Source organism: Streptomyces sp. NPDC051243, assembly GCF_044455405.1.
Taxonomy (GTDB): domain Bacteria; phylum Actinomycetota; class Actinomycetes; order Streptomycetales; family Streptomycetaceae; genus Streptomyces.
Genome location: NZ_JBITES010000001.1, coordinates 597,998 through 713,340, shown reverse-complemented (window position 1 = coordinate 713,340; position 115,343 = coordinate 597,998). Strand labels below are relative to the sequence as shown.

The 115,343-nt window shown below is 71.8% G+C and carries 94 protein-coding genes, 1 pseudogene and 2 riboswitches; of the genes and pseudogenes, 60 read left to right on the top strand and 35 right to left on the bottom strand.

The genetic code is table 11. The features are described from left to right. Window positions 1–108: 108 nt before the first annotated feature. From ACIBAG_RS03130 to ACIBAG_RS03070, 13 genes are all read left to right on the top strand, one after another. On the top strand, window positions 109–711 hold the full coding sequence (locus ACIBAG_RS03130; RefSeq protein ID WP_399100312.1) for a DUF998 domain-containing protein: 603 nt from the start codon (window positions 109–111) through the stop codon (window positions 709–711). 74 nt (window positions 712–785) lie between these two features. Further along, window positions 786–1,520 carry a DUF1775 domain-containing protein gene (locus tag ACIBAG_RS03125; protein ID WP_399100310.1) on the top strand — a complete coding sequence of 245 codons (735 nt, stop codon included), beginning with the start codon at window positions 786–788 and terminating at the stop codon, window positions 1,518–1,520. Between the two features lie 107 nt (window positions 1,521–1,627). Next, window positions 1,628–1,822 carry a hypothetical protein gene (locus ACIBAG_RS03120; protein ID WP_399100308.1) on the top strand — a complete coding sequence of 65 codons (195 nt, stop codon included), beginning with the start codon at window positions 1,628–1,630 and terminating at the stop codon, window positions 1,820–1,822. Further along, complete coding sequence (locus ACIBAG_RS03115; RefSeq protein ID WP_399100306.1) at window positions 1,822–4,176, top strand: heavy metal translocating P-type ATPase; 2,355 nt, start codon at window positions 1,822–1,824, stop codon at window positions 4,174–4,176. The genes ACIBAG_RS03120 and ACIBAG_RS03115 overlap by 1 nt, the downstream gene beginning before the upstream one ends. Then, window positions 4,173–4,769 carry a copper chaperone PCu(A)C gene (locus ACIBAG_RS03110; RefSeq protein ID WP_399100304.1) on the top strand — a complete coding sequence of 199 codons (597 nt, stop codon included), beginning with the start codon at window positions 4,173–4,175 and terminating at the stop codon, window positions 4,767–4,769. The genes ACIBAG_RS03115 and ACIBAG_RS03110 overlap by 4 nt, the downstream gene beginning before the upstream one ends. Before the next feature lie 157 nt (window positions 4,770–4,926). Further along, window positions 4,927–5,592: a hypothetical protein gene (locus tag ACIBAG_RS03105; RefSeq protein ID WP_399100302.1), complete on the top strand. Its 666-nt coding sequence runs from the start codon at window positions 4,927–4,929 to the stop codon at window positions 5,590–5,592. A 242-nt stretch (window positions 5,593–5,834) separates the two neighbouring features. Next, the gene (locus ACIBAG_RS03100; protein WP_399100300.1) at window positions 5,835–6,503 is read left to right on the top strand and encodes a sigma-70 family RNA polymerase sigma factor; all 669 of its coding nucleotides are present in this window, start codon (window positions 5,835–5,837) and stop codon (window positions 6,501–6,503) included. Window positions 6,504–6,616: 113 nt separating this feature from the next. After that, window positions 6,617–7,684: an ABC transporter substrate-binding protein gene (locus ACIBAG_RS03095; RefSeq protein ID WP_399100298.1), complete on the top strand. Its 1,068-nt coding sequence runs from the start codon at window positions 6,617–6,619 to the stop codon at window positions 7,682–7,684. Window positions 7,685–7,686: 2 nt separating this feature from the next. Next, a complete protein-coding gene (locus ACIBAG_RS03090; RefSeq protein ID WP_399100296.1) occupies window positions 7,687–8,754 on the top strand; it encodes a FecCD family ABC transporter permease in 1,068 nt (355 codons plus the stop codon). Beyond that, a complete protein-coding gene (locus ACIBAG_RS03085; RefSeq protein WP_399100294.1) occupies window positions 8,751–9,620 on the top strand; it encodes an ABC transporter ATP-binding protein in 870 nt (289 codons plus the stop codon). Before ACIBAG_RS03090 ends, ACIBAG_RS03085 begins: the two co-directional genes overlap by 4 nt. Window positions 9,621–9,648: 28 nt before the next feature. Further along, on the top strand, window positions 9,649–9,864 hold the full coding sequence (locus ACIBAG_RS03080) for a hypothetical protein (RefSeq protein ID WP_399100292.1): 216 nt from the start codon (window positions 9,649–9,651) through the stop codon (window positions 9,862–9,864). A 207-nt stretch (window positions 9,865–10,071) separates the two neighbouring features. Next, the gene (locus tag ACIBAG_RS03075; RefSeq protein ID WP_399100290.1) at window positions 10,072–11,328 is read left to right on the top strand and encodes a cytochrome P450; all 1,257 of its coding nucleotides are present in this window, start codon (window positions 10,072–10,074) and stop codon (window positions 11,326–11,328) included. Between the two features lie 187 nt (window positions 11,329–11,515). Next, the gene (locus tag ACIBAG_RS03070) at window positions 11,516–12,490 is read left to right on the top strand and encodes an L-tyrosine/L-tryptophan isonitrile synthase family protein (protein WP_399100288.1); all 975 of its coding nucleotides are present in this window, start codon (window positions 11,516–11,518) and stop codon (window positions 12,488–12,490) included. On the opposite strand, the gene ACIBAG_RS03065 is transcribed toward ACIBAG_RS03070, so the two are convergent. From ACIBAG_RS03065 to ACIBAG_RS03055, 3 genes are read right to left on the bottom strand one after another with little or no spacing between them, the layout of a single operon-like run. Further along, window positions 12,460–13,464 carry an ABC transporter substrate-binding protein gene (locus ACIBAG_RS03065; RefSeq protein WP_399100286.1) on the bottom strand — a complete coding sequence of 335 codons (1,005 nt, stop codon included), beginning with the start codon at window positions 13,462–13,464 and terminating at the stop codon, window positions 12,460–12,462. The two genes, ACIBAG_RS03070 and ACIBAG_RS03065, sit on opposite strands and share 31 nt — an antisense overlap. After that, on the bottom strand, window positions 13,449–14,249 hold the full coding sequence (locus ACIBAG_RS03060) for an ABC transporter ATP-binding protein (RefSeq protein WP_399100284.1): 801 nt from the start codon (window positions 14,247–14,249) through the stop codon (window positions 13,449–13,451). Before ACIBAG_RS03060 ends, ACIBAG_RS03065 begins: the two co-directional genes overlap by 16 nt. 2 nt (window positions 14,250–14,251) lie before the next feature. Continuing rightward, window positions 14,252–15,271: a FecCD family ABC transporter permease gene (locus tag ACIBAG_RS03055; RefSeq protein ID WP_399100282.1), complete on the bottom strand. Its 1,020-nt coding sequence runs from the start codon at window positions 15,269–15,271 to the stop codon at window positions 14,252–14,254. 200 nt (window positions 15,272–15,471) lie between these two features. Further along, window positions 15,472–15,554: riboswitch (cobalamin riboswitch) on the bottom strand. Window positions 15,555–15,692: 138 nt separating this feature from the next. Between ACIBAG_RS03055 and ACIBAG_RS03050 the strand changes: the two genes are divergently transcribed. From ACIBAG_RS03050 to ACIBAG_RS03020, 7 genes are all read left to right on the top strand, one after another. Then, entirely contained in the window at window positions 15,693–16,169 is a 477-nt protein-coding gene (locus tag ACIBAG_RS03050) for a YfbM family protein (protein WP_399100280.1), read from the top strand. A 177-nt stretch (window positions 16,170–16,346) separates the two neighbouring features. Continuing rightward, entirely contained in the window at window positions 16,347–17,744 is a 1,398-nt protein-coding gene (locus tag ACIBAG_RS03045; RefSeq protein WP_399100278.1) for an FAD-binding oxidoreductase, read from the top strand. A gap of 114 nt (window positions 17,745–17,858) precedes the next feature. Next, the gene (locus ACIBAG_RS03040; RefSeq protein WP_399100275.1) at window positions 17,859–19,319 is read left to right on the top strand and encodes a cytochrome P450; all 1,461 of its coding nucleotides are present in this window, start codon (window positions 17,859–17,861) and stop codon (window positions 19,317–19,319) included. A gap of 191 nt (window positions 19,320–19,510) precedes the next feature. After that, complete coding sequence (locus ACIBAG_RS03035; protein ID WP_399100569.1) at window positions 19,511–20,989, top strand: MFS transporter; 1,479 nt, start codon at window positions 19,511–19,513, stop codon at window positions 20,987–20,989. A gap of 53 nt (window positions 20,990–21,042) precedes the next feature. Further along, window positions 21,043–22,236: an esterase-like activity of phytase family protein gene (locus ACIBAG_RS03030; protein ID WP_399100273.1), complete on the top strand. Its 1,194-nt coding sequence runs from the start codon at window positions 21,043–21,045 to the stop codon at window positions 22,234–22,236. Window positions 22,237–22,840: 604 nt separating this feature from the next. Beyond that, window positions 22,841–23,032: a putative ATP-grasp-modified RiPP gene (tgmA, locus tag ACIBAG_RS03025; protein ID WP_399100270.1), complete on the top strand. Its 192-nt coding sequence runs from the start codon at window positions 22,841–22,843 to the stop codon at window positions 23,030–23,032. Window positions 23,033–23,046: 14 nt separating this feature from the next. Continuing rightward, complete coding sequence (locus tag ACIBAG_RS03020) at window positions 23,047–23,991, top strand: MvdC/MvdD family ATP grasp protein (RefSeq protein ID WP_399100268.1); 945 nt, start codon at window positions 23,047–23,049, stop codon at window positions 23,989–23,991. Window positions 23,992–24,162: 171 nt separating this feature from the next. On the opposite strand, the gene ACIBAG_RS03015 is transcribed toward ACIBAG_RS03020, so the two are convergent. From ACIBAG_RS03015 to ACIBAG_RS03000, 4 genes are read right to left on the bottom strand one after another with little or no spacing between them, the layout of a single operon-like run. Next, complete coding sequence (locus ACIBAG_RS03015; protein WP_399100266.1) at window positions 24,163–25,029, bottom strand: sugar phosphate isomerase/epimerase family protein; 867 nt, start codon at window positions 25,027–25,029, stop codon at window positions 24,163–24,165. Next, window positions 25,026–26,042 carry a Gfo/Idh/MocA family oxidoreductase gene (locus ACIBAG_RS03010; protein WP_399100264.1) on the bottom strand — a complete coding sequence of 339 codons (1,017 nt, stop codon included), beginning with the start codon at window positions 26,040–26,042 and terminating at the stop codon, window positions 25,026–25,028. Before ACIBAG_RS03010 ends, ACIBAG_RS03015 begins: the two co-directional genes overlap by 4 nt. Before the next feature lie 14 nt (window positions 26,043–26,056). Continuing rightward, window positions 26,057–27,481, bottom strand: a complete 1,425-nt coding sequence (locus tag ACIBAG_RS03005) for a sugar porter family MFS transporter (protein ID WP_399100262.1) — start codon at window positions 27,479–27,481, stop codon at window positions 26,057–26,059. Between the two features lie 11 nt (window positions 27,482–27,492). After that, window positions 27,493–28,452 (bottom strand): TIM barrel protein, encoded by a 960-nt coding sequence (locus tag ACIBAG_RS03000; protein WP_399100259.1) that lies wholly within the window; start codon window positions 28,450–28,452, stop codon window positions 27,493–27,495. Between the two features lie 222 nt (window positions 28,453–28,674). Between ACIBAG_RS03000 and ACIBAG_RS02995 the strand changes: the two genes are divergently transcribed. After that, window positions 28,675–29,679: a LacI family DNA-binding transcriptional regulator gene (locus tag ACIBAG_RS02995; protein WP_399100567.1), complete on the top strand. Its 1,005-nt coding sequence runs from the start codon at window positions 28,675–28,677 to the stop codon at window positions 29,677–29,679. A 68-nt stretch (window positions 29,680–29,747) separates the two neighbouring features. Here the strand turns inward: ACIBAG_RS02995 and ACIBAG_RS02990 are convergent. The 6 genes and pseudogenes from ACIBAG_RS02990 to ACIBAG_RS02965 form a co-directional block, all read right to left on the bottom strand. After that, a pseudogene (locus ACIBAG_RS02990) lies at window positions 29,748–30,674 on the bottom strand (substrate-binding domain-containing protein). A gap of 207 nt (window positions 30,675–30,881) precedes the next feature. Further along, window positions 30,882–32,426, bottom strand: a complete 1,545-nt coding sequence (locus ACIBAG_RS02985) for a caspase domain-containing protein (RefSeq protein ID WP_399100565.1) — start codon at window positions 32,424–32,426, stop codon at window positions 30,882–30,884. 10 nt (window positions 32,427–32,436) lie between these two features. Continuing rightward, on the bottom strand, window positions 32,437–32,742 hold the full coding sequence (locus ACIBAG_RS02980) for a hypothetical protein (protein WP_399100257.1): 306 nt from the start codon (window positions 32,740–32,742) through the stop codon (window positions 32,437–32,439). Window positions 32,743–32,903: 161 nt separating this feature from the next. After that, a complete protein-coding gene (locus tag ACIBAG_RS02975; protein WP_399100255.1) occupies window positions 32,904–34,271 on the bottom strand; it encodes a C40 family peptidase in 1,368 nt (455 codons plus the stop codon). 56 nt (window positions 34,272–34,327) lie between these two features. Then, window positions 34,328–34,500: riboswitch (cyclic di-AMP (ydaO/yuaA leader) on the bottom strand. A gap of 142 nt (window positions 34,501–34,642) precedes the next feature. Then, window positions 34,643–35,701 carry an NAD-dependent epimerase/dehydratase family protein gene (locus ACIBAG_RS02970; RefSeq protein WP_399100253.1) on the bottom strand — a complete coding sequence of 353 codons (1,059 nt, stop codon included), beginning with the start codon at window positions 35,699–35,701 and terminating at the stop codon, window positions 34,643–34,645. A 437-nt stretch (window positions 35,702–36,138) separates the two neighbouring features. Next, complete coding sequence (locus ACIBAG_RS02965) at window positions 36,139–39,819, bottom strand: choice-of-anchor D domain-containing protein (RefSeq protein WP_399100251.1); 3,681 nt, start codon at window positions 39,817–39,819, stop codon at window positions 36,139–36,141. A 624-nt stretch (window positions 39,820–40,443) separates the two neighbouring features. On the opposite strand from ACIBAG_RS02965, the gene ACIBAG_RS02960 reads away from it, so the two are divergent. The 26 genes from ACIBAG_RS02960 to ACIBAG_RS02835 all read left to right on the top strand — a co-directional run bounded on the left by ACIBAG_RS02960 (window position 40,444) and on the right by ACIBAG_RS02835 (window position 75,143). Beyond that, window positions 40,444–42,309: a phage tail sheath family protein gene (locus ACIBAG_RS02960; RefSeq protein WP_399100249.1), complete on the top strand. Its 1,866-nt coding sequence runs from the start codon at window positions 40,444–40,446 to the stop codon at window positions 42,307–42,309. Between the two features lie 33 nt (window positions 42,310–42,342). Further along, complete coding sequence (locus tag ACIBAG_RS02955) at window positions 42,343–42,867, top strand: phage tail protein (protein ID WP_004003113.1); 525 nt, start codon at window positions 42,343–42,345, stop codon at window positions 42,865–42,867. Between the two features lie 27 nt (window positions 42,868–42,894). Beyond that, window positions 42,895–43,632, top strand: coding sequence for a hypothetical protein (locus tag ACIBAG_RS02950; protein WP_399100247.1), 738 nt, complete (start codon window positions 42,895–42,897; stop codon window positions 43,630–43,632). After that, a complete protein-coding gene (locus ACIBAG_RS02945; RefSeq protein WP_399100245.1) occupies window positions 43,625–44,371 on the top strand; it encodes a hypothetical protein in 747 nt (248 codons plus the stop codon). The genes ACIBAG_RS02950 and ACIBAG_RS02945 overlap by 8 nt, the downstream gene beginning before the upstream one ends. Window positions 44,372–44,404: 33 nt before the next feature. Further along, on the top strand, window positions 44,405–45,283 hold the full coding sequence (locus tag ACIBAG_RS02940; protein ID WP_399100243.1) for a DUF4255 domain-containing protein: 879 nt from the start codon (window positions 44,405–44,407) through the stop codon (window positions 45,281–45,283). 33 nt (window positions 45,284–45,316) lie between these two features. After that, window positions 45,317–47,311 carry an ATP-binding protein gene (locus tag ACIBAG_RS02935; RefSeq protein ID WP_399100241.1) on the top strand — a complete coding sequence of 665 codons (1,995 nt, stop codon included), beginning with the start codon at window positions 45,317–45,319 and terminating at the stop codon, window positions 47,309–47,311. Further along, window positions 47,302–47,625 (top strand): hypothetical protein, encoded by a 324-nt coding sequence (locus tag ACIBAG_RS02930; RefSeq protein ID WP_399100238.1) that lies wholly within the window; start codon window positions 47,302–47,304, stop codon window positions 47,623–47,625. The genes ACIBAG_RS02935 and ACIBAG_RS02930 overlap by 10 nt, the downstream gene beginning before the upstream one ends. Further along, window positions 47,622–54,440 (top strand): DUF4157 domain-containing protein, encoded by a 6,819-nt coding sequence (locus tag ACIBAG_RS02925; protein ID WP_399100236.1) that lies wholly within the window; start codon window positions 47,622–47,624, stop codon window positions 54,438–54,440. The genes ACIBAG_RS02930 and ACIBAG_RS02925 overlap by 4 nt, the downstream gene beginning before the upstream one ends. 12 nt (window positions 54,441–54,452) lie before the next feature. Then, window positions 54,453–55,019, top strand: a complete 567-nt coding sequence (locus tag ACIBAG_RS02920) for a hypothetical protein (protein WP_399100234.1) — start codon at window positions 54,453–54,455, stop codon at window positions 55,017–55,019. Between the two features lie 34 nt (window positions 55,020–55,053). Further along, window positions 55,054–55,758, top strand: coding sequence for a hypothetical protein (locus tag ACIBAG_RS02915; RefSeq protein ID WP_399100231.1), 705 nt, complete (start codon window positions 55,054–55,056; stop codon window positions 55,756–55,758). A 10-nt stretch (window positions 55,759–55,768) separates the two neighbouring features. Then, complete coding sequence (locus tag ACIBAG_RS02910) at window positions 55,769–56,152, top strand: hypothetical protein (RefSeq protein ID WP_399100229.1); 384 nt, start codon at window positions 55,769–55,771, stop codon at window positions 56,150–56,152. Continuing rightward, window positions 56,145–57,284 carry a hypothetical protein gene (locus tag ACIBAG_RS02905; protein WP_399100227.1) on the top strand — a complete coding sequence of 380 codons (1,140 nt, stop codon included), beginning with the start codon at window positions 56,145–56,147 and terminating at the stop codon, window positions 57,282–57,284. The genes ACIBAG_RS02910 and ACIBAG_RS02905 overlap by 8 nt, the downstream gene beginning before the upstream one ends. Window positions 57,285–57,335: 51 nt before the next feature. Beyond that, window positions 57,336–57,872 (top strand): phage baseplate assembly protein V, encoded by a 537-nt coding sequence (locus ACIBAG_RS02900; RefSeq protein WP_399100225.1) that lies wholly within the window; start codon window positions 57,336–57,338, stop codon window positions 57,870–57,872. Between the two features lie 22 nt (window positions 57,873–57,894). After that, window positions 57,895–58,230: a hypothetical protein gene (locus tag ACIBAG_RS02895; protein ID WP_399100222.1), complete on the top strand. Its 336-nt coding sequence runs from the start codon at window positions 57,895–57,897 to the stop codon at window positions 58,228–58,230. Further along, the gene (locus ACIBAG_RS02890) at window positions 58,227–58,619 is read left to right on the top strand and encodes a GPW/gp25 family protein (protein ID WP_399100220.1); all 393 of its coding nucleotides are present in this window, start codon (window positions 58,227–58,229) and stop codon (window positions 58,617–58,619) included. Before ACIBAG_RS02895 ends, ACIBAG_RS02890 begins: the two co-directional genes overlap by 4 nt. Next, the gene (locus ACIBAG_RS02885; RefSeq protein ID WP_399100218.1) at window positions 58,616–61,732 is read left to right on the top strand and encodes a putative baseplate assembly protein; all 3,117 of its coding nucleotides are present in this window, start codon (window positions 58,616–58,618) and stop codon (window positions 61,730–61,732) included. The genes ACIBAG_RS02890 and ACIBAG_RS02885 overlap by 4 nt, the downstream gene beginning before the upstream one ends. Beyond that, the gene (locus ACIBAG_RS02880; protein ID WP_399100216.1) at window positions 61,729–65,511 is read left to right on the top strand and encodes a putative baseplate assembly protein; all 3,783 of its coding nucleotides are present in this window, start codon (window positions 61,729–61,731) and stop codon (window positions 65,509–65,511) included. Before ACIBAG_RS02885 ends, ACIBAG_RS02880 begins: the two co-directional genes overlap by 4 nt. After that, window positions 65,511–67,697, top strand: coding sequence for a hypothetical protein (locus ACIBAG_RS02875; protein ID WP_399100214.1), 2,187 nt, complete (start codon window positions 65,511–65,513; stop codon window positions 67,695–67,697). Before ACIBAG_RS02880 ends, ACIBAG_RS02875 begins: the two co-directional genes overlap by 1 nt. Before the next feature lie 57 nt (window positions 67,698–67,754). Then, entirely contained in the window at window positions 67,755–69,311 is a 1,557-nt protein-coding gene (locus ACIBAG_RS02870) for a DUF6519 domain-containing protein (RefSeq protein WP_399100212.1), read from the top strand. Further along, window positions 69,311–70,198: a peptidoglycan-binding protein gene (locus tag ACIBAG_RS02865; protein ID WP_399100209.1), complete on the top strand. Its 888-nt coding sequence runs from the start codon at window positions 69,311–69,313 to the stop codon at window positions 70,196–70,198. Before ACIBAG_RS02870 ends, ACIBAG_RS02865 begins: the two co-directional genes overlap by 1 nt. A 143-nt stretch (window positions 70,199–70,341) precedes the next feature. Then, the gene (gene paaA / locus ACIBAG_RS02860; RefSeq protein ID WP_399100207.1) at window positions 70,342–71,289 is read left to right on the top strand and encodes a 1,2-phenylacetyl-CoA epoxidase subunit PaaA; all 948 of its coding nucleotides are present in this window, start codon (window positions 70,342–70,344) and stop codon (window positions 71,287–71,289) included. Further along, the gene (paaB, locus tag ACIBAG_RS02855; protein ID WP_399100205.1) at window positions 71,286–71,579 is read left to right on the top strand and encodes a 1,2-phenylacetyl-CoA epoxidase subunit PaaB; all 294 of its coding nucleotides are present in this window, start codon (window positions 71,286–71,288) and stop codon (window positions 71,577–71,579) included. The genes paaA and paaB overlap by 4 nt, the downstream gene beginning before the upstream one ends. A gap of 10 nt (window positions 71,580–71,589) precedes the next feature. Next, window positions 71,590–72,417 carry a 1,2-phenylacetyl-CoA epoxidase subunit PaaC gene (gene paaC, locus ACIBAG_RS02850; protein ID WP_399100203.1) on the top strand — a complete coding sequence of 276 codons (828 nt, stop codon included), beginning with the start codon at window positions 71,590–71,592 and terminating at the stop codon, window positions 72,415–72,417. Then, entirely contained in the window at window positions 72,411–72,923 is a 513-nt protein-coding gene (gene paaD / locus ACIBAG_RS02845) for a 1,2-phenylacetyl-CoA epoxidase subunit PaaD (RefSeq protein WP_399100201.1), read from the top strand. The genes paaC and paaD overlap by 7 nt, the downstream gene beginning before the upstream one ends. After that, window positions 72,924–74,039 carry a 1,2-phenylacetyl-CoA epoxidase subunit PaaE gene (gene paaE, locus ACIBAG_RS02840; RefSeq protein ID WP_399100199.1) on the top strand — a complete coding sequence of 372 codons (1,116 nt, stop codon included), beginning with the start codon at window positions 72,924–72,926 and terminating at the stop codon, window positions 74,037–74,039. A gap of 150 nt (window positions 74,040–74,189) precedes the next feature. Continuing rightward, window positions 74,190–75,143 (top strand): Dyp-type peroxidase, encoded by a 954-nt coding sequence (locus ACIBAG_RS02835; protein WP_399100196.1) that lies wholly within the window; start codon window positions 74,190–74,192, stop codon window positions 75,141–75,143. A 57-nt stretch (window positions 75,144–75,200) separates the two neighbouring features. Here ACIBAG_RS02835 and ACIBAG_RS02830 read toward each other — a convergent pair whose 3' ends face one another. Then, window positions 75,201–75,593, bottom strand: a complete 393-nt coding sequence (locus ACIBAG_RS02830) for a DUF5997 family protein (RefSeq protein WP_399100194.1) — start codon at window positions 75,591–75,593, stop codon at window positions 75,201–75,203. 58 nt (window positions 75,594–75,651) lie between these two features. Between ACIBAG_RS02830 and ACIBAG_RS02825 the strand changes: the two genes are divergently transcribed. Continuing rightward, entirely contained in the window at window positions 75,652–76,446 is a 795-nt protein-coding gene (locus ACIBAG_RS02825) for a LysR family substrate-binding domain-containing protein (protein ID WP_399100192.1), read from the top strand. 27 nt (window positions 76,447–76,473) lie between these two features. Here the strand turns inward: ACIBAG_RS02825 and ACIBAG_RS02820 are convergent, their stop codons facing one another. The 4 genes from ACIBAG_RS02820 to ACIBAG_RS02805 all read right to left on the bottom strand — a co-directional run bounded on the left by ACIBAG_RS02820 (window position 76,474) and on the right by ACIBAG_RS02805 (window position 81,174). Beyond that, window positions 76,474–76,926 carry an SRPBCC family protein gene (locus tag ACIBAG_RS02820; RefSeq protein ID WP_399100190.1) on the bottom strand — a complete coding sequence of 151 codons (453 nt, stop codon included), beginning with the start codon at window positions 76,924–76,926 and terminating at the stop codon, window positions 76,474–76,476. Between the two features lie 93 nt (window positions 76,927–77,019). Next, entirely contained in the window at window positions 77,020–79,851 is a 2,832-nt protein-coding gene (locus ACIBAG_RS02815; RefSeq protein ID WP_399100187.1) for a beta-L-arabinofuranosidase domain-containing protein, read from the bottom strand. 137 nt (window positions 79,852–79,988) lie between these two features. After that, complete coding sequence (locus ACIBAG_RS02810) at window positions 79,989–80,675, bottom strand: HAD family hydrolase (protein WP_399100185.1); 687 nt, start codon at window positions 80,673–80,675, stop codon at window positions 79,989–79,991. A gap of 19 nt (window positions 80,676–80,694) precedes the next feature. Further along, entirely contained in the window at window positions 80,695–81,174 is a 480-nt protein-coding gene (locus ACIBAG_RS02805; RefSeq protein ID WP_399100183.1) for an Lrp/AsnC family transcriptional regulator, read from the bottom strand. Between the two features lie 197 nt (window positions 81,175–81,371). Here ACIBAG_RS02805 and ACIBAG_RS02800 point away from each other — a divergent pair, with 197 nt between their 5' ends. Together ACIBAG_RS02800 and ACIBAG_RS02795 are read left to right on the top strand one after the other, a co-directional pair. Next, entirely contained in the window at window positions 81,372–82,868 is a 1,497-nt protein-coding gene (locus ACIBAG_RS02800; RefSeq protein ID WP_399100180.1) for an FUSC family protein, read from the top strand. Between the two features lie 185 nt (window positions 82,869–83,053). Continuing rightward, a complete protein-coding gene (locus ACIBAG_RS02795; RefSeq protein ID WP_399100177.1) occupies window positions 83,054–83,539 on the top strand; it encodes a MarR family winged helix-turn-helix transcriptional regulator in 486 nt (161 codons plus the stop codon). A 92-nt stretch (window positions 83,540–83,631) separates the two neighbouring features. Here ACIBAG_RS02795 and ACIBAG_RS02790 read toward each other — a convergent pair whose 3' ends face one another. Next, window positions 83,632–84,282, bottom strand: a complete 651-nt coding sequence (locus ACIBAG_RS02790) for an FMN-dependent NADH-azoreductase (protein WP_399100175.1) — start codon at window positions 84,280–84,282, stop codon at window positions 83,632–83,634. Between the two features lie 146 nt (window positions 84,283–84,428). Here ACIBAG_RS02790 and ACIBAG_RS02785 point away from each other — a divergent pair, with 146 nt between their 5' ends. After that, a complete protein-coding gene (locus ACIBAG_RS02785) occupies window positions 84,429–85,097 on the top strand; it encodes a nitroreductase (protein WP_399100172.1) in 669 nt (222 codons plus the stop codon). Window positions 85,098–85,425: 328 nt separating this feature from the next. Next, entirely contained in the window at window positions 85,426–86,478 is a 1,053-nt protein-coding gene (locus ACIBAG_RS02780; RefSeq protein ID WP_399100170.1) for a lactonase family protein, read from the top strand. 77 nt (window positions 86,479–86,555) lie between these two features. On the opposite strand, the gene ACIBAG_RS02775 is transcribed toward ACIBAG_RS02780, so the two are convergent. From ACIBAG_RS02775 to ACIBAG_RS02760, 4 genes are all read right to left on the bottom strand, one after another. After that, a complete protein-coding gene (locus ACIBAG_RS02775; RefSeq protein WP_399100168.1) occupies window positions 86,556–87,479 on the bottom strand; it encodes a sirohydrochlorin chelatase in 924 nt (307 codons plus the stop codon). A 119-nt stretch (window positions 87,480–87,598) separates the two neighbouring features. Beyond that, a complete protein-coding gene (locus ACIBAG_RS02770; RefSeq protein ID WP_399100166.1) occupies window positions 87,599–88,672 on the bottom strand; it encodes an N-acetylglucosamine kinase in 1,074 nt (357 codons plus the stop codon). Continuing rightward, window positions 88,669–89,346 carry a uracil-DNA glycosylase gene (locus tag ACIBAG_RS02765; RefSeq protein ID WP_399100164.1) on the bottom strand — a complete coding sequence of 226 codons (678 nt, stop codon included), beginning with the start codon at window positions 89,344–89,346 and terminating at the stop codon, window positions 88,669–88,671. Before ACIBAG_RS02765 ends, ACIBAG_RS02770 begins: the two co-directional genes overlap by 4 nt. Before the next feature lie 85 nt (window positions 89,347–89,431). Continuing rightward, a complete protein-coding gene (locus tag ACIBAG_RS02760) occupies window positions 89,432–90,517 on the bottom strand; it encodes a WD40/YVTN/BNR-like repeat-containing protein (protein ID WP_399100161.1) in 1,086 nt (361 codons plus the stop codon). 277 nt (window positions 90,518–90,794) lie between these two features. Between ACIBAG_RS02760 and ACIBAG_RS02755 the strand changes: the two genes are divergently transcribed. Then, on the top strand, window positions 90,795–91,382 hold the full coding sequence (locus ACIBAG_RS02755) for a hypothetical protein (protein ID WP_399100158.1): 588 nt from the start codon (window positions 90,795–90,797) through the stop codon (window positions 91,380–91,382). Between the two features lie 181 nt (window positions 91,383–91,563). Here the strand turns inward: ACIBAG_RS02755 and ACIBAG_RS02750 are convergent, their stop codons facing one another. Further along, window positions 91,564–93,261: an acyl-CoA dehydrogenase family protein gene (locus tag ACIBAG_RS02750; protein ID WP_399100155.1), complete on the bottom strand. Its 1,698-nt coding sequence runs from the start codon at window positions 93,259–93,261 to the stop codon at window positions 91,564–91,566. A 74-nt stretch (window positions 93,262–93,335) separates the two neighbouring features. Between ACIBAG_RS02750 and ACIBAG_RS02745 the strand changes: the two genes are divergently transcribed. Next, complete coding sequence (locus tag ACIBAG_RS02745; protein ID WP_399100153.1) at window positions 93,336–94,091, top strand: PaaX family transcriptional regulator C-terminal domain-containing protein; 756 nt, start codon at window positions 93,336–93,338, stop codon at window positions 94,089–94,091. Between the two features lie 143 nt (window positions 94,092–94,234). On the opposite strand, the gene ACIBAG_RS02740 is transcribed toward ACIBAG_RS02745, so the two are convergent. Then, complete coding sequence (locus ACIBAG_RS02740) at window positions 94,235–95,017, bottom strand: pectate lyase (protein ID WP_399100151.1); 783 nt, start codon at window positions 95,015–95,017, stop codon at window positions 94,235–94,237. 33 nt (window positions 95,018–95,050) lie between these two features. Further along, on the bottom strand, window positions 95,051–96,031 hold the full coding sequence (locus ACIBAG_RS02735; protein WP_399100149.1) for a polysaccharide lyase family 1 protein: 981 nt from the start codon (window positions 96,029–96,031) through the stop codon (window positions 95,051–95,053). Window positions 96,032–96,338: 307 nt separating this feature from the next. Here ACIBAG_RS02735 and ACIBAG_RS02730 point away from each other — a divergent pair, with 307 nt between their 5' ends. Both ACIBAG_RS02730 and ACIBAG_RS02725 read left to right on the top strand, forming a co-directional pair. Continuing rightward, the gene (locus ACIBAG_RS02730; RefSeq protein WP_399100146.1) at window positions 96,339–97,664 is read left to right on the top strand and encodes a PHB depolymerase family esterase; all 1,326 of its coding nucleotides are present in this window, start codon (window positions 96,339–96,341) and stop codon (window positions 97,662–97,664) included. Between the two features lie 190 nt (window positions 97,665–97,854). Then, complete coding sequence (locus ACIBAG_RS02725; protein WP_399100144.1) at window positions 97,855–102,270, top strand: HAD-IC family P-type ATPase; 4,416 nt, start codon at window positions 97,855–97,857, stop codon at window positions 102,268–102,270. Between the two features lie 75 nt (window positions 102,271–102,345). Here the strand turns inward: ACIBAG_RS02725 and ACIBAG_RS02720 are convergent, their stop codons facing one another. Then, complete coding sequence (locus ACIBAG_RS02720) at window positions 102,346–103,425, bottom strand: NADH:flavin oxidoreductase/NADH oxidase (RefSeq protein ID WP_399100142.1); 1,080 nt, start codon at window positions 103,423–103,425, stop codon at window positions 102,346–102,348. Between the two features lie 127 nt (window positions 103,426–103,552). On the opposite strand from ACIBAG_RS02720, the gene ACIBAG_RS02715 reads away from it, so the two are divergent. Continuing rightward, window positions 103,553–103,906: an ArsR/SmtB family transcription factor gene (locus tag ACIBAG_RS02715; protein WP_399100140.1), complete on the top strand. Its 354-nt coding sequence runs from the start codon at window positions 103,553–103,555 to the stop codon at window positions 103,904–103,906. Here the strand turns inward: ACIBAG_RS02715 and ACIBAG_RS02710 are convergent. After that, window positions 103,826–105,208 carry a nucleobase:cation symporter-2 family protein gene (locus ACIBAG_RS02710; protein ID WP_399100138.1) on the bottom strand — a complete coding sequence of 461 codons (1,383 nt, stop codon included), beginning with the start codon at window positions 105,206–105,208 and terminating at the stop codon, window positions 103,826–103,828. The genes ACIBAG_RS02715 and ACIBAG_RS02710 overlap by 81 nt on opposite strands. Window positions 105,209–105,286: 78 nt before the next feature. Then, the gene (locus ACIBAG_RS02705) at window positions 105,287–106,630 is read right to left on the bottom strand and encodes an FAD-dependent oxidoreductase (protein ID WP_399100136.1); all 1,344 of its coding nucleotides are present in this window, start codon (window positions 106,628–106,630) and stop codon (window positions 105,287–105,289) included. A gap of 219 nt (window positions 106,631–106,849) precedes the next feature. On the opposite strand from ACIBAG_RS02705, the gene ACIBAG_RS02700 reads away from it, so the two are divergent. Then, window positions 106,850–107,308 (top strand): DUF6214 family protein, encoded by a 459-nt coding sequence (locus ACIBAG_RS02700; protein WP_399100134.1) that lies wholly within the window; start codon window positions 106,850–106,852, stop codon window positions 107,306–107,308. 63 nt (window positions 107,309–107,371) lie between these two features. Here the strand turns inward: ACIBAG_RS02700 and ACIBAG_RS02695 are convergent, their stop codons facing one another. Further along, window positions 107,372–108,061: a DUF305 domain-containing protein gene (locus tag ACIBAG_RS02695; RefSeq protein WP_399100132.1), complete on the bottom strand. Its 690-nt coding sequence runs from the start codon at window positions 108,059–108,061 to the stop codon at window positions 107,372–107,374. Between the two features lie 62 nt (window positions 108,062–108,123). On the opposite strand from ACIBAG_RS02695, the gene ACIBAG_RS02690 reads away from it, so the two are divergent. Next, window positions 108,124–109,620 (top strand): LVIVD repeat-containing protein, encoded by a 1,497-nt coding sequence (locus tag ACIBAG_RS02690; protein ID WP_399100130.1) that lies wholly within the window; start codon window positions 108,124–108,126, stop codon window positions 109,618–109,620. Here the strand turns inward: ACIBAG_RS02690 and ACIBAG_RS02685 are convergent. The 5 genes from ACIBAG_RS02685 to ACIBAG_RS02665 all read right to left on the bottom strand — a co-directional run bounded on the left by ACIBAG_RS02685 (window position 109,608) and on the right by ACIBAG_RS02665 (window position 113,704). After that, window positions 109,608–110,294 carry a TetR/AcrR family transcriptional regulator gene (locus tag ACIBAG_RS02685; protein WP_399100128.1) on the bottom strand — a complete coding sequence of 229 codons (687 nt, stop codon included), beginning with the start codon at window positions 110,292–110,294 and terminating at the stop codon, window positions 109,608–109,610. The two genes, ACIBAG_RS02690 and ACIBAG_RS02685, sit on opposite strands and share 13 nt — an antisense overlap. 140 nt (window positions 110,295–110,434) lie before the next feature. Next, window positions 110,435–111,166, bottom strand: a complete 732-nt coding sequence (locus ACIBAG_RS02680; RefSeq protein WP_399100126.1) for an HAD family hydrolase — start codon at window positions 111,164–111,166, stop codon at window positions 110,435–110,437. A 75-nt stretch (window positions 111,167–111,241) separates the two neighbouring features. Continuing rightward, window positions 111,242–111,913, bottom strand: a complete 672-nt coding sequence (locus ACIBAG_RS02675) for a phosphatase PAP2 family protein (protein ID WP_399100124.1) — start codon at window positions 111,911–111,913, stop codon at window positions 111,242–111,244. A 200-nt stretch (window positions 111,914–112,113) separates the two neighbouring features. After that, a complete protein-coding gene (locus ACIBAG_RS02670) occupies window positions 112,114–113,049 on the bottom strand; it encodes a M56 family metallopeptidase (RefSeq protein WP_399100122.1) in 936 nt (311 codons plus the stop codon). Between the two features lie 97 nt (window positions 113,050–113,146). Further along, window positions 113,147–113,704 carry a DUF5134 domain-containing protein gene (locus tag ACIBAG_RS02665; protein ID WP_399100120.1) on the bottom strand — a complete coding sequence of 186 codons (558 nt, stop codon included), beginning with the start codon at window positions 113,702–113,704 and terminating at the stop codon, window positions 113,147–113,149. 173 nt (window positions 113,705–113,877) lie between these two features. Between ACIBAG_RS02665 and ACIBAG_RS02660 the strand changes: the two genes are divergently transcribed. Then, a partial coding sequence (locus ACIBAG_RS02660; protein WP_399100118.1) for an FUSC family protein occupies window positions 113,878–115,343 on the top strand: 1,466 nt, incomplete at its 3' end.

Sequence of the window (115,343 nt, the reverse complement as noted above, 5' to 3'; positions counted from 1 at the left end):
ACGGCCACCGACTCCTCGTAGCTCACCTGGCGCGCCCGTGCCACACACGGGCGATGACGCGGCGTGTGCGTGGCGGGATGGACCTGAGGCGCGTTTTACGGTGGTTCGATGCGACCTGTCCCTGGTTGGGCCTTGCTGTCGTCGGGGTGCGCGCCTGCCGTACTGATCGCCGGCTGGACGATCGCGGCGCTGCTCGAAGGACCCACCTACGACCCCGCCACCCAGACGATCAGCGTCCTGGCGGCCTACGGGGCCGCGGGATTCTGGGTGATGACCGCGGCGCTGGCCGGCCTCGGCATCTGCCACATGATCACCGCCCTGGGTCTGCGCCCGGCCGCGCTGCCCGGCCGGGTGGCGCTGGGCGCGGGAGGAGCGGCCGCGTTCCTGGTGGCTCTGCTGCCGCCGCCGAGCAGCGGAGGTTCGCTGCGGCATGGTTCGGCGGTCGCTGTCGGCTTCGCGCTGCTGGCGGTGTGGCCGGTGCTGGCCAGCGATCGCCGTGGCACCGCGCCCTGGGGGCTGCGGCCCGTGCCCGCCCTCACCGCGACCGTTCTGATGGTCGTGAGCGCCGCCTGGTTCATGGTCGAGCTGCACTACGACGGTGCCGCCGGAGCCGCGGAACGCCTTGTGACGGCCATTCAGTCGGTCTGGCCGTTCGTGGTCGTCACCTCCTGTCTGCGTCGCCCGCGCGAGGTCGAGGGGCCCTCGGGATGACAGGAGTCCCTCGCGTCGAGGGCACCCCTGCGCTTGAATGCAGCGACCACATCACCGGTACGAGGGAGTCACACGTGCCCCGCCCCACCCTGACCCGCAGCCTGCGCCGCACCGGCGCCCTCACCGCGGTCGCCTTCGCGGCCGCCGTAGCCCTCGCGGGACCCGCCGCGGCGCACGCGGAGGTCGAGGCGGAGGGCGCCCGGGCGCTCGACCAGAACGTCGCGCTGACCTTCACCGCGGAGTCGGAGTCCGCCTCCGCCGGGATCAGCGAGCTGGAGGTGATCCTGCCCGAGGGCATCACCCCGGCCGACATCACCTACAAGGAGGGCCCGAAGGGCTGGAAACTCGCACCCACCGATCGCGGTTACACCGTGTCCGGGCCGAAGCTCGCCGTCGGGGAGGACGCCGAGTACGTCGTCACCGTACGGCAGTTGCCCGACACCAGGGCGCTCGTCTTCAAGACCCTCCAGACGTACAGCGACGGCCAGGTGGACCGCTGGATCGAACTGGACGAGGAGAGCGAGGGCGACGGCCACGGGCACGGCCACCCCGCGCCGCGACTGGAACTGAAGGCCGCCGCACCCGGCGCGAAGGCCGTGAGCCCCACACCCACCGAGGAGCCGACGGCGGCGGCGCCCTCGGACCGGCCGGCCACCGCCCCGGCCGGCGCGTCGGCGGAGGCGGCGGCCGACGGCACCGACGGCGACGACGGCATCCCGGTGGCCCTGCCGATCGGCATCGGCGCGGCCGTCGTCGTGCTCGGCGCGGGCGCGTGGTGGTTCAGGAGCCGGCGCGGCGCGGCTTCGTGAGCGGCGGCTCCTCGGGGCATCCGGATGAGGTGAACCGCCGGAGGGCCGGGAACTCCCCGCCCTCCGCGCCCGACTCCTGAAGCGGTACGTGCGTCAGGAGGCCGTTGATGAGATTCCCCCCACTTGTGCCGCCCGCCCTCTGCGGGTTTGTGCTGCTGCTCGCCCTGATCTTCACCGTGTCGTACGCCGTCGGGTCGGCCGCCGGTCCCGTCGCACCCGGCATGCACCGCTCCGGAACGAGCGGTGCCGGAGGCGGCGCGGACACGGGGGACACGGACATGCGGCACGGAGGCGGCCACTGATGGCCGTCGAACCGGCACCCCCGATGACCACCACCGACCTGGCCGTCGGCGGGATGACCTGCGCGGCCTGTGTACGCCGGGTGGAGAAGAAGCTCGCCAAGCTGGAGGGCGTGACCGCGACGGTCAATCTGGCCACCGGACGCGCCCGGGTGAGCCATCCGCCGGACGTCCGCCCCGAGGACCTGCTCGCGACGGTCGAACAGGCCGGGTACACGGCGGCGTTGCCCGAGCGGCCGAAGCGGCGCGAAGGCCAGGAACGCGAGCGACGCGGCGAACCGAACTCCGCGGACGCCCGGCAGGACCGCGTGCGGCTGCTGGTCACCGCCCTGCTCGCCGTGCCGGTGCTCGTGCTGTCGATGGTGCCCGGCTGGCAGTTCCGCAACTGGCAGTGGCTGTGCTTCGTGCTGTCCGCGCCGGTCGCCGTGTGGAGTGCCTGGCCGTTCCATGCTCGGGCGCTGCGCGGCCTGCGGCACTCGACGGCCACCATGGACACGCTGGTCTCCCTGGGCGTGGTGGCCTCCTTCGCCTGGTCGGCGTACGCCCTGTTCCTCGGCGGCGCGGGTGCGCCCGGCATGCGGATGCCGTTCACTTTGCTGACCTCGGCCTCGGACGGCGGCGCGCACCTGTACCTCGAAGCGGCCGTCGGCGTCCCGCTGTTCGTGCTGGCCGGCCGCTTCCTGGAGGCGCGGGCGCGGCACGGCACCGGTGCGGCACTGCGCTCACTCGCCCGGCTGGCCGCGAAGGACGTGTCGGTACGGGACGACGACGGCAGCGAACGCCGTATCGCCGTCGAGGAGTTGGTGGTCGGGCAGGCCTTCGTCGTCAGGCCCGGCGAACGGGTCGCGACCGATGGCGCGGTCGTCGAGGGCAACTCCGCCGTGGACCTCTCGCTCGTCACCGGCGAGAGCGAACCGGTAGAGGTCGGCCCCGGCTCGGCGGTCGTGGGCGGTGCGGTCAACGCGGGCGGGCTGCTGCTCGTACGGGCCGATGCCGTGGGCGCCGACACCCAACTCGCGCGCATCACCAGACTGGTGACGGAGGCCCAGGCCGGAAAGGCGCGGGCGCAGCGGCTGGCCGATGCCGTGGCCGGGGTGTTCGTGCCCGTGGTGCTGGCGCTGGCCGTCACCGTGCTCGGATTCTGGCTCGGGGCCGGGGCGGATCCGCAGGCGGCGATCACCGCGTGCGTGGCCGTCCTGGTCGTGGCCTGCCCCTGCGCGCTGGGCCTGGCGACCCCGACCGCGCTGATGGCCGCCACCGGACGCGGCGCCCAGCTGGGCGTCCTGGTGCGGGGCCCGCAGGCACTGGAGGGGCTCCAGCACATCGACACCGTCGTCCTCGACAAGACGGGCACCCTCACCTCCGGGCACATGAGCGTCGCCCGGGTCACGGCCGTGCCCGGCGGGCTCGGCAAGGAGGCGGTGCTGCGGCTGGCCGGGGCGGTGGAGCAGGGCTCGGAACATCCGCTGGGCCGCGCGATCGCCGCGTACGCCCGCAGAACCCTGCGGGAGCCGTTGACCGAGGTACGCGACTTCCGCGCGGAGGCGGGCCGGGGCGTGCGCGGCCGGGTCGAGGGCCGGCTGGTCGAAGTCCTCGCGCCGGACGACGAGTTGCCCGCGGCGCTCGCGGACGCGCTGCCGGTGGCCGAGGCCGCCGCGCACACACCGGTACTCGTCCGCGTCGACGGGGTGACGGCGGCGCTGATCGAGATCGGTGACGTCGTACGTCCGGGCAGTTACCGGGCCGTCGACCGGCTGCGGCGCCTCGGCGTGCACCCGGTGCTGGCCACCGGCGACCGCGAGGCGCCCGCCCGCGCGGTCGCCTCCGCGCTCGGCATCGAGGAGGTGCACGCGCGCTGCACCCCCGAGGACAAGGCCGGCCTCGTACAGGAGCTGAGGGAGCGGGGCCGCCGGGTCGCGGTCGTCGGCGACGGCGTCAACGACGCGGCCGCGCTGGCCGGAGCCGACCTCGGCATCGCCATGGGCACGGGCACGGACGCCGCCATCGGGGCCGCCGACGTGACGCTGGTGCGCGGTGACATCGAGGCCCTCGCGGACGCCGTACGGCTCGCGAGGCGCACCCTCGGCACGATCCGCGCCAACCTTCTGTGGGCGTTCGGCTACAACGCGGTGACCGTGCCGCTCGCGATGGTCGGCCTCCTCAACCCGATGGTCGCCGCCGTGGCCATGTCGGTGAGCTCGCTGCTCGTGGTGGGCAACAGCCTGCGGCTGCGGGCATGGCGGCCGGGGCCCGCTCGCGGCCGTCAGCGGGTGGCGGGCCAGGGGCAGGGGCAGGGACAGGGGCGTGAGCAGGGTGCGGGCCGGAAGCGCGTCGGCGCCGGGGAGCGTGCCCGATGACCGCCGCCAGGACCGCGCGCACGGCCGACCCCGGAGCCTGGGGCCCGAGCCGCCGCCGTGTCACCGACGGCCTGCTCGCCGCACTCGCCCCGATCGCCGCGTGCGGCGTCGCCCTGGGCGGCCTGACCGCCTGGGTCAACTCCGGCGGCGCGGGCAGCCCGGCGCGGATCGCGGTCACCGACGGGCGGGTCTTCCTGCCGTACGGCGACGTCCGGGACACCGCCGCGTTCTTCCGGATCACCAACACCGGGGGTGCGGACGACCGGCTTCTGAAGGTGACGTCGTCCGCCGTCGGCGGTGAGACGGCGCTCAGCAGGCATCGCATGACCAGCGGACACATGGCGTACGCGCAGACCGTCGACTCGGCCCGGGTCCCGGCCGGGGACGGCCTCGCCATGTCCCCGTTCGGGCTGGATGTGACGTTGCGGGCGAACGCGGGTTGGCGGCCGGGGGATGTCGTGCCGTTCACGCTGCACTTCGAGCACGGCGGGCGGGTCGAGGCGTCGGCGGTGGTGGTCCGCCCGGGCGAGGACCCGAAGGACTCCGAGGACTCCGAGGGCCCGGAGAAGTCGAAGGAGTCAAAGGATCCGTGAAGCCTGCCCCTCACCACTAAGAGTCGGTCGGGACGCGCGCCCGGTTCCCTCCTGGCGGTGTGTCCTGTATCACTCTCCTGGGCTTGAGTTCGGGACGGGGGTGTTGTGCGTACCCACCCGTGACGAGCGGGCCCGGGATGCGAGGATGAGGGCCGTCATGACTGCTGGGTGGTGTGTGCGCACGGTACGGGCTGCGGTGTTCGCGGCCGTCTGTGTGCTGCTCGCCGCCCTCGGTCACGTACTGATGTCGGGCGCGACGGTCCCGTGGTGGACCTTGGCGGCCGGTGTCCTGCTCACGGGCGGCGCGGGCTGGTGCCTGGCCGGCCGGGAGCGCGGGCTGCCGCTGGTCGTGACCGTCGTGGTGGCCGCCCAGGGCGGACTGCACGCGGCCTTCGAGTACGCGCAGACCTCCACCGCTGCCGGCCACGACATGGGCGCCGTGTCACAGCACACAGGCTCCATGGGTGCCATGGGTGCTGTGGACATGGGGCACATGGGCGCGGACCACATGTCCATGGGCCACACATCCATGGGCCACGACATGGCCGGTACGTCCTCCTTCGGCATGCTCGCCGCCCACACCCTCGCCGCGCTGCTGTGCGGACTGTGGATGGGCCACGGTGAGCGGGCCGCGTTCCGCATCCTGCGTGCCGTCGCCGGGTGGCTGGCCGCCCCGCTGCGGCTGTCGCTCGTCCTGCCCGCGCCGCCGCACCGCCCGCGTCTGCGGCCGCGCCGCGGCCGTTCCGACCGGGCGCCGCGGCTGCTTCCGCTCGTCCACACGATCACCTCTCGGGGGCCTCCGGCGGGGATCGCTGTCGTCTGAGACAGCCGGTTCCCCGAGGCCGTGCGGATACGGACGTCGAGTCGTCGACGCCGGCCGCGCCTCGGGCCTCGGCCGTACCCGCGTACGGCCGTTCCCCGCAACCCCGGACTCCTCCGGTACGGCGTACGTACCCGTACGTCTCACGTGCCCAGGTGCCCGGTGGCGGAGCCGTCGTGCCCGCCGCCGGTCCTTCGCCGTGCCTTTCGCCGCACCGGAGCCCGGTCTACCCGAGAAGGATTCAGGTGATCACTCCTGCCCTGCCCTCCTCACGCGCGGCCAGCGTGAGACACACGATGGCGGACACCCCCTCCAAGACGGCCTCGTGGGACGAGGCGACGACCGCCTGGGCGCTCGCCGCCCGCAGCGGTGACCCGGACGCGGCCGACCGGTTCGTCCGCTCCCTGCACCGTGACGTCGTGCGGTACGTGGCCCATCTGTCCGCCGATCCGCAGGCCGCCGACGACCTGGCGCAGGACACGTTCCTGCGGGCGCTCGGCAGCCTGCACCGGTTCGAGGGCCGCTCGTCGGCGCGTGCCTGGCTGCTGTCCATCGCGCGCCGCGCGGTGATCGACAGCCACCGGTACGCCGCGGCCCGGCCCCGACTGTCCGACGCCGACGACTGGACGCTGCTGGCGGAACGCGCCCAGCCGACCGGCCTGCCCGGTTTCGACGACGGCGTCGCCCTGCTCGACCTGCTGGACGCGCTGCCCGACGAGCGCCGCGAGGCGTTCGTGCTGACCCAGTTGGCGGGCCTGCCCTACGCGGAGGCGGCCGAGCTGAGCGACTGCCCCGTCGGGACGGTCCGCTCGCGCGTGGCCCGCGCCCGGGCGACCCTCGTCGAGTTGCTGACCGAGGCCGAGGCCGAGGCGGACGCGGTGATGGTGGCCGAACCGGCTGCCGCGGCGGCCTGACCGGGAGACCCGGTGTCAGTTTCCGCCGACGGGAACTGACACCGGGTTCGCCCCGACTACTGGATCGGGCGGCGGAGTTCCGCCCGTGTATCCAGTGATTTCGGGGAGTTTCGATGCGTTCTCGTGTGGGGCGGGCCACGACGGCCGCGGTTCTCGGCGGCCTGCTGGCGGCGGGCTGCGGCGGTGGGGGCGGCGACCAGGCGGGTCCCTCGGCCGGCAAGGACGGCGGCTCGGCGGGTCACCCGGTCACCGTCACCGACTGCGCGGGCGCCAGGACCACCTTCACCGAAGCCCCGCGGAACATCGTCACCAGCAACGCCTCCAGCCTGGAACTGCTGCTCCGGCTGGGCGCCGGGGACAGGGTGATCGGCACCGGCTTCCCGCCCGGCAAGGGCACGTTGCCCGGAGAACTCGACGCGCGGGCACAGCGGGTGAAGGTGCTCAGTGACACCGTCATCCCCAAGGAGAAACTCCTCGGCTCCGGAGCCGACCTGTACATCGACACCTTCGCCTCGATGAACATGGGCGGCGGAATGGGGGACGCCCCGACCGAGGAGGAGTTCGAGGCGGCCGGCATCAAACACACCTTCCTGAAGTCGACGGCCTGCGCCGCGATGAGCAAGAGGCCGGTCACCGACCTCGCCGCCGTCCAGGACGACATCACCTCGCTCGGCGCGGTCACCGGGACGAGCGCGAAGGCGCGGGAGCTCGTCGACGGGATGAAGGCGAAGGTGGACGCCGTACGGAAGGCGGTGGGCGGCACGCCCGAGAACGAGCGGCCCACGTACTTCTTCTTCGACTACGACGCCGGCACCAGGCAGCCCATCGCCGTGTGCAACCGCCAGGTCGCCAACGCGGTCATCACCCTTGCCGGGGCCCGCAACGTCTTCGCCGACTGCGACGGCGACCACAAGCAGGTCGGCTGGGAGGACGTCATCGCCAAGAACCCCGACTGGATCCAGCTCGGCGTGCGCAACCGGGGCAGCGAGGCGGCGAACGAGAAGGCCTTCGACGAGGCACAGAGGTGGCTGGAGTCCAACTCCGCCACCAAGGGCCTGAAGGCCGTCAGGGAAGGCCATCTCCTGCGCATCGGCTCGGAGCGGACCACCATCGCCGGGGTCACCAACGCCGACACGGTCGTGGAGATCGCGAAGACGCTGTACCCCGGCAAGGTCGGCTGACCGTGACCCCCCTGCTGTCGCGGCGCGAGGCGGCTCCCGAGCCCCGTACGCTGCCCGCCGGGCCGCTGGCGTCGGTACTGGGCGTTGTCCTCCTCGCCGCGCTGACGGCCGCCGTGGCCTGGGGCTCGACGCCCGTCCCGTCCGGCGAGGTGTGGGGCGTGGTGGGGCGGCGGCTGTCCGGCGAGGCGCCGCGTCCCGGCACGAACGACCTGATCGTGTGGCAACTGCGGGTGCCGCGCGCCCTGTTGGCCGCACTCGTCGGCGCCGGCCTCGGTCTCGTGGGCGCGGCGGTGCAGGCGCTGGTGCGCAACCCGCTGGCCGACCCGTACCTCCTGGGCATCTCGGGCGGCGCCTCCCTGGGCGCGGTCGCCGCGATCGTGCTCGGCCTCGGGACCGGTGGGGCGCTGGGCCTCGGTCTGTCCGGGGCGGCCTTCGCCGGTGCCCTGGCCACCTTCGCGCTCGTGTGGGCCGTGGCCCGGCGCGGCGGCGGATTCGCGCCGCTGCGGCTGGTGCTGGCCGGGGTGGCGATCGGGCAGTTCCTGTCCGGGTTCACCAGCTACCTCGTGCTCCAGGCGGGCGACGAGCAGCAGACCCACAGCGTGCTGTTCTGGCTCATGGGCAGCCTCAGCGGCGCGAACTGGGACCTGCTGGCGGTACCGGCGGCCGCGGTGCCGGCCGGGTGGCTGTTCCTCCAGGCGCGCGCCCGGGGTCTGAACGCCCTCCTGATGGGCGACGAGACCGCGGCCGGACTCGGCATCGATGTCAGCCGGCTGCGGCGCGAACTGTTCACGGTGACCAGTGTGCTGACCGGTGTCCTGGTGGCCGTCTCGGGCGCGATCGCCTTCGTCGCGCTGATGGTGCCGCACGTCTGCCGGCTCCTCGTCGGCGGTGACCACAGGCGCCTGCTGCCGGTCTCGGCGCTGTTCGGGGCGCTGCTGCTGGTGGTCGTCGACATCGTGTGCCGTACGGCCATGGACACCCAGGAGCTGCCGGTCGGCGTGGTCACCTCGCTCATCGGGGCACCGGCCCTGCTGTATCTGCTGGACCGGCGCCTGGGGAGCGGACGTTGAGGATCGACATCGAGGACCTGCACGTCGCGTACGCCGGTCGTACGGTCGTCGCCGGCGCCCGTCTCATCGCGGCGGAGGGCGAGATCACCGGCCTCGTCGGGCCGAACGGCAGCGGCAAGTCCACCCTCCTGCGCACCGTCTACCGGCACCTCGAGCCGGTCGCCGGCCGCGTCCTGCTGTCCGGCACCGATCTGCGCCGGCTGAGCCCGGTCGAGGCGGCCCGCCATGTCGCCGCTCTCCCGCAGGAGCGGGACGGCGACTTCGAGCTGACCGTCCGCGAGGTCGTCGCCATGGGCCGTACGCCCTACAAGCGGGCCTTCGCCGGGGAGGACGCCACCGACCGGGACGTCGTCGCCCGCGCCCTCGCGGACGTCGGCATGGCCCGGCACACCGGGCGCCGCTTCACCGAACTGTCCGGCGGCGAACGCCAACGCGTCCTGCTGGCCCGGGCCTTCGCCCAGCAGCCGGACGTCCTGGTCCTCGACGAGCCCACCAACCACCTGGACATCCGCCACCAGGTGGAACTGCTCGCCCTGCTGCGCGGCCGGCGTCGTACGACCTTGGTGTCGTTGCACGATCTCAACGCCGCCGCCTCCGTGTGCGACCGGCTGCATGTGCTGCACGACGGCCACGTGGTCGCCTCGGGTCCGCCGCGCGAGGTGCTGCGACCGGCCCTGCTGGCCGAGGTGTTCGGCGTGCGGGCGGCCGTGGCGGAGCATCCGCTGACCGGCGACCCGCTGATCGCCTTCGATCACCGGGCCCCGGTGGACGGTCCGAGCGGGCCGGAGGAGCCGGCCGGCGCGGGTATCCCCATGTCGGCCCCGAGCGGTGACTCGGGGGCTGGTCCCGGGCGGTCACGCCGGTGAGCGCCCACGATCACGAAAGGTGTGCACCATGACCGACTTCCAAGGCCTGGACCCGGTGGCGACCTTCTGCGGCAACTGCGACTGCGGCTGTCCGCAACTGTTCGTCGACCCCGCCGCCTCCGCCGAGCGCCGCGTCGTCCTGACGGACGACTTCGGGCAACGCGTACAGATGAGCGCCGACCAGTTCTCGTCGCTGGTCGCGGACGCCAAGTCCGGCAAGCTGGACGGCATCGCCACGGCCTGACGCCGTAGAGGTCGGCACCGTGCCGTTCGGGGCCGACCCCGCATTCATCACATTTCCGGCCGAGTCCGGGAACTCGGTGCCCGGCGTCCCCGACCTCTGGACCGAGGCTGCTGTCCGCCAGCCCGCAGTGCGGGGGAGGGGACGCGCGGGAGACCTCGCCCTGTGGACCACCGCAAACCCGAACTCGCCCTCCGAGGAGCCTCGTTCATGACCCTCCAGGAAACCGGGACGGCCGCCGAGGCCCTTCCGGAGCCCGTGCCGCTGATGGGCTGCCCCTACAAGGCCGACCCCTACCCGTTGTACGAGCGGATGCGGGAGGCCGGCCCGGTCCACCGCGTCCTCTTCCCCAGCGGTGTCCAGGCGTGGCTCGTCACCGGCTACGAGGCCGCCCACGCCGCCCTGAACGACGACCGTCTCGGCAAGAACCACGACCGGGGCAACGACCGCTGGCGCGCCCGGGCCTCGATCATGCCCGAGCCGCAGCACTCGCGGCTCCAGGTCCATCTCCTCCACCAGGACCCGCCCAAGCACACCCATATGCGGGGCCTCGTGACGGACGCCTTCACGCCGCGCCGCATCGAGCGACTGCGGCCCCGTTTCCAGGACCTGGCCGACTCGCTGGTCGACGCCCTTCCGGAGACCGGGCCCGCCGACCTGGTCGCCGGCTTCGCCGCCCGCTTTCCCTTCCAGGTCCTCGCCGAGGTCATCGGCCTGCCGGGGGAGTTGGCCGCGCGTTTCGACCGCGACTGGGGCAAGGCCGTGCAGCCCGTCGGGCCGACGGATGCGGGGCGAGCGCTGTACGAGGCACGGCTGCACGGCCTGGAGAGTTATATCGCCGAGGTCGTCTCCCACAAACGCGAGCACGCGGAGGACGACCTGCTGAGCCACCTCGTCGGCGCCCGTGACCTGGGCGAACTGTCCCAGGAAGAGCTGGACTCGATGATCTTCCAGTTGCTGGTGGCGGGCCAGGAACCGGTCACCAACCAGATCACGACGGCCCTGATCGCCCTGTTCCGCCACCCTGAGCAGCTCGCCCGGCTGCGCGACGACCCCGGCCTCCTGCCCCGCGCGGTCGAGGAACTCCTGCGGCACGACAGCGCCTTCGAACTGACCACCTGGCGCTTCTTCGACCAGGACAGTGACCTGCACGGCACCCGGGTCCCGGCCGGCGACTCGGTGATCGTCTCGCTGTGCGCGGCCAACCGGGACCCGCGCCGGTTCGAGAACCCCGACGCGCTGGACCTGGACCGCTCGCCCAACCCTCACCTGGCCTTCGGACACGGCATCCACTTCTGCCCCGGCGCCGCCCTCGCCCGTGCCGAACTCCAGATCACACTGGGCACCCTGCTCACACGCCTGCCCGGTCTGCACCTCGCCGTCAGGGACGAGGACATCGAGTGGATCCCGGCAGTCCTGGGCCGCGGCACGAACCGTCTTCCCGTCGGCTACGACCGGCGGCTGTGAGGCCGGGCACCGGCTGACCCGGGTCCCAGATCCAGATCCCGGATCCCGGATCCCGGATCCCAGACCCAGATCCCGGATCCCCGGCTGAACCCACCACCTGACCCACCGCGCCCGGCGTACCGAGGCGGCATGCCGCCATGCCGCCATGCCGCCATGCCGCCATGCCCGCACGCCCCGGAGAAACGACATGCCGCTGACGACCGCACCGGACACCCGGCCCAAGACCACCGGTGTGCGGATCCTGAACCTCCTCCTGCCCCACCACCGCACCACCGACACGACCCGCGCCACGGCCGACGCGTTCCCCCACCAGCTGCGCCGGATCACCGACTTCGTCCGCGAGGACGCCCCCGTCCTGTTCACCCTGCCCGGCTTCCCCTGCAAGTCGCCCAACCCGGCCAAGACCCTGGGCCACCTCCCCGACATGGGCGAGCGTCTCTCCCTCACCTTCCTGGACACGCTGTGCACGGAGATCGAGCGGATCCACCCGCCCGGCGCCCACGTCGTCATCTGCTCCGACGGCCATGTCTTCGGTGACCTGATCCGCGTCCCCGACCACCACATAGACGCCTACGCGGACGAACTGCGCGCGCTGATACTCCAGTCGGACCTGCGCCACCTCTCCGTCTTCGACCTGCGGGACGTCCTCGGCGACCTCCCGCACGACACCAAACGCGCCCGCGTCCACGACCGCTACGCCCCCGCCCTGGACGCCCTGCGCGCCGAGGTCCGCACCGACGCCACCACCCTCGCGCTGTACCGGGGCATCACCCGCTTCCTCGTCGAGGACACCGCCGACTTCCGCGGCACCCGCTCCGCCCTCCAGCGCGAGTGCCGCAGGCGGGCGTACGGCGTCATCCAGCGCAGCCGCGCCTGGGGCGCCCTGATCGCCGAACACCACCCGCGTGCCGTACGCCTGTCGATCCATCCCCAGCCGGCCGGCGCCGCCAAGTTCGGCATCCGGCTCCTCGACGCCCCCGACGCCTGGACCACCCCCTGGCACTCCGCCGCCCTGCACGAGCCGGACGGCACCTGGACCCTGATGCCCCGCGCCAGGGCGCAACAGCTCGGCCGCCCGGTCCACCGCGACGGCAGGCCGAGCCACTTCGAGCGGGCGCGCGACAGCGGCGGTCAGCGCTTCTCGGCCACCGTCCGCAGGTAGGTGCCCAGGCGGGCGATGGCGGACGGGTTGCGCGGGCTCTCGACCAGGTCGACGTAGTCGAGGACGAAGATCCGCTTGTGCCTGACGGCGGAGACGTTCCGCAGCGGCGCGTAGGAGAGCAGGAACTCCTTCTTCTGCTCGGCGCTCACGTCACCGTAGTCGCAGATCACGATGACGTCGGGGTCCCGTTCCACCACGCTCTCCCAGCCCACGGTGGTCCAGGAGTCCTGGACGTCGTGCATGACGTTGATCCCGCCGGCCTCGCTGATGATCTGCTCGGGTGCGGCGTAACGGCCGGAGGTGAACGGCTGGTCCTGGCCGCTGTCGTACAGGAACACCCTGGGCCGGTCGGCACCCGTGGGGGCCTTCGCCCGGACCTCGGCGACCTGCTTCTCGAAGTCGGCGATCAGCGTGGCGGCCCGCTGCTCGACGCCGAACAGCTTCCCGAGGTTGGTGAGGTCGGCGTACAGGGCGTCCAGGGGCGGCATGATGCCGCGCGAGGACTTCGTACGGCCGTTGCGGCAGGACTCGGTGAGGACGTACGAGGGGACGTCGAGCTTCTTCAGGGCGTCGGGGGTGAAGCCGCCGTCCTCGCGGAAGCCGTAGTTCCAGCCGGCGAAGACGAGGTCGGCGCGGGCGTCCAGGACGTTCTCCTTGGTGAGCTGGTCCTTGGACAGCCACTTCACCTTGTCGTAGCCGTCCTTCCACGGCACGTCGGTCAGATCGCCCTTGTCGTCCGGCATGGCGAACCCGGCCATGCGGTCCTCCAGGCCGAGGGCGAACATCAGCTCGGTGATGCCGACGTCGTTGGTGACCACCCGCTCGGGCACCTTTTCGTACGTCACCTCGCGGCCGCAGTTGGTGAGGGTGACCGCCGAGGACTTGGTGTCCGCCGGCTTCTCGACCGTGGCCCCGCAGCCGGTCGCGGTGACCGTCGCGGCGAGGCAGAGGGCGGTGGTCAGGAGCTTGCGCATGTGGGTCCTAGGGTTCCTCGGGGTGTCTGGGGCAGAAGGTCGAACAGGAGCTGGACCGTGCCCGTCTGCGGGTGCCGTACCGGATGGGCCCGGACCCCGAACACCTCGGCGAGCAGGTCGGGTTGGAGCACGTCGTGCGGTGCGCCCGAGGCCACGACCTGGCCCTGGGCGACGACGTACAGGACGTCGCAGTGCGCGGCGGCCAGGTTCAGGTCGTGCAGGGCGGCCAGCACGGTCACGCCGCTGGTGCGCACCAGGGACAGCACGTCCAACTGGTGGGCGAAGTCGAGGTGGTTGGTGGGCTCGTCCAGGACGAGCACCCGCGGTTGCTGGGCGAGCGCACGGGCGATCAGCACACGCTGCTTCTCGCCGCCGGACAGGGCGAGGAATCCGCGGTCGGCGAGGTGGGAGACGCCGGTGCGGTCCATGGCCGCGGCGCAGATCTCCCGGTCGGCGGCGGCCGTACGGCCACGGTGGGGCAGCCGGCCCATGGCCACGACCTCGGCGACCGTGAAGTCGAACTCGGCCGACGACTCCTGCGGCAGCGCGGCCAGCACCCGGGCGGCGGCCCGGGGCGCCATGGCGTGCACGTCGTCACCGTCCAGCCGCACCACGCCACCGGACGGTCGCAGCGCCCGGTACACACAGCGCAGCAGCGTGGACTTGCCGCTGCCGTTCGGGCCGACGAGCCCGACGAACGTCCCACTGTCCACGGCGAGTCGGATGTCGTCGACGAGCCGCGCCCCGGCCGCGTCGACGGTGACGCCCTCGATGTCCAGCCGCATGGTCACCGACCTCCGAAGGCGTAGCCGCCGCGCCGCATCAGCAGCAAAAACGCCGGCACCCCGACGACGGCCGTGATCACCCCGACCGGCAGCTCCGCGGGCGCCAGGAGAAGCCGCGACAGCAGGTCGGCCCACACCAGCAGCACCGCCCCGGCGAGCGGCGCCACGGCGAGCACCCGCCGGTGATCGGCGCCGACGAGCATCCGCACGACATGCGGCACCATCAGCCCGACGAACCCGATGGCCCCGCTGACCGCCACCACGGTCCCGGTCACCGCGGCGGTGACGAGGAACAACTCCCGCCGCAGCCCCGCCGGTCGGATGCCGAGCGCGGCGGACGTCTCGTCCCCCATGGCAAGGGCGTTGAGCGCCTCCGCCCGCCACCGCAGCCACGCCCACCCGGCCGCCACGGTCACCGCGGCGAGCGGCACCTGGGCCCAGGTCGCACTGCCCAGGCTCCCCAGCAGCCACATCATCGCGGACCGGGCGGCCTCGCCCCGGGCGGCGCCGAACACCATGACGGTGGTGACGGCCTCGAAGCCGTACGCCAGTGCCGTCCCGGTGAGGATCAGCCGCAGCGGGGTGAGGCCGTGCGGCGAGCGGGCCACGGCGTACACCAGCGTCATCGCCACGAGCGCCGAGCCGAAGGCGGACAGGGACAGCGCCCAGACCCCCAGCCCCGCGAACGCCCCCAGCAGGATCACGGCGTTGGCGCCCACCGCGGCGCCCGAGGAGATACCCAGCACGAACGGATCGGCGAGCGCGTTGCGCACCATCGCCTGCACGGCGACCCCTACGGCCGCGAGCCCGGCTCCGACGACCGCGCCGAGCGCGGCGCGCGGCAGCCGGATCTCCCAGACGATGGTGTACGCGGCCACGTCACGGGCGTCGATGGCCCCGCCGGTCAGCCCCGCCCACAGCAGCCGGAAGACATCGCCCCACCCGATGCCGGCGGCTCCGAGCCCGACCCCGCACACGAGCGAGACGAGCAGAACCAGCCCCAGTACAAGGGCGAGTGGCACGACGGAGACGCGCGACGGACCGGATCGCGGGGTCGGGGTCGGTGTCGGTGTCCGGGGCGGACTTCGGTGCACGGGCGGGGTGGTCCTTCGCCTCGGGCCGCATGTGAACAGAGAGCAGGGAGACAGCCCGTACGACCGTGCCGGCCGCGCGGTCCCCTCTCGCAGTCCACGGCGAGCAGTCAACGGGTCGCGCCAACCACGGGCGATCGGGCTCGCGCGGCGGACCACCAGGTCCCCACGCACACCGTTGCGGGTCAGCGCCGGACTCTCACCGGACTTCCCCCGAGGGAGGCCCGGGGAGCGTAACAGAGGGGCATCGGGCCGTTGTCAGTGCCCTGTGGAACACTCGCCGTCGTCGGATCGATCAAGGTGTCGAACGGTCGGTCCACCAAGCCGTTTCACCCAAGGGGGACTGCCTGCCATGGGCATGTACATTTCGTTCGTCGGCGCGACCACGGAAGAGCTGGACAGGGCCGAGAAGGACCCGAGTTGGGCCGATGAGTTCGTCTACGAGCTCTACGACAACGACGACGACCCGCTGCCGGGCCGTCCCGACGTCGGCCTGGACAAGAAGTGGGCCGGCCTCCAGTTCCTGCTCGACGAGACCGACGTGGAACTCGAGTTCCTGATGGACGGGTTCCCGATACTGGAGGACGGCACCCTGTTCGGGTATTCCGCGGACGACGTCAGGACCGTGGCACGTCAACTGCGCGCCACCCCGTGGGATCGGTTGGCGGCACACTACGACGCGGAGAAGATGACCAAGGAGGATGTGTACCCCCGCATCTGGGAGGTCGGCGGCGAGGACTGGCTCGAGGACACCTACCAGGAACTCGTCGAGTTCTTCGGCGAGGCGGCCGATCGCGGCCTCGGGGCGTTCATGACCTTCAGCTTCTAGGTCCGACGTGCGGCCGTCCGGGGACGGGTGAAGACTGGGACACGGCGGGGCCGCTGCGTCCTGCCGACATCGACACGAGGTGCGAACGGATCCGCTGACCACGCCCCCGCGGCCCGCCCGGACGTCGGCGCCGTCATCCGTCCGCGGTTCACCGTCTTCACACAGAGGGGTCCGGCCATGGGCGGCATCAACGGAACGGCACTGGACGGCCTGCGGGAGGGACTGCGGGGGCCCGTCATCACCCCCCGGGACCCGGGCTACGACCAGGCCCGCAGCATCTACAACGCCATGATCGACCGGCGACCGGCCGCCTTCGCGCAGTGCGTGGACGTGGCGGACGTGCGGACCGTGATCTCCTTCGCCAGGGACACCGGAGCGGAGCTCGCCGTGCGCGGCGGCGGCCACAGCGGACCGGGCCTGTGTCTGGTCGACGACGCGCTCGTCCTGGACCTGTCGACGATGCGCGGGGTGCGCGTGGACCCGGGCGCGATGACCGCACAGGTGGCCGGCGGCGCGCAGCTGGGCGACCTGGACCACGCGGCCCACACGTTCGGCCTGGGCGTGCCGACCGGCATCATCTCGATGACGGGCGTGGGCGGCCTGACCCTCGGCGGCGGCCACGGTCATCTCACCCGCAAGTACGGCCTGACCGTCGACAGCCTGCTGTCCGCCGACGTCGTCCTCGCCGACGGCACCTTCGTCACCGCGTCCGAGGAGGAGCACCCCGAGTTGTTCTGGGCGCTGCGGGGCGGCGGCGGGAACTTCGGCGTCGTCACCTCGTTCACCTTCCGGCTGCACCCGGTGGGCACGGTCGGCGTCGCGGTGACCGTGTGGCCGGTCGACCGCACACCGGAAGTGCTGCGCTGGTACCGGGAGTTCCTGCCCGCCGCGCCACCGGACCTCAACGGCTTCTTCACCCTGTTCACCATCCCGTCCGGACCGCCCTTCCCCGAGCCGATCCACGGGCAGAAGATGTGCGGCGTCGTCTGGTGCTACACCGGCGACCTGGAAGGCGACCGCCTGGAGCAGGCGCTGACCCCGGTGAACGAACCGGCGCCGTCCGCCTTCCACTTCACCACGCCCATGCCCTACCCCGGCCTGCAGGGCATGTTCGACGAGCTGATCCCGAAGGGCTTCCAGTGGTACTGGCGCGGCGACTTCTTCGACACGATCTCCGACGCGGCGATCGAGGTGCACCACAAGTACGGTGACAACCTCCCCACCGAGCTGTCCCTGATGCACCTGTATCCCGTGGACGCGCAGGCCCACCAGGTCGGCGACGACGACACTGCCTGGGCCTACCGGGACGCCGTCTGGTCCGGAGTGATCGCGGGCGTCGACCCGGACCCCGCCAACGCCGGACTGATCCGGCAGTGGGCCGTCGACTACTGGAGCGATCTGCATCCGTACTCCATGGGCGGCTCCTACATCAACTTCATGGGCGAAGGCGAGAGCCCGGACCGCGTGCGCGCCACCTACCGCGGCCACTACGACCGGCTCGCCGCGACGAAGCACACCTACGACCCGGACAACTTCTTCCACGCCAACCAGAACATCCCGCCGTCGGCGGGATGACCTCCGCCGCCCCCGTCGTCCACCGCACGATGCCCTGGGGTAAGGTCGCGCACGTTGTCGGCTACTGACTGGTAGTGCACCGGTGCGGGGAGTGTCGGAGGGGGCGACGGGCAGATGGAGTCCGAGGTCGGTGGAAGCGGATCCCTGGGCGTCGACGGCGCCAGGCTCGAGGAGTTGGCTCCCCAGCCCTTGCTGACCCGCGACTACGAGACGCGTCCCTCGCTCGTGTACGAGCGGCTGAGGCAGCAGCACGGACCCGTCGCCCCGGTCGATCTGCTCGGCGTGCCGGCCTGGCTGGTGCTCGGCTACCGGGAGGCGCTGGAGGTACTCCAGGACGACGACGGCTGGCCGAAGGGCCTGGAGAACTGGCGGGCCCGCTCGGCGGGCGAAGTGCCCGCCGACTGGCCGCTCGGGCCGTCCCTGGAGGTCAACCACGTGCTGATCCAGGGCGGTCCCGGGTACCAGCCGCTCCGGAGGGCGTGGGACGCGGCGCTCAAGCCGTTCCAGGACCCGGTGCATCCCCAGGCGAAGCGGCTGAAGGCCGCCGTCACCGCCTACGCCGACGAACTGATCACCCTCATCGGGCAGGGCGGCGGCACGGGCGTGGCGGACCTGTCCGCACAGTTCTCCCGCCCGCTGCCGCTGATGGTGGCCAGTCATCTGCTCGGCTTCCCCGGCTCGCAGGGCGACGACGCGCTGATGGACATGTGGCGGGTCCTGGACGCGGGACCGGACGCGGAGCCCGCCCTGGAGCGGCTCCTCGCGACGCTCGCCGAACTGGCCGCCGTGAAGCTGAAGGAGCCGGGGGACGACTTCCCCTCGTATCTGCTGGCCGCGCATCCCGGGCTCTCGCTCGACGAACTGGCCCGTGAGCTGTTCATGCTGCTCGGCATGACCTCCGACCACGTCGGCATCCTGATGTCCAACACCGTGGTCGAGGTCGTCTCCGGCGACGGCGGAGTCCGCGCCAGCCTGTCCGCCGGGATGATCCGGGAGACCATGAACCGGGTCGTCATGCGCAAGCCGCCGCTGGTGAACTTCGTGCCGCGCTTCGCCGCCGAGGACACCCCGCTCGGCAACTACACGATCCGGGCGGGCGACCCGGTGTGGGTCTCCTCCGCCGCCGCGCACGCCGACCCGCTCTTCGCCGACCACGTCGCGCCGAACAGCACGATCAGCACCCGGGCCCACCTGTCCTGGGGCGCGGGCCGCCGCCAGTGCCCGGCACGCGAGCTCGCCTCCACGGTCGCGGCGGTCGGCGTGGGCCGGCTCTTCGAGCGGTTCGCCCATCTCGACCTCGCCCTCCCGGCCGACCAACTGCCCTGGCGTTCCTCACCGTTCATGCGCGGACTGCGCTCACTGCCCGTCCGGTACGAACTCGCCCCGGTGCCCGCGCAGCCCATGGCGGCCGGGCGGTCAACGGCACCGCAGCGGGCGTCCGCAGGGCGGGCGGCCGAGGACACGGCCGCCGAGCCGGCACCGGAGGCGACCGCGCCGGTGCTGCCGGACCAGGCCGGCCGGCAGCGCTCGTCGCTGTGGCGCTATCTCACCGGCCTGATCCGCACCGGCCGCTGACCTGGGGCGCCGTAGCCGGCCCGGTGATCGACTGGATGGCCGTACGGCTGCGGCGTACGGTCGAATGGTGGCGGGAACCCGAACCGACCACCCGCCGCCGATGGCGCGAAGCCATGAGCAATCCGGAGCCGACCCCCGAAGCACGGACCACCCCGCAGGAGACGGAGCGGGGCGAGGGCCGTGGCAGCGGTATGGCGCTGCTGGTCATCGCGTCCTGTCAGCTGATGGTGGTGCTCGACATCACCATCGTGAACATCGCCCTCCCGGACATCCAGCGCTCGCTCGACTTCTCCACGACCAGCCTGTCCTGGGTGATCAACGCCTACACGCTCACCTTCGGCGGCCTGCTGCTGCTCGGCGGCAGAATGGGCGACATCCTCGGCAGACGGCGCGTCTTCATCTTCGGCGTGCTGCTCTTCGTCCTGGCCTCGCTGCTCGGCGGAATGGCCCAGAACTCGTGGCAACTCCTCGCCGCACGCGCCCTCCAGGGTGTCGGCGGCGCCATCGCGTCCCCGACCTCGCTCGCCCTCATCAGTACGACCTTCCGTGAAGGGCCCGAACGCAACCGGGCCTTCGGCGTCTTCGCCGCGGTGTCGGCGGGCGGCGGCGCGATCGGGCTGCTGGCCGGCGGCATCCTCGTCGAGTGGCTCAACTGGCGCTGGGTGCTGTTCGTCAACGTGCCCATCGGGCTGCTCATCGCGCTCGCCACGCCGCGCTACATCCGGGAGTCCGAGCGCCACCCCGGGCACTTCGACATAGCGGGCGCGCTGACCTCCACCGTCGGCATGGTGCTGCTGGTGTACGGGTTCATCCGGGCCGCGCAGGACGGCTGGCGGGACGGGCTCACCCTGGCCGCGTTCGCCGGGGCCGTGGTCTTCCTGCTGTTGTTCGTCTTCATCGAGCGGCGCTCCCGGCAGCCGATCACGCCCCTGCACATGTTCGCGGACCGCAACCGCGCGGGCACCTACGGCATGATGCTGAGTCTCGCCGCCGCGATCTTCGGCATGTTCTTCTTCCTCACCCTCTTCGTGCAGAACGTGCTGGACTTCAGCCCGATCCAGGCCGGACTGGCCTTCCTCCCGGTGAGCGCCGTCATCGCGGTGGGCGCCGGGCTCGCCTCCCAACTCCTGCCGAGGTACGGGCCGAAGCCCTTCATGGTCACGGGCGCGATCCTGGCCGCCGCCGGCCTTGCCTGGCTGACCCTGACCGATGTCCACTCCACCTACGCGGGCAGCATTCTCGGCCCGATCCTCGTCTTCAGCATGGGCATGGGCATGGAGTTCGTGTCCCTGACCCTGATGGCGCTGTCCAATGTGCGGACCCATGAGACGGGTGCCGCCTCCGGACTCCTCAACGCGACCCAGCAGGTCGGCGGCTCCCTCGGACTGTCCATCCTGGTCACGATGTTCGGCACGGCCAGCAACAACGAGATGGACAAGCAGATGTCTGCCTTCCGGGCCGACGCCACCCCAGCGGAGCGGCTGAGCTTCCAGCGCACCGGCCAGCTCCCGCCACCTTGGGGCGACGAGGTCCTCACCGCCGGCGTCTCCGCCGCCTTCATCATGGCCGCGATCTTCACCGCGATCGCCGCGGTGATCGCCCTCCTCGTGATCCAGGTCCGCCCCTCCGACCTGGAACGGCTCCAGGGCGGAGGAATGCCGACGCCCTGACTGGACGCCTGTCGTTGGCACACCCGTCACTCCGCGCTCTTACTGTGCGCGCCATGAGAAGAATCACGATCATGGTCAGCGCCGCGGTGCTGACCGCCGGCCTCGCGTCCCCCGCCGTGGCCGACCAGGGGACACCGGACTTCGGCCGGGCCACCCTGACCGGTTTCGCGTCCCTGCCCGCCGAGACGTTCGTGCCGGGCAGCGAGCCGTCCGGCTCCGCCATCGGCGCGGGACCCTTCAACGGGATAGCGGCACCCTTCGCCCACCAGCCCGTCCAGGGCTTCAGCGGCGTCGTGAACCGGCGCGACGGCACCTTCGACGCGCTCTCGGACAACGGGTACGGCAACAAGGCCAACAGCGCCGACTTCCTGCTCCGCGTCCACCGCATCAAGCCCGACACGCGGACCGGAAAGGTCACCGTGCTCGGCGGGTTCAACCTCAGCGACCCCGACCGCCATGTGCCGTTTCCGCTCACGCGGGCCGACCGGGTGCTCACCGGCGCCGACTTCGACGTCGAGTCGATCCAGCGGATGCCGGACGGCACGTACTGGATCGGTGACGAGTTCGGCCCCTGGCTGCTGCACTTCTCCGCCAAGGGCCGCCTCCTGGAGGCGCCCATCGCGCTCGACGGGGTGAAGGCGCCGGAGAACCCGTACCTGAACGGTGCGCAGCCGAACATCGGCAGCAGCAAGGGCTTCGAGGGCCTGGTCCGCTCCGTGGACGGCCGACACCTCTATCCGCTCCTCGAGGGCACGGTGACCGGCGACACGCCCGGCGACCTGCGGTTCAGCGAGTTCGACCTGTGCGAGCGCGCCTACACCGGGAAGCGCTTCGTCTACCGTCTGGAGTCGACATCGAACGCCATCGGCGACGCCATCGCCGTCGACCGGCACCGCTTCCTGGTCATCGAGCGCGACGGCGGGCAGGGCGACACGGCCAGGTTCAAGCGCATCTACCTGGCCGACACCCGCGACCGCAACGGCGACGGCCTGATGGACAAGACCCTGGTCGCCGACCTCCTCGACATCGCCAACCCCAAGGGGCTCGGCGGCTTCGGGGAGACGTTCCGGTTCCCGTTCCAGACGATCGAGGACGTGAACCTCGTCGACGACCGGACGCTGGCGGTCCTGAACGACAACAACTTCCCCTTCTCCTCCGGCCGTACGGCGGGCAAGGCGGACGACAACGAGTTCATCACCATCCGGCTCTCGGCCCCGCTGCACGCGGACAAGCGCGCGTTCCGCTGATGGTGTCCCGTGGCCGGACCGGTCGACACGGGCGACCGGCCCGGCCACGCGGATCTGCCATGCTCACGCGAGAACGGCGGATCCCGTGATCGGCCCGCGGACCCAGCCGACGCGGACGCCCAGCGCCTGACCACCGCCCTGTGGACCGCCGCGGAGCGGCTGAGGAACACGGCGTACGCACCGGGCCTGCAACATCAACCGATCATCCCCTGGCGACAGTTGCGCCCAGTACGGCGCCACGCCGGGGATGCAGGTCCTCGGAGTGGCCCTCGATCTCGGGGACGGCCGCGACGTGTCGTGCGGACCGACCGCTCGCATGCCGCTGGAGCACTTCTGTCGTCGAGGCGGATATCGGCGTCGACGCTCCGGAGGACGACGAGACGCGCGCCTGACCAGTGCGCTCCTTGTGACTCCAGAGTGACTTCAGAGACTCCTGTGACAAATGTGACGCCTCATTCGGTGAGTAATCAGTGAGGAAGGCCTGCGCGACTCGTGCAGTTGATGTGACGGCCTTCACGCCGATGTGGCAGTAAGTAGTGAATTCCTTACGCAAGGAACGCGTAAGTGACGTCAAGGCACGCAGTACACGACCCGGAGGTTTCGAGTGCGACCGTTCACCCTCAACTACGCCTCTCCCAGGGGACTTGCCGACGCGGTGACGCCCTATCACTTCGACCCGGCCCGCCAGCTGAACGTGCTCCCCGACGGCCGCCCCGCCGTCAGTGACCCGGACCTCCTGCTCGCCGTCGGCACGACGACGTCCACCGCCGGGTCCGCGACCCACTTCGACGACTGACGATCCGGCCGCGAATGACCGTACTGATCCTCACGTCCGAAGAGGACGTGACAGCCGACATGGTGGTGGCCGAACTGCACGGCATGGGCACGCCCGTGCTGCGACTGGATCCCGCCGACCTGCCCGGCAAGGCCGTGCTGTCCGCCGACTACGCGCACGGCGACTTCGACGGCCACCTGTCGGTCAACGGGCATGTGCTCAGCATGAGCGGGCTGCGCTCCGTCTGGGTGCGCAGGCCCGGCGAGCCCGCCGCGCACGCCGCACATCCCTCACCGTGGCTGACCGCCGAGACCCGGCAGGCGCTCTACGGGATGCTGCACTCGGCCAGCGCACGGTGGATGAACCACCCGCGCAACGCCGACCAGGCCCGCCTGAAGCCCTGGCAGTTGAGGGTCGCCCACCTCAGCGGCTTCGCCGTGCCGCCGACGGTGTTCACCACGGCGCCCAGGCTGGCGCGGGAGTTCGCCGAGGAGTACCGGGACGTGGTGGTGAAATCCGCCTCGGGGCCGCCGCCCGACGACCCGTCGCTGGCGTTGCCCACCACACTCGTCGGCCCCGACGCCGACTTCTCGGCCGTCGCGGCCGGGCCCGCGCTGCTCCAGCGGTACGTGCCCAAGCGCGCCGACATCCGGCTGACCAGCGTCGGCACCCGGCTGTTCGCCGCGCGCAAGACCGCCGAACCGGGCCAGGTCGACGGCCGCTACGGCGACACCGGGCACACCTGGGTGCCGGTCCCGGTCCCCGACCGCATCGGCAAGTCGGTGCACGAGTACGTCACTCTGGCCGGACTGGCGTACGCGGCCTTCGACTTCGCCGAGGACGAGGACGGCATCTGGTGGTTCCTGGAGTGCAACCAGGGCGGCCAGTTCGGCTTCGTCGAGCTGGAGAGCGGGCAGCCCATCGCGGAGACGGTCGCCCTGTGGCTGGCACAGCGCAGGGCGGACCGCCGCGGCGGCTGAGCCGGTCGCCGGGGGCCCGGCGACACGCCCCGGGCCGGCCGGCTGGACCAACTGCTACAGCCTGATCGGGCCCCGCGAAGCCCGTCCACACCCCCTTCCTCAGCGGCCCGAGCGCACTGCCGCTCGCGCTCGAGGCCGCCTGAACCTCCGTACCGCTGACCTCGGTACCGCTTACGCGGCGAGTTCCTTGCGGATGCGGTCCAGCATGAACGCCGAGGACTCCTCGGCCCGCTCCTCCCAGGCGAAGACGCAGGCCGTGGCGACGCCGTCGAAGTTCAGCTCGCGCAGCGTGCCGAAGAAGGCCTCCCAGTCGACCTCCCCCTGGCCGATGTCCAGGTGCTGGTGGATACGGGCCGGGGTGCCGGGCGGGTTGAGGATGTAGCGCAGACCGGACGAACCCTTGTGGTTGAAGGAGTCCGCGATGTGCACGTGCTGGAGCTTGTCACCGGCGTAGCGCATCATCGCCGCGATGTCGGCCGTCGGATCCGACCCGGACAGGTGGAAGGAGTGCGGGGCGCAGTACAGGTAGTTCACCCACGGCTTGTTGATCGCGCGGACCAGGTCGACGGCGGGGGTGTTCTCCTCGCAGAAGTCGTCCGGGTGCGCCTCCACGTTCAGAGCGATGCCTTCACGCTCGAAGACCGGGAGCAGTTCCTCCAGCGAGCGCCAGAACGCCGCCTCGCTCTCGGCGGCGCGCTCGGGGCGGCCGTTGAACTCCGAGTTCATCAGCGGGCATCCCAGCTCGACGGTGATCTCGATCATCCGCTTCCAGTAGCGGACGGCCGCCTGCCGCTCCGTCTCGTCCGGCGAGGACCACTTGTACAGCGGCAGCACGGAGGACAGCCGGACGCCGTGCGCACGCAGCGCGTTCTTCAGCTCCTGCACCCGCTCGTCGTCCGCGCGCGGGTGCAGGAAGAACGGCATGAAGTCGTCGCGGGGCGACAACTCGATGTACTCGTAGCCGAGTTGGGCGACCGTGCGCACCATCTCGTCGATGGGCAGCGCGCGGAACATGTACGGGTCGAGGGCGATTTTCACGCGGCACCTCCGTAGAAGGCGGGGCGGGGCTTGAGGTCGGTGGCGACGACGCGGCCCGACTCCAGGGCCTCGACGGTCGCGGCGGTGATGACGGTGGCGGCGTAACCGTCCCAGGCGGACGGTCCCGTGGGCTCGTCACCGGCGGCGATGCCCGCGATCCACTCGCGGAACTCGGTGTCGAAGGCGTCCCGGAAGCGGCCCACCCAGTCCGTGAGCACCTCGGTGCTGTGCAGGGCGGCGGTACGCACACCGACCGCGGCCGGGTCGGGCAGCCGGGCGAGGCCCTCCTCGCCGACCGCCTCGCACTGGATGTCGTAGCCGTACTGGCAGTTGACGAAGACCTCCAGGTCGATACGGACGCCCTTGGCGGTCTCGAAGAGCATGATCTGTGGGTCCTTCAGGTGCGCGAACCGCTTGCTCGTGGCGCGCGGGGTGAGCACCTGGGTGGAGACGATCTCGTCGTCCAGCAGCCAGCGCAGCACGTCCACCTCGTGCACCGCCGTGTCGAGGGCGGCCATCGAGGAGGTGTACGACTCCGGGACGGTCGGGTTGCGGTGGGCGCAGTGCACGATCAGCGGCTCGCCGATCCGGCCGGAGTCGATGACCTGCTTCAGCTGCCGGTATCCGGCGTCGTAGCGGCGCATGAACCCGACCTGGACCAGGCGGCGGCCGTGTGCCGTCTCGGCCTCGACGATCCTCAGGCAGTCCTCGGCGGTGGTGGCCAGCGGCTTCTCGCAGAACACCGGCTTTCCGGCGGCGATCGCGTTCAGCACGTGCTCGGCATGGGTCGGTCCCCACGACGTCACGAGGACGGCGTCGACGTCGTCCGCGGCGACCACTGCCGCACCGCCGGGCAGCACTCGGGCGCCGACCGGTGTCGCCGCCTCCTCGGCGCGGGCGGCGTCGATGTCGGTGACGGCGGTGACACGGGCGCCGGTGACGGTTTCGGTCAGGCGCCGGATGTGCTCCTTGCCGATCCCGCCGGCGCCGATGACGCCTACACGTACGGTCATGGTTCAGTTCCTAACTAGGAGAAGCGCGCCCGGAGTTCGGCTTCGAGGGTTTCCAGTGAGCGGCCCTTCGTCTCGGGGACGCAGAGCTTCACGAAGGTGAGCGAGAAGAGGCCCGCCACCACGAACAGGAAGAACGTGTTGGAGATGCCGATGCCGGCGACCAGCGACGGGAAGACGAGCCCGATCGCGAAGTTGGTCAGCCACAGCACCACGGCCGCGACACCCATGCCGAAGCCGCGCATCCGCATCGGGAAGATCTCCGACAGCATCAGCCAGGTCACCGGCGAGATCGCGCCCTGCTGGAAGGCGAGGAAGGTGACGGTCATGGCGAGCACGGCAAAGGCACGGCTGTCACCGGCCGGAAGAACCAGGGAGAAGACGCCGATCAGCGACAGGGCGGCGGTCGTCCCGATCTGACCGGCCATCAGCATCGGACGGCGGTTGACCCGGCCGAGCAGCCAGATGCCGACGAACGTGGCCAGCACCGAGATCACGCCGTTGGCGATGTTCGCGGTCAGTGCGCTGTCGGAGGCGAAGCCGGCGTCGGTGAGGATCTGGGTGCCGTAGTACATGATCGTGTTGACGCCGGTGATCTGCTGCACGATGGCGATGCCGAATCCGACGAACATCAGCTTGCGGATCCACGGCGTGGCCTTGATGTCCTGCCAGCCGCCGAGCTTCTCCTGCTCCTCCTTGACGGCGAGCGCGGACACCTCGGCGAGCTCGGCCTCGGCACGCTGCTGGGACCTGACCTGCTTGAGCACCTCCAGCGCCTCACCGAAGCGGGTCCTGGAGGCGAGCCAGCGCGGGCTCTCCGGCATGACCAGCATGCCGAACCACAGCACCACGGCCGGGAGGGTGGCGATCACCAGCATCCAGCGCCACACCCCGCCGGACTCCCCGCCCACCTGGGCGATGATCGCGTTGGAGGTGAACGCCAGCAGCTGACCGCTGACGATCATCAGTTCATTACGGGTGACCAGCGCGCCGCGCCGCTCGGCGGGGGAGACCTCCGCGAGGTAGACCGGCACGGTCACCGAGGCGCCGCCCACCGCGAGGCCGAGCACGAACCTCGCCACGACCATGACGGCCGTCGTCGGCGCCAGCGTGCAGCCGAGCGCCCCGACGAAGAACAGCACCGCGAGGGCGAGGATCGTACGGCGCCGTCCGCGCGCGTCCGACAGCCGCCCGCCGCCGACGGCACCGAGCGCCGCGCCCAGCAGCAGTGAGCTGGTGACCATGCCCTCGGTGACCGCGGTCAGGCCGAGGTCGTCGGTCATATAGGGCAGGGCGCCGTTGATGACACCGGTGTCGTAGCCGAAGAGGAGTCCGCCGAACGTGGCGATCATGGTGATGAGCCGCAGCCGGCGGGACACCGCCGGCGGGGTGTCGTCCGTGACGGCCGCGGGGGTCTGTGTCGTGTCGTCGCTGACTGCCATGGGCCGCCTCCTCACCGGTCGTGAGTCGTCAGAGCCGGGCGCCGGGTCCCGGCCAGGCCGCAGCCCGCCAGGTGCTCACGCGTGCGTACGGCGATCGGCAGCGGCACCTCGGGTGCGCACGGATACAGGTCCTGCTCGACGATCACGAACAACTCGGCGTCCAGCTTGGCCAGTTCGGCCACCACATCGGCGGGCTTCGGTACGCCCGCCGGGGGCGAGAGACACACCCCGCGTCTGACGGCTTCGCCGAAGGAGAGGTTCTCGGCGGTCACCTGGGCGAGGATGTCGGGGTCCATCTGCTTGATGTGGACGTAGCCGACGCGCTCGCCGAAGCGGCGGATGAGGTCGAGGTTGTCGCCGCCGCCGTAGGCGACGTGGCCGGTGTCCAGGCAGAGGTTGGTGTAGCGGGGGTCGGATTCGTTGAGGAGTCGTTCGATCTCGGGCTGCGTCTGGATGTGGCTGTCGGCGTGCGGGTGGATGACCAGGCGTATGTCGTAGTCGTCGAGGAGCAGTTTGCCGAGGCGGTCGGCGGTCTTGCCGAAGCCGGCCCATTGCTCGGCGGTGAGCTCGGGGGGTTCGGTGTAGGCGCCGGTCTTCTCGTCGCGGTACATGGGTGGGATGAGGACGAGGTGGTGGGCGCCGGCGGCGGCGGTGAGGGTGGCCACCTGGCGGACGTGGGCGAGCATGTCGGCCCAGGCCTCGGGGCGGTGCAGGGCGCCGAAGGCGGTGCCGCCGGAGACCTGGAGGTTGCGGGAGGTCAGCTCCTCCTTGAGTTGCTGCGGGTCGGTGGGGAGGTAGCCGTACGGCCCCAGCTCGAGCCACTCGTAGCCTGCCGCGGCGAGTTCGTCGAGGAAGCGGGTGTGGGGGACCTGCTGGTCGTCCTCGGGGAACCAGACGCCCCAGGAGTCGGGGGCGGAGCCCAGGCAGAGGTTGCCCGCGGTGGTGCGGAGCGGGGTCGGCGCCGTTGCCATGACGAGTCCTTCGGGGAGGGGACGGTAGTCAGTGGACGAATATGCTGTCGCGCTCTACTAGAGCGCTCTAGTCCGAGTACGATGACGCTGGTCCAAATGTCATGTCAATAGCTTGTCGCGGGAAGTTTTCGGGACCCGGCCGGCGATTTCGAGTCCCGGCTAAGGTGAGCGGCGTCGAAAGTAGGAGCACAGGTGGACGGATCGGGCAGGCAGCGGCCCACGATGGCGGATGTCGCCGACAAGGCGGGCGTGTCCCGGGCGCTCGTCTCGATCGTCTTCCGCAACCAGCCGGGGGCGAGCCAGGAGACCCGCGAACGGGTCCTGCGCGTCGCCGACGAGATCGGCTACCGGCCCGACAGCGCCGCCCGGTTGCTCGCGCGTGGTCGCAGCCGCACCCTCGGCGTGATGTTCATCGTGCACCAGATCTTCCACACGGACCTGATCGAGGGCATCTATCCGGAGGCCGAACGGCTCGGCTACGACGTCCTGCTCTCCGGGACCACCCCGGGCCGCGGCGAGGCCAAGGCGATCGAGGCGCTGCTCAGTCACCGCTGCGAGGGGTTGATCCTGCTCGCCCCGGACGCGGAACCGGCCTACCTCGACGAGCTCGGACACCGGGCGGCGACCGTCTCGGTCGCCCGCCGCGCCCCGGGCGCCCATGTGGACTTCGTGCACAGTGCCGAGGGCAAGGGCGTACGGCAGGCCATGGACCACCTCGTGGAGCTGGGTCACCGCCGGATCGTGCACATCGACGGCGGTCGCGGCCCCGGCTCGGCCGAGCGGCGCCGCGCGTACCGGGCCGCGATGCGCCGGCACGGTCTGGAGTCCGAGGCGCGGGTCATCCCCGGCGCCCACACCGAGGAGTCGGGCATCGAGACGGGCCTGCTGCTCATCGCCGAGCGGGACCGGGGGCTGCCTCTGCCCACCGCCGTCCTCGCGGGCAACGACCGTTGTGCCCTGGGCCTGTTGATGTCCCTGACCCGCGCGGGCGTCGAGGTCCCGCGCGACATGTCGGTCGTCGGCTACGACGACAGCCACCTCTCCCACCTGATGCCGATCGGCCTGACGACGGTCCGTCAGGACGCGGTGCTGATGGCCCAGAGCGCGGTGCGGTTCGCCGTGGAGCGCCTGGAGAACCGGGAACTGGAGCCGCGCGAGGCCGTGTTGGACCCGAAGCTCGTCGTCCGGGGCACGAGCGGGCCGGCCCCCGAGGAGCCGGCCCGGTAGAGCGGGGAGGCGAGGCCGGCCGAGCCCCGTCGCGAACGCGGCCGGCCCCGCCCCGCCCGTTCCTGGGGTTACCGGGTTCCCTTGGCGGCGAATTCGGCGACGGCGTCGACGTTGTCCTTGGTGATGAAGGCGGGCCGGTCAGGACGGGGGAGGTGCCGCCGCCGCTGAAGTTGCCGTTGGTCTTGTACAGCCACAGGGAGTCGATGGAGAGGTAGCCCTGGAGGTAGGGCTGCTGGTCGACGGCGAACTCGACCTTGCCGTCCCGGACGGCGGTCAGGGCGAAGGGGGCGCCGAGGGTGACGACCTGGTCGATGGGGGAGTCCTGCTGGAGCTTGGCGGTGATGGTGGACTTCACGGAGGGCATGTCGGTGCCGTTGACGTAGAGGGTGTCGGTGGTGCCCTTGAAGCCTTTCTTCAGGCCTGCGCAGCGGGCTTCGAGGGCGATGTGGCCCTGTTCCTGGATGACGCACAGGGCGTGCTTGGCGCCGGTTTCGTTGAGCCGCTCACCGAGGCGGCATCGGCGATGTTCTCGTCCTGGCCGAAGTATTCGAGCATGCCGAGGTCCTTCCAGTCGTCGAGGCCGGCGTTGAAGCCGACGACCGGGATGCCGGCGGCGGTGGCCTTGGCGACGACGGCTTTCATGGCGGAGGGCTTGGCGGCGGTCAGCGCGATGCCGTCGACCTTCTGGTCGATGGTGTTCTGCACCAGATTGGCCTGGTTGCCGGCGCTGGGGTCGGAGGAGTAGACGAGCTTGACGTTGTCCTTGGCGGCGGCCGCCTCGGCCCCCTTGCGGATCAGGTCCCAGAAGGTGTCGCCGGGTGCCGCGTGGGTGATCATGGCCACCGTCATCCGGGGGTGGTGGCCTTGCCCGCCGACGCGTCCGCCGCGCCCTCCTCGGGCTTCTTGCCGCCGGAGCCGCTGGAGCAGCCGGTCGCGAACAGGGCGGCGGCCGGCACGGTGGCGGTCAGAGCGGCGGCTCGGTGGTGTCTGCGCATGTCCCATGCACCTCGCTGTGCTGATCAGGGCGGGTTCTCAGGTGGGGGAGGTTCACGGGTTCCGCCCGATGGATTCGGCTGGAGCGCGTTAGTAGCGCGCTCTAGTGACAGGTACCATGCGGCCGCCCGAGGGTGATGTCAATGGGCTTGTCCGGACGTATCGACAAAGTCGAGGTGGTGGGGAGTCGGCAGCGGGGACGCCCTGGCTCAGCCCTGCTCCAGTACGAATGAGGTCTGTGCCTTCGTCAGCCCGGGCGCCCGTGCCTCCACCAGGTAGGTGCCTGCGGGCGCCGAGCTCGTCGAAGGGATACCGCATTCGGGGGCGCTGGGCTTGCGGTTCCACTCGACCGTCCGGGTCGCCCGGCCTTCGGCGGGTACCAGGACGAGGAGGCTGCCGGAGCCGTCCGGGCAGTCGGCGGAGGACCAGAGCGCGGCCTCGTCGCCTGCCTGAGTGACCGTGATGACGGTTTCCGCCGGGCCGAGATCCAGCTTGCAGTTCCTGCTGGAGGGATTCGTGGCGGTCAGCTTGAGTTGAGGATCCTCGCCGGGCTCATAGACGTTGTGGGTACTGCGCACCGTGAAATCCACGTCACTCGCGGTGCAATTGGGGAGGCTGAAGAGGGTCGGTGCCTCGGAATGGCTCTCTTCGGTGCCGGCGCTCGGAGATTTGGATCCGGATCCGGAAGGGCCGGCCGTGGCCGAGACATCGGTTCTGGTCTTGCTGGGTTTTTCGCCGTCATTCTTGTCGTTGCCGTTAAGGGAGGCCACGGCCCAGGCCGTTGCACCGAGCAGGCCGAGCAGTCCCAGCACGGAGAGTGGTCGTCGAGCACGCCGGATGCCGAATTTTCTGGTCGGCGCGGAAACACCGGCACCAACGCTCATAGCCGCGCTGTCGTACGTTGCCGCACGCGTGTTCGTGCCCGCGGAGGGGCGAGAGAGTCGCGTCGCCGGAGTCTTTGACACGGGCAGGAAGAAGAACCCGTCGGACGGGATGTCGGTGACGATTCGCAGCGTCTGCGGCTCGCCCCTCTTCCGATATGCGCGGTGCAGCTCTGTCATCCGGTCCTGAACCGCGTCCTTGAACTCGTCGAGGGCGAGCGGCGCGGTCGATGGCCGGGCGGAAAGGACATCCGACAGCGAACGCGAGAAAATGCTGAACGATTCCCCCGGTCCGACACCGGGCACCGCATCCACGGGCGACTCGTGTGTGCGCACGAACAGTGCGAGCTGCGCCGGCGAACAGGCGTATACGTAAGCCACCTTGCGCCGCAACGCCGCGCTGATCTTCTGGCGGCTCCACTGCCTGACCCCCGCCACGCCCATTGATTCCTGATCGATTCCCTCACGGCAGGCATCGATCAGGAAGACCACATGGGCGGCGGGAGTCTCGTCGAGGTGCTGACGCCAGTCGATCGGTACGCATCCCGACTCGAAGGGGTGTGTGTCCTCATCGATGTCCTCCGGTACGAGGTAGTCGCGCCCCCCGGCGTGCACGCCATGCCCGCTGAGCAGTACGAGCAGCGTGTCGCCCGGGCGTGCGCGCCTGAGGAAGCCGATGACCCGGGCGTTCACGTAGTTCGCCGAGATCTGCTTCCCGCCCTCCCGCGCGGCCAGGACCTGGACCTCGTCGAAACCGCGGTCTTCGAGGGCCGATCCGAGACGGGCAAGGTCGCCGGGGATGAAGGGGAGCGGCGAGACGCCGTGCATCTCGTAGTCACTGGCCCCGATGAGCAAAGCCCTGTGACGCCCCATCACGCGCCGGTCACTGCTTGAAGACCAGCACGATGCCGCGGCTGCTCTGCGCCTGCGCGGTACCGATGAACTGCACGCCACCGCTCGCCGTCACCTGAAAGGACAGGTGCGCCTCCCGCAGCGGCAGCGGGCCTCCTCGCGCAGCCGCCTCGCTGAACAGCTGCTGCAACGCGTCCACAGCCTCGGCAAGGTTCCTGCGCAGTGGCCCCAGGGGCACGTTCCGCAGTCTGACCTCGTCGTTTCCGCCGCTGCCGAACAGGCCCATGGAGTCGTCGTCATCCCGGAGCTCTTCGTCGTACGACACCCAGAAAGGCACCGCGGGTTCGTCGGATGGTGCGGCAGCTGATGTCACGGTTCCCCCTCGGCCTTCGCTCGCGAGCCAACTGTACGGAGGGGGAGCGCAGTTCATGTCCCGCGCGGGAAAATAGGGCCCCGAAGAAGTACGAGGCCCTTGTTCTCAGGCAGGTCGTATCACGGTCAGGCAGGTCGTATCACGCTGTGGATCTCCGACTCCCCGGCGAAGTGGATCGACTCCTCGCGTATGACCGCTCCCGGGCCGGGGGCGTGGATCATCATGCCGTTTCCGGAGTAGATGCCGACGTGCCCGGCGTGGAAGAGGACCAGGTCGCCGGGCTCGATGTAGGCGAGGGCGATGCCGCGGCCGGCGGTCGCCTGCTCCTGCGGGGTACGGGGGAGGGCGATGCCGGCGGCCTTCCAGGCGGCCTGGGTGAGGCCCCCGCCGTCGTACGCGTCCGGGCCCGTCGTGCCCCAGACGCAGGGCTTGCCGATCTGGGCGCGGGCGAAGTCGAGGGCCCGCACGGCTCGGGTGTCCTGGGGGGTGGGGGAGGCGGTGGCGGTGCTCGTGACGAGAGCCTGGCTCGTGACGAGAGCCTGGCTCGTGTCCAGGGTCTGGCTCGTGTAGAAGGGCCGGCCCGTGTCGGAGCGGGCCGCCGGGTCGGCCGGGACCGGGGTCAGGTCGGCCGGTCCCAGGTCCTGCAGGGCCTCCCAGCGTGTCTCGGCCGAGGGCTGGGACGGAGCGGGTGTGAGTGCCGTGCTCTGCTGGGTGATGTACGCGGAGAGCAGCTCGCGCGCCCGGTCGAGCTTGCGCTGGTTGTGCTCCTTGGTAGTCCGCAGTGCGGACCGCTGCTGCGGGTCCGCTGCCGAGCCGCCGGTGGGTTCGGCGGTCGGGGCGGGCAGGGCGAGGGCGGTCTGGGTGCTCAAGGCGCTCTGCGTGTCCAGGGCGCTCCAGTCGGTCTCCTGCGGTGCCTCCGGAGCGGGCGGCAGGGCGGCGACGGGGCCGGCGGTCAGCTCCCCCAGAGGCGCCCTCCCCGTGGCCGGCGCGGACGGCAGCTCGGCGACCGGCCCGGCGGGGAGCTCCAGGGCCGCGCGGCGGGAGGCTTCCCGTGCCCGGTCGGTGAGGTCCTCCGGCGTGCGCTCCGTCGGGCGTGTGGGGCGTGTCCCGGTGGGGCGGGCCGGTATTCGGTCGCTAGGCAGCGTCGCCGGGACGGTCGGGCCCACCTTCGAGCGGGCGGCGTCGAACCACTGCCGGGTGACGTTGTCGAGGGCGGGGTCGCCGCGCCTGCTCTCCTCGCCACGGGCCCCTGCGGCGGCTCCGCGCCCGGCGTCCCTCGGCCGGTCGGCGCGCTTGCGGGGTCCCGTCGCCGCCGCGCGGGTGGCGTTGAAGGTCCCCGTGTCGGACTCGGCCTGGTCGTAGAGGGAGCTGACCCGACGGCTGACCTCCTCGCGGCTCGGCGCCTCGTCCCTCGCCGAGGGGGCGGCGTTGGCCGTCTGGGCCAGCAGGGCCACAGAGGTGAGGGCCGCCGACGCGAGTGCGGAATTGCGCATGCCGGGGAGGCTCAATGCCCCCGGACGCGCGGTTCGTTCCGGCGCCATGGGCGACGTACTCCTTCCGTGCTCCGCCTACCGGGTTAGGTGACGGGTTCGGGCGGTTGTCCGGAAGGTGTGCCCTACGGCCCTTGCCTCGAAAGGCGGTTGGGCCGATTCACCCCAAGTTCGGTTGGGTCCCCGGCTCCAGTGGCCCCCGAGGGCGCACCGGACTCGGCGGAGGCCGCACGTCCCGGCGGGGATCGCCGGAGGTCGTCGTGCGGCCTGAGGCGTAACCTAACCAACTTGTGTGTCTCACGTGAAGGTTGACGTGTGAAATGTCCGATACGTTTTTGTGACCTTCGACGCTTGGGGTGGATCTCGGTCCTGGATCACTTCGCGGCGCGTTGGCTCCGCCACGCCTCGTAGTGATCCAGGAGCGTCTGCTCGATCGGGCGGTATGTGATGCCCAGTTCGTTCACGCTGCGGCTGTTGTCCACCCGGAAGCGGATGCCGAGGTGTTTGCGGATGTAGTCCTGGCTCAGCCCGAAGGCCGGTCCCAGGACGCGTACCGGCCAGTGCGGGAGCGCGGTGCGCGGGAGGCGGAGGTCACGGGGGTGCCGGGTCCGGATGATTCGGGACATCTCGTGGAAGGACGTCATGGCCGCGGCGGCGAGGATGTAGCGGCCCTTCGCGGCCGGGTTCTCCGCCGCTGCGATGTGCGCGTCGGCGACCTCGCGCACGTCCACCGTGGTGAAGCTGAAGTCCGGGGCGCCGTAGAAGAAGTAGCCCTTGAACAGTTCCTGAAGCAGGAACAGGCTGCCGGACTCCGAGGCGGGCGTGAGGGAGGGGCCCAGGATGAGGCCGGGATTGACCGACACCATCCGCCAGCGGCCCTGGGCGGCCTCCGCGTCCCACGCCGCGCGCTCCGCGACCGTCTTGGCGTAGTGGTAGGGGTTGTTCTCCACCGTGCTGGTGGTGTTGAAGTACCGCTCCGACAGCACGCCGTCGTCCATGGCCGCGACGTCCGCGTAATCGCCGAAGATCGCACCCACGGTCGAGGTGAGGACGAGCTGGTCGACCGTGTGCGTCCGCTCGATGGCCGCCAACACGTTGCGCGTGCCGAGCAGGGCCGGGTCGACCATCTCCCGGCGGCCGTCCTTGATCTTCTCCGGCACGCGGAAGGGCGATGCCACATGGAACACCACCCGGCAGCCGCTCATCGCCTCGTCGAACGCGCCCGGCGTCAGCAAGTCCGCCTCGAACAGCGACAGCCGGCCCGGATGCGCCTCCTGCATCAACCGCAGCGGCCGTACCTTCGCCGCGTCGGCCGTGCCGCGCACGGTGGCGTGGACGTCGTAGCCGCGCTCCAGCAGCCGTTGGACCAGATGACTGCCGACGAACCCGCTGCCACCGGTGACCAGCACAGGTGCCGACCCCTCTGCGCCCACCCTCACTCCTTCTGCCGTTCTCCCGTACGGAGGCCGGTCGATCACGGTAGCTGCGCTCCCTGTGCACGGCCAGGGGTACCGGGCGACCGACGCTCGGTCAGTCACCAGCGCGCAGGCGGAGTTCGTACTCCGGCTGGATCCTTCGCATGTACCCGGTGTCGTCACGGGAGCGCGCACCCCTGACTCCATGTACAGCCGGTGCAGCCGGTCGAGGGCGTCGTGGTGGAGTTCCAGTTCACGGGTGCGGCGCAGTCCGCCCTCGCGCGCCACGTACCGTGAAGTGTCCACCACCCAGGCCGTTTGGGGTCCAGTCGCAGCGGCTGCCCGGGAAAGGCCTCCACCAGCGCCTCGCCCCAGTCGTCGCCGACCGCCGGGCGGCCGTCGAGGGCCGGGTGCTCGGCCCACTTGTAGAAGAGGTGCGCGTCGAAGAACCCCGGTCACACCCCGGTGCCGAGCAGGGCGGCGGTGTGGGTCCGGCCCAAGCTGTCCGTCACGTGTACCTCGCCGGTGCGGGTGCCCTTCGCCGTCGGAAGGAAGATCACCCTGATTCGGCAGTAACCGTTCGGCCGCAGCGCACCGCACGAGTGGTCGTGGCGGAAGTCGCCGCTGACCGAGAGACTCTGGATCGTCAGTTCCGTGTTCCCGGTGTTGAACAGCAGGAGGTCCTGACGTGCGCTGAACGTGCCGACCGGCTGTGAACCGAACACCAGCCCCGGCGGGTCGAACGTCACCACGGTGCCGAGACCGGTGCCGGTCAGCGGCACCGAGAGGCCGGGCACGGGAGCCGCGCAACGTACGACGAGCTCGGCGTCCCGTGGGCCGATCGCCGTCGGCAGGAAGGTCACCTCGACCACGCAGGTTCCTCCTGGGGCCAACGGTCCGCCGGTGCAGCCCTGTTGGACCGTGTAGTCGCCCGCCGCGGCTCCCATGACCGCTGCCGAGGTCACGGTGATCGGACCGGTTCCGTTGTTGGTCAGGGTCACCTGCTGAGGCGCGGCCGCGGTGCCCACGCGCTGCGGCGGGAAGCCGACCGCGGTCGGGTCGGCCCCGCACACGGGCGCCGGGACGCCCGTGCCGGTGAGCGCGACGGTGCGGGGGCTGCCGGAGGCGTTGTCGGTGATCCGCAGCTCGGCGCTGCGGGCCCCGAGAACGCTCGGGGTGAACAGGACGGCGACCGTGCACGACCGCTCCGGTGGGATGGTCTCCCGCCGGCACCGGTCCTCGGTGACGCTGAAGTCACCCGCGTGCGGCCCCACGAGATCGACGGCACCGATCTCCAGATCGAGCACGCCCTCATTGCTCACCGTCAGTGTCCTGGGGAGCCCGTGGGTGGAGAGCGGCTGGTCGCCGAAGGCGAGTGCGCCGGGGTTCAGCAGCGTGATCGGGGCGGCCACGCCGGTGCCTTCCAGCGCTACGGCGACGGGGCCGTCCAGCGTGTCGGCGTCGACCACGAGCGTGCCGGCCAGCGGGCCGGAGTGTCCCGGGCTGAAGACGACGTCCAGTGTGAGAACCCCACCGGGTGGCAGGGCGGTGCCGGGCAGCGGTGTGGTGACACGCCACTCCCGGCTGACCGCGAGGCTGACCCGTGCCGCCGGGCGGGATCCGGTGTTGGTGACCGTGAGCCGTTGCGGCGGACTGACCGTCCGGATCGCCTGCGGGCCGAACGCCAGCCGGGCGGGCGCCACTTCGAGGCGCGGTCCCACTCCCACCGCGCTGATCCTGAGGGTGCGGCGGTCGGTGAACCTGGACGGCGCGGACGTATCACTCGTCTCCAGGACCAGCTCCGCCTGCGCCGGGCCGACGGTGCGCGGAGAGAACCAGACGAGGAAGGAGCGCGACGCACCCACCGGGACCAGGCGGTCCGACAGGACCACCGGCGCGCCGAAGCCCTTCGGGGCGCCGTCGTCGTCGATGAACAACTCGTCGATGACGGCGTCGATCGACCCCTCGTTGCGAACGATCACGGTCCGGGTCGCCGTGGCTCCGGCCTCGACCTCCCCGAACGCTACGTCCCGCCCGGAACCCGGCGGTACGAGCGCCACGGAGAAACCACGTACGTTCGCGCGCAGGTTCACATGGAAGCCGCCCAGGTCCGCGGCGTTGGTGTGGACCAGCAACGAACCGGTGTGGAGGCCCGTTTCGGTCGGGGTGAACCTCACCTCCAGCACCGCGAGACCACCTCGGGAAGCGGGCGACCCGGTGATGGTCACGTCCAGGTTCTTCTTCCTGCCGCGCGTGCCCGTCAGCGGTGAGTCGGGCTCGTCCTCGGTGCGGAAGTCCCCGGAGAATCCCTCCGAGGAGATGCTCAGCCCCCCGGTCCCGACGTTCTTGCAGAAGATCCGTGCCGTCCTGGTCCTGCCGATGTCGAAGGTCCCGAGGTCCCAGACGGGTTGGGGCACCTCCAGGACGTTGGTGCCCACCGGCAGGTCGGGCACGTCGGGGGCGGTCGCCGGGCGCCCGATGTAGACCTCGGCCAGGGGATACTCGGCCTGCAGCCGGACGAACCGGCCCACGGAGGGGGTGCCCTCCAGGTCGACGAGGAACAGCAGGTAGTAACCGGGCGGCGCCACCCGGCCGTTCGGTGGCATCAGGACGGTGATCGCGTCGTCCTCCCGCCGTGTGATGTGCAGGGCGACGAGTCGCTGGTCGGGATTGAACGCGTGGGTGGCCGAGCCGCAGCGGATCAGGTGCACGCGCAGGATCCTGGCCGCCTGGGGCGTGGGGACCCGGAACTCCTGGCCGTGTCCGGCACCCATCAGCAGCCTGCCGACAGCGGGGCGCGCAGCGGGCAAGACCTCCCCCGACGCGTCGCGAGTGAAGAGGTACGGCGGCGAGTAGATCTCGATCCGCAGCTCCCGCGCGTCTCCCTTCGACGGGTCGTCCTTGCGGACTCCGCCCTGATTGCGGTCGCTGTCGTGGTTGGAGCCGGCGATCCAGACCCGGCCGTCGGCCAGGAGCAGCGCCACCGAGTGATAGACCCGCGCGATCCGGTTGGGGGATTCGGCCAGCCTCTCCCAGGTGTCGGACTCCGGGACGTAGCGCTCCGCCCAGTGCACGGCGTCCCCGTCCCTGCCGCCGCCGAAGACGGGAAGGCGTTCCGAGGTCGCTCCGCCGACCACGAGGACCGAGGCGTCGGGCAGCAGGACGGCGTTGGCGTAGGCCCGGAACGGGTCGGGCCGCCGCTCTCCCGTGGGGCGCCAGCCCAGATGGGCGTTGTGGGGTTCGAAGAACTGGGGTCGGCGCTGGCCGCAGATGAGAATCCGGGCACCGTAGTGCGGTGGGACCAAGGGGAGCAGTACCGAAGGGAACGCGGCTCGGGCGTAGACGTTGAACGGCCAGAACGGGTCGCCGGCCTGCCCGGGGGACTGTCCTGGTGGAGGGGGGCCGAGGTCGGCGGTCGTCATGCGTGACGGGTCGATGTTTCTGGTCCTGCGGCGGCCGCCGACGCGCAGGGCCGTCGACGAGAAGATCCGCCCGTCGGGCAGCTGGTGCAGCCGCGGGTAGTACACCATGGGGCGGATCTCCTTCCCGAGGTAGTGGGTGACGCCGCCCGTCTCCTCCAGGGGAGGGGTGGTGACCCTGGGCTTCGACCACGTGCAGTCGGCCGGGTCGAAGATCTCGATGCCGGTGTTCTCGTGCGGCCCCTGGTCGTCTCCGTGGCCGCCGAGGACGAGGGCACGGCCGTCCGCGAGGGTGATGCAGGTCGGGTACCAGCGGCCTCCCGCCATGGGGTCGACCGAGCGCCAGCGCTCGCTGCGCCAGTCGAAGATGATGGCCGTGTCGGTCCCGGTGAAGTGGTCGACCTTCGCATGCTTTGGGTCGGCCTTGTCCTCGTAGTGCTCGGTCCCGCCCACGACCAGCACGTTGCCGCTGGGCAGCAGACAGTGACCGGCGCAGAAGAGGTCGTCCGTCAGGGGGCCGCCGGCCCGTTCCATCTGGCTGGTCGCCGGATTCCACAGCCGGGTGGCATTGATGACGCTCGCCGGATCCGGTGGCTTCTCGTCGTGCTCGGAGCCGCTGAAGCAGAGCACCTTGCCCGACGGCAGCAACGCGGCATGCACGGCGAGGATCTGGGTATTCGCCGTGACCAGTTCCCAACTTCCTTGTCCGGCAGGCATCTCGGCGCCTCACCCCGTCCCCCTGGCGGCTCCCCGTCGACACGCTAGCCGTGGTCCCGACGGGCTCACCAGGGTCCCTCGTGCGTAAAGCGCCTACGCCCATGGGGAGTTGCGGCCTCGGCCGCACGCATTGGGTGGGTTCGAGTCACCCGCGGGAAACCAGCCACTGCCGATTGTGTGCGACTCGGGGAGGCCGCATGGGTGTGCGACCAGTCGAACCGCAGGGTTGATGGTCTCAAGGTCGCGGCCGGGGGCCGTGCGGGATTCGGCGGCGACACCCCTGTGCGGGATCTGTGAACCACCTGGCCGGGGCGTGCAGGCGGGATGTGCGGATGCTGCGATGTGCCCTTCACCGAATCGCCTCCCGGGGTGGCCTGAAGGCGCCTTGCTCGGTCAACTTCGAACGCGTGAGGGTGTGTTGAGCACTTGAGCATCAGGAGTCACAAGCGTGTGCTGCTTGAGCCGTGCGGCCGACCGCCCACGGTGATGACGGGGGAACTGGTGCGGTGCACGTGATGGCGTCGCTCGTGTGAGTGGCGTTTTCGTGCGCCGGGTCGGGAATGCCTCCCTCTGCCATCTCTTGGTGCCTTTGTCCGGTACCCGAGACAGGGAGTAGGAGGGGGAATGCCGATGAGCGCGGTCAGCGCCGCCAAGCCGACGTATCCCGGCGTCTACGTAGAGGAACTTCCCAGCAGTACCCGCACCATCTCGACCCTGACCACGTCCGTGACCGCCTTCGTGGGTCACACCCGACGGGGTCCGCTCAACGAGGCGGTACGCGTCACCAGCTTCACGGAGTTCGAGCGCCGCTTCGGCGGCCTGAGCGCGCAGAGCGCCGTCGGCTACGCCGTCCACCAGTTCTTCGGCAACGGCGGCACCGTGGCGGTGATCGTCCGCGTCGCCAAGGCCGGCAGCGGCAAGGCCGCCTGCGTCACCCTCAAGTCCACCGAGGGCCACAGCGAGGGCCCGGTCCTCGAGGTCCACGCCAAGGAACCCGGCGTCTGGGGCAACGGCCTGCGCGTCGCCGTCGACCACGACACGCCGTGCCCCGACGAGACGTTCAACCTGCGCGTCTACGACGCCAAGGGCGACGCCCGCGAGAGCTTCACCGGTCTGTCCATGGACCCCTCGCACGGCCGCTACGCGCAGACCGTGATCAACGCGGGCTCCAAGCTGATCCGCGTCGAAGTGGTCGGCGAGGGCCGCCCCGACCCGTCCGGCACCGTCTCCAAGCCCTTCGGCGACGAACTCCCGAACCTCGAAGTCGACCTGACCGTCAAGATCGGCGAGGTCGAGCGCGAGTTCAAGCTCTACGACCCCGACTGCGACGGCGAAGCCCCGTGCTCGGTGGCCGAGTTGGCGCTGCTCCTGGAGCGCAAGCTGCGCGCCCTGCCCGACGCGCCCGGCAAGCACGCCTTCGCCGGCGCCGAGGTCACCGCTTTCGGCCGCCGTATCCAGGTCGTCGCCGGCTCCACCGACCCGGAGGACGTCGTCCGCTTCCTCGGCGAGTGCGCCAACGACCTCGGCCTGGAGGCCTCCGTCAACCCGCCGGTCTTCCCGCTGGAGGGCGGCGAGGACGGCGCGGCGCCCGGCCCGCGCGACCTCATCGGCTCCGAGGGCGACAAGAGCGGCATCCAGGCGCTGCGCGGCGTCGCCGACGTGAACCTGCTGGCGCTGCCGGAGCTCGCGGCGTACGAGAAGGTCGAGGACGCGCTCACGGTCATCTCGGCCGCCCAGCGGCTGTGCGCCGAGCGGCGGATCTTCCTGCTGGTCGACGCGCCGAGCACCTGGGTCAGCGTCGACACCGCACGCGCCGGGCTCGCCGCCTTCGACGCCGTGCGCGGCAACCACGCGGGTCTGTACTTCCCGCACCTGCAGCTCACCGACCCGCTCACGGGCCGGCTGCGCTCCTTCCCGCCCTCCGGAGCCGTCGCCGGCGTCATCGCCCGCACCGACTCCGAGCGCGGCGTGTGGAAGGCCCCGGCCGGCACCGAGGCGCGGCTCGCGGGCGTGCACTCGCTCACCGTCAACCTGACGGACCGCGAGACCGGCCTGCTCAACCCGCTCGGCGTCAACTGCCTGCGCACCTTCCCGGTGACCGGGCCGGTCGTCTGGGGTGCCCGCACGCTGGAGGGCTCGGACGCGCTCGACAGCGAGTGGAAGTACGTGCCCGTGCGACGGCTCGCGCTGCACGTCGAGGAGAGCCTGCAGCGCGGTCTGCAGTGGGTGGTCTTCGAACCCAACGACGAGAACCTGTGGCAGCAGATCCGGCTCGCCGCCTCCTCGTACCTGCACACGCTCTTCCGCCAGGGCGCCTTCAAGGGCGGCACCCCGCGCGAGGCGTACTTCGTCAAGTGCGACAGCGACACGACGACCGCCGAGGACATCGAGAACGGCATCGTCAACGTCCTCGTCGGCATCGCTCCGGTGCGGCCGGCGGAGTTCGTGATCGTCAAGATCCAGCAGACGTCCGGGCAGTTCGCGCTCTAGGCGCGGGGAATCGTGGAGAACTGAAGGAATCCGATGGCTGAGTTCACGGTCAACGCGCATCGCTTCGACCCCTACAAGAACTTCAAGTTCCTGGTCCTGTGGGACGGTCGCACGGTCGCCGGCATCAGCAAGATCAGTCCGCTCAAGCGGACGACGGAGGTCGTCAAGCACCGTCACGGTGGCGACCCCTCCTCCCCGCGCAAGTCGCCGGGCCGCTCCGAGTTCGAGGGCATCACCCTGGAGCGCGGGGTCACCCACGACCCCGAGTTCGACCGCTGGGCCAACAAGGTCTGGCAGGTCGGCGCGGGCCTCGGCTCCGAGGTGTCCCTCGCCGACTTCCGCAAGGACATAGTCATCCAGGTCCTCAACGAGGCCGGCCAGGTCGCCGTCTCGCACAAGCTGTACCGGACCTGGCCGAGCGAGTACCAGGTCCTCGGCGAGCTGGACGCCAACGCCAACGCGGTGGCCATCCAGTCGCTGAAGCTCGAGTGCGAGGGCTGGGAGCGGGACTACGAGGTGCCCGAGCCGGAGGAGCCGTCGTTCCTCAACCCCGCCTGAGCAGCGGGTAATTGAAGGGGGGACGAGATGGCGATCACCGGGGCGGCCGAACTGCTGGCCACCTGGGAGGCGGGCCTCGCCGAGGCGCCGACCGGGCGCGCCCTGCTGCTGCACCGCACGGCACGCCCGGACGTCGACGCCGCGAGCCTGCCGGTGCTGCCGGTGGGGGAGCGCGAGGCCGACCTGTTCGCGCTGCGCCGCGCCCTGTTCGGGGAGCGGATGCAGGTGCGGCTGGCGTGCTCGGCGTGCGGGGAGGACATGGAGTTCGACCTGGACGCCGGGGAGTTCGCGAGGTCGCTGGGCGGGCCCGGCACACCGGGTGACTCCGTGGTCCGTGTCCGACAGGACGGCTGGGACGTCGAGTTCCGGCTGCCCGGTGTCGCCGACCTTACGGCGGCGGCCCGGGCGGCGGACCCGCGCGCGGCCCTGCTCGCCCGGTGCCTCGTCTCGGCGGTGCGCGACGGGTCGGCCGTAGCCGCGGCCGACCTGCCCGTCCCGGTGCAGCGCCGGATCGCCCAGGCCGTCGAGGCCGCCGACCCGGGGGCCGACGTGACGCTCAACGTCGGCTGCCCGGAGTGCGGTGAGGCGACCCGGGCCGAGCTGGACATCGCCTCGTACCTCTGGACCGAACTGGACGCCTGGGCAAGGGACTTGCTGCTCGACGTCCATCTGCTCGCCACCTCGTACGGCTGGAGCGAGCCGGAGATCCTGGCGCTCAGCCCGCTGCGGCGCCGCTACTACCTGGAGCTGTGTGCGGATGTCTGACGCCGAAGGGGCGCCGGTTCCCGACTTCCTCGACCGGCTGATCGCCCGGCACACCCCGGCCGCCGCCGGACCCCGCCCGGGTGTGGTACGGGTACGTCCCCGGCTGCCCGGCCCGTTCGAACGCGTGGAGGCGGTACGGGCCATGGCACCCCAACCGGACGACGGGGCCGACCTGTTGTGGCCCTCCACCACGCCGTCGGACGTACGGCCCGCGGACGTGCCGCGTCCCGGTCCGCACGCCGCCCGGCCGCACACCGAGCGGGAGGGCACGGTCGTACGCACCGAGCGCACCCCGTCCGACCCGGCACCGCGGCCCGCCCCGAGGGCCCTGCCCGAGGCGCCGCTGCTGCGCCCCGTCGCACCGGTCGCGACGGATCCGCGTCCGCTGCCCGACGCCGGGCACCGGGCGGTGGGCCGGACCCGTCAGGAGCGGGACTCCACCCAGAGCGCGGCGCCCGTGCCCAACCCCCCGGGCAGGGGCGCCGCTTCCCCCGCCGCCGTGTCCACCCCCCTGCGGCCCAGCGCCGCGGACACGGCGGCGGCACGGGACGCCGTACGGCAGGCCGCGGCCCGGCGGCCCGGAAAGGCACCCGAGCAGGTGGTCCAGGTGCAGATCGGGCGGCTGGAGGTGACGGCGGGGCCGTCACCGTCCGGCGGGAGCCGGCAGCGGACGCCCGCGACGGGCCGTACGGGGGCGACCTTGAGCCTGGCCGAGTACCTGGCGCGAGGGCGGGAGTGACATGACGGAACGAGGAACCGAGGAACCGACTTCATGAGCAACGCACTCGCCATCGCCCATGTCACCCAGGCCCTCGCCCTGCTGCTCGAGAACAACGTGGGCCCGGAGTTCGGCGAGGCCGTCAAGGTCGAACCGCGCAAGCCGCCGGCGGAGCCGCCGGACCACCCCACCATCAACGTGTTTCTGTACCAGGTCACGCCCAACACGGCGATGCGCAACAACGACCTGCCCACCCGGGCCGCCGACGGCAAGCTGGTCAAGCGGCCGGCCGCCGCGCTGGACCTGCACTACCTGATCAGCGCGTACGGCGACGAGACGGAACTGGTCGGGCAGCGGCTGATCGGCACCGTCGTGCGCACCCTGCACGAGATCCCGATCCTGCCGAAGGACGTCGTCGAACAGGCCGGTGAACGCCCCTACCTGGCGGGCAGCGACCTCGCCGAGGCGGCACAGCGGGTGCGGTTCTCGCCGACGGTGATGGACATCGACGAGACGTCGAAGCTGTGGGGGATGCTCTACCAGACCCCGTACTCGCTGTCGGTGGTCTACCAGGCGTCCCTGATCTTCATCGACGGGCGCGAGACACCCGTGCCGGCGAAGCCGGTGGAGCGGCCCGAGGTCCGGGTGCTGCCGTTCGGTGCGCCGGGCGCGCCGGTCCCTCCGGGGGGTGAGCCGAGGCCTGAGAAGCCGTCGGCCGAGGCTCCCGCGAGCGAGGTTGCTCAGAGCCGACCTCCCGCTGGGAAGGGAAGCCCGGCCGCCGTCGAGAAGAAGGCCCCGGCCGGGGCCAAGAAAGCCGCGAAGGCCGTCGCCAAAACCCCGGCACGCGCCCGTAAGGCGGCCGCCCGCACGCCTCGGCCGGCACCCCCCGGCCCACGGAAGGCGGACGGCGTCGGCGAGAACACGGAGCAGTGACAGGGAATGCGAGCGACGGGGGCAGGTGAGGGCATGGGGACGAACGAGCCGGGCACACCGGGTACTTCGGCGACGGCGGACGGGCACGACGCCGACGTGACGCTGACCGCGGAGATCCGGCGTGTCCTGTCCCGCATCGACGCTCACGCGGCAGGCGTCGGCCAGGCGGAGGCGCCCGAGCCGGACGCCGCCGGCTCCACGAGCCCGGCCCCCCTGGCCGCGCCCGGTACCGCCCCCCTCGACGCCCTGGTCGGCTGCTTCGGCCTCACCACCTTCGAACGCGACCTGATCCTCCTCACCGCCGCCGACGAACTCGACCCCACGACGGCGGCGCGCTGCGCCGCGGCCGGCGGCGACCCGCAGCGGGCGTACCCGACCTTCTCCCTCGCCCTGGCCGCCCTCGCCGAACCGCACTGGAGCGCACTCACCCCCGTGGCGCCGCTGCGACGCTGGCGGATCGTGGAGCTGGACGACGAGTCGAGGCTGACGACCTCCCGACTCCGGCTCGACGAGCGGATCCTGCACTTCCTGCTGGGTTCCCCCTACCTGGACGCCCGTCTGCACGGCCGCCTGCGCCGCACCCCGGTGCCGGGACAGCTGCCGCCGTCGTACGACCTGGCCGCGAGCCGGGCCGCCGAGGGCTGGACGACGGGGGCGAGCCCGGACGCGCCGATGCTCGTCGAGGTGACCGGCGGTGACCTGCGCAGCCGGGCCGACATCGCCGCAGCGGCGGCCGCCCGGTCCGGCCTCGGGCTGTACGCCATGGGCGCCGAGGACATACCGACCGATCCCGCCGAGCGTGACCGGCTCGCCCGGCTCTGGCAGCGCGAGGCGATCCTCCTGCCCGCCGCCCTGCTCGTCGAGGTCGGCGAGCTGGACCGCGACCAGCGGGCGGCGACCGAGGCGTTCCTGGCCGGGGCCGCCGTACCGGTCGTCGTCTCCAGCGAGGACCCGCTGCGCACGGACCGGCCGCACGGCGCGCGGGTGGCCGTGCCGCGCATGGACGACGAGGAGCAGGTCGAGCTGTGGGCGCAGGCCTTCCAGCCCGTCGCCGACCTCGACGACGGTGAACTGCGCTCCCTGGTGGCGCAGTTCCAGCTTCCCCCGCATGTCGTACGCTCGGCCGCCGCCACCGTACGTCGCCGGTTGCCCTACGAGGACGAACTGGACGCGGCCCAACTCGCCTGGCGCGCCGGGCTGGAGGAGGCACGCGTCGGCATGGACGCCCTGGGCCGCCGGATCGAACCGGAGGCCGGCTGGGACGACCTGGTCCTGCACGAGCGGCAGACCAGCGTGCTGCGCGAGATCGTCGCGCACGTGCGGCAGCGGGCCACCGTCCACCAGGAGTGGGGCTTCGCCGGCACCCTGCGCCGCGGCCTCGGCGTCACCGCGATGTTCGCGGGCGGCTCCGGCACCGGCAAGACGCTGGCCGCCGAGGTCATGGCCAAGGAGCTCGGCCTCGACCTGTTCATCGTCGACCTCTCCCAGGTCGTCAGCAAGTACATCGGCGAGACCGAGAAGAACCTCCGCCGCGTCTTCGACGCCGCCGAACGAGGCGGCGCACTGCTCCTCTTCGACGAGGCCGACGCCCTGTTCGGCAAGCGCAGCGAGGTCAAGGACAGCCACGACCGGTACGCCAACCTCGAGGTCAGCTACCTGCTGATGCGGATGGAGGCCTACCGCGGCCTCGCCATCCTCACCACCAACATGAAGAAGGCCCTCGACACCGCCTTCATGCGCCGCATCCGCTTCGTCGTCGACTTCCCCTTCCCGGGCGAGCACGAACGCGCGGAGATCTGGCGCCGGGTGCTGCCGTCGCGGGCCCCGCTGAAGGACATCGACCCGGCGCTCCTCGCCCAACTGACCGTGGCCGGCGGCTCGATCCGCAACATCGCGCTGTCCGGAGCCTTCCTCGCCGCCGAGGAGGGCGACCGGCTGCAGATGCGGCACATGCTGGCGGCGGCGCGCACGGAGTACCTGAAGCTGGAGCGTTCCCTGACGCCGACGGAGGTCCGCGGATGGGTGTGAACAGGGAACCGGCGTCCCGGCCGGGCGCGGGCAGAGCGTCCGAGGAGCCCCGCGAGATCCGGGTGGAGATCGGCGAACTCGCCCTCCAGGGCTTCAGGGCCGACCCCGAGCGGGTCTCGGCCGCGTTCGAACAGGAGCTGACCCGCCTGGTGCGGGCGCACGGCGTCCCGCTGGCCGCCGACGGCGCTCTGGCGGTCGACGCGCTCACCGGCCTGCCGCCGCTGCCCGCCGGACTCTCCGCCCGCCGCCTCGGCCAGGAACTGGCCCGCGTCGTGCACGAAGGGCTCAGCGGCCACGGGGAGATGACGCGATGAGCAACTCCCAGTCCCAGGAGGCCCGTTCGGAGCAGTCGGCCGAACAGCGCCGCCGCAAGCGCAAGGAACGCGCCGCCAAGTCCCGCACGCCGGAACCCAAGGACATCGTCAGCGGCGCAGGCCAGCCCCTCGACCCCGGGGTACGACGGGAGCTGGAGGAGCGGCTCGGCCACGACCTCAGCCGCGTACGCCTGCACACCGACCGCGACGCCGGGCAGCTGACCGAGCTGCTCGGCGCGGACGCGGTCGCCGTCGGCCAGGACATCTTCTTCCGTGAGGGCGCCTTCAAGCCGGGCACGGACGAGGGCCGCCGCCTGCTCGCCCACGAGCTCCTGCACACCGTCCAGAACCCGCACGGCCTCGGCACCCTGCGCGCCGGGCGCGACCTGGGCGCGGTGAGCCTGCCGCAGCAGGCGATCGAGCGGGAGGCGGAATCGGCGGCGCGCGAGCTCGTGGCGCAGCCGGAGGCCGGGGCCGTCGAGCGGGCCGACGTCGAGCAGGACCAGGCCACCCCCGGATGGCTCCGGTACGCCACTGTCGACGCCGACCGCAACCGCGCCGAGGCGATCGACCCGGCGACCCTCGTCGACCGCCTCGCGAACTCGGTCGTCCGCTCCCTGCGCGGCGACCCCGAGGACCTCTCCCAGCGCACCCGCAAGCAACTCGCCAGGCTGCCTGGTGAGTTGCTCGACGGAGTCCTCATACGCCTGGAGAGCCGACTGCTCGCCCCGGAACACGACCGGGTGCTCGACCTCGTCGACGAGATCGAGGCCTACGACGACTACGCCGAGGGCGGACTCGAACGGGACGCGCACGACGCCCCCGAGATCGAGCCGGACACGGCCCAGGAGGTGCGGACCGAGCGCGAGAACGCGCTGCGGACGGCCGAGGAGCGGCGGACCGAGGAGGAGCGGCCGGGGGCGGCGCCCGGGCCGGAGAAGGAGCAGGCCGTCGAGGAGGGCGCGGCCGGGAGCACCCCGCGAAACGGCGGCACGCAGGAACACGGGACCACTCCGCAGGGCGGGGGTGCGCCCGGTGGGGCGGGGCAGCGGGCGCCAGGGGCTCAGGGATCCGGATCGGGCGGGGGCTCGGCGTCCGGTGGGGCCGCCTCGCGGGAGGAGCGGACCTCGTCCGCTTCCTCGGGGTCCGGCGGCGGACAGCAGCAGGGGGAGGACAAGTCCGCCGGACCGGCGTCGGGCAAGGGCTCCGCGGAGCCGGGCGGCAAGGACGAGTCCGGGGACGCGGCGGGCAAGGAGAAGGACAAGGGCGGCCAGGAGCAGACCGAGCGGCAGGACGCGGCCGCCGCGAGCAAGGAGGAGTCCGCGGCGAAGAACCGCCCGGGCGCGGCAGAGGCCGCGGTGGCCGGACGGCAGCTGAAACCGCAGGACAAGCGGGGGCAGCAGAAGGCGACCGGGTCGCCCACTGCGGCGGGCAAGGACACCCAGCTGCCCGGCAGGCTCAGCACGCTCGACGGCAAGCGCAACCAGGATCTCGCGGGCGTGGAGGAGGAGACCGACGACGACCCGTTCGGCTCCGGCAGCCAGTCGGAGGTCGAGGTCGGCGGCGAGGAGCCGAGCGCCTGGGACGTCAAGCTGCAGCCGGACGACTTCGTTCCGCAGCAGGACCCCGATGTGTCCGCCGTGCCGACCGCGGACAAGCTGGACCCGTCCGCGTCCGCCGCCCGGACGGCTCCGTCCTTCCCGGCCCCGTCCCCGACCAGGGCCGAGCAGATCCAGGCCGAGCGCGAGGCGGAGGACGCCGAGGACGAGGCGGCCGAGCCCGAGGAGGAGCCGGCCGACACCGCCGTGGAGCCGGAGTCTTCGGCCCCGGAGACCGAAGGCGGGCCCGACAGCGGCACCGGGCTGGGAGGTCTGGCGCTGCAGCAGGCCACCGCACAGTCCGCCGCGGCTACCAGGGACCCCAAGAGCGGCGACGACCCCAAGGCGGGACCGGTCGCCGCGCAGACCACGGTGCAGGACGCGCCGGGCAAGCAGGACGGGAAGTCCGAGGGCGGCGGTGCGGCCAAGGAGTCGGCCGACAAGGAGGAGAAGGGCACGACCGCGGCGGGCGACAAGGGCGGCGCCACGCCGGAGAAGGAGTCCCCGCAGGCGAAGGGCGCCCAGTCGGCGCAGAACGACGCCGGGGCGAAGGAAGCCGACGGGGGCGGCGGCGACGGTGGTGCAGCCGCGCAGCCCGGCGCGCAGGGGGAGCAGAGCGGCGGCCCCGCGCAGGAGCCGTCCTCCGTCGGGGGAGGCGCGACCGCAGCGCCCGGGGCATCCGACGGGGCGGCAGGAACCGGTACGACGAACTCGTCCGGGTCGTCCGGGACTTCGGGGGTCTCCGGTGCCGAGTCGGCCCGTGAGACGTCGGCACGGGAGAGCCGTACGGAGGAGCCTGCTCGTACGGAGACGCCGGCGGCACCGGTCCGGTCGGCGCCCGCGTCCGCACCCGCCGCGGCGGCGAAGTCGGAGCCGGCGTCGCCGAAGGCGGCTCCGGAGCCCCAGGCCGAGCGCGAGAGCGCCCCGGCACCGAAGGCCGCGCGCGGTGGCGGTGGTGGCGGCAGTGGTGGTGCCGGCGGAGGCGGCGGTGCTGCCCCGGCCCCCGGCAAGGGCAAGAAGGACTCCGCCCCGGTCCCCAACCTCTCCGGGGTCTCCCCGGAGGCCGGTCTGGCGACGGCCTCGAAGCTCAAGCCGCACAAGGCGCTTCAGGCCATGGGCGGGGTCGGCGGCGCGGTGGACCGCACGGTCGGCGACGAGCACAAGACGCTGGCCTCCGCACCTCCCTCGATGCAGCGCCCGGCGGGCGCGCCGCAGACTCTGCAGGGCAAGCCGAAGACGGACGCCCCGGCCGAGTACTCCCAGGACAAGCCGCAGGAAGCCCAGGCGCCGGAGCAGGAGAACGCGGAGGTCACCGGCGCCAAGGAGCCCGAGGGCCAGATCGAGGCGGAGAAGGCGGAGGAGCCCGGCGGCTGGGACACCTTCAAGATGGCCCTCGGCTTCGGCATCGGCAAGGTGGCGAGCTGGCTCGGCTTCGAGGTGGACCCGCAGGAGCTGGCCGCCAAGTTCGCCGGGCTGCCGACGAAGGACGAGGCGCTCAAGCAGGCCCAGGCGGGCAACGCGCCGGGCGTGGAGATGAAGGGCTCGGCGGAGCAGACGGCCGGCGAGCAGGACGGCCATGTCGATGCCAAGGGCCAGGAGACCGTCGCGACGGCGCGCGACGACGCGGGCCGGGGCATGGGCGAGGACCAGGTCTACCCCAACGCCCCCAAGGAGGAGCTGAGCGCTCAGGTCCCGGGGGCGCAGGGCGGCGAGGGCGTGGCGGTCGAGGGCGGCGGAGCGACCGGCGCCGTACCGCCGGAGGCGGCCTCCGAAGTGGCCGAGCACGAACAAGGGCCGCAGTTCCAGGCCGCGTTCAGCGACGGCCAGAAGGGCATGTCCGAGGGTCGGCAGGCCAAGGACCGGGACTTCCGTGACTCGCAGGCCAAGCACAAGCAGCAGGTCGACGCCGAGATCGCGAAGAACACCGACACGCAGGCCGGTGAGCGCGAGAAGGCGATGGGCGAGGTCACCGCCCAGCGCGAGGACTGGCGCACGCAGCAGGACGAGGAGCTCAAGAGCCTCGGCGACAAGAAGACCGAGCGGCACGACAAGGTCCGCAAGGACGTCGAGGACAAGGAAAAGCAGACCGACGACAACGTCGAGAAGGAGAAGGAGGGCAGCGACAAGAACATCCAGGACGAGAGCGAGAAGGCGGAGCGCGACGCGGAGAAACAGCGCGACGGAGCCGTCCAGGACTCGGGGAACTGGATCACCAAGGCCTTCGACTGGATCAAGCAGAAGGTCATCGAGATCAAGAACGCGATCGTCCGGGTCATCCGGGCGGCGCGGGACGCGGTCGTCGGCTTCATCAAGAACTTCAAGGACACGGTCGAGCGCTGGATCAACGAGGCGCGCAAGGGCATCGTCGAGGCGATCAAGAACCTCATCAAGGATCTGATCGAGTTCGCGGTGGCGATGGTGCGGGCGGTGATCGAACTGGCGGCCCGCATCCGCAAGTTCATCACGGACCTGATCGCAGCGGCGATCGCCCTCGTCAACCGCCTGGCCGAGGCGCTGAAGCAGGCGATCACCGACCTGCTGAACGCCATCGGCAAGCTCCTCAGCAGCATCCTGGACGTCCTGAAGAAGGCGCTCCTGGACGTGGTCAAGGCGATCGTGGCCGCGGTGAAGGCCGTGCTGGACTTCGCCTCCAAGCTGCTGGGCGCGCTCGGCGAGTTCATGCTCATCGCGGTCGACTTCCTCTCCGACCCCGGTGGCTGGCTGAGCGGCGCCAAGAACTCCGCCGTGGACGGCGCGAAGAACCACCTGTTCCGCGAGGTCAAGGCGGCAGTCAAGGACTGGTTCCAGTCCAAGATCCAGGAAATCATCGGGGTCCCGAAGGCCATCCTGGACAAGCTGATCAAGGGCGGCATCACCCTCGAACAGATCGTCAAGGAGACCTGGGACGCGATCGTCCCCCAGCTCCCTTTCATCATCGGCGAGATCGTCATCACGAAGGTCATCGCCAAGCTGATCCCGGGAGCGGGCTGGGTCATGGCCGTCATCGACGCCATCCGCACAGCCATCGGGGCCCTCGGCGAGATCCTGCGTGCGATGGGCGCGGTACTCGACTGGCTGAAGGCGGTGCGCAGGGGTGGTGCCGGCGTCCTCTTCGCGAAGGCGGTGGCGGCGGGCATCGTCGCCCTGCTCGAACTCGCCTATGAGGCGCTGCTGAGCGGCATCGGCAAGTACGTCGCGAAGGTCGGCCGCCGTTTCAAGGACATCGCGGCGAAGCTCGGCGGCAAGGGCAAGGGGGACAAGCCGGGCGGGGGCAAGAGGGCGGGGGCCGACGGGGCGGACGACAAGGGCGGCGACAGGAGGCCCCCGACCGACCCCGCGAAGAAGCCGGCCGACGACCCGAAGACCCGCACGGCCGCGACACCGAAGCCGGGCCAGGGCAAGGACGGCGCGCCGGGTAGGCCCAGGACCGAGGGCGACGCCAAGAAGCCCGTCCCCGCGACGAGCAAGGACAAGAACGGCAAGCCGAAGGACAAGGACGAGAAGCCGGACACCAGACCGACTCCGACACCGAAACCGAAGCCCAGGGCGGAACCCCCGGCCAAGCCGAAGCCCGAGCCGGACACGAAGCCGACGGGCAGCGATCCCAAGGCCCCGGACAGGCCGAAGGACGACAAGGACACCACGGGCAAGCCCAAGGACACCGACGGCAAGAACCCGGACAAGCCCAAGGACCAGGACCCGAGCAAGCCGAGGTCCGAGGACAAGGACGCTCCGGGCAGGCGGAAGCCCGACGCGGACCGGGACAAGGGTCGGGACAGGACGAAGGACAAGGACGGCGACGCGCCCGGCAAGCCGAAGAAGAAGGACGACGACGGCAAGCAGCCGAAGCGCGAGCACCAGGGCAAGGATTCGAAGAAGCCGAAGCGCGACAAGCACGAGGACGGGCAGCGGAAGGACAAGGACCCCAAGAAGGAGAAGCAGCAGAAGAAGGATCAGCGGAAGAAGGAAGAGGACTCGAAGGAGTCAAAGGACGAGCGGCTGGCCAAGATCCTGGCGCGTATTCGTCCTCGTATTCGGAGCATGCTGGCGCGTGGCACAACCGGTATACCGTTCCGGCTGTCGCTGAGTGCGATGCGCGTATGGTATCGACTCACTTCACTGGAAGCGGAAAAGTCGGGGTCCCAGCGCGACGTCCTGGCGAGGCTGAACCCGGAGGGCAATGCCGGATCCGCTTATGTGCCGACCGGGGACGAAATCCGTCGCATTATTCGGCTGGCCGTGACGGACGTCCTGCAGCTGCGGAGTGTGCGCAACGCGGCCCAGCGGATCACCAACGATGAAGTATTCCTCGCCGCTGACGACCGGGAGACGCGGGACATCCCGATCGAAGAGCTCCCCAACATCTCGCACGGGGCAGACTTCCCCGGTGCGGTTACGCACATGCTGGCCCGGGGGTCACACATTCCTCGCTCCATGATGGGATACACGATCGGTCGCGAGGACGAGAACGATCAGAGCAGGAACAGGAACGTCAGGCAACGAATATTTGACTGGCACGCCACGTCGCATGCCACCAACTCGGAAGTGAAGGGGATAACGTCCTATCCGGCTATCTTCGGAACGCTCAAGAACGTTTGGGAAAAGATATCGCGCCGTGTGAACCGGAAACTGAAGAGATCTGCCGACCTGGACCCGGATGCGGTCAGCGCGCTGAAGTCGCTGGATCTCAAGGACGCGACAATTGCTCAAATGATGCAGGAATTCCTCGAAACCGGGATGTGGTCCCCGGCCGTGACCAAGAAGGAGCGCGAGAAACTGGGGCGTGTCGTCTATCTGATGTACGTACGTGAGTCCGTGCGCGATCCCGAGAACGTGGCGCTCGCCCCCATGACCATCGACCTCATCGCTCGCGGACAGATGACCTTCGACGAGGCGTTCGCGGAGTTCGAAGGCGCTGACCGCCAGAGGGAATCACGCACGCGCAGAGGTGGGCGAGGCCGCTACCCGGCGTCGATGGAAGGCGCGGCGCCCGCCGCCAGGGGCCTGGTGGCGGAGGACAGGAACGAGCCTGTGCGGGTCGCCGAACACGGCAAGGAAGAGGACCGGCGTGAGCTGGAGGCCCGCAAGGTCGAACTGGTAACTCGATGGCTTGAGGTCCAACTAAGCTCCCGGGGGGAAGCCTGGGGCGCGACTCAGGCGGATGTCGTGGAATTCATCAAGAAGTTCATCCTCGAACATCACGGTCTGGTCGAGTAAGGAAGGAATTGCATGTCGACCACACGCATTGTGTTGAAGCGCGACGTGAGCAGGGATCAGGTGGGCTATGTCGCCTACGACAAGAAGTGGCGCATCCAGTCGGTCACCCGTGAGAGCGAATCGCCGCAACGTCAGGTCTGGGCGACCAGGGACGGTGGCACGGTCATCACATTCCTTGAGGATCCCTATCTCGAACTTCGCTACGTCGTCGTCCAGGGTGCGCAAGTTGCGGAGGTCGCGCAGATCATTCGGTCCTCGCTCGCTTGCTGGACCATCGAGGAAGCCCTGGAATTTCTTCGACAGTCACATACCTCCGATGAGAAGATTCACGCTGTCTACCTGACTGCGGCCTCCGCTCCCGTTGATGAAGACCCGCAAGTTGTCGCAGCCCTCCAGGACATTGCACGTGACCAGGATGCAGAGGTGCGCCAAGCGCTCCTCGTGGGCATGGGATATCTGGCGGGCTGGCCGATCGTGCGCTCCATTGCGCATTCCCTCAAGGAAAACGACCCGAACGACGATGTTCGCCGCAGCGCGGAATATCTGTTGGAAGGGCTGGACCGGCCGAATGTGACCTGATACCAGCCAAGAGGGAAGGAAGGAGCATCGTTTCGTGACCCGCTACGCCGACATCCCCAAACCCATCCGCTCCGGAATAGTCGTAGTCAACCCCGACACCGGCACCCCCCAGCGCATCATCGTCCTGCAGTTCAACCCGGACACCCTGGAGCGCAGCGTCGCCCCCCAGTCCGCCGGCGACGGCGGCGACGCCGGAGGTGGGGGCACCGGCAGCGGGGACCGCAACGAGGCCCTTCGGCTCAAGGGACCGGCCCAGGAGACCTGGAAGTTCACCGCCGAGATCGACGCGACCGACCAGTTCGAGGTCGCCGCGCCCGATGGCATCCACCCGCAGCTCGCGACGCTCGAGATGCTGGTGCAGCCGACGGTCGCCCAGCTGCGCGCGGCGAGCAAGCTGTCGCAGAAGGGCGCCATCGAGATCAGCCCGATCGAGATGCCGCTGACGCTGTTCACGTGGGGAAGCAAGCGGGTCATGCCCGTGCGGCTCACCGAACTCTCCGTCAACGAGTCCGCCTTCGACGTGAATCTGAATCCGATCCGGGCCTCCCTCAGCATCGGCATGAAGATCCTCACCGTCAGCGACCTGCCCGCCGGCCACCGCGGCGCGGACCTCTACATGGCGCACCTCGCGCAGAAGGAGCGGCTCGCCGCGGCCGCGCGCGGCGGCAGCCTCGGCTCGCTCGGGCTCGGCGGAGGCATAGGCGGAACCGCAACCAGCGCCGTGATCGGAAGGGGCTGACCAGCACACCATGGCCGACATCGAGCCCTACGAGAACGCCCTCGACGCCATACCGGGCGCCCACCCCTACCCCCGCACCAGCCGCTACCACGACGCCGAGATCGGCATCCACCGCCGCCCCGACGGCACCGAAGTCCGCTACACCAAGCGCCGCTTGCTGCCCCCGCTCGACCAGACCCCGGACGCCGACGACACCCAGCCCCACACCGTCGGCGCCGGCGAGCGCCCCGACCTCCTCGCCCAGCGCTACTTCGGCGACCCCTCCCAGTGGTGGCAGATCGCCGACGCCAACCCCGTCCTCGACCCACGCGAGTTGACCGACGAGGCCGGGCGCGTCATCGACATCCCGCTCGCCGGCGGGTTCCCCGGCGGCAGGGGAGACCGGCGTGTTTGATCTGCCCGTGGGGCAGGGCCCCGTCCACATCGCGCTCCACATGGGGCCCAAGCTCGCCCGGCCCGTCCCGGCCGAGGTGACCGAGGCCCTGCTGTCCGCCCAGATCACCGCGACCGCGGGGGAGCGCAGCGGCTTCCAGCTCGCCTTCGACCTGACCAAGAACGGGATCATCAGCAGGCGGCTGCTGCCCGAGGGGTTCTTCGACCCCAAGACCCGGCTCATCGTGACCGTGACCGTCCGGGGCACCTCCGAGGTGCTCTTCGACGGGCTGATCGTCCGGCACGAGGTCGGCGCCAGCAACCAGCCCGGTCACTCCACCCTCACCGTCACCGGCGAGGACCTCACCCTCCTCATGGACCTCGAGGAGCGCACCGCCCGGTACCCGAACCTCCCGCCCTCCGAGCGGGTGCTCGCCATCCTGCGCCGGTACTCCGACTACGGCATCCGGCCCGACGTCTACACCGAGAAGGTCGCCCAGCCCCCGCACCAGGACCTGCGCGTGCACTACCAGACGCAGACCGACCTGCAGTACGTCACCGAGCTCGCCCGGGCGAACGGATACACCTTCTACTTGGAGCCCGGCCCCAACCCGGGACAGTCCTCCGCCCGTTGGGGACCGGAGGTCCGCCTCGGCATCCGCCAGCACGCCCTCAACGTCAACATGGACGCCAACTCGACCGTCGACCAGCTGACCTTCGCCTACGACGGCACCGCGCGCGAAGAGCCGCAGGCCCGCTGGCAGAACCCGGAGACCCGGCAGTCCGCGCTGCTCCCGCAGCCGTCCATCAGCCCCCTGCGCCCGCCCCTCGGCAAGCGGCCCACCCCGGCCCTCAAGCGCAGGACGCTCGCCGGCACGGCCAAGCAGCAACGCGAGCAGGCCGAGGCCGAACTCCTCGCCCGCGCGGCGGTGTCGGCCGACGTCGTCTCCGGGTCCGGCTCGCTCGACGTCATCCGGCACGGCTACATCCTCCAGCCGCGCCAGCTCGTCGGCGTTCGCGGCTCGGGACGGGCGTACGACGGCGACTACTTCGTCAAGTCCGTCACGCACAACCTGCGTCCGGGCTCGTACCAGCAGAACTTCACCCTCTCCAGGGAGGGACTCGAAGCCCGCGGCGACTACGTCCGGCCGTAACCCGCACCGCACACGCCCACGACCAGTCCCATCGACCAGGAGCACCTCCACATGGCGGCACCCAGCAATCGCTACCTCGGCAAGTTCCGCGGCCGGGTCGTCAGCAACGACGACCCGCTGCGCATCGGCCGTATCACCGTCGAGGTCCCGGACGTGCTCGGCGACGAGCCGTCCACCTGGGCGCTGCCCTGCCTGCCGTTCACCGGGCCCGAGTCCGGGCAGTTCGTGGTCCCGCCGCCGGGGGCGGGCGTGTGGGTGGAGTTCGAGCAGGGGGATCCCAGCTTCCCCGTGTGGACCGGGTGCTGGTACGGCGCCGCCGACGAACTGCCGCCCGACGCGCGGCGTGAGCTGCAGGCCAATGCGCCGAGCAAGCCCGTGGTCGTGCAGACGCCCGAGGCGCACAAGATCGTCATGAACGACACGCCCGGCGCCGAGCAGGGGATCCTCCTCCAGGCGCAGGGCGGCGCGTACATCCGCATCACCAAGGAGGCGGTGGTCATCGCGACCGGCGCGGGGGCCGAGGTCATTCTGCGCGGCCGTGAAGTGACCATCAACGAGGGCCAGTTGACCGTGCTCTCGAAGCGATAAGGAAGACGGGGGACCCAAGAACATGCCCGGGAGTCTGCTCGACGCCGACGCCGTGATCGGCTGCCCGCACGGCGGCCGCGTCACCGCCGCCGGCACACCCTCCGGCGGTGTACGAGCCGGCGGCGCGGCCGTCGCCACGGCCGCCCACAGTTACGTCGTCACCGGCTGCCCGCACACCGTCGACGGCGTGCCCACGCCGTGCGTGACGGTCCGCTGGACCGCCGACGGCACCGGCATCACGGTCGACGGCGCGCCCGTGCTGCTCGACACCTCGGCGGCCGAGTGCTTCACCGCGGCGTTCGTGCCGCAGGGGCCGCCCGTCGTCCAGGCCGCGCAGCGAAAGGTCACCGTCCGATGAGCCGCCGCACCAGCCAACGGCCCCGCAGCGACATCGCCTTCCCCTTCCGCGCCGACCGCCGGGGCCGCACCGCGCACGCCACCCACGGCGAACACGTCCATGACCTCATCGAGCAGCTGCTGTTCACCAGCCCCGGCGAGCGCGTCATGCGCCCCGACTTCGGCTGCGGGCTCCTCGACCTGGTCTTCGCCCCGGCCAGCCCGGAACTCATCAGCACCCTCGAACTCTCCGTCCAGGCCTCGCTCCAGCGCTGGCTCGGCGACCTCATCGATGTGGAGGCCCTCGACGTGGTCAGCGAGGACAACGTCGTTCGCGTGTACCTGTCGTACGTCATACGTGCCGACGGCGCCCGGCGCGACGACGTCTTCGAAGGGAGGGCCACGGCATGACCGGTACGACCACCATCTCCCGCCGGGCCAAGGTCCGCGCCGCCCAGCTCAACGGAGTCGACTCCGTCGAGGTCAGCGACGACGGCCTGCTGCTCACCGTCGCCTTCCTCGGCAAGGCCCCGCACGGCCTCGTCCCGGAGAACGTCCGCATCGACGGCGGCCGCCGCATCACCGGCATCACGGCCCTGGACGTCAGCGTGGAGCGCGAGGAGGACCCCGAGCTCGACGACCGGCTCTACGTCACCCTCGACAAGGCCGGCGACACCTCCCGCTACCGGCTCTCCCTCGTCGAGACCGACCCGTACGGCCGCCCGGGCACCGAGCCCTTCCGCGGCTTCGACCAGCGCTACCACAGCGCGACCTTCGCCTTCCGGCCCGACTGCCCGACTCCCTTCGACTGCAAGGAAGACGAGCAGTCCGCCCAGGACTTCCCGTCCGCGCCCGTCATCGACTACACGGCCCGCGACTACGACACCATCCGCAAGCTGCTCCTCGACCGGCTCGCGCTCACCACCCCCGACTGGGTCGAGCGCAACCCCGCCGACCTGGGCATGACCCTCGTCGAGCTGCTCGCCCACACCGGCGACCAGATCAGCTACCAGCAGGACGCTGTCGCCACCGAGGCCTACCTCGACACCGCTCGGCGTCGCGTTTCGGTACGGCGGCACGTCCGGCTCATCGACTACGCGATGCACGACGGCTGCGCGGCGCGCGCGTACGTCGCCGTCGAGACCGCGGGAGACCACACGCTCGCGCCGGGCACCTTCCGCTTCGCCTCCGTCGACGTCCGCACCCTCGACCCGCACGACCGGCCCGAACCCGGCACGGTCGTCGACGAGGCCGACCTCGGCGACCTCGACGAGCGCGGCTCGGTGGAGGTCTTCGAACCGGTCGTCACCGCCGACCCGCTGGAGCTGCGCGTCGCGCACAACGCGATCCGGCTGTGGACGTGGGGCGGCGAGGTCTGCACCCTGCCGAAGGGCGCCACCTGCGCCACCCTGCGCGACGAGTGGGTCGACCCGGAGACCTGCCGGGAGCGCCGACTCGACCTGCGGCCGGGCGACTTGCTGATCCTGGAGGAAGTCAGGGGCCCGCGCACCGGAACTCCCGGCGACGCCGACCCGAGCCATCGCCAGGCCGTGCGGCTGACCTCCGTCAATCCCGCCGTGGACCGTATCGAGGACCAGCCGGTCCTGGAGGTCACCTGGGCCGCCGGGGACGCCCTGCGCTTTCCGCTCTGCCTCACCACGCGCGGCGGCCGCGACTGCCTGCCCGTCGAGGACGTGACCCTCGCCCGCGGCAACGTCGTCCTCGTCGACCACGGCCGTACCCTGCACGGGCTGCCCGAGACCTTCACCGTCCCGCAGGTACCCGCCGAGGTCGCCCCCTGCGACCCACCCGCCTTCGGCTGCCACGACCGCGACGAGGGCAACGCCCCCGCCCGGCTCGTCAACTCCCTCACGGACAAGACGGAATCGGGTGACGCCCTGACCGCCAACGATGTCCATGAGCTGTTCCAGGTGGTTGGCGAGGGAGCGACCAACCGGGCCGGAATCGGCCTGGAGCGCGCCGGCCAGCGTCACGAGCGTGTCGTGCCCGGCACGGCGTACGCCCAGGCCGCCGCGCTGCGCACGCTGCTCGCCCAGTCCGTCTACCCGGGCATCCAGCCCCGCTTCCGTCCCGTCCTCGGCCGCGCGCCCGTGACACAGGCGGTGCCGTTCCCCGACCCCGGCACCGTCGCAGCCGGACAGGCCGAGCGGATCGCGGCGATCCCTGGGCGCGTACGGCAGCGGCTCGTCGAGCTGTGGCGCAGCGCCCGCGACCGGGACGGACTCTCCGACGCCGAGATCGCCGAACTCGCGGTGATCTACGGCCTGAGGATCCTGGAGCGGATCGAGCTGCGCCGCCACCCCGTCCGCGCCCTGCGTGAACTCCTGCACCGCAGCGACCAGTTGCTCGACGCCAAGGTGCGCCGGATCGAGGTCCTGACCTCGCGCGCCCGTGCCGGGACGGTCCTGGACGGGCACATCGCCTGGGAGATCGCCCACAGCTGGGGCCCGGCGTACGCGGCCGGGCTGCACCCCGAGGAGCCGGTGCTGCGCGGTTCCGCGACCGCCGCCCTCGACCAGGACCCGCGCCGCGCGCTGCCCGCCGTACGCCTCCACACGGGCGACGACGAGACCTGGGAACCGCGCCGCGACCTGCTCGGCAGCGGCCCCCGCGACCGGCACTTCGTCGGCGAACTGGAGGACGACGGCCGGCTCGCCCTGCGCTTCGGCGACGGGCGGCACGGGGCGAAGCCGACGCCCGGGTCCCGGCTCGCCCTGCACTACCGGCTGGGCGGCGGCACCGCCGGCAACGTCGGCGCGGAGGCCATCAACCACCTCGTCGTCCAGTCCGACTGCGACCCGCCGCCCGCCGCCGTGGTCCGCAATCCGCTGCCCGCGACCGGCGGCATCGAGCCCGAACCCGTCGAGCAGGTGCGCCAGTTGGCGCCGCTCGACCTGCGCCGCACCCGGCTGCGCGCGGTCACCGCCGAGGACTACGCGGCCCTCGCCGGCGCGCTGCCCGGCGTCCAGCGGGCGGCGGCGGAGCTGCGCTGGACCGGCAGCGTCCAGGAGGCGCACATCGCGATCGACGCCCACGGGACCGGCGCCCCGTCGGCCGAGCTGCTGACGTCGGTCTCCCAGGCACTGGAGCCGTACCGGCGCATCGGCCACGACCTCGTCGTCGGCGCCGCGCGGCTCGTCCCGCTGGACATCGAGCTGACCGTGTGCGCCAAGCCGGGCCACCAGCACGGGCAGATCCTGGCCGAGCTGTACCGCGTGCTCGGCGGCGGGGTGCTCCGCGACGGTGTGCGGGGCTTCTTCCACCCGGACGCGCTGACCTTCGGCGAACCGGTGCGGCTGAGCCGTCTGGTCGCCGTCGCGGCCGCCGTGCCCGGCGTGGAGAGCGTCCAGGTCACCCGGCTGCGGAGGCTGTTCGAGCCGGACCGAGGAGAGAGGGAGGACGGCGTGCTGCGGCTCGGCCCGCTGGAGATCGCCACCTGTGACAACGACCCGGACCGGCCGGAGAACGGCCGACTGGCGATTTCGCTGGGAGGTGCCCGATGACGACAGACTCGATCATCGACGAGTGCGCCTGCGGCGGCGCCTGCCGCGGCGGCCACGACGAGCGGCTCGCCCCCGCCCCCGTGCACAATCCGCCCGGCCGCACCGCCCTCGACTACCGCGTCGGCGAGTACGGCTCCTTCCGGGCCGCCCTGCTGGACCGGCTCGCCTCGCCGGCGTACCCGGCTCTCAACGGCTTGACCGTGCGCACCCCGGACGACCCGGCGATCGGCCTGCTGGATGCCACCGCCGTCCTCGGCGACCTGCTCACCTTCCACTCCGAGCGCATCGCCGACGAGGCCTACATCCGCACGGCCAACGAGCACCGCTCCCTGGTCCTGCTCGGCCGCCTCGTCGGCCACCGCCCGCGCCCCGGCGTCGCCGCCGCCACGCACCTGGCGTACACCCTGGAACGCGACCCGCGCGCCGAGGCGCTGCCGGTTCTCATCCCGCGCGGAGCGCGCAGCCACAGCGTGCCCGCCTCGGCCGACGAGCAGTCGCTCACCTTCGAGACCAGCCGTGACCTGACGGCCCGCTGGGACTGGAACGAGCTGAAGGTACGCCGGCGGCGTCCCTCCCTCGTCACCCCCGAGGACCTGGAGCGCCGCTCGGAGATCTTCGTCGAAGGCACGGCGAACTCCCTTCAGACCGGCGACCAGTTGCTCTTCGTCTTCGGTGAGAAGGCGGGCGGCGCGCGCACTCTGCTGCCCGTGGCGAAGGCGCGTGTCGACCGGGAGGACGGGATCACGGCGATCTCCCTGCCGAAGTCGGCCCCGCCGACGCTGAAGGAGCTCGTCGACGAGGTGCGGCGCTGGACCGCCGCCCCGGCGGCCCCGGGCGAGCCGGGCGACGAGCCGCCCACGCCCGAGGTGCCCAACCCGCGGCCGGTCAGCCGGCTGATCGAGGACTTCGAGGACCAGGTCCTGGAGCCGTTGCGGGGCGACCTGGACGGCATCCGGACGCCCGAGCGGCTCGCGGCCCGGCTGGCGGAGCCCGTGGCGCGGCTCGGCGAGGCGCAGGTACTGGCCGAGCCGTACCCGGATGTGGCGGCGTGGTTCGAGCGACTGGAGGCGGTGCTCGCCGAACTCGCCGAGCGCGCACTGGAGTTGGCGCCCGCCCAGGACGCCGAGGACGAGCCCGCCCTGCGGTCGGCCAAGGGCACCGAGAGCGTCGACCCCCGCGCGGCCGCCCTCCAGACCCTGGGGGCCGTCCTGCCCGCCCTGCGTGCGGCGACCCCCGCCCCGCACAGCGGCGCCGGCACCCGGCGCCCGGGCAGCGACACCGCGCGTCTGCTCTCCGCCCTCAACCCCGCTCTCGGCAGCCTCTACCCGGCCTGGCGCACGGCGGCCGCCGCTCCCGGTGCCCCGCAGCTCCTGCGCGACCTGCTCGCCATGCGGGTCACCGCCGCGCCCTTCGGTGCCACGGCCCCGCTCAAGCCCGTCCAGGACGACCGCGGGCGCGTCATCCGCACCGCCGACTGGCCGCTCACGGGTGCCGTACTGGCGAGCATGCGGGTCGTGTACGACACGTCGGGCAGGACGCCGGTCCGGGCCGAGTTCCAGTACGTCGAGGGCAGCAGCTCCGACCAGCGCGCCGAGAACCTGCCGGTCGTCCAGCCGGTGACCTTCCCGCTCGGTACGGGTCAGGTCGAGCTCTCCGTCCGCTCCGGCCAGGACCGCGACCTGAGCTGGCTCAACCGCCGCCCCACCGACTCCCAGGAGCCCGGCGTCACGGCCCGCTTCCACTCCGGCCTGCCCGAGCGCACGCTCTTCGTGTCCCGGCCCGACGACGAGGGCCTGATCCACGTCGGCGTCCACAACGGCACGTCCGAGCAGATCGCGCTGCGGCCGAACACGAGCGAGCAGTTCACGCACGGCGAGTACGAGGTCAGCCTCAAGTACACCGTGGGCACGACCGAACCGAACGTCGAGGTCGTGATCGCCAGCAAGCCCGAGCCGCTCAACCGCCGGGTGCTCCAGCTCGACTCGGTGCACACGGGCATCACGGTCGGCAGCTGGGTCGCGATCCAGCGCCCCGCCAAGGGCGCCCAGGGCGGCGTGCCCGGCGACGAAAAGCTCGCGTCCGTCACCACCCAGGTCGTGGCGGCGCGTACGGCGGCGTACACCAACTACGGCATCACCGGTCGCGGCACCGAACTCACCCTCGCCGACCCGTGGCTGGACGAGTTCGACGTCCTGCTCTCGCACATCCGCGACACCATCGTCCACGCGGCGGGCGAACCGCTGCGCCTGGCCGACGAACCGCTCGGCGAGGACGTCCACGGCAACGAGATCGAACTGGCCGAGCTGTACGACGGGTTGCGGCCCGGACGGATGCTCATCGTGAGCGGCGAGCGAAGCGACATCCCGGGGACCGCGGGTGTGCGGGCGACGGAGGTCGTCACCATCGCCGCCGCGGACCCGGCCCGCGATCCGCACCTGCCCGGCGACCCCGTCCACACCCGCCTGACCCTGACCGCCGACCTCGCCCACCGCTACCGCCGCGAGACGGTGAAGATCCTCGGCAACGTGGTCGAGGCCACCCACGGCGAGAGCCGCGAGGAGGCCATCGGCAGCGGTGACTCGGACCGCGTGAACCAGACGTTCGCGCTGTGGCAGTCCCCGCTGACCTGGCTCGCCGACGACAACCCGCTCGGCGTCACCCCGGTGCTGGAGATCAGGGTCGACGGCGTCCTCTGGCACGAGGTCGACAGTCTCGCCGGACGCGGCCCGGGCGAGCGGGTCTACATCACCGGCTCCGCCTCCGACGGCCGTACGACGGTGACCTTCGGCGACGGCGTCAACGGCGCCCGGCTGCCGAGCGGCCACGAGAACATCCGCGCCCGCTACCGCTTCGGCACCGGCAAGGCCGCCAACGTCGCCGCCGACCGCGTCACCCAGCCGCTCACCCGCCCGCTCGGCGTCACCCAGGTGACCAACCCGCGCCCGGCGAAGGGCGGCGCGGACGCGGACGGCCCCGGCCTGACCCGCCGTACGATCCCGCTCGCCGTGTCGGCGCTGGACCGCCTCGTGTCCGAGTCCGACTACGAGGACTTCGCCCGCTCCCGGGCCGGCATCGGCCGGGCCGCCGCGCGCGAACTCTTCGACGGTCGGCGCCGCGTGCTGCACGTGACGGTCGCGGGCACCGACGACGTGCCGATCGACGGCGACTCGGACACCCTGCGCGCGCTGCGTGGCGCACTCACCGAGTACGGGGACATGAACCTCCCGGTCCGGGTGGACGTGCGCGAGCTGGTGCTGCTGCTCGTCGCCGCCAAGGTGAAGGTCGCCCCCGACCACGCCTGGGAGGTCGTCGAGCCGCGCCTGCGCCAGGCACTGCTGCGCCGACTCGGCTACGAGGGCCGCGAGTTGGGCCGCCCGGCCCGCCTCTCCGACGTCCTCGCCACGGCCCACACCGTGCCCGGCGTCGACTACATCGACGTGGACGTCTTCACCGGCGTCCCCGCCTCCGCCACGCCCGAGGAACTCACCGCGATCCTCACCGACCCCGGCCCGCCCAAGGCGTCGGTTCCGGCATACCCGGCGGCGTACGACGAGAAGATCCACACCGTCCGTGCCGCGAACGGCGAGACACTGTCGGAGATCTGCGCCAAGTACGGCGTCCCGCTCGCCGAACTGCTGCGCCTCAACCCCGACATCACCGACACCCGGCGCCTGGCGAAGGGCCGTTCGGTGTTCGTCTTCCGCGGTATCCGCCCGGCCCAGCTCGCGATGCTGTCGCCGAAGGCCGCGGACACCCTGATTCTGACGGAGGTCAAGTGATGTCCCCGGACGTCCAGTTGGAGACCACCACCCCGGCGACCACGTCCAGGGAACCCGACGGGCTCGCCGCCCTGCTGCCGCGCTGGCACCTGCTGCGTGACGCCGAGGAGGGCGAGCCGCTGCGCGCGCTGCTGGCGGTGATCGCGGAGCAGCTCGACCGGGTCCGCGACGGCGTCCAGCAGGGATACGAGGACCTGTTCGTGGAGACGGCCGCGCCCTGGGTGCTGCCGTACCTCGGCGACCTGGTCGGCTACCGCACCCTGCCCGGCTACGAGCGGGTCCTCACGACCGGCCTGCACGAGGGAGGCCGCGCCGCCCTCGCCGAGGCCGTCGCCCCGCGTGCCGACGTGGCCGCGACGGTCGCGGGCCGCCGCCGCAAGGGCACCCTCCACCTCCTGGAGGAACTCTCCGAGCGCGTCGCCGGCTGGCCCGCCCGCGCCGTCGAGCTGTCCCGGCAGGTCTCCCACACCCAGCCGGTGAAGCTGTACGGCGACACGGGCGTCCACCGCGGCGAGCGCGGCCGTCTCGTCGACCTGCGCGACAACTCCGCCCTCGACCTCGCGGGCGGCCCCTTCGGCGCGACGGCCCGCACGGTCGACGTCCGCCGCGCCGACTCCCGCTACCGGCAGGGCGGTTCGACTCCGGCCGGGGTCGCCCTGTTCGTCTGGCGGCTGAAGGCGCACCCGCTCACCCAATCCCCGGCGTACTGCATCGACCGCGCCCGCAACCTCTACACCTTCTCGATCCTGGGCAACGACACCCCGCTGGTCACCAAGCCGTTCCCGGAGCCGTCGCCCACGCACATCGCGACCATCGACAACGTCCCGGCGTTCATCACCCGCCGCCAGCTCCACGACCGGCTCGCCGACTACTACGGCCCGGGCAAGAGCCTCGTCATCCGGCGCGACGGCGAGGACCAGCCGGTGCCGCCGTCGGACATCGTGGTCGCCGACCTGTCCGACTGGCGCTACCGCCCGGGGCGCGGACAGGTGGCTGTCGACCCGGAGCTCGGGAGGATCGCGTTCGGGTCGCGGTCGGCGCCCCGGCAGGGCGTGTGGGTGGACTACCACTACGCGTCCGCCGCCGACATGGGCGGCGGCGAATACGACCGCCTCGACCGCGAGCCCCGTCCCGACGCCGAGGTCTACCGCGTCGGGCCCGGGCAGCCGTACCGCCAGATCATGGACGCCTACCGGGCCTGGCAGCACGACCGCCGCGCCGAGCGGACCGGTCCCGACGGCATCATCGAGATCACGCACAGCGGCGCCTACCAGGAGCAGCTGGACTTCGACCTCGATCCCGGCGACCGGCTGGAGGTCCGGGCCGCCGAGGGCACCCGCCCGGTGATACGGCTCCTCGACTGGTACAGCAACCGCCCCGACGCCCTCAACATCCGTGCGGTGTCCGAGGACTGCGCCCCGCACGAGCGCCCGCGCATCGTCCTCGACGGCCTGCTGGTCGCCGGACGCGGCATCAACGTCACCGGCCCCATGGGCGCGGTCGTCGTACGGCACTGCACGCTGGTGCCCGGCTGGTCGCTGGAGCCCGAGTGCGATCCGCACTCGCCGGAGGAGCCCAGCATCGTCCTGGAACGCACCACCGCGTGCCTCCAGATCGAGCACAGCATCCTCGGCACCATCGAGGTCATCGGCGACGAGGTGAGCGAGGAACCCCTCGACATCCACCTCCGCGACAGCATCCTCGACGCCACCGGCCCGGGCCGCGAGGCCCTGTCCGCGCCGGACTGCCGGCACGCCCACGCCGTGCTGCACCTGCACCGCACCACGGTGATCGGCGAGATCTTCACCCACGCCGTGAAGATCGCCGAGAACTCGATCCTCACCGGCCGGCTCCACGTGGCCCGGCGCGGTATCGGCTGCCTGCGGTACTCGTATGTGCCGCCCGGCTCGCGCACCCCGCGCCGGTACCACTGCCAGCCCGACCTGGCCGGGCCCGAACAGGCCGGTCGTGTACGGCCGTTGTTCACCTCCGAGCGCTACGGGACGCCCTGGTACGGGCTGCTCGCCGACCGGTGCGCACAGGAGATCCGGCGCGGCTCGGACGACGGCGGCGAGATGGGCGCCTTCCACGACCTGTACCGGCCGCAGCGCGAGGACGGCCTCAGGGCACGGCTCGCGGAGTACACCCCGGCGGGCACGGACGCCGGGATCTTCTTCGTGACGTGAGCCGCACCCATCCGACTTTGCGAACCCGCACTTTCCTGAACCAGGGGGACCCCCTTCATGCACGCTGACCTCTCCCGCCTCACGTTCCGCCCGCAGCGGCGCTACTCGGCGGTGATCGCCCAGCAGGGCCGCGTCCAGCTCGACGCCGACATCAACGAGCAGACCGCGATCCAGCTCCACCAGGCCCGCACCCTCGCCGCCGATCTGATCGGCCGGCACGGCGGGCCGCGTGACGCCGCGGGCTTCCGGATCGAGTACGTGGGCGGCAGGCACGAGATCGACACGCTCTTCATCCACGGCGGCCGCTACTACGTCGACGGCATCCTGTGCGACGCGACCCGCCCGGCGCCCGGCGTGCCGGTCCCGGACGAGGACGCCGAGGACTCCGCGGAGCAGGACACGACCGCCCCGCCCGCGTACTGGACCTACTGGGACCAGCCGGACGGGTTCCGCGACCCGGAGAAGCCCGGCGACCGGCTGCCCTCGCCGGCCCAGTCGCCGTTCGTGGTCTACCTGAAGGTGTGGGAGCGCGCCGTCTCCGCCGCCGAGGACCCGGCGCTGCGCGAGGTCGCGCTCGGCGCGGCGATGCCGGACACCGCCGCCCGGGTGAAGGTCGTGTGGCAGGTGCTGCCGCTGTCGCTCGCCGCGCTGGAGATCGAGGACGGCAACCCGTCCAAGGAGGTCGTCCGGGCCGCCTTCGACAAGTGGGCGAAGAAGCAGGCCACGCCCACCGCGCGGCTCGCCGCCCGCAGCGAGCGGCCCGACCACGCCGACGAGGACCCCTGCCTGGTCAAGCCGGACGCCCGCTACCGGGGCCAGGAGAACCAGCTGTACCGCGTCGAGGTGCACGCCGGTGGCGAGGCCAAGGACGCCACCTTCAAGTGGTCCCGTGAGAACGGCTCGGTGGTCTTCCCCGTCGACGAACTCGACGGCACCTGGGTGCGGTTGGCCTCCCTGGGGCACGACGACAAGCTGGACCTGGACGTCGGCGACCACGTCGAGCTCGTCGACACCGCGTACGCCTCCCGCCTGGAGCCGCTGCCCCTGCTCCGGGTCGAGGAACTGGACCTGCCGGGCCGCCGGGTCCGCCTGTCCGCCGAGCCCGACCCGGCCGTCGGGCGGCTGCCCCACCTCAATCCTTTTCTGCGCCGCTGGGACCACCACGAGGGGCCCCGGCGCAAGGGCCGTACCACTGCCCTGAAGGGCGGAGCGGTGCCGGTCGCGGAGGGGGAGTGGCTGCCGCTGGAGGACGGCGTGGAGGTGTACTTCGCCAAGGGCGCCACCTACACGACGGGCGACCACTGGATCATCCCGGCCCGCACCGCCACCGGCAGCGTCGAGTGGCCCACGGACGCCGCCCGGCGCCCGCTGCTCCAGGGCCCCTCCGGCATCGTCCGCGGCTTCGCGCCGCTGGCCCTGGTCAAGGGCGAGGGCGGCAGCGTCGACCTGCGCCTCGCCTTCAACCCGCTGGCCAGCAGCATCCCGGCCGCCGACGAGGCGACCCTCGCGGCGGAGGAACAGGCGCGCCGTGAGGAGCAGTTGGCGGAGGACCCGTCCCGAGGGAGGTCGCAGACCACGGCGGAAGCGGAGGCCGCGGCGGAAGGAGACGAGTGATGGCCAAGCCCCTGAGCGCGTCCAAGATGGTGGAGATACTGCGCGCGGAGGGCCTGACGGTCCACGAGGTCCGCAGCTGGCGCACCCACAACCGCAACAGCAAGGGCCCCTGGGGTCCGGTGAACGGCGTGATGATCCACCACACCGTCACCAAGGGCACCGAGCACTCGGTGAACATCTGCTACAACGGCTACTCCGGCCTGCCCGGCCCGCTGTGCCACGGCGTGATCGACAAGAAGGGCGAGATCCACCTGGTCGGCAACGGCCGGGCAAACCACGCCGGCCTCGGCGACAGCGACGTGCTGCGCGCTGTGATCAACGAGTCCAAGCTGCCGCCCGACAACGAGCGGGACACCGACGGCAACGCGCACTTCTACGGCTTCGAGTGCATCAACCTCGGCGACGGCAAGGATCCCTGGCCCGAGGCGCAGAAGGAGGCCATCGAGAAGGTCTCCGCCGCGATCTGCCGCCACCACGGCTGGAGCGAGCGCTCGGTCATCGGCCACAAGGAGTGGCAGCCGGGCAAGACGGACCCGCGCGGCTTCACGATGGACGGGATGCGCAAGCGCATCGCGGCGAGGCTCAAGGGCGGCGGTGGCGGCAAGCCCGACCCCGACCCGAAGCCCGCGCCCAAGCCGAAACTCGAGCCGTTCCCCGGCAGCGGCTTCTTCCACGTCGGCCAGAGGTCGCCGATCATCACCGCCATGGGCCGCCGCCTGGTCGCCGAGGGGTGCGGCCGCTACGAGGAGGGCCCGAGCCCCGAGTGGACCGAGGCCGACCGCCGCTCCTACGCCGCCTGGCAGCAGAAGCTCGGCTTCCGGGGCAAGGACGCGGACGGCATCCCCGGCAAGGTCAGCTGGGACAAGCTGAGGGTGCCCAACGTGTGAGATGAGGACGGGTCTCGGCAGAGCCGCCCTGGATACCCCGAGGTGTCCAGGGCGGCTCCGGCTTGAGTGCCGGGTCTTGCTCGACACCGGAAAACGCGCCACACTGGTACCGAACGAATGGTCGGTTGGGGAGCTGGTTATCGGTGACGGAGCAGCTACAGGAGCACTTCGAGGCGACGATCTCGCGCGACCAGCGCATCGAGCCGCGTGACTGGATGCCGGACGGCTACCGCAGGACGCTCGTGCGCCAGATCGCGCAGCACGCCCACTCGGAGATCATCGGCATGCAGCCCGAGGGGGAGTGGATCACCAGGGCGCCGTCCCTGCGCCGCAAGGCGATCCTCTTCGCCAAGGTCCAGGACGAGGCCGGACACGGGCTGTACCTGTACTCGGCGGCGGAGACGCTGGGCACCGACCGTGCCGAGCTGACCGACCGGCTGATCGAGGGCCGCCAGAAGTACTCGTCGATCTTCAACTACCCGACCGTGAACTTCGCCGACGTCGGAGTGATCGGCTGGTTCGTGGACGGCGCCGCGATCTGCAACCAGGTGCCGCTGTGCCGCAGCTCGTACGGGCCCTACGCGCGCGCGATGGTGCGGATCTGCAAGGAGGAGTCGTTCCACCAGCGGCAGGGTTACGAGCTGCTGATGACGATGATGCGCGGCACCGACGCCCAGCGCGAGATGGTGCAGGACGCCGTCGACCGCTGGTGGTGGCCGTCGCTGATGATGTTCGGCCCGCCCGACGACGCCTCGCCCAACTCGGCGCAGTCCATGGCCTGGAAGATCAAGCGGCACAGCAACGACGAGTTGCGCCAGCGCTTCGTCGACATGACCGTCCCGCAGGCCGAGAAGCTTGGTGTCACCCTGCCCGACCCGGAGCTGCGCTGGAACGCCGAGCGCGGTCACCACGACTTCGGCACCCCGGACTGGGACGAGTTGATGCGGGTCATCAAGGGCGACGGGCCGTGCAACGCCCAGCGGATGGAACGGCGCAGAAGCGCCCACGAAGAGGGCGCCTGGGTGCGGGAGGCGGCCACCGCCCACGCGGCCAAGCAGGCTGCCCGTGCGGAGAAGGGAGCGGTGGCATGAGCCCCGACAAGCAGGACTGGCCGCTGTACGAGGTGTTCGTACGGGGCAAGCGGGGACTCAACCACGTCCACGTGGGCTCGCTGCACGCCGCCGACGACCGGATGGCGCTCACCCACGCGCGGGACCTCTACACCCGGCGCAACGAGGGCGTGTCCATCTGGGTCGTGCGCTCCGAGCACATCACCGCCTCCACGCGCGACGAGAAGGACCCGTTCTTCGAGCCCAGCGCCGACAAGGTCTACCGCCATCCGACCTTCTACGACATCCCCGACGACGTCCCGCACATCTGAAGGAGAGGGCATGAGCGACGACCACGTCTACCTGACCCTCGCCGAGGGACACGAGGACGACACCCGCTGGGCCTACGGCACCGGCTTCGAGGACCCGCTGCACGGCGTCGACACCACCGTGCCGGAGGGCGTCGACGCCGCCGAACTGGCCTCCCTGTGCGTCTCGTTGGCCGACGACGCCCTGGTCTCGGCCCAGCGCCTGGCCGAGTGGGTCACCCGCGCCCCCGAGTTGGAGGAGGAGGTGGCCCTGGCCAACATCGGCCTCGACCTCCTCGGCCAGGCCCGCCTGCTGTACTCCCGGGCCGGCCAGGTCGACGGCACCGGTCGCGACGAGGACGCCTACGCCTACTTCCGGGACGCCGGCGACTTCCGCAATGTACGCCTGGCCGAACTGCCCAACGGGGACTTCGCCTTCAGCGTCGTGCGGCTGCTGGTGCTGTCCAGCTGGCGCCTCGCACACTTCGAGCGGCTGACGTCGCACCCCGACCCGGTGCTCGCGGCCATCGCCGCCAAGGGCGTGAAGGAGCTGAGCTACCACCGGCAGTACGCCGCCGAGTGGGCGGTGCGCCTGGGCGACGGCACGGAGGAGTCGCACCGACGGATGCGCCGGGCCCAGGAACAAGTGGCCCCTTACCTCGGCGAGCTGTTCACCGCGTACGACGTGCGGGACGAGGTCGCCGCGGTGCTGAAGCAGGTCACGACGGCCGCCGGACTGCCCATGCCGGTGTACCGCCCGCTGCCCGGATGCGGCCGCGACGGCGAGCACACCGAGCATCTCGCCCCGCTGCTGGCCGAGTTGCAGGGCGTGGCCCGCGCCCACCCGGAGGCGACATGGTGACCACCCTGCTCGACGCCCGGCGCGCCCGGCACCTCGCGGAACACGTGCCGGACCCCGAGCTGCCCATGCTCACCCTCGCCGACCTGGGCGTCCTGCGCGGAGTCGAGCTGACCGAGGACGGGACGGTCGTGGCAAGCCTGACGCCGACCTACTCCGGCTGCCCGGCCATGGCCGAGATGCGGGCCGACGTGGCGGCGCGGCTGCGTGACGCGGGGTACCCGCGCGTGGAGATCCGTACAGTGCTCGACCCGCCGTGGACCAGCGACTGGATCACCCCGGCCGGCCGCCGCAAGCTCGCCGAGCACGGCATCGCGCCGCCCGGACCAGCACCCCGCGGCGGCGGCCCCGTCCCGCTGGTGCTGTCACCCACCCGGCACGCGGTGAGCTGCCCGCGCTGCGGCTCCGCGGACACCGAGGAGACCTCCCGCTTCGCCGCCACGTCCTGCAAGGCGCTGTGGCGTTGCCGCGCCTGCCGCGAGCCGTTCGAGTACGTAAAGGAGATCTGAATGGAAGGCCTGAGGGAAGCACAGACGGCCGCCGCGGCCCGCCCGCGCACCCGCCGCCGTCCGGCCTTCCACACCCTGACCGTCGCCGGCATCCAGCCCCTGTGCTCGGACGCGGTCGCCGTCAGCTTCGACATCCCGGCGGAGCTGGCCGAGGAGTTCGCCTTCGAGCCCGGTCAGTCGCTGACGCTGCGGCGCGAGGTCGAGGGGCGGGACGAGCGGCGGTCGTACTCGATCTGCTCGCCGGTCGGGACGAGCCCGCGCATCGGCGTCCGGGTCGTGCCCGGCGGGCTCTTCTCCTCCTGGCTGGTGAACGACGTACGCCCCGGCGACACCGTCGAGGTCATGGCCCCCACCGGCGCCTTCACGCCCGACCTCAGCACGCCCGGCCACCATGTGCTGATCGCCGCGGGCTCCGGCATCACGCCCATGGTGTCCATCGCCGAGTCCGTCCTTGCCGCCGACCCCCGCTCGACGGTCACCCTCTTCTACGGCAACCGCCGTACCGACACCGTGATGTTCGCCGACGAGCTAGCGGACCTGAAGGACCTCTACCCGGCCCGCTTCCAGCTCGCCCACGTGCTGTCCCGGGAGCCGCGCGAGGCCGAGGTGCTGTCCGGCCGCATCGACGCCGACCGGCTCGCGACCCTCGTCGACGCGCTGGTCGACGTGACGACCGCCGACCACTGGTGGCTGTGCGGCCCGCACGGCATGGTCCGGGACGCGCAGCGGGTGCTGGAGGGCCTCGGGGTTCCGGCGGAGCGGGTGCACCAGGAGCTGTTCTACGCCGACGACGAGCCCGTGCGGGAGGTGCACCACGCGGAGGGCGGCCCGCAAGGGCCCGTCAGCCAGGTCACCATCACCCTCGACGGCCGGTCCACCACGGCCGACCTGCCGAGGGAGCGCACCATCCTCGACGGCGCCCAACGCACCCGCCCCGACCTGCCGTTCGCCTGCAAGGGCGGCGTCTGCGGCACCTGCCGGGCGCTGGTCACCGACGGCAAGGCGGACATGCGGCGCAACTTCGCGCTGGAGACGGCCGAGGTTGCCGCGGGGTACGTGCTGACCTGCCAGTCGTACCCGGTCTCGGAGACGCTGGCGGTGGACTACGACAGCTGAGCCGGCCGCAGGTAGGAGAGTGGGGTCTCGTGTCAACAGGGCGCTTTCCTCACACATCCCACTTGTCATATGTGCGGAAATTCGGCGGGTATCGTTCGCGGTTCGGCCGGGCATCGTTAGGTGGCGGGGTTCGAGGGTGGGAGGGGAACCATGCCGTCGTCGTCCATACGGTGGGCCGGAGCGCAGCCACAGCCGGTGCTCAGTCCGCCGGCGCCCGTTGCCGTCTTCCTGGTGGTCACGATCGAACCCGGCGGCGAGCCCGAGGCGCGCGAGCTGCTCGCCGGGCTCGCGGGACTCGTACGCGCCGTCGGGTTCCCGAGTCCCGACGGCGGACTGTGCTGCGTCGCCGGCATCGGGTCATCGGCGTGGGACCGGCTGTTCGGCACTCCGCGCCCCCAGCAGCTGCGTCCCTTCAAGGAGCTGGAAGGGGACCGGCACCGCGCCGTGGCCACCCCGGGCGACCTGCTGTTCCACATCCGTGCCGCCCGCACGGATCTGTGCTTCGCCCTCGCCGCCGAGATCATGAAGCGGCTGCGCGACGCGGTCACCGTCCAGGACGAGGTCCAGGCCTTCGCCTACTTCGACTCGCGCAACGTCCTCGGCTTCGTCGACGGCACGGAGAACCCGGTGGGCCAGGCGGCGGCCGAGGCGGCGATCGTCGGCGAGGAGGATCCCGCGTTCACCGGCGGCAGCTACGCGATCGTCCAGAAGTACCTGCACGACGTGGACGCCTGGGAGGCCCTGGCGGTCGAGGCGCAGGAGAAGGTGATCGGCCGCTCCAAGCTGACCAACATCGAACTCGACATGCCCGGCTCCCACATCGACGTGAACACCGCCACCGGCCCGGACGGGGAGGAACTGGAGATACTGCGCGGCGCCATGCCGTTCGGCAGGCCGGGGCACGGCGAGTTCGGCACGTACTTCATCGCCTACGCCCGTACGCCCGAGATCCCGGAGAGCATGCTCCGCAAGATGTTCCTGGGCGGCCCGGACTCCGGCCCCGACCCGATCCTGGACTACTCGCAGGCGGTGACCGGAACCCTGTTCTTCATCCCCTCGGTGTCCTTCCTGGAGGCCATTCCGGAACGCTTCGTGACCGACTGAACCGGCCGGCGGCAGGCGGGCCGCAGGGGCGGCTCGCCTCACCGGACGGCGGCGACGTCAGGCCTCCCGCGCCGCCCGCTCCGCGTCCCGCTCCTTGAGGCGGGCCGCCTCCTTGCGGACCTCGGCCTGGGTGGCGCGTTCCTTCTGCAGCCACTCGGGCTGCTCCTGCTTCAGCGCCTCGATCTGCTCGGTGGTGAGCGGCTCGGTGACGCCGCCGCGGGCGAGCCCCGCGATGGAGACGCCCAGCTTCTGCGCGACGACCGGGCGGGGGTGCGGTCCGTCGCGTCGCAGGTCGCGCAGCCACTGCGGCGGGTCGGCCTGCAGCGCGTTCAGCTCCGCGCGCGTGACGACACCCTCCCGGAACTCGGCGGGGGTGGCTTCGAGGTACACACCCAGCTTCTTCGCCGCGGTCGCGGGCTTCATGGACTGGGTGCTTTGGTGCGACGTCATGCCGTCAAGGGTATCGAGCGGATGAACGACCGCCGACCACGGCCGGTAAACTGGCCCGGTGACAGGCTCGGAAGCATCCCCCTCGTTCCGGCTCGCGTACGTCCCGGGGGTGACCCCCTCGAAATGGGTGCGGATCTGGGAGGAGCGCTTCCCCGACGTCCCGCTCACCCTCCACTCGGTGACCGTCGCCGAGGCGCCGGACATGCTGCGCGCGGGCGACGCCGACGCCGGCTTCGTACGCCTGCCGGTCGACCGCACCGTCTTCAGCGCGATCCCGCTCTACACCGAGACCACGGTCGTCGTCGTCCCGAAGGACCACGTGATCGCCGCGGTGGACGAGGTGACCGCCGAGGACCTGACCGACGAGGTCGTCTTCCACCCCCTCGACGACGTCCTCGACTGGGAACGTCCCCCCGGACAGCCCGCCTTCGAGCGCCCCGCGACCACCGCGGACGCCGTCGAACTCGTCGCGGCGGGCGTCGGCCTGCTCGTCGTGCCCCAGTCACTGGCCCGACTCCACCACCGCAAGGACCTCACCTACCGCACCCTCGTGGACGCACCCCAGTCCAGCGTCGCCCTGTCCTGGCCCGAGGACGCCACCACCGACCAGGTCGAGGACTTCATCGGCGTCGTCCGCGGCCGCACGGTCAACAGCACCCGGGGCCGTACGACCTCCCAGCCCGCGGCCTCGAAGGACCAGCCGAAGCGCAAGCGCCCCGAAGCCGGCGGCAGCGCACGCCACCAGCCCGGAACCGGCCGCAGTCCCCGCGGTGGCGCGGGCGGCACCGCCGGCACGAAGGGGGCGAAGGGCGCGAAGGGCGCGCGGCGCGGGAAGCCACGGCGCCGGTCCTGACGGGTCGGGCGTGACTCATGCCGCTGGTCACCCCGTGCGATGCGTGAGCCTGCGCTCCAGGTCGCGCAAGTCCTTGCCGATGTTCGAGCGGACCTGGCGGGCCATGAGCGGTGCGGTCAGCCGCAGGAGGCCGCCGGGGCCGCCCCGGACACGGATGCGGGCGAGGGTGCCGGCCGGATGCGGGTCGAAGGAGTAGGTGACGTGCATCGGCATCGGACCGGCCACGGACACCATGTCGAGCAGCCGGGGGAACTCGTACGACGCCACCCGCAGCACGTAGTCGATGCGCCGGCCGAGGAAGTACGCGGTCCTGGTGACCTCGGCACCGACCCCGAACCCGCCCGCGTCGGCCTGCCGGGTCAGCTCGGCCGTACGGATGCCCTGGGTCCACTCGGAGTCGTGGCGCCAGTCCATGGCGTACTCGGCCACCTGCTCGGGAGGAAGCGGGATCACCCGCTCCGCCGTTACGTCGATCGTCATCGTGCCGCCGCCCTGTCAGGATCCTGACCGCTGACTCCAGGATCCCCGCACCGGACGCCGAGTGCGCGTCGGTGCGGGGATCCGGTCGGCGGCTCAGGGGACGTACGTCGCCTGCTCGGCCGTGCGTACGACCGTCGCGCCGTCGGACTGGCTCAGCAGACCCGCCGCCACCCACGCCGTCACGGTGGACCGCACGCGCGAGACCAGCGCGTCCTTGTCGCCGAACGGAGCCCCGGCCCAGATCTCGTCCAGCAGCGTGGTGCCGTCGGACTTCGCGGGGTTGGCGACGCCGGAGTCCGAGTTGCCGAAGACCACCCGGGGTTCGGAGCGCCGGAAGTAGGCGTGGGTCGGGTCCTCGGTGCCCTCGAAGAAGGGGGCGAACTCGGTGCCGTTCAGGGTGTAGTGGAGCGGCTTGCCGGTCACGGGGGTGAGGGACGGCAGCAGGTCGCCGGAGAGGGCGGCGTTGCGGTAGAGGCCCAACTGGAGGTAGTCCGTCGCGGAGTTGCGGCCGACCAGGTTGATCGGGCCGTAGAAGAGGGTCTGCAGGGACGGGTCGTCGAGGGCCTTCTCGACGCGGAGCCGGAACGGCAGGGTGACGCGCACGGCGTCGCCGGCACGCCACGTGCGGGACACGGTGACATAGCTTCCGGCGCTCGGAGTCCCGCTCACCGCACTCCCGTTCACGGTCACCTTGAAGCCGCCGGCCGCCCAGGACGGCACGCGCAGCTTCAGCTCGAACGACGCGCTGCCCCCGCCGATGGTGAGGGTGGAGCCCTGCTCCCTGGGGAAGTCCGTCGTCTGTGTGACCGTGACGCCCTTCTCGGACCAGGTGAGGGTCGAGGGGCTGTAGAGGTTCACGTACAGGGCGGAGCCGTCGGCCTTCCTGAAGTACACCGAGTCCTGGTACTTCGTGGCGCTCTCCAGGCCGGTGCCCTCGCAGCAGGTCGTGCCCTGCTTGGGCGTGTAGTCGCGCACATGCCCGGGCTTCAGGCCGATGAAATAGGTGGTCAGCGGCTTCTCCGCGTCGGCCTTGTCCTGCTTGGAGCCGAGCACCTGGTTGTAGAGGGCCCGCTCGTAGTAGTCCATGTACTTCGGGTCCTGGTCGTGGAAGAACAGCATGCGGCTCAGCTTGAGCAGGTTGTGCGCACAGCATGTCTCGGCGTTGGTGTCGCTGATCGTGCCGGCGACGACCCCGCGGGCCTTCCAGAACTCGCCCGTGCTCGTCCCGCCCATGCCGTACATGCGGTGGGGGACGACCATGCCCCAGAAGTTCTTGGCGGCGGTGAGGTAGCGGGCCTCGCCCGTCGCGTCGTACAGGCGGACGTAACCGGTGAAGATCGGGATGTGCTGGTTGGCGTGCAGGCCGTCCAGGATGTCGGTGTTCGCGGCGCACGCGTCGATGAGCCGGTCGAGGTCGAACAGCCTGGCCAGCGCGAGGTGTTCGGCCTTGCCGGTGATCGTGTGCAGATCGACGATCGTCTCCACGATGCCGCCGAACTCGCCGCTGGAGAAGATGCCCCACATCCGCTGGAGCGTGGCGTCGGGAAGTTTGGACAGCCGGGAGTACATCCAGTCGCACATGCCGGACGCGAGGTCGAGGGCGCGGGCGTCGTCGGTGGCGAGGTGGGCGTCCAGCAGGCCCTTGAGGATCTTGTGCGCGGTGTAGTAGGGCGCCCACACCCTGGTGTAGTCGCCGCTGGTCATCGACTCCAGTTCGATGAACTGGGTCTCCGGGTACGCCGCGAGGAACCCGGGGTGGCTCGGTCCGCCCCAGGTGCGGCGCAGCGTGGCGGTCAGCCCGCGGCCGGAGGCGTCCGCGAAGGTGCCGCCCGCGGTCTCGGAGAAGTCGTACGACGCCAGGTTGCCCCGGCCGGCGGACGTGGCGGAGGCCCGGTTGCTCTGCAACGCCGTGATCTCGGCGGCGGTCAGGGCGCGCGACCAGACGTTGAACTCGTCGAAGGCGCCCGCGAACACCGGGTCGCCGGAGAAGTTCGACCGGCCGAGCCAGTTGTTCGTCAGGGTGCCCAGCGCCGCCGGGTTGAGGGTCATCGAGGTGTTCGTGGCGACGGCCGTGCCGTTGACGTAGAGCGTGCCGGTGCCGCCGCCGATCGTCACCGCCAGGTGGCTCCACCGGTTCAGCGGCAGCGCGGCGGTGCCGTTGAGGCCCTGCTCGCCGCCGGGTCCGCCGGTGGTGATGGCGAACCGGGGGACGCCGCCCGCGTTGCGCGCCGCCAGGTACAGGTACCGAGTCGTGTTGGTGCCGAAGTCGAAGACGCGCGTCCAGTCGGCGTTGTGGGTGGGCTTCACCCAGGCCGACAGGGTGATCGCGGAGGCCCCGCCGAGCACGGCGGACGGCAGGTCGACGTACTGGTACGAACCGCGCACGTTCTCCTGGGCGGTGCCGAACCTGCCGCTGACGCTCAGGATGCGCGGATCGCGGCCCAGCGCCTCGCGCACCTGGTCCAGTGCTCCCACCATGGTCGCGATCTTGTCGGCGTACAGCTGGTCCCCGGTGCTCGCGTACGCCTGCGACAGCATGCTCAGGAAGTGGCCGGTGTAGTGACCGCGCAGGTTGCCGTTGGCCTCGCCGTCCAGCCCCTCCCAGCCGCCCGGGGCGACCGCGCCGCCCGTGGCGAGCCCGGCGTTGGCGCGGAAGACCTGCAGCAGCCGGTTCACGTCGTAGCCGCGGCCGTGGTCGAGCATCAGCTGACGCTTGGTGGCGAAGATGCCGGGCCGGAGGGCCACGTCGCCGAGGGCGAACGGCTGGACGGTCCAGGCGGCCGGAGCGGCGGCAGCGGCGGCGGCTGCCGACGGCGCCTCAACAGCCGCCGAAGCCCGGCCCGTTGCGGCCAACGAGACCGCTGAGGTCGTCCCCGCCAGCGCCGCGGCTTGGAGAAGGGATCGTCTGGAGAGGGGCGGTGCCATGTGTGCTCCTCGTCGGTGGGGGTCGCACGTTGGGCAAATTGTTCGGCATTGCGAACGACGTACGAGCAATCGACCAGACGATAAGGAGGGGGCCGGTGAGGGTCAACGGGTCTGAGCGAATTGATGGAGGTCGGGCGCTACTTCGCCCGGCACAGCCAGTCGTACGCCGCCCGCGCCGTGAACTCCCGCTGGCCGCGCCGCAGTAGGAGACCTGCCGTCGCGAAGTCCGCGGCATCCGCCTGAGCCGGCACGTACGGGATCGCGATGCACCGCATCCCTGCCGCGTGCGCCGCTGCGGCGCCGGGGGCCGCGTCCTCCAGGACGATGCAGTCACCGGGTGCGACGCCCAGTCGGCGTGCTGCCTCCAGGAAGACGTCCGGTGCGGGCTTGCCGCGGTCGACCTCGTCGGCCGAGACGACGGTACGCAGCCGGGCGTCGAGGCCCGTGCCGGCCAGGACCGTCGTGATGGCCTCCAGTGAGGAGCCCGAAGCCACGGCCATCGGGACGCCCTCGGCTGCCAGCAGTTCCACGAACTCGCGCATCTGCGGGTACGCGCGCGTGGAGGTGCGGGCCAGCTCGAGATAGCGGCGGTTCTTGGCGGCGAGCAGCTCGTCGACGGTGGCGGTCAGGCCGTACTCGCGCTTCCAGAGCGTGACCGTCTCCAGGGTGCTGATGCCGACGTACCGCTGATGATCCGCCCAGGTGAAGTCGGAGATCCCGTGCTCGGCGAGGACCTGGCGGCCGGCCTCGAAGTAGTGGGGCTCGCTGTCCACGAGTGTTCCGTCAAGATCGAAGATGACCGAAGTGCCGCCGAGTCCGCTCATGGCTCCAGCATGTCAAAGGTCATTTCCGGGCCGTCGCCCGCCCGATCGACTCCACCAGCGGCAGCAGCCGGTGCGGGACGCGCTCGCGCAGGGCCACCTCGGTGCGGGTGCGGACCACACCGGGCAGGCTGATCAGCTTCTGGATCACGTCCTCCAGGTGGGCGTTGTCGCGGGCCACCACACGGGTCAGCAGATCCCCGCCACCCGTGATCGAGAAGGCCTCGACGATCTCCGGCACGCCGGCCAGGGCGTCGCCCACGTCGTCGAGATGGCCCTGGGTCACCTCGATATGCACGAACGCCAGCACCGGATGGCCGAGGGCGGCGGGGGAGAGGGTCGGCCCCGTGCCGGTGACCACGCCGTCCCGCTCCAGCCGGTCGAGCCTGGCCTGGAGCGTGCCGCGGGCTACGCCGAGGATGCGGGCGTACTCGCGCACGCTGGTGCGGGGCTGCTCCAGCAGCAGACGAAGGATGCGGGTGTCGAGCTCGTCCACGGGCATGGTGAGGCGGCCTTTCTCCGGGCATGGTCCGTTGGCTCGCCGCTGGACGGGCGAGGAGCGACATCTCTGTGCCAATGGCCCAGTCTATGCGGGGCCACTTGAGCCAGTCTCCTCGGTGATGCTGCAATGAAGCGGTCGATGGCGCTGCGGACCTCCGCGGCGCCTTTTTCATGCCGATTCGAAAGGGGCGGTCAGCAGTGCTGAAGAGGGTGTTCGTGGCGCCGGACCCGGGGCGGGCGCGGCTGCGCTTCGCCGTGCGGGCCGTGCTCGGCGTCGGGCTCGCGGTCGTCGTCTGCGGGTTCGCCGGACATTCCCTCGTCGGCGCCGTCACCGGCGGCCTCGCGGCGCTGCTCGCCCTGTTCACCGTCACCGACGCCACGGTCCGCGGACAGGCGGTCACCACCGCGCTGCTGCCGCTCGTCGGCCTGCCGGTCCTCGCGGCCGCGGCCGAGCTGCACGATCACCCCGTCGCCCGGGACCTCACCTTCCTCGCCGTGGTCGGCGCCGGCGTGTACGCGCGCCGCTGGGGTCCGCGCGGGCACAGCCTCGGCGTGTTCGCGTTCATGACCTTCTTCGTGGCGCAGTTCCTCCAGGCGACCCCGCGGCACCTGCCCGAGCTCTACGCCGCCGTCCTGCTGTCCCTGCTCACCGCGTCCGCGGTGCGCTTCGGGCTGTGGTGCTACGAACGCCGTACGCCCCCGGCGCCCGTACCCGCACCGCCGGGCGGCAGCGGACTGGCCCGCGTGACCACGCGCCAGGCGATCCAGGCCACCGCCGGCGCCGGTTTCGCCCTCGTCGTGGGCCAGCTGGTGTCCGGCCAGCGCTGGTACTGGGCCGTCGGCGCCACCTGGTGGATCTTCGTGAACACCACCTCGCGCGGCGAGACCCTGGTCCGCGGCTTCCGCCGGGTCCTCGGCACGGTGATCGGCATCGGACTCGGCCTGCTCGTCGCCGTGCCGCTGCACGGGGCGGCGGTCCCGACGGCCGTACTCCTCGCCGTCTGCGTCTTCGGCATCTTCTACACCGCGGCCGTCTCCTATACCTGGATGATGCTCTGCGTCACGGTGCTCGCCGAGCTTCTCTACGGCCTCCTGGGCGTCCTCGATCCCGCCCTGCTGGCGCTGCGGCTCGCCGAGACCGGCGTCGGGGCGGTCGGTGCCGTGCTGGCCGTGCTGTTCGTCCTGCCCGTCACCACCCACACCGTCACCGACGCCTGGATCCAGCGCGCCCTGCGCTGCGTCCACGCCGCCACCGCGGAGGCCGCCGCACGCCTCGCCGGGGACGAGGCCGCCGACCCGGCCGCGCGGGTGGCGGAGCTGGAACAGCTGCTGGCTCGGGTACGGCTCTCGGTCGCCCCGCTGGTGCACCCCCTCAACCCGATGCCGGCCCGCAAGCGGCGTGCCCGTCGTGTGCTCGCCCTGCTCGACGACTGTGCCCGCGAGATCCGGGGCCTGGTCGCCGTCGCCGCCGACCCGGAGGCCTCCCACGACGCCCGCCTGGCCGCGGCGTGCTGGCGCGTCGAGGCCGCGGTCGAGGCGCTCACCGGCGGCACGGCCGTCACCGCCCCCACCACGCAGCCCGCCGAGTCGGACCCGGCGCTGGCTCACCTGCACGGCCTGGAGCGGGCCCTGGCCGAGCTGGCCCAGCCGCTGCGCACGCCGTCCGGTTCACGGCTCGTGGTGCAGCAGCCCTAGGCCGTGTCCGCAAAGTCCCGCCTGCCCCGCGACGCCTGGCACGCACTCTCGCCGCACCGGGCGCACGCACCAGACGCCGCGGGGCCCGCCCTCCGGGCGGACGACGGGACTTTGCGGACACGACCTAGGGCATCTGGTTTCAGCCGATACCGTCTCGAACGAGTGCACGACGGTACTGTGGCCGCATGACCGCCGACGTCCCGAACGCCTCCACCGCCTCGCGGGCCACCGACCGCCCCGGCGACGCCTCGCCTTTCGCGCTCGGCCTGCTGCTGCGCCGGGCGCACTGGCGCGCGGCCGCGGTCATGAGCGAGGCACTCCGGCCGCTCGGTGTCGAGTTGCGGCACTTCGCCGTGCTGATCGTGCTGGTCAACGAGGGACCCACGGTGCAGCGGGATCTGGCGGCGGCGACCGGGTCGGACAAGGCCGGCATCATGCGGGTCGTGGACGACCTGGAGCGCAAGGGGCTGGCCGTCCGCAAGGCCGTCCCGGGGGACCGGCGGGCGCGCTCGGTGGAGATCACGCCCAAGGGGCTCGAACTCTTCGACGCGGCCCATGTGGCGGCGGAACCGCTTGCCGAGGGGTTGGTCGCCGGGCTGGAGCCGGGTGAGACCGAGCAGCTGACGGATCTGCTGACCCGGTTCGCCCATTCCGCGGGGCTCCAGACCTGAGCGCGCCCGCACGCGAGCGCGCCCGCACGCGAGCGCGCCCGCGCGACGGTTGCCTGTCACGTGGGCGCTGTGCGGGCTCTGCGCCGGGAGGGCTACGCGGCCAGGCGCCGCGCGAGTTCCTTGGCCTTGGCGGTGGCGTCCTCGAAGGCGCGCTTGCGCGAGGCCTCGTGGAGCGGGATCAGCTCTGACATGGCCGGGTTGCGCGGGGCCAGGGTGAGTTCCGGAACGATGAAGTCGAGGTCCAGCCCGAGGGTGCGCTCGAGAACGGCCTCCAGGTAGTTCTGGACGAACTCGAAGCCCTCACGCGGGGTGCCCGGCGCGTAGGAACCGCCGCGGCTGGCCACGACGACGACCGGCGTGCCCTGGGCGGAGGGGTTCTCGCCCGCGGTGCGGCCGATCAGAAGCACGTTGTCCAGCCACGCCTTCAGGGTCGACGGTATCGAGAAGTTGTGCATGGGGGCGCCGATCAGGACGGCGTCCGCCTGCTCCAGCTCCGCCATGAGCAGCTCGCGCACGGCGAACGCCGCGGACTGCTCCGGGGTGCGCTCGGCCGGGGCGACGTAACCGGCGGACCAGGCGGCGGCGGTGATGTGCGGGACGGGGTCGGCGGCGAGATCGCGGTGGACCACGGTCCCGTGCGGGTGCTGCTCCTCCCAGGCCTCGCGGAAGGCGGCCGCGACCGCACGGGACGAGGATGCCTCGCCGGAGAGTACGGAGGAGTCGATGTGCAGCAGCGTGGCCATGGCTTTCTCCAAGGGGTGATGTCCGAGTCGGTGACCGGGGGCCGGTGACTTGTTCGCATCCATAGTTAAACACGAGAAGGTATCGATTGATACGATCGCTATCGCAACGCAGTTGGATACGTTCGGCAAACGGGAGGTAGGCGATCTTGGACGTCTATGAGGCGGTCACCAGCCGGCGAGCGGTACGCCGATTCACGGACAGGCAGGTCCCCAAAGAGGTGCTGGCGCGGGTGCTGTCCACCGCGGCCTGGGCGCCGTCCGCATCGAACCTGCAGCCGTGGCACATCTACGTGCTGACCGGCGCGCCACTGGCCGAACTCAAGAAGCGCGCCGGTGAGCGCCTGGCCGCGGGGGACCCCTGGGACGAGCCGGAGTACCAGCAGTACCCGACCGAGCTGAAGTCCCCTTACCGCGAGCGCCGATCCGCCTTCGGTGAGCAGCGCTACGGCGCGCTCGGTATCCCGCGCGAGGACATCGAGGCGCGCCAGAGGGCCGCTTCCGCGAACTGGCAGTGCTTCGGCGCGCCGGCCGCGCTGTTCTGTTACATCGACCGCGACCTGGGCCCGGCCCAGTGGTCCGACGTCGGCATGTACCTGCAGTCAGTCATGCTGCTCCTGCGCGCCGAAGGGCTGCACAGCTGCACCCAGATGGCGTGGGCGAAGTACCACAGGACCGTCGGTGAGCTCCTGTCGCCCCCGGGCGAGCTCATCCTCTTCTGCGGAATGTCGATCGGGTTCGAGGACGGCACGGCGGATCACGTCCGCACGGGCCGGGCTCCGCTCGACGAGACGCTCACGGTCGTCGACGGCTGCTGACGCGGCCCGGTCGCCAAGGGCCGGCGTGCCACCGACGAGGGCGCTCACCTCGCCCGCACGCCATTGAGGCGACCGCATCACCGGGTCCCTCCCGCGTGGGCAAGTCGCTTTGCCGGCCATCCGGAGGGTGGATCAGCCGCCCCGCCGGGTAATTCCGCGCCAGTGGACGTCACGCGACCCGCGAGCCGCGCGGGAGCGGCCCGCGGGTGAGCCCGGTGGGGTGTGCCGTACGGAACTTCCCCTGCGGCACGGGACTCTTGGTCTAGACCGATCGCGATCCACTGCTACCGTCGCCCCGGGACGGCAACCGACCGGAAAGGGGACAACGGTGGCAGACGTCGGCAGACGGGGAGGACGGGCCTACATCGGGTCGTTCACGGCGGCCGGTGGCCACGGCATCACCACGGCCGCCGTGAACGGGGGCAGCGGCGCGCTGACCGTACTGGGCGGCGTGGACGACCTGCCCGACCCCGCGTACCTGGCCCTGTCGCCCGAGGGCGACACGCTCTACGCCGTCAGTGAGACGGCGGAGGGCGCGGTGGCCGCCTATCGCGTGACAGCAAAGACACCGCAGCCGCTCGGACCGCCGGTGCCCGTGGGCGGCAGCGGGCCCGTGCACCTGAGCCTGTTCGCCGGCCACGTCCTGACCGCCAACTACGGCTCCGGCAGCGTCAGCGCCATCCCTCTCCGCGCCGACGGCACCCTCGCGGACGCCCCGTCCGCCGTTCTCCGGCACATCGGCTCAGGCCCGCACACGCCCCGCCAGCAGGCCCCGCACGCCCACCAGGTCCTGCCCGACCCGAGCGGCCGTTGGGCCGTCAGCGTCGACCTCGGCACCGACTCCGTGCGGGTGTGCGCCCTGGCCGACGGCACGCTCGACCTGCACCGCGAGATCGCCCTTCGGCCGGGCTCCGGACCCCGCCACCTGGCCTTCCATCCGCACGGCGGATACGCCTACGTCCTCAACGAACTCACCCCCACCGTCACCGTCTGCCACTGGGACGCCGACGACGGCACGCTCAAGCCCCTGGCCGAGTCGCCGGTCCTGCCGGGCACCCCGGCCGGCGACGCCTGCCCCTCGGCGATCGTCGCCTCGCCCGACGGCCGCTTCGTGTGGACCGCCACACGCGGCGAGGACGTGCTGTCCACGTTCGCCGTCGAGGGCGACGAACTGCGGCTGACCGGGACCGTCACCTGCGCCGGGCACTGGCCGCGCGCCGTCACCGAGGCGGGCGGGTTCCTGTACGTCGCGAACGAGCGCTCCGGTGACGTGGCCTGGTTCGCCCTGGACCCGGACACGGGGCTGCCGCGCTACGAGGGCTCGATCGAGGTACCCGCGGCGTCCTGCGTGGTCATCGGCCCGGAGGCGGGCAGGGCGTGACCGTACGCCGAAGGCCCGCTCCCGGGTGCGGAGCGGGCCTTCGGCGTCACGGCTGAGGCTGAGCCTGCGTGTGGGCGTTAGCGAACCGGCGTGCCCTGCGGCTGCTGTGGGGCGATGCCCAGCGCCGTCGTGTACTTCGACAGGGCGAGCTTGCCGATCGCCGGGTACGGGCCGAGCGCCTCGGCGGCGGAGCAGCCCGCCTCCCGCGCGGCCTCAGCGACCAGGCTCGGGTCGATCTCCGGCCCTATCAGGTACGGCGCCAGCGCCAGCTGCTGCGAGCCCGAGGACCGCAGCTGCTCGGCCACGGCCGAGATCGAGCCGTCCTGGTCGAGGGCCGCCGCCATCACCGGAACGGCCAGGCGCGCGGCGAGCAGCATGCCGGTGATCCCGGCCGCCTGCACGGCCTCCTCGCCGCCGACGGAGGCCAGGATGATGCCGTCCGCGGCCGTCGCCACGGTGAACAGGCGGGCGCGGTCGGCGCGGGCCAGACCGGCCTCCGAGAGACGCACGTGCAGCGCCTCGGCGAGCAGCGGGTGCGGGCCCAGCACATCGGTCAGGTCCGCCGCGACCCGGCTGTCCATCACGGCCTGGCGGATGACGCGCAGCAGCGCGCTGTCCGGACCGGCCAGCAGCGGCACGACCACGGCGACAGGGCCCTCGGGCTGCTTGGCCTCCACCCCAGCTGCGAGCGCCTGCTCATAGCGGGCGGTGCGCTCCTCGGCGGCGTGCACCAGCACCGACTGGAGCGTGGGGAACTCCACGTCATCGCCGTCGACATACCCGATCCGGGCGTCGAGACCGGGGAGCTCGGAGCGGGCGATGCTCACGACCTCCTCGGCGAGCCCGCGGGTGGCGGCGCTCGGCGTGCCCGGCACCGCGAGAACGAGCGCGGGCGCGCCCTCGGGAGCCGCCAGGGGCTCGGGTCGGCGGTGCCGCCCGGGCTGACGAGGTCGCGGCATTCGTACTGGCAGGCCGGACGCGGGCCCAGTGGGGGAGCTCATGGCGAGGCATGTTACTGGCTTCCTGGGCTCCCCTGTTCGGGGAGGGTGCAGGTGAGCGGTATCCGTCCGCTTTTGTCTGATTGAGTTACCTGCGAAGCGGAATCGAACGGCGTGGGGGATCAGTCCCTCTTTCCGGTCACCACGCAGAGCAGTCTGTCGTCACCCGGCAGAGTGAGCGCGCCCCTCGTCAGATCGGTCGCGATCCGCACCGAGCCCAGCAGCGGATCGCCGGCGGCCGGCACCCGCCGCGCATGCGGCAGCCGCTTCGACAACTCCTCTTCCACAGGCAGGACCAGCGGGTCGCCCATCTTGAACAGGCCTCCCGTGAGCGCGACTCGGGGCTCCCCGGCGCTGGGGCACACGGCTGCCGCGGACTCGGCCATGTGCCGGGCGGCGGCGCGCAGGATGCCCGCGGCGACCGGATCGACGTCGGCGCAGGCGGCCACATGGGGAGCGAAGGAGGCGAGGACGGCGGGACGGTCGGGGCGCGGATACAGCTTGCCGGGCAGCCCCTGTACCGGGCCGAACACCTCCTCGGCGCGGGCCAGCAGCCCGGCCGACCCGCCTGCCCTGCCGTCGTACGCGCGCAGCGCCGCCTCCAGCCCCGCCCGCCCGATCCAGGCACCGCTGCCGCAGTCGCCGAGCAGATGCCCCCAGCCGTCGGCTCGGCGCCAGCGCGTCATGTCCGTGCCCATCGCGATCAGCCCCGTACCGGCGGCGACGACGGCACCCGGCCGGGACCCGAGGGCTCCGGCATAGGCGGTTACGGCATCGGCGACGAGAGCGACCCGCCCGATGCCGAACTCCCGCGCCAGCGCGCCCGGCAGTTCGGCGCGCAGGGCATCCCCCAGCGTGGCGAGCCCGGCGGCCCCGATCACGGCCGTCCCCAGCCGGTCGACATCGGCCTCGGCGGTCAACGACCGGACCATGGGCACCAGTTGCTCCATCAGATGCCCGGGGTCGATACCCCGGTCCCCGGTGCGCACCGGCTCGCGGGACTCCCGTTGGGCCACCGCGCCCCGGCCGACGGTCCCGACGACCACGCGCAGGCCCGAGCCTCCGGAGTCGACGGCGAGGAAACCGGGGGCGACCCCGCCGGAGTCGGGGTGGAGCGGGCCCGGGACGGGAGAGGGGTCGCTCAGACCGCCCGGCCCGGCGGTCGTCCGGGACGACCCGTCCCCCGTCTCGTTCATGGCAGGCGCCAGTCCACCGGCTGGCCGCCCTGCCGGATCAGCAGGTCGTTGGCCCGGCTGAACGGGCGCGAGCCGAAGAACCCGCGGTCGGCGGACATGGGGGAGGGGTGCGCGGACTCCACCGACGGGAGGTTGCCGAGCAGCGGGCGGAGGTTGCGGGCGTCGCGGCCCCACAGGATGGAGACCAGTGGCTTGCCGCGTCCGGCCAGCGCGCGTATGGCCTGCTCGGTGACCTCCTCCCAGCCCTTGCCGCGGTGGGCGGCCGGTTTGCGAGGGGCCGTGGTGAGTGCCCTGTTGAGCAGCAGCACGCCCTGCTGGGTCCACGGCGTCAGATCGCCGTTGGACGGCTGCGGCAGCCCCAGGTCGGTGTGCAGCTCCCGGTAGATGTTGATGAGGCTGCCGGGCAGCGGGCGCACGTCGGGCGCGACCGAGAACGACAACCCCACGGCATGTCCCGGTGTCGGGTACGGGTCCTGTCCGACGATCAGGACCCGTACCTCGTCGAAGGGCTGCTGGAAGGCCCGCAGGACGTTCGGTCCGGCCGGCAGATAGGTGCGTCCCGCGGCGATCTCCGCGCGCAGGAAGTCGCCCATCGCGGCGATCCGTTCGGCAACGGGTTCCAGAGCCTTCGCCCAGCCCGGTTCGACGATTTCATGCAAGGGTCGTGGTGCCACGGGCGTCACCCTACTGCCGTGGCGGAGGCGGCGATCAACCAGTGGCCAGGACCCGCTCCACAACCCGCCCGTAAGTGCCGAGGGTTCATCCGATCACCGCGGCCCGCACGCACAGCACGTCCGGCAGATGCGACGCCAGCTGCTGCCAGCTGTCTCCGTCGTCGGCCGACGCGAACACCTCGCCGTTGCGGTTGCCGAAGTACACGCCCGCCGGGTCCGCGTCGTCCGTGCACATCGCGTCGCGCAGCACCGTGCCGTAGTGGTCCTCCTGCGGCAGGCCCGCCGACAGCGGCTCCCAGGTCTTGCCCGCGTCCGCCGTGCGGAAGACGCGACAGCGCCGGTCGGCCGGTACGCGGTCGGAGTCGGCGTTGATCGGGAACACGTACGCCGTCTCGCCGCGGTGCGGGTGGGCGGCCGCAGCGAAGCCGAACGTGGACGGCAGGCCCTCGCCGATGTCCGTCCAGTGCGCGCCCGCGTCGTCGCTGCGGTACACGCCCCAGTGGTTCTGCAGATAGAGACGGTCGGGGGTCGTGGCGTCCTGCGCGATCTTGTGCACGCACTGGCCGAACTCCGGGTTCGGATCCGGCAGGAACACCGCGGAGACACCGGAGTTGGAGGGAGCCCAGCTGGCCCCGCCGTCGGCGGTCCTGAACACCCCGGCCGTCGACACCGCCACCGTCACGGCCTTCGGGTCACGCCTGTCGGTGATCACGGTGTGCAGGCCCTCACCGCCGCCGCCCGGAACCCACTTCGACCGGGTCGGGTGCTCCCACAGCGGGCGGACGAGTTCGAAGGTCTCGCCTCGGTCCTCCGAGCGGTACAGCGCGGCCGGTTCCGTGCCCGCGTACACCACGTCCGGCTCCGCGGCCGCCGGGTGCAGCTGCCACACCCGCTCCAGCGAGGCCTCCGTGTCCTTCGGGAACTTGACGGCCGGCTGCGCCGGTTCGGTCCAGGTGCGCCCGAGGTCGTCGGAGTGGAACACGGACGGGCCCCAGTGCGCGCTGTCGCCGCCCGCGAGCAGCCGCGGGCGCTCGCCCCTCGTGTCGATGGCGATCGAGTACACGGCCTGTGCGTTGAAGTGCGGGCTCTCGTCGAACTCCCAGGTGGCACCCCGCTTCCGCCCGATGAACAAGCCCTTGCGTGTGCCCACGGCGAGCATTACCTCGGTCATGCCGATCACCTCCGCGACGCCTTTGTCTCAGACACGGGCCAGTCTGCACCCCGGCACTGACAGTCACCCCTGGAAAGGCCTGCATCGCAGGTCAGGGCGGCGAGGATAGCTGGCGGCCGGGTGCCGTGGGGCAGTTTCGCGAAGTCGCCCGCGAGGGCCGCAGAGCCCGTGTGACGCTCGACTCAGGGTGCGTGCAGTGAGCAGCCGACTGCCCTCTCCCGTATGGAAGGGCGGTCGGGTCCGGCATGTTCGTGTGCTCATGAGGAGGCAGCCTTCGATGGCGTTCCGTGGTCCGAAGGTGTGGCTGTGGCGGTGGCGGCGCAATCCGCTCAAGCGCCGGGCCGATGCGGTGGAGGCCTGGGTGGTGCTCGCCGCCTGGGTGCTCACCGTCCTCGCCGGAGTGCTGGCCGGCCTGGCGACGGCGGGCACGGTCGAGCAGGGCATGGCGAGGGAGCGCGTGGAGTGGCGGCCGGTCGTCGCCCTGCTCACCGAGCAGGCACCCGGCACCACCGACTCGCGCACCGGCTCGTCGAGCGGCGCGACCGTCTGGGCGAAGGTCCGCTGGAGCGCGCCGGACGGTGCCACGCACACCGGCCAGGCCCGTGTCCGGCCCGGCAGCGGTGTCGGCACGGCGGTCACCGTCTGGACGGACCCACAGGGCCGCCTGGTCACCAAGCCGGCCACTGCGTCCGAGGCCCGCTCCCGGGCCGCCCTGGTCGGCGGCCTCGCCGGCCTGTGCGCCGCGTCCGTCCCCTTCGTCGCGGGCCGCGCCCTGCGCAGCCGGCTGGAGAGCCGCCGCATCGACCAGTGGGGCTATGAGTGGGCGCGCTTCGGACCGTTGTGGGGTGGGCGGACGACGGGGTGACGGCCGCACGGTGGGCCGGGGCGGACGGTGGTCGCCGTGGCGGCTCCGGGACAGCCTGCCGCCATCGGCCCTGGGCACGTCGTGCTCCCTGAAGGGGCCGTGTCAATGGGCGGTGTCGGCGTGCCGTGTCAATGGACGGCATCGGCGGGCGTTGTCAGCCGCCCGCCCCTGCGTCCTCGCCTCACTCCCCGCCAGGCAGCGCCCGCCCCAGAATCCCGTCCACGTCCGCCGCGTCCGGCAGCGTCCCGAACGCATGCCCCCAGTCGCCGCCCAGCCGGGTCGCGCAGAAGGCGTCGGCGACCGCGGCGGGGGCGTGGCGGACCAGGAGGGACGCCTGGAGGCTCAGGGCCATGAGCTCGACCAGGCGGCGGGCGCCGGCCTCGGAGCCGGCGGTCAGCAGGCCCTTGAGGCGGGCGACGGACGCGTCGAGCCGGGTGTCCGCCCCCTGGGCCAGGTCGAGTTCGGCGAAGAGCGCCTCGGCGGTGCCCGGCTCCCTGCTCAACGCCCGCAGCACGTCCAGGGCGTTGACGTTCCCCGAGCCCTCCCAGATCGACAGCAGCGGAGCCTCGCGGTAGTGGCGCGGCATGCCGGACTCCTCGACGTAGCCGTTGCCGCCGAGGCACTCCAGGGCCTCCGCGGTGAAGGCCGGACCCCGCTTGGTGACCCAGTACTTGCCGACCGCGGTGGCGATCCGGCGGAACGCCGCCTCGCCCCCGCCCGCGCCCTCCCCGCGCACCGTCCGGTCGGCCGCGCCGGCCAGCCGTAGCGTGAGCGTCGTGGCGGCCTCGGACTCCAGCGCGAGGTCGGCGAGGACGTTGCGCATCAGCGGCTGGTCGATCAGCCGCGCCCCGAACGCGCTGCGGTGCCGCACATGGTGCCCCGCCTCCACCAGCGTCTTGCGCATCAGGGTCGCCGAGGACATCACACAGTCAAGGCGGGTGCAGTTGACCATCTCGATGATCGTCTTGACGCCCCGCCCCTCGGGACCGACCAGCCAGGCGACGGTCCCGTCGAACTCGGGCTCGGAGGAGGCGTTGGAGCGGTTGCCCAGCTTGTCCTTCAGACGCTGGATGCGGAAGGCGTTGCGGCTGCCGTCGGGCAGGACGCGCGGCACGAGGAAGCAGGACAGACCGCCGGGCGCCTGGGCCAGCACCAGGAAGACGTCGCACATCGGCGCCGAGGTGAACCACTTGTGCCCACGCAGCGTGTACACGCCCGGCTCGGCGCTCGGCCACGCCGTGGTCGTGTTCGTGCGGACGTCGGAGCCGCCCTGCTTCTCGGTCATACCCATGCCCGCGAGCAGGCCCCGCTTCTGCGTCGGCACGCGCAGCACCGGGTCGTACTCCCGGCTGGTCAGCAGAGGCTCGTAGACCTTCGCGAGTTCGGGCTGCCTGCGCAACACGGGGACGGCGGCGTACGTCATCGAGGTCGGACAGCCGTGCCCCGCCTCGGTGTGCCCCCACACCAGTCCGCCCGCGGTCCGGGCGACATGGGCGCCGGGCCGCTCGTCCGCCCACGGAGCCGCCGCCAGCCCTTCGGCCACCGCGACCCGCATCAGCTGGTGCCAGCTCGGATGGAACTCGACCTCGTCGACGCGATGGCCGTAACGGTCGTGCGTACGCAGCTCGGGCTCGAAGCGGTTGGCCTGCTCACCCCACTCCTGGGCCTCGGCGCTCCCGGCTCGGCGCCCGAGCCGCCGGATGTCCTCCTCGGCCCAGGCGGCGCCCTCACGGCGCAGCCCTTCGAGGAGGGCCGCGTCCTCGGACGCGTCGTACGGAGCGTGGGGCGGGGGCTGGTTGGTGACGTCGTGCGTGGCGTACTGCCCGGACGACGGCTCGTGCGCGGTTCCGGACTGGTCCTGGGCGAGTATCGAGTCCATGGCGCCAGTGTTGCATCATCGCTGCGACTGCAGCAATCCTGCAATACGCCGCACCGGCCCGTACAGTCGTGAGCATGCCGAACAATGCGCCACCGCAGGCCGACGAGGTGGAACTGCGCCCGCTGTCCGCCCGGTCGGTCGTCCTGAGCCTGCTGCTGGGGCTGCATCCGCCCGAGCTGCCGGTGAAGGACCTGGTGCGCAGCGTGGAGCCGTTCGGCATCGCGGGATCCACCGTGCGGGCCGCGCTCAGCCGGATGGTGGCGGCCGGGGACCTGCGGCGCGCGGACACGGTCCACCGGCTCAGCGACCGCCTCCTGGACCGCCAGCGCCGCCAGGACGAGGCCGTCCACCCCGAGACCCTGCCCTGGGCCGGCGACTGGGAGATGGTGGTGGTCACGGCTACGGGCCGCGGCCCCGCCGAACGCGCGGAACTGCGCACCGAGTTGACCCGGCTGCGGCTCGCCGAGCTGCGTGAGGGCGTCTGGCTGCGGCCCGCGAACCTGCTCCGCCCGCTGCCGGACGACCTCGCCCAGGTCGCCGAGCGCCTGACGGCCCGCCCCGACCGTCCCGCGCGCGAGCTCGCCGCGAGCCTGTGGCCGCTGGACGCGTGGAGCGGGACGGGGAACGCCCTGCTCGGCCATGTCTCCCGCGCGCGGCGTCCCGCCGACCGCTTCACCGCGTTCGCGGCCGTGGTACGCCACCTGCTCGCCGACCCGGTACTGCCGCCCGAACTCCTCCCGGCCGACTGGCCGGGCGAGGAGTTGCGCGCCGCGTACGCCGAGTATCGGCGGGAGCTGGCGGAGGACGTACGCGCGCGTGAGGGCCGATAGCCCCGAACGACGACGTACGCGCGCGTGCCCTGCGCAAGCCGGCCGCCCCGGGCCCGGGCGCACTGCGGCGGCCGCACGGAGCGCCGTGCGGGGACGCTCCGTACGGCCGCCTTCACCGTGGGGGGACCATGTGCGGCCGGGCTCTACCTGTAGGTGATGTCCGAGCTGGAGTACAGGCAGTTGGTGCTGTCCGGGCCGGTGCCCACGGCCGTGTTGTTGTTGTACTTCTGGCACGGGATGACCTTGCGACCTGCATCGTTGAGGATCGTGATGCCGCGCAGCGTCGCCACGTCGCCCCGGTTGACGTTGATGCCGACCAGGCGTGCCGTGGATCCGGTGCCGGTGACCTCGATGTTGCTGAGGTTGACCTTGCGCGTGTACTGCGTGGAGCAGTCGCCGCAGGAGCGGTACAGCGTCTTGAATTCGCTGACGGCGAAGTTGGAGATGTTCACCGTGCCGGGGCCGTTGTGCTGGAAGACCTTGTCGGCCGCCTTCTTCGCGCCGCCGCCGGTCACCGTGTAGGTGGAACCGCCCCGGAAGGTTGCCGCGTCCTCGCCGACGTCCTCCCACCACACGTTCTGCAGCGTGCAGTTGCCCTCGCAGTGGATGCCGTCGGCGCCGGGCGCGCCGATGATGACGTTCTTCAGCGTCGCGCCGGCCGCGAGCTTGAAGATCGGGTCCTGGCCCTCCTCCTGGCCGTCGCCGGCCAGGTCGCCACTGCCGTAGTACCGCTTCATCCCGCCGTCGACGACGCCGGAGACGGGGATCGTGGCGCTCACCGGCTGGCTGCTGGTGGGCGTCGGCCAGGTGGCGGCGCTCGCCGGCGGGGCGCCGAATGTCGTGATCATGACAGAAGAGAGGCCGAGTGCGGCCAGACCGCCGGTCAGTGCGCGCCGGCGGGCGCGGGGCTTTGCTGGTGAAGTCATGTCCCGTATGCCTTCTTCCAGTTGGGTGGGTGGTCAGAGTTTTCCGGCGCCCGCGCCCGACGTCACCGAGGCGACGACGGTGGACGCGGACTCGGCGGTGTAGCTGTAGGGCGGCGTGGTGAAGCTGCCGGCCTGGGAGATCTCGGTCGCGGCCCCGCCGAGATCGTTGCCGCGCAGATTGGCGTAGCCGTCGACGTCACTGCTGCGGTTCGTGGTGACAGCGACCTTCGTGTCACGGAAGACGTTGTTCTCCACGAGCATCTGGGCGCCCATGCGCGAGTGGCAGGCGGTGTCCGCTCCGGCCACGTAGTTGTTGTAGAAGTGCCCGGTGCCGAAGCGCAGGCTGGGGATGCGCGAGTAGACGTTGCCGAAGTGGTTGTGGTGGTACGTCACCTTCAGACGGCCGGTGTCCTCGCTCGCGTTGTTGTCGCTGTGTCCGACCAGCGAGCCCTTGAAGTGGTCCCTGAAGGTGTTCCAGGACACCGTGACGTTGTCCGAGCCGTGATTGATGTCCAGCAGACCGTCGTAGTAGTCCTTGTCGTGATCGCGGTCGGCCGAGAAGGAGTTGTGGTCGATCCACACCTTCGTCGACGCCTGGACCGTGATGCCGTCGGCCGGTGCCACCGGCTTGCTGATGTTCAGGTTGCGGACGACGACGTTGGTGACGTTCTTCAGCCGCAGCCCGCCCCCGGTGAACCCGGACGACGAACCCGCGCCCAGCACCGTCGTGTTGGAGCCGATGTCGACCTGGCCGCTCAGTGAGATCAGGCCGTTGACCCGTACGACCTTGGCCGAATTGCCGGTCACCGCCGACCTGAAGGCGTCCAGCGTCGAGACGGTGACCGCCGAGGCGCTGCCGCCACCGGTGGTTCCGGCGCCGAACCCGATCGGCGAGGTCTCGGCCGCCCCGGCCTGAGTGGGCAGGATCATGACAGTCACGGCGGCGAGAGCGGCTGCGGCGGCGGTCGCCGGTGCGGTTCTTTGCGGGCGTGCACGTGGGGGGAGAGTTCGCATGCGGGTGCGTCCTTTCGGAAGGACTGGCATGGTCATGTACGTGAACTATGTGCGCCATCTAGAACGCTGCGTGCGGTCAGTGTGGCCAATGGGAGGTTCAGTTGAGCGGTTCGGTCACACTGTTGAACGGAACGTAGGGGGCAAGCGCTTTCTAGTCAACGCTTGGCGCAGAAGAATTCGCGTCGGGCGAGGTGGGTGCCGGGGAGCTCTGCCGACTGCGTGGGAGCGCTTCCATGATGGATGTGTACATGCCACGATGCTTCTCGCCGCACCACGTCCACGAGCCGCGACCAGAAGGGACAAGGACGTGCCCACCCCCATCCGCACGACCGCGAAGAGACCGCTCCGGACGCAACTCGCCACCCTCGTCGGAGCGCTCCTGCCGCTGCTCGCGGCACTGCTCGTCACCGCTCCGGCGGTCTCCGCCCGCACCGAGGCCTCCGGCGTCGTCCCCACCGCGACGCTCACCGAGGTCACCGACTTCGGCGCCAACCCCAGCAACCTGAGGATGTACCTGTACGTCCCGGACAGCGTCACCGCCAACCCGGCGGTCCTGGTCGCCGTGCACTGGTGCACCGGCTCAGGCCCCGACATGTACAACGGCACCGAGTACGACACGCTCGCCGACCGGTACGGCTTCGTCGTGATCTACCCGTCCGTCACCCGCAGCAGCAAGTGCTTCGACGTCTCCTCGCCCCAGGCGCTCAGGCGCGACGGCGGCAGCGACCCGGTCGGCATCAAGTCCATGGTCGACTGGGTCACCCGCACCTACGACGCCGACACGAGCCGGGTCTTCGCCACCGGAATCTCCTCCGGCGCGATGATGACCAACGTCCTGCTCGGCGACTACCCGGACGTGTTCGCCGCGGGCGCCGCCTTCTCCGGCGTCCCCTTCGGCTGCTTCGCCACCACCGACGGCTCCGAGTGGAACAGCGCGTGCGCGCAGGGCACGATCACCCGCACCGCACAGCAGTGGGGCGACATCGCCCGCGCCGCGTACCCCGGCTACACCGGACCCCGGCCCCGTATGCAGCTGTGGCACGGCACCGAGGACGACGTCCTGCGTTACCCCAACTTCGGGGAGATGATCAAGCAGTGGACGAACGTCCACGGAGTCAGCCAGACCCCGGCCGTCACGGACACGCCCCAGTCCGGCTGGACCCGCACCCGCTACGGCGGCACCGGTGACCGGGCCCCCGTCGAGGCGATCAGCCTCGAGGGCGTCGGCCACAACCTCTACGGCAACGGCATGGCGGCCCGCGTCCTCACCTTCTTCGGCCTGGACAGCGGCGGCCCCGCCCCCCAGCCCCAGCCCGGCGCCTGCAAGGTGACCGCCACCACCAGCGCCTGGAACACGGGCCTGACCGCCTCGCTGACGATCACCAACACGGGCCCGACGTCGATCAACGGCTGGCGGCTCGGCTTCACCCTCCCCGCGGGCCAGGCCGTCACCAACGGCTGGGGAGCCACGTACACCCCGGCCTCCGGCGCCGTGACGGCGACCAACGCCTCGTACAACGCGACGCTCGCACCAGGAGCGAGCGTCAGCATCGGCTACCAGGCGAACCACACCGGCAACAGCGCGGCACCGGGCGCCTTCACCCTCAACGGGACGGCCTGCACGGCCGGTTGACGAGGGAATACGCGGCGTGGCCGGAGCGGAAGCGCCGACCACGCCGATCCTCCCGCCACGATGCGACCCGCCTCGGCCACCGGCGCCCCGGCCTGCCCTGCCCGGCGCCCCAGGGCGGATGACATGCCGTTTTGCGGGAACCCGGGCCGCACGGAAGGCGTTGTCGAACAAGGTGGAGCGAGGGCGAGCGATGGTTCTGGGACTCCTCACACGTCCGGTCACGGCCGTGGCCGGTCTGGCCGCGGCCGGACCCCGACTGCTCACCGGAGGAGCCGCCCCCGCCGTGGGAGCCGCCGCGGGGATGGCGGCCGGTGCGGCCCGGGCCGGGGTCCGCAGTGCCGACACCGCGGTGCGCGTCGCACGGGTCGCCCGCAACACCCTGTCCCTCCGCCCGCACCCCTGGCGGTCCGGCACCCGGACGCATCTCGCGCTGCGTCCCTCGGAGCCGGATGTGATACGGCGGCAGGGCGGGACCGAGCGAGCGGCGCGCCGGGTCGCCGCGGCGCTGGCGGAACGGCCCGACGTGGCCCTCGCGTACTGGGACGGCGGACTGCGCCGGCTGGTCGTGACGGCCGTCGAGGAGTCGGTCAGCGACCGGGTGGTGCAGAAGGCGACCGACATCGCGGCCCGGCACGGACTGGCGCAGACGGACGAGTCGGTCGAGGACATCGTCCACCCGGCCGACCCCGCCGGAGTGCGGGCCGCCGCCACGGCGCTCGCCGCCGACGGGATGGGCATCGCGACCGCGTTCACCGGATACGCCCTGCGCCTGCCGGTCTCACCCCGGGCGGTGACCGCGCTGGTGACGCTGCTGCGGGAGAATCCACGCTTCCGCGGGTGGCTGCGGGCGAGGGTCGGCCGCTCCCGGATGGACCTGCTCCTGGCCGTCGCGAACGCGGCCGCCCACGGTGCCGGACGCACCCCGACCGCCCTCGTGCTCGACAGCGCGCTGCGTACGCTGCAACTGGCGGACACGGTCGCCCGCGCGGCGGCGTTCGACATGGTCCACGACGAGGTGTGCACGCCGGGGCGGTGCAGCGTGGCAGGGGATCACCGCGCGCGTCCTCCGCTGCGCACCTCCCCGGCCCAGGAGTACGCCGGACACGCCGAGACCGGCAGTCTGGTGGGCGCGCTGGCCACGCTGCTGGTCAAGCACGACGGCACCGAGGCGGCGGAGGCGGTGCTGGCGGGCTCCCCGAAGGCCGCGCGCTACGGGCCCGCCGCCTTCCACGCCGTACTGAGCTCCGCGCTGTCCCGCGCGGGCGTCCTGGTGCGCGACACCGAACGGCTGCGGCAACTGGAGATGGCCGACACGGTCGTCCTGCATCCGAGCGCGCTGCGGACCCCCGGCGCCGACGCGGACCCGTGGGCTGAGGCGGTGCTGGACGCGGCTCGGCGCGCCGGACTGCGGGTCGTGATGGTGGACGACCCCGCCCTGGCCGACTTCACGAATCTCGCCGACCAGGTGGTGAGCGGCGAGCGGCCGCTGCGCGACGTGGTGAACGCGGTGCGCGACGAGGACGGCGTCGTCGTCACGGTCGCCCGCCCGGACACGGCGGACGAGGACGTGCTCACCGGACTGCTCGCCGGCGATGTGGCCGTCGCGCTCACCGATCGGGACGGGGCCGTCGTCTGGGGCGCGGACGTGCTGGCCCCGCACGGCCTGGCCGATGTGTGGCGGCTGCTGCGGGCGGTGCCGGCCGCGCGCGGGGTCGGCCGCAGGTCGCAGACCCTGGCCCGGTCCGGTGCGGCCCTGTCCGGACTCCTCGTGGCCGTCGGCCAGTCCCGGAGCGGTCGCCCCACGCCATGGCCCGGCCTGCGGCACACACCGGTCGACGCGAGCGCGGCGTGGGCCCTGCTGACCGGTGTGCGGGCGGCCCTCGGGGTGGCGGTGGCCCGCGCTCCGCACCCTCGTCCTCGGGTGGCCTGGCACGAGCTGGAACCCGACGAGGTCCGGGACCGGCTGGAGCACGAGGAGGGCCCGGAACCGACCTTCTCCGAGCAGCTCACCGACCGTGCCCGTCAGACGCTCCGCACGATGGGCCGCAGGCGCCTCTTCACACCGCTGAGCGGCCCGCTGCGGCTGGCCCGGGCGGTCCGCGGCGAACTGGACGATCCCCTCACCCCGGTGCTGGCCGTCGGCTCGGCCGCCGAGGCGATCCTCGGGTCCGTCGTGGACGCCCTGCTGGTCGTGGGCGCGCTCGACCTGAACGCGCTGGTCGGCGGCGTCCAGCGGATGCGGGCCGAACGGGCGCTGTCCGGGCTGCTCGCCAAGCAGAAGCAGAAGGCGCGGGTCACGACCGAGGAGCCCTCGTCCCAGGCGCGCGTCGTGGACGCCGCCAGGCTCAGTCCCGGTGACGTGATCGAGCTGCGGGCCGACGACGTGGTGCCCGCCGACGCGCGTCTGCTGTGGGAGGACGGCCTGGAGGTGGACGAGTCCGCGCTGACCGGAGAGTCCCTGTCGGCCGACAAGGCGACCGACTGCACGCCGGGCGCCGCCGTACCGGACCGCTGTTGCATGGTGTTCGAGGGCACGACCGTGGTCGCCGGACACGCCCGGGCCGTCGTGGTGGACACCGGGGAACGTACGGAGGCCTCGCGGGCCGTCGCCCTCGCCGCCCGCAAGCCACCGTCCGCCGGAGTGCAGGCCAGGCTGCGCGAACTCACCGACAAGGCGCTGCCGTTGACCCTGGCGGGCGGCGCCGGAGTGACCGCGCTGTCGCTGCTGCGCGGCACACCGATCCGCCGGGCGGTGAGCGGCGGCGTGGCCGTGGCCGTGGCCGCGGTCCCCGAAGGGCTGCCGCTGGTGGCGACCGTGGCGCAGCTGGCGGCCGCTCGCCGGCTGAGCCAGGGCGGAGTCCTCGTCCGGGCTCCGCGCACCCTGGAGGCGCTCGGCCGGATGGACACCATCTGCTTCGACAAGACGGGCACGCTCACCGAGAACCGGCTGCGTCTCGTGCGGGTGACGGACGCGGACGGCACGGTCCGCGCGCGGCACGAGATGGACGAGACGGACCGGACGGGAGCCGGCGCCACGCTGCGCATCGCGGCCCGTGCCTGCCCCCAGCTCAACGGCGGCCGGGACCGGCCCGTGCACGCCACCGACGAGGCCGTCCTGGCCGCGGCCGCCCCCGACCCGGAGTGGTCCCAGACCGAGGGCCTGCCCTTCGAGGCCGGCCGCGGTTACGCCGCCGCCGTCGGCCGGGCCGAGGACGACACCCCCGTGCTCGTGGTCAAGGGCGCCCCCGAGACGGTGCTGCCCGCCTGCGCCGGTCTGCCCGCGTCGGCGACGGAGACGGCGCAGACGCTCGCCGGCGACGGACTGCGCGTCCTGGCCGTGGCCCGGCGTCGGCTGGGCCCGTCGGACGAGGCGGCCGACGTACTGGAACAACCCCTGGAAGACCTGGAGTTCACCGGCCTGCTGGCTCTCGCCGACATGCCACGCGAGACCTCCACGGCCCTTGTCCAGGGGCTGCGGGACGCGGGCGTACGACCCGTCATGCTGACCGGCGACCACCCGCGAACCGCCCGGGCGATCGCCGCCGAGCTGGGCTGGCCCGAGGACACCGGTGTGGTCACCGGCGAGGAGCTGGCGTCCGCGGACCGGGAGGCACGGGCTCGGATGCTGGACGACATGGGCGTGGTGGCCCGGGTCGCGCCCGAGCAGAAACTCCAGGTCGTCGAGGCGCTGCGGGACGCGGGCCGGGTGGTCGGCATGGTCGGCGACGGAGCCAACGACGCGGCGGCCATCCGCGCCGCCGACATCGGCGTCGGCATCAGCGCCCGTGGTTCGGCCGCCGCCCGCAACGCGGCCGACCTCGTCCTCACCGACGGTGACCTGACGGTCCTGATCGACGCGGTCGCCGAGGGCCGGGCTCTGTGGCACAACGTCGCGGACGCCATCGCCATCCTGATCGGCGGCAACGCGGGCGAGGTGGGCTTCGGCCTCCTCGGCACCCTCCTGTCGGGCGCGGCGCCCCTGTCCACCCGGCAGATGCTGCTGGTGAACCTGTTCACGGACCTGTTCCCGGCGATGGCGGTGGCGGTGACGCCGAAGGAGGCGGCGGAGGCTGAGGACGCTGAACGGGCGGAGGGGTCGGATGCGGAGACGGCCGCGGCTGGGAGGCCGGACCAGGGCGACCGTGCCGACACCGCAGCGAACCGGACCGACCGGGGCGGCGCGGTCGGACCCGAAGCCCTCATCGGCTCGGTCCTCGGCCCACCCCTGATCCGCAAGATCCGGCACCGTGCCCTGACCACCACGCTGGGCGGTACGGCCGCCTGGCTGATCGGCCGCTTCACCCCGGGCACCGCACGGCGCTCGACCACGATGGCCCTGTGCGCGGTGGTCGGTACGCAGCTCGCCCAGACGCTGGCCGACCGGCGGGGCAGCCCACTGGTCCGGGCCACCGCCCTCGGCTCCGGGGCCGTCCTCGTCGTCCTGGTGGAGACCCCGGGCGTCAGCCATCTCTTCGGCTGCACGCCGCTCGGTCCGTTCGCCTGGGCGGGCGTCGCCGCGTCGATCGCGCTCGCGGTGACGGGCCAGCGGGCCGTGCCGTACCTGGAGCGGACACTCCTGCGGCATGTCCCGTACGGCACGCGGTGACCGGCGCGTGGCTGCGACCGGCGACAACCCGGCCGCAGCCCCACCACGGGACCGACCACCCCGGCGGGCGGGCGATCAGACGGACCGGTGGTACTGGTCGGGCACGTGCACCTCGCCGCCCAGCTCCCGTGCCGCGTGCCGTGCCCACGACGGGTTGCGCAGCAGCTCGCGGCCGAGCAGGACGGCGTCCGCCTCACCGTTGGCGATGATCTTCTCGGCCTGCTCGGCCTCGGTGATCAGCCCGACCGCGGCGACCGGCAGCGAGGTCTCGGCCTTCACCCGCGCGGCGAACGGCACCTGGTACCCGGGGCCGACGGGAATGCGCGCGCTCGCGGCGTTGCCGCCGCTGGAGACGTCGAGCAGGTCGATGCCGTGGGCCTGCAGATCGGCGGCGAAACGGACGGTGTCGTCGGCGGTCCAGCCGTTGTCCTCCAGCCAGTCGGTCGCCGAGATGCGGAAGAACAGCGGCTTGTCGTCCGGCCACACCTCCCGTACGGCGTCCACGACCTGGAGGGGGAAACGGGTGCGGTTCTCGTACGAGCCGCCGTATTCGTCGGTGCGGTGGTTCGAGTACGGGGAGAGGAACTCGCCGATCAGATAGCCGTGGGCGCCATGGATCTCGGCGACCTCGAAGCCGGCGGCGAGGGCGCGCCGGGCGGCGTCCGCGAACTTCTGGACGATTTCCTGGATCCCGGCGACCGTCAGCTCGGTCGGCACGGGGTGCCCGTCGGCGAACCCGACCGGGCTGGGCGCCACCGGCTGCCATCCGTGCGCGTCCGGGCCCACCGGGGCACCGCCCTTCCAGGGCTGGTCGGTCGACGCCTTGCGGCCGGCGTGCCCGAGCTGGATGCCCGGCACCGTGCCCTGCGACACCAGGAACCGGGTGATGCGACGGAAGGCCTCGACCTGGGTGTCGTTCCAGATCCCCAGGTCGTACGGGGTGATCCGGCCCTCCGGGCCGACCCCGGTGGCCTCGACGATGATCAGCCCCGTGCCCCCGGCCGCGCGGGCCGCGTAGTGCGCGAAGTGCCAGTCGTCGGGGACGCCTGTGCCAGGGCCCTCCGGCGCGGCCGAGTACTGGCACATCGGGGGCATCCACACCCGGTTCGGGAACGTCACATCGCGCAGGGTGTAGGGCTCGAAGAGCGCACTCACGGCGGACTCCATTTCGTCACGGGGACCAGCTGTCAAGTCGTACGATAAGCATCGTAGTACGGGAAGTGTCAAACTACGAGGGTTCTCGTACAATGGTGGCGACAGAACCCGATGAACTGGAGCCGCCGTGACCAGCCCCGCTGTCAGCAGCCGAGACCTCCCGCACCCGGCGCGCGAGGAGATCCGTCTGGAAGGCGTGCTGCACGCGCTGTCCGACCCGCTGCGCCTCCAGATCGTGCGAGAGCTCGCCGCCGTCGGCGACGAGCTCTCCTGTTCGCACTTCGACCTGCCGGTCACCAAGTCCACGACCACACATCACTTCCGTGTGCTGCGCGAGAGCGGTGTGATCCAGCAGATCTACCGGGGCACGGCCAAGATGAACGGCCTGCGCAAGGACGACCTAGACGGCCTCTTCCCGGGACTTCTCGACACCCTTCTCGAGGCCGCCGCCCGGCAGGCCGCCCGGCTCGGCGGCGCCTGAGCCCGCCTTCGCGGGCAGGTGGTTGAAGAGCAGGTTCAGCACGATCGCCGTCAGGCAGCCCGCGCTGATCCCGCTGTTCATCACCGTCTGGAACCAGTCCGGGAACTTCTCGTAGACCGTCGGCACACCGACCGGCAGCATGCCCATGGCCACGGAAACGGCCACCACCGTCAGGTTGTTGTTGCCCTTGAAGTCCACCTCCGCCAGCGTTCTCAGCCCGCTCGCGGCGACCGTCCCGAACATCACCAGCCCCGCACCCCCCAGCACCGGAGCGGGTATCGCCGCCACCACCGCGCCCAGCTTGGGCAGCAGCCCCAGCAGCACGAGAATCCCGCCCGCGGTGGCCACCACCCAGCGGCTGCGCACCCGGGTCATGCCGACGAGGCCGACGTTCTGGGCGTACGCCGTGTACGGGAAGGTGTTGAACACGCCGCCCAGCACCGTCGACAGCCCGTCGGCGCGCAGGCCGTCCGCCAGGGAGCGCGGCGAGACCTTGCGGTCGGTCATCTCCCCGACCGCGATGAAGTCCCCTGTCGTCTCGGTCATGCACACCAGCGCCACCACCAGCATCGACACGATCGCCGAGAACTCGAAGGTGGGTGCGCCGAAGTGGAACGGCGTGCTGATCCCGACCCAGTCGGCGTCGCCCACCCCGCCGAAGTCCGTGAACCCCGACGGCACGGCGACCGCCAGCCCCACCACGATGCCGATCAGTACGGCGATCCGGCTGAGGAACGCCGGCGCGAAGCGCTGCACGCCGAGCACCACGGCGAGGACGAACGCGGCCAGTGCGAGGTTCTTCGGCTCCCCGAAGTCCGCGGAACCGACGCCGCCGGCCGCCCAGTTGCCCGCGACCGGCAGCAGGGAGAGGCCGATGATCAGGATCACGGTGCCGGTCACCAGGGGCGGGAAGTACCGCAGCAGCCTTCCGAAGACCGGAGCCAGCAGCACGATCGCGAGTCCTGCGACGATCACCGAGCCGTAGATCGCGGGGAGCCCGCCGCCCGTCGTGCCGATCAGCACCATCGGGGAGACGGCGGCGAACGTACAGCCCTGCATGATCGGCAGCCGTACGCCGAAGCGCCAGAAGCCGATGCACTGGATCAGTGTCGCGATGCCGCACACCAGCAGGTCGGCGGTGATCAGGTAGGCCAGGTCGGCCGGTGGGAGCTTCATGGCTCCGCCGACGATGAGGGGGACGGCCACGGCGCCGGCGTACATCGCGAGGACGTGCTGCAGCCCGAAGGCGGCCAGGTGGCGGGCGGGTGGGACTTCGTCGACGGGGTGTGCCGTTGTGGTCATGGGCGGGACCGTAGACTCCTTGAACAGATTGTTGATTTCGGCGGTGTTGCCGGTTCGTTGCCCGGTGCGGGTCCGCCCCTAAAGGACGTTGTCATGTGCGGCGATCATCAGTGATTCCCAATCGGGAAGCTTCACCACACCCCTGCCCAGCGACGCCCCCAGTTCCGCCTCCGCCCGTTCGATCGCGCACCAACCCGTCCACTCCACCGGTTCGATTCCCTCGGCGCGCAGTGCCGTCAGCGGGTCCTCGGGCACTTCTCTGCGTACGAGGACGTCGGCGTCCTCGAGCAGCGACGTCACCGTCTCCTTCGCGCACGGCCGGTTCGTGCCGATCACGCCCGTCGGGCCCCGCTTGATCCAGCCGGCCACATACTCGCCCGGCGTGACCAGGCCCTCGCGTACCACCCGCCCGGCGACATGCGGCACCGTGCCGGTCGACGTGTCGAACGGCAGGCCCTCCAGCGGTACCCCGCGATAGCCCACCGAACGCAGCACCAACTGGGCCTCGACGTCCTCGTATTGCCCGGTGCCGGTCACTCCACCCCGCCCGTCGGGCGCCGTCCGTTCGAAGCGCACCGCGGCCACGCGCCCCGCCTCGGCGAGGAGTTCGACGGGCCGCAGGAAGAAACGCAGGCAGATGCGATGGCGGGCCTCGCGCGCCGGGGCCTCGGCCCAGCCGCGCAGTACCTCGACGTTGCGGCGCTGGGGGGCGGGCAGCGCGGAGGGGTCGGCGCACGCCGGATCCGCCGCCAGCTCCTCGGGGTCCACGGTCACCTCGGTGTCCGGCAGGGTGCCCAGCTCCCGCAGCTCCTTCGTGGTGAAGCGGGCCTGCGAAGGGCCGCGGCGCCCCACCATGCTGATGTCGCTCACCCGGCTCGCGGCGAGGGCGGTGAGCGCCCCCTGGGGCATGTCGGTGGGGCTCAGCTCCGCCGTGCCCCGGGCCAGCATCCGCGTGACGTCCACCGCGACGTTCCCGACGCCGATGACCACCGCCGACCGCGCGCCGACCACGAACCCGTCGTCGACGGCATCCGGATGGGCGCTGTACCAGGACACGAACTCGGTCGCCGACCAGCTGCCCGGCAGGTCCTCGCCGGGAATCCCGAGGTGGCGGTCGGTGGCGGCACCCACGCAGTACACGACCGCGTGGTAGAGGTCCCGCAGCCGGTCCGCCGGCACTCCGTCGGGGCCGATCTGGACGCCGCCCAGGAAGCGCACCCGCTCGTGCTCCAGGACCGTCCGCAGGTTGTTCTGCAGGGACTTGATCTTCTCGTGGTCCGGCGCCACGCCGTACCGCACCAGGCCGTAGGGGCACGGCAGCCGGTCCAGGACGTCGACGACCACGTCGGGGTCCTGCTGTACCAGGCTCTGGGCGGTGTAGCACCCGCTCGGCCCGGAGCCGACGACGGCGACACGCAGCACGGCGGAACTCCTTGGACGAGGGTTTGTCGGGGGCTTCGGGAATCTCCAGGAGTCGCTCTCGAGTCCAGCATCGCACCACGGACGCTCCGCTGACAGGGTGCAGTGCGCCGACCGGGAGGCGTGTTCGTTCAGTATGGAATGTGATCATGCGGTTACGTTGCGTGTGTGCTGGAAGCATCCTTTCTTAATCTTTCCGATCGTTGTGCTTCGGACGGCATCGTGTCCGTGTGGCCCGCGTGGGAAGTGCGGGACGGTGCCGGCGCCACGGCATGGCTGGGCGTCCGGCTGGAGTTCGGCGACGGCGCCCGGGTCGAGGCGCTCGCCGTGGTGTCCGAGGAGGGCGTCTCCATCGAGGACGTCCGGGCCCGTCCGGCGCTCTCCCTGGACGACCTGGCGGCACTCGCCGACTGGATCGAGGATCCGCTCTCCAAGGCGTGCGGGGCGGGGGGCGAACCGGTCCGCGAGGGTACCGGGCCGAGTCGGGCCCGGCCGCCCTGGCCGCTGGGTGTCGAGGGGCAGTGGCTCGTGGCACAGGAGTACCGCGCGGCTCAGGAGCAGGGAGCCGACCCCGTCCTCGCGGTGATGCGCGCGACTGGACACAGCCGCCGCAGGTCGCTCAGGCTCATCGGCCAGGCGCGCGACGCGGGCTTCCTGACGCCGCGCCGCGCCCGCCGCTGAGCTCGGCCCCGAAGGCGGAACGCACCTGCCGCTGACTGCGCCCCCACCGGCGGAGCGGGTCCCTCAGAGCATGTCCCGCATCCGCGTGATCTCGCTCGTCTGCTGGGCGACGACCTCGTCGGCCATCTCCTCGATCGCGATGTTGTTGCCCTGGCCCTTCACGTCCGTCGCCATGGTGAGCGCCCCGTCGTGATGGGTGATCATCAGGGTGAGGAAGAGCTGGTCGAAGGCCGTTCCGCGCGCGGCGCGCAGTTTCTTCAGCTGTGCCTCGGTCGCCATGCCGGGCATGGTGCCGTGCTGCTCGTGGCCGCCGCTGTCCGTGGCCTTCTCGGGCTTGTCGTGGTTCTTCAGCCAGCCCTTCATGGCGCTGATCTCCGGGCCCTGCGCGGCGGCGATCCGCTCGGCGAGGGCCTTGACCTTCGTCGACTCGGCGCGGTCCGCGGCGAGTTCGGTCATCTCCAGGGCCTGGGTGTGGTGCTCGATCATCATGCGTGCGTAGGCGACGTCGGCCGAGTTGGGGGAGTCGTCCTCGGCGCGCTGCCGTGCGGCCTCCTCGGCGGACAGTTTCCGGTTCTCCTCGCCGGGCTTGCCGGGCACGATCACCGAAGGTCCGCCCTCCTCGGCCGCCTCGGTCCCGGAGTCGCAGCCGCCGAGCGTGAGTACGGCCAGGGCGGCCAGAGCGGCGGCGAACGCGGGTGTGCGGCGGATGGGCGTCTTCGTTACATGTTCATTGCCCCCTATTGATATGTGCATGGCGAAGACGATACTCGGGCTTGCGCGAACCGTTCCAGTGGGACGGACAAGGGAGGAAAACAGTGATCCTGTTCAGTATTCCCCGAAGACGGCGCAGATGCCTGGGAGTTGCCGCTGCGGCGGCCGGACTCCTGGCCGCGCTGCTGACCGTGCAGCCCGCTGCCGCGACCCCCGACCCGGGGGACGGCCCAGTCGCGGAGAAGGAGGTCTCCGAGAGCACCCGGGCCGAGGTTCGGGAGGCTCTCGCGGACGGTGAGATACCCGGCCAGCACGAGATCGTCCGCTCGGAGAACATCGAGCACCTGGCGTTCGTCCCCAAGGACGTGCTGCAGGGCACCAATTCGGACCTCGCCTTCCAGGGCAGGTACGCCTTCGCCGGCAACTACGACGGCTTCCGTATCTTCGACATCAGCAACCCGAGGGCCCCGCGGACGGTCGCCCAGGTCCTTTGTCCCGGCTCGCAGAACGACGTCTCCGTCTCCGGCGACCTGCTGTTCCTGTCCACCGACTCCTCGCGCAGCGACAGCAGTTGCAACAGCACCACCCAGCCGGCGACCGAGAAGTCCTCGTGGGAGGGCATGAAGGTCTTCGACATCAGCGACAAGACCAACCCGAAGTATGTCGCCGCGGTCGAGACCGCCTGCGGCTCGCACACCCACACGCTGGTGCCGGAGCGCAGGAACGTCTACATCTACGTCTCCTCGTACTCGCCGGACGCCACCTACCCCGACTGCCAGCCCCCGCACGACGGCATCTCCGTCATCAAGGTGCCGCGCAAGGCGCCGGAGAAGGCGGCGGTGGTGAACTTCCCGGTGCTCTTCCCCGGTGAGGGCCCGGACGGCGGCGGCAACCCCGGTCCGCCCGGAGGCGTGCGCAAGACCACCGGCTGCCACGACATCACGGTGCTTCCCTCCAAGGACCTGGCCGCCGGTGCCTGCATGGGCGACGGCATCCTGCTGTCCATCGCGGACCCGGAGCACCCGAAGGTCATCGACCGGATCCGGGACGACGTGAACTTCGCGTTCTGGCACTCGGCGACCTTCAACCAGAAGGCGAACAAGGTCGTCTTCACCGACGAGCTGGGCGGCGGCGGCGCGGCCACCTGCAACGCGGAGATCGGCCCGAACCGCGGAGCCGACGGCATCTACGACATCGTCGGCAGGGGAGACCAGCGCAAGCTCGCCTTCCGCAGCTACTTCAAGATCCCCCGGCACCAGGCGGCCACCGAGAACTGCGTGGCCCACAACGGCTCGCTGATCCCGGTCAAGGGCCGGGACATCATGGTCCAGGCCTGGTACCAGGGCGGCGTCTCCGTCTGGGAGTTCACCGACTCGGACAACCCGAGGGAGATCGCGTACTTCGACCGGGGCCCGCTCACCACGGACACGATCAAGTCGGGCGGCTCGTGGTCGGCGTACTACTACAACGGCTACATCTACTCCAACGAGTACGCCAGGGGCTTCGACGTCCTGAAGATCGACGACCGGCGCACGAACCCGGCTCGCTGGGTCACGGTGCGCGAACTCAACGTCCAGACACAGCCGGACTACTTCGACTGACCGTCCGGGCAGCCGGGCACCGACCCGGTCGCGAAGAACCGAGACAGATCGGTGTCGCACGTCCCGCCGGGTTCGGTCCCCGAGTCCGGCGGGACTCCCATCTCCCACTCCAGCCGGTAGCGCTTGAACAAGTCGGCGCGCAGCACCGCCACCGGCATCGGCGCACCGGGCACCAGTGCCGCGTAGACGGCGCCCATGAGCAGTGCGCGCAGCATCGGGTAGTCGGCGTCGACGTCCGGCGAGCCGTACCGTACACAGGTGTCCCGCAGCAGTTCCGCCAGGCGCCGCTGCTCCGGACACTGGACGAAGCCCTCGGCCTGCAGGATCCCCGCCATGTGCTGGCGCATCAGCACGGGCCGGTCCCGGGCCAGACCCAGGATCGCGTCGATGGCCCGCGCCATGCGCTCGCGCCCGTCCTCGCTGCGCGGCTCGCGCTCCAGCGCCTCCTCCAGCGTGCGGTGCATCAGGCGGTGCACGGCGGACTGCAGCAGCTGGCGTTTGCCGGGGAAGTAGTACGACACCAGGCCACGCGCCGAGCCCGCCCGGTCCGCGATGTCGCCCAGCGTCGTGGCCTCGTATCCCCGCTCGCCGACCAGCTCGACGGCAGCCTGCAGAAGCCGCTCCCGGGATCGCCGCCGCAGCTCTTCATTGACCGAGGCGCTGCGCGGGGACATGCTGTAACTCCTGCGTTGACTGGCTGCCAGCCAACTATACTCAGCGCTTCCGGGCCGGCCTCGATTCGGCTTGGTCGGGGCTGCCGCCTGCCTCGGGCGACGCGGGGGATCGTCCGAGGCCGGCGAGCGTCCCGGGACGGCTATTCGTCCGTATCAGGGCCGGAACCGTTCGCCCGCGCGGCGCCGCCCACGAGATCCAGCACCGGCCGCAGTCCGTCGGGTCGCTGTGGCGCCGGCAGATGGTCCACGAAGTGCACCGCACAACCCAGGGCCGCCGCGCCGCCGTCCGCCCGGCGGTCGTCGCCGACCATGACGACATCGCGCGGATCGACGTCGAGCGCCGCGCAGGCGGCCGCGAACAGCCGCGCGTCGGGCTTCTGGATGCCGTGCTCGAAGGACAGCACGTAGGCGTCCACATACCGATCGAGGCCGTGCTCCCGGAACACGGGACGAAGGTCCCAGCCGATGTTGCTGACCACGCCGACGCGGACGCCGCGCTCACGCAGCGTCCGCAGCACCTCCGCGGTGTCGGGGTAGGGCACCCACGCGGCCGGTGTCATGTGACGGTCGTAGAGCAGGTCGTGCAGCCGGTCGTCGGGGAGCTGCACATGCCGGGACAGCCCGGTGTAGGCGGCCCGGTGCAGTTCCGCGCTCTTGTCCCGCACGCCCCACACACTCGCCACGTCCTCGGGCAGCCACGAGGGACCGACCCCGCCCGGCAACGCGCCCATCGCCTCCAGCCCTCGCGCGGCCTCGGCCAGTTCGGCCTCGCCGAGCTCCATCCGGCCCTCGGCGAGCGCTCCGCGCAGCCAGGACTCGGTGGACTCGACACGGAAGAGAGTTCCGGAGAAATCGAACAGAACTGCGGTCATGCGGCGGATCCTACGGGGCCGTGTGCCGTCGCGCGGGAAGATCGCCGACATGGCCGTGACGGCGCTACGGCACGCTCACCCCCGCCAGCGCGTGTGCACCCGCACCGCCAGCACCACGACCAGTGCGCCCAGCAGCCAGCCGCCCACCACGTCCGTGGCCCAGTGGACGCCCAGCCACACCCGGGTCAGGCCGACGCCGGCCACGGAGATCACGGCCACGGTGACGGCCGTGCGCCACACGGTGCGTTCGGGGCCGTGGCGGTGCAGGAGCCACAGCAGGAGGCCGCACACCACGGCGGCCGTCATGGCGTGGCCGGAAGGGTAGGCGGCGTACTGGGCGGAGTCGACCGGGTCGGTCCAGACGGGGCGGGGGCGGTCCAGCAGGGCCTTGAGGGACTGCTGGAGCACGGTGGCGAGCGCGCAGGTGGCCACCAGCCACAGTGCCGTCCAGCGCGCGGCTCTGCGCCACACCAGCCAGATCGCGACCGCCGCGGTCAGGATGCGCATCGTCCAGGGATCCCAGACCCAGTCCGTCAGAATGCGGAACGCGTGCGTGACGCCCTTCTCGTCGACCGCCCAGCGGTGGGTGGTCTCGGCGATGTCGCCGTCGAGGTTCATCAGGGGGTACCACCGGACCGCCACCAGGGCGAGGAGCAGCACGGAGCACAGGGCCAGGGCACCGGCCCAGCGGGTGGTGCTGCGCTCGGCCGGTGGGCGGGGCGGGGATTCGACGGACCGGGTGTGCATACTGCGATCCTCGCCGACCGATGGGGCGAGAGGCCAATGCCGGGGGTGGGTTTGCGACGCCCGCCACAGCGGAAACCGGTCGTTCCGGCGTCGCCCGCCGCAGGGAAAGCGGCCGATCCGGCGCCCGTCAGGCGGGAATCGGGCTGTCCCTGGGTGAGAGGCGCCACCGGACCCGGTCCGGATACCGGCAGCCGGCCCGGTTACCCCAGCGCCCGCAGCCCCGGCCCGAACGCCACCAGCACCGGCACCACCGGCACCAGCGCTGCCGCCGCCGTCAGCCGCAGCCGACGGCCCGCCGTAAGCCGGTCCGGGGGAGTCAGCAGGCGGTGCACCCGCTGCGGCACCTGCGCCTGCGCGGTCGGGCACGGGCCGAACACGCCCCGGTCCTCGTTGAGTTCGACCAGGGCGAGGGCGGTCGTCAGCCGGCCGAAGCGGCGGGAGGCCATGTCGTCGGCGGCGAGTTCGACGAGGCGGTGCATCTCGTCGCGGAACGCCGCGAACACCGGTACCTGCGGGAATCCGCCCGCCAGCGCCGCCGAGCAGTGCAGCAGCCAGTCGTGCCGGGCGCGCGCGTGGCCCTGCTCGTGGGCCAGCAGGGCGTCCAGCTGCCGTCCCTTCAGACGGCGCAGCGCGGCGGTGGTGATGACCAACCGGGGTGCCGCGCCGGGCAGCCACCAGGCGTCCGGCCGCTCGCCCTCCAGGACCACCAGCCGGTCGTTCGCCGGCTGCTCGCCGGGCAACAGCGGGGAACGGACGAGGAGTTCGGTCCGCCGTCGCCTGCGCCGGGCACGCGTGCGTACGACCTCCCGCACGAGCATCGCCACGGTCCACAGCCCACCGCACGCGAGGGCCACCGCCGTCGTCGCCGCCCAGGGACCGCCCACACCGAGCGCGTACGCCTCCACGACGGCCCGCGGCGCAGGGGCGAACACATGGCCGCGCACGGCATGCCAGGCGGACGCCGCACTGAGCGTCATCGACAGCGCACAGCACAGCAGTACTGCCGCCACCACGGACTGCCACGCCCACAGCGCCACCACCGGTTCACGGTCCGGCCAGTCGGCCCGGGCGAGCAGCCGGGGGGCGACGACGGCGGTCAGGGCGCCGAGCAGCAACAGTGCCGCGGGGACCATCATGGGCAGCACCCTATGAGCGCCGTACCGCCCACCGGTACGGACCACCGCGTCGAAGTGACGCAGCCCACGGGGGTTGGCCGCCCTGCGGAGCGCCCGTTCAGAGGGTCAGCAGCATCGCCACCATGGCGATCCCCATGGACAGCCTGCACGCCCGCGCCAGCTCCGGCCGGTCCCCCCAGCCGACGCCCCCGACGCCCCCGATACCTGCGCCGCCCGCGGCGACGGGCACCAGCCGGACGCCGGACAGCAGTACGTATCCCGTGAAGTACAGGAGCAGCATGCCCGTCACCAGCGGGATCCCGGAACCGCCGTGCCCGCCCGCGTGCCCCGGGGGCGCGGCCATCGCGGCCGCCATGTAGACCATGGCCGATGACCCCACCAGGTGGTGCAACTGGTGGGCGTCCGCCCGCACCGACCACAGCGCGTGCAGGGCGGCCGCGCCGAACACCGCCGCGTAGCCGGGCCAGGCCCACGACGGCGGGGTGAACACCGCGGTGGGAACCGCCATCACCGCCATGCCGAAGCCCATCAGCGCCTCGCCGCCCGCGGCCCGGCGCTGCTCCTCGACGTGGCTGCGCATCCGCAGCAGACAGTAGGCCCCGGTCGCCGCACACAGCGCGACCAGCAGCCAGCCGTGCGAAGCCGGTCCGTGCACGCGCACCCTCCCCGCTCGACGGTCTGACAGTCCGTCGATGCCCCGGTCGTGCGGCGCGCAAGCGAGCGCAAGGGTGTACACGGGGAGCATTCGGCGGAGCACGGCAGGTCATCGCGCCGGTGACCACTTCCCGGCACTTCATTCACGAGTAAAACACTTGCTAAGCTGATTGCATGAGCAGTCGCATCCCGCTCGCCGGAGCGCTGCGCCTCGGCCGGCCCTCCGACATCTGGTTCAAGCCCGCCCTGAGCGTGGTCGTCGCCGTCGCCCCACCCAACCTCGCCCTGCTGACGCTGGGCCGGCTCGATCTGGCGATGTACACCATGGCCGGGTCCCTGTGCGCGCTCTACGCCCACAACCGCCCCTACGCCGCCCGGGCCCGCGCCCTGGCATGGGTGGTGCTCGGGATGCTCGGCGGTCTTGCCGTCGCACTGGCCGCGGCCTCGCTCACGCACCGCGCCGAGGTCCTGGTCGCCGTCGGCGCGCTGCTGGCCGCCGCGCAGAAGGTGCTGTGCGACGCGACCCGCATCGGCCCGCCCGGCAACGTCGTCCTCACCTTCGTCAGCTCCGCCGCCGTGTTCACCCCGCAGTCCCTCGCCCAGGTCCCCGGCCATCTCGCACTGGCCGCCGCGGCCGGCGCCTGGGCATGGCTCGTCGGCATGGCTCCGGGCCTGCTGCGTCCGCACGGACCGGAGCGCCGGGCCGTCGCGGGCGCCCTGAGCGCGGCAGCGGCGCACGTGGAGGCGGGCGGCACCGCAGACGCGGGCGGCCATGGTGAGCATCACGCCCGGACCCACGCCCCCGCCGTCACCGCCGTACACGCCGCCCGGCAGGCCCTGCTCTCCGCGGGCCGCCCCTCCGAGACCCGCCGTGCCCTCGAACGCCTCCTCGTGCGCGCCGAGGTCGCCCTCGCCGCCCCGGCCGACGCGGACCCCGGGCCGCTGCGCACCTGGGCCGGGCAGGTCCGCGGCAACGGCCCTGTCCCGGAGGTGGACGACCTCACCGGCCCGGGCACCAAAGTCGCCTCGCCCCCCGCCCCGCTGAGGCGCCGCCTGCGCCCCCTTGCCCCGCTCGCCGTGCGCGTGGCCCTCGGCTGCGCCCTCGCCGGCTACGCCTCCCTCGCGCTGGGGATCGGCCGCCCCTACTGGGCCCTGGTCACCGCGGCATCCCTGTACCAGGCCAACCTCACCCTCACCTGGGGCCGTGGGGTCCAGCGGGTCGTGGGCAACCTGCTCGGCGTGCTCCTCTTCGCCGCGCTGGTTCCGGTGGCCCACTCAGGGGAGGTCGCCCTGGTCCTGTGCTGCCTCGCCCTCAACTTCGGGGCCGAGGCGCTGATCGGCCGCAACTACTGGCTCGGCAGTGTCTGCGTGACCCCGATGGCGCTGCTCATCACCGAGTTCGCCGGGTTCCAGGAGCCCGGCCGGCTGATCACCGAGCGGATCGTGGACACCGTGGTCGGCGCGCTCGTCGGTCTTGTCGCCGCGGTGGCCGTACCCGACCGACGGCGGCAGCGGGTCGTGTGCGCCGAACCGATCGCACCCCGTACGCTCGCGACTAGGTCGTGGGGGGGGGGGGGCGGGGGGGGGGCCCCCGGGGGGGGGGGGGGGGGGGGGGGGGCGGGCCCAGGCGTAGAGCGACG

Excerpts from the sequence above, each read along its gene's own strand:
- ACIBAG_RS02760 (WP_399100161.1), bottom strand. The coding sequence starts at position 90,517 with ATGACCGAGGTAATGCTCGCCGTGGGCACACGCAAGGGCTTGTTCATC.
- ACIBAG_RS02975 (WP_399100255.1), bottom strand. The coding sequence starts at position 34,271 with ATGCGCAATTCCGCACTCGCGTCGGCGGCCCTCACCTCTGTGGCCCTG.
- ACIBAG_RS02710 (WP_399100138.1), bottom strand. The coding sequence starts at position 105,208 with ATGACCACAACGGCACACCCCGTCGACGAAGTCCCACCCGCCCGCCAC.
- ACIBAG_RS02880 (WP_399100216.1), top strand. The coding sequence starts at position 61,729 with ATGACGACAGACTCGATCATCGACGAGTGCGCCTGCGGCGGCGCCTGC.
- ACIBAG_RS03095 (WP_399100298.1), top strand. The coding sequence starts at position 6,617 with ATGCGTTCTCGTGTGGGGCGGGCCACGACGGCCGCGGTTCTCGGCGGC.
- ACIBAG_RS02740 (WP_399100151.1), bottom strand. The coding sequence starts at position 95,017 with ATGACTTCACCAGCAAAGCCCCGCGCCCGCCGGCGCGCACTGACCGGC.
- ACIBAG_RS03035 (WP_399100569.1), top strand. The coding sequence starts at position 19,511 with ATGGCGCTGCTGGTCATCGCGTCCTGTCAGCTGATGGTGGTGCTCGAC.
- ACIBAG_RS02685 (WP_399100128.1), bottom strand. The coding sequence starts at position 110,294 with ATGTCCCCGCGCAGCGCCTCGGTCAATGAAGAGCTGCGGCGGCGATCC.
- ACIBAG_RS02725 (WP_399100144.1), top strand. The coding sequence starts at position 97,855 with ATGGTTCTGGGACTCCTCACACGTCCGGTCACGGCCGTGGCCGGTCTG.
- ACIBAG_RS03075 (WP_399100290.1), top strand. The coding sequence starts at position 10,072 with ATGACCCTCCAGGAAACCGGGACGGCCGCCGAGGCCCTTCCGGAGCCC.
- ACIBAG_RS03020 (WP_399100268.1), top strand. The coding sequence starts at position 23,047 with ATGACCGTACTGATCCTCACGTCCGAAGAGGACGTGACAGCCGACATG.
- paaC (WP_399100203.1), top strand. The coding sequence starts at position 71,590 with ATGAGCGACGACCACGTCTACCTGACCCTCGCCGAGGGACACGAGGAC.
- ACIBAG_RS02755 (WP_399100158.1), top strand. The coding sequence starts at position 90,795 with ATGGCGTTCCGTGGTCCGAAGGTGTGGCTGTGGCGGTGGCGGCGCAAT.
- ACIBAG_RS02875 (WP_399100214.1), top strand. The coding sequence starts at position 65,511 with ATGTCCCCGGACGTCCAGTTGGAGACCACCACCCCGGCGACCACGTCC.
- ACIBAG_RS03010 (WP_399100264.1), bottom strand. The coding sequence starts at position 26,042 with ATGACCGTACGTGTAGGCGTCATCGGCGCCGGCGGGATCGGCAAGGAG.
- ACIBAG_RS02775 (WP_399100168.1), bottom strand. The coding sequence starts at position 87,479 with ATGAGCTCCCCCACTGGGCCCGCGTCCGGCCTGCCAGTACGAATGCCG.
- ACIBAG_RS02830 (WP_399100194.1), bottom strand. The coding sequence starts at position 75,593 with ATGACGTCGCACCAAAGCACCCAGTCCATGAAGCCCGCGACCGCGGCG.
- ACIBAG_RS03040 (WP_399100275.1), top strand. The coding sequence starts at position 17,859 with ATGGAGTCCGAGGTCGGTGGAAGCGGATCCCTGGGCGTCGACGGCGCC.
- ACIBAG_RS02820 (WP_399100190.1), bottom strand. The coding sequence starts at position 76,926 with ATGACGATCGACGTAACGGCGGAGCGGGTGATCCCGCTTCCTCCCGAG.
- ACIBAG_RS02900 (WP_399100225.1), top strand. The coding sequence starts at position 57,336 with ATGGCGGCACCCAGCAATCGCTACCTCGGCAAGTTCCGCGGCCGGGTC.
- paaB (WP_399100205.1), top strand. The coding sequence starts at position 71,286 with ATGAGCCCCGACAAGCAGGACTGGCCGCTGTACGAGGTGTTCGTACGG.
- ACIBAG_RS03045 (WP_399100278.1), top strand. The coding sequence starts at position 16,347 with ATGGGCGGCATCAACGGAACGGCACTGGACGGCCTGCGGGAGGGACTG.
- ACIBAG_RS03105 (WP_399100302.1), top strand. The coding sequence starts at position 4,927 with ATGACTGCTGGGTGGTGTGTGCGCACGGTACGGGCTGCGGTGTTCGCG.
- ACIBAG_RS02770 (WP_399100166.1), bottom strand. The coding sequence starts at position 88,672 with ATGAACGAGACGGGGGACGGGTCGTCCCGGACGACCGCCGGGCCGGGC.
- ACIBAG_RS02890 (WP_399100220.1), top strand. The coding sequence starts at position 58,227 with ATGAGCCGCCGCACCAGCCAACGGCCCCGCAGCGACATCGCCTTCCCC.
- ACIBAG_RS02835 (WP_399100196.1), top strand. The coding sequence starts at position 74,190 with ATGCCGTCGTCGTCCATACGGTGGGCCGGAGCGCAGCCACAGCCGGTG.
- ACIBAG_RS03070 (WP_399100288.1), top strand. The coding sequence starts at position 11,516 with ATGCCGCTGACGACCGCACCGGACACCCGGCCCAAGACCACCGGTGTG.
- ACIBAG_RS02670 (WP_399100122.1), bottom strand. The coding sequence starts at position 113,049 with ATGATGGTCCCCGCGGCACTGTTGCTGCTCGGCGCCCTGACCGCCGTC.
- ACIBAG_RS03000 (WP_399100259.1), bottom strand. The coding sequence starts at position 28,452 with ATGGCAACGGCGCCGACCCCGCTCCGCACCACCGCGGGCAACCTCTGC.
- ACIBAG_RS03060 (WP_399100284.1), bottom strand. The coding sequence starts at position 14,249 with ATGCGGCTGGACATCGAGGGCGTCACCGTCGACGCGGCCGGGGCGCGG.
- ACIBAG_RS02750 (WP_399100155.1), bottom strand. The coding sequence starts at position 93,261 with ATGGACTCGATACTCGCCCAGGACCAGTCCGGAACCGCGCACGAGCCG.
- ACIBAG_RS02795 (WP_399100177.1), top strand. The coding sequence starts at position 83,054 with ATGACCGCCGACGTCCCGAACGCCTCCACCGCCTCGCGGGCCACCGAC.
- ACIBAG_RS02945 (WP_399100245.1), top strand. The coding sequence starts at position 43,625 with ATGTCTGACGCCGAAGGGGCGCCGGTTCCCGACTTCCTCGACCGGCTG.
- ACIBAG_RS02735 (WP_399100149.1), bottom strand. The coding sequence starts at position 96,031 with ATGCGAACTCTCCCCCCACGTGCACGCCCGCAAAGAACCGCACCGGCG.
- ACIBAG_RS02935 (WP_399100241.1), top strand. The coding sequence starts at position 45,317 with ATGGGGACGAACGAGCCGGGCACACCGGGTACTTCGGCGACGGCGGAC.
- ACIBAG_RS02695 (WP_399100132.1), bottom strand. The coding sequence starts at position 108,061 with ATGCACATATCAATAGGGGGCAATGAACATGTAACGAAGACGCCCATC.
- ACIBAG_RS02815 (WP_399100187.1), bottom strand. The coding sequence starts at position 79,851 with ATGGCACCGCCCCTCTCCAGACGATCCCTTCTCCAAGCCGCGGCGCTG.
- ACIBAG_RS02995 (WP_399100567.1), top strand. The coding sequence starts at position 28,675 with ATGGCGGATGTCGCCGACAAGGCGGGCGTGTCCCGGGCGCTCGTCTCG.
- ACIBAG_RS03050 (WP_399100280.1), top strand. The coding sequence starts at position 15,693 with ATGGGCATGTACATTTCGTTCGTCGGCGCGACCACGGAAGAGCTGGAC.
- ACIBAG_RS02920 (WP_399100234.1), top strand. The coding sequence starts at position 54,453 with ATGTCGACCACACGCATTGTGTTGAAGCGCGACGTGAGCAGGGATCAG.
- ACIBAG_RS03080 (WP_399100292.1), top strand. The coding sequence starts at position 9,649 with ATGACCGACTTCCAAGGCCTGGACCCGGTGGCGACCTTCTGCGGCAAC.
- ACIBAG_RS02940 (WP_399100243.1), top strand. The coding sequence starts at position 44,405 with ATGAGCAACGCACTCGCCATCGCCCATGTCACCCAGGCCCTCGCCCTG.
- ACIBAG_RS02955 (WP_004003113.1), top strand. The coding sequence starts at position 42,343 with ATGGCTGAGTTCACGGTCAACGCGCATCGCTTCGACCCCTACAAGAAC.
- paaE (WP_399100199.1), top strand. The coding sequence starts at position 72,924 with ATGGAAGGCCTGAGGGAAGCACAGACGGCCGCCGCGGCCCGCCCGCGC.
- ACIBAG_RS02745 (WP_399100153.1), top strand. The coding sequence starts at position 93,336 with ATGCCGAACAATGCGCCACCGCAGGCCGACGAGGTGGAACTGCGCCCG.
- ACIBAG_RS02965 (WP_399100251.1), bottom strand. The coding sequence starts at position 39,819 with ATGCCTGCCGGACAAGGAAGTTGGGAACTGGTCACGGCGAATACCCAG.
- ACIBAG_RS02925 (WP_399100236.1), top strand. The coding sequence starts at position 47,622 with ATGAGCAACTCCCAGTCCCAGGAGGCCCGTTCGGAGCAGTCGGCCGAA.
- ACIBAG_RS02985 (WP_399100565.1), bottom strand. The coding sequence starts at position 32,426 with ATGGGGCGTCACAGGGCTTTGCTCATCGGGGCCAGTGACTACGAGATG.
- ACIBAG_RS02910 (WP_399100229.1), top strand. The coding sequence starts at position 55,769 with ATGGCCGACATCGAGCCCTACGAGAACGCCCTCGACGCCATACCGGGC.
- ACIBAG_RS02790 (WP_399100175.1), bottom strand. The coding sequence starts at position 84,282 with ATGGCCACGCTGCTGCACATCGACTCCTCCGTACTCTCCGGCGAGGCA.
- ACIBAG_RS03130 (WP_399100312.1), top strand. The coding sequence starts at position 109 with ATGCGACCTGTCCCTGGTTGGGCCTTGCTGTCGTCGGGGTGCGCGCCT.
- ACIBAG_RS03065 (WP_399100286.1), bottom strand. The coding sequence starts at position 13,464 with ATGCGCAAGCTCCTGACCACCGCCCTCTGCCTCGCCGCGACGGTCACC.
- ACIBAG_RS03120 (WP_399100308.1), top strand. The coding sequence starts at position 1,628 with ATGAGATTCCCCCCACTTGTGCCGCCCGCCCTCTGCGGGTTTGTGCTG.
- ACIBAG_RS02895 (WP_399100222.1), top strand. The coding sequence starts at position 57,895 with ATGCCCGGGAGTCTGCTCGACGCCGACGCCGTGATCGGCTGCCCGCAC.
- ACIBAG_RS02870 (WP_399100212.1), top strand. The coding sequence starts at position 67,755 with ATGCACGCTGACCTCTCCCGCCTCACGTTCCGCCCGCAGCGGCGCTAC.
- ACIBAG_RS03110 (WP_399100304.1), top strand. The coding sequence starts at position 4,173 with ATGACCGCCGCCAGGACCGCGCGCACGGCCGACCCCGGAGCCTGGGGC.
- ACIBAG_RS02950 (WP_399100247.1), top strand. The coding sequence starts at position 42,895 with ATGGCGATCACCGGGGCGGCCGAACTGCTGGCCACCTGGGAGGCGGGC.
- ACIBAG_RS03005 (WP_399100262.1), bottom strand. The coding sequence starts at position 27,481 with ATGGCAGTCAGCGACGACACGACACAGACCCCCGCGGCCGTCACGGAC.
- ACIBAG_RS02960 (WP_399100249.1), top strand. The coding sequence starts at position 40,444 with ATGCCGATGAGCGCGGTCAGCGCCGCCAAGCCGACGTATCCCGGCGTC.
- ACIBAG_RS02805 (WP_399100183.1), bottom strand. The coding sequence starts at position 81,174 with ATGCCCGTGGACGAGCTCGACACCCGCATCCTTCGTCTGCTGCTGGAG.
- paaD (WP_399100201.1), top strand. The coding sequence starts at position 72,411 with ATGGTGACCACCCTGCTCGACGCCCGGCGCGCCCGGCACCTCGCGGAA.
- ACIBAG_RS02680 (WP_399100126.1), bottom strand. The coding sequence starts at position 111,166 with ATGACCGCAGTTCTGTTCGATTTCTCCGGAACTCTCTTCCGTGTCGAG.
- ACIBAG_RS02675 (WP_399100124.1), bottom strand. The coding sequence starts at position 111,913 with ATGCACACCCGGTCCGTCGAATCCCCGCCCCGCCCACCGGCCGAGCGC.
- ACIBAG_RS03115 (WP_399100306.1), top strand. The coding sequence starts at position 1,822 with ATGGCCGTCGAACCGGCACCCCCGATGACCACCACCGACCTGGCCGTC.
- ACIBAG_RS03030 (WP_399100273.1), top strand. The coding sequence starts at position 21,043 with ATGAGAAGAATCACGATCATGGTCAGCGCCGCGGTGCTGACCGCCGGC.
- ACIBAG_RS02885 (WP_399100218.1), top strand. The coding sequence starts at position 58,616 with ATGACCGGTACGACCACCATCTCCCGCCGGGCCAAGGTCCGCGCCGCC.
- ACIBAG_RS02810 (WP_399100185.1), bottom strand. The coding sequence starts at position 80,675 with ATGAGCGGACTCGGCGGCACTTCGGTCATCTTCGATCTTGACGGAACA.
- ACIBAG_RS02930 (WP_399100238.1), top strand. The coding sequence starts at position 47,302 with ATGGGTGTGAACAGGGAACCGGCGTCCCGGCCGGGCGCGGGCAGAGCG.
- ACIBAG_RS02865 (WP_399100209.1), top strand. The coding sequence starts at position 69,311 with ATGGCCAAGCCCCTGAGCGCGTCCAAGATGGTGGAGATACTGCGCGCG.